A 115,343-nucleotide genomic window follows, 5' to 3' on the forward strand; every position below is an offset into this window, starting at 1 on the left:
CCATTTAGATGCGCGTTCCTGAGTGCTGGAGGTGTGTAAGTAAGAGGGAGCGAAGGATCTGATGCGGGTTAGCGTGCTGTTCCAAGTGTGCTCATTCGAAGGGGCAGATCCTTCGCGCCGCGCGGGGCGAACGCGCAGGGCCTTGCTCAGGACATCGGATAACTGGGGAGGGTGGGCTTTCGAACAGTCGATTCTTTGGGGGATCGGTTAACGGGGAGAGTGGGGTTTTGAACAGCTCGATTCTTGGGACATCGGGAAAGGGTGACGGGTGGGTGTTTTCAAAGGGCGGGTACAAGGTCTTTCTGATCCGATTTCTAGTATTATCTTTGATTCACCGTTAGCTTAATTATTCATCATGCTTCACTCCGCCTGGGTTTATATACTCACGAATAAAAACAATACGACGCTGTATGTTGGTGTAACGAATGACCTGCCTACTCGACTTTGGGAACACAGGACAATGCGGAATCCGAGGTCTTTTACGGCGCAGTATAATTTGTTTAAGCTGATTTATTATGAGGGGTTCGAGACTGTCTCGGAAGCGGTTATATATGAGAAGTTCTTAAAAGGGAAAAAGCGTCAGTGGAAAACGGATCTTATAGAAAAGGTGAATCCGGAGTGGAGGGATTTATTGGTTTCTTTTGAGTCCGATATCCTGGGAGGTGGGCGTGTGTTGGCAAGAGCGAGCGAGGGATCTGATGCAGGTTAGCGTGCTGTTCCAAGTGTGCTGTTCCAAGTGTGCTCTTTCGAAGGGGCAGATCCTTCGCGCCGCGCGAGGCAGACGCGCGGGGCCTTGCTCAGGACATCGGATAACTGGGGAGGGTGGGCTTTCGAACAGTCGATTCTTTGGGGCATCGGTTAGCGGCGAGGGTGTGTTTTGAACGGCCGATTTTTGGGGCATCGGTAAATGGATGCGTGCTTTTCAAGCTTTTTTTTCGAAACGATTTGTTGGGGTGTGCTGGCTCCTCTTTCGGATCCGATTTCCTGAGTGGTGGAGGTGTGCTGGCATGCGGGAGCGAAGGATCTATTGCAGGTTGACGTGCTGATCAAAGGGCGCTCTTTCGAAGGGGCAGATCCTTCGCGCCGCGCGGGCCGACCGCGCAGGGCCTTGCTCAGGACATCGGATAATTGGGGAGGGTGGGCTTTCGAACAGTCGATTCTTTGGGGCATCGGTTAACGGGGAGGGTGTGTTTTGAACGGCCGATTCTTGGGGCATCGGTAAATGGATGCGTGCTTTTCAAGCTTTTTTTTCGAAACGATTTGTTGGGGTGTGCTGGCTCCTCTTTCGGATCCGATTTCCTGAGTGGGAGACGTGTGATGGGATGCGGGAGCGAAGGATCTGTTGCAGGTTGACGTGCTGATCAAAGGGCGCTCTTTCGAAGGGGCAGATCCTTCGCGCCGCGTGAGGCAGACGCGCAGGGCCTTGCTCAGGACATCGGATAGCTGGGGAGGGTGTCCTGGGGAAGAGGGTTCAAAAAATAAAATTCAAAACGCTAAACGATCGACCTTTGATTGCGTTAATTAGGTACAAAAGTACCCTCAGAACTTTTTACTACTATCATTTTCTCATGGTACCCATTCCGCATAAAATTCTTACCAGAAAACACGAAATAACGTCGCGGTTCCTGGATCTTCTGGATGCACATATCGACGATATCCTGGCAGGAAAGATCAATTATGCCTATAAAATCAAGGACTTTGCGAAACGTCTCCTGGTTTCGCCGACTCACTTTAGCAACATCATCAAGCTTACTACCAAAAGATCACCAGGTGAATTCGTAGAAGAACGTCTTGTGGCGGAAGCCAAAAAGATGCTCAGCGAAACAACCATGTCGGTTGAAGAAATCAGTCACAAGCTTACTTTCCAGGATCCGGATGCATTCAGAAAATTCTTTAAACGTTCGGAAGGAAAAACTCCCCTTGAGTACCGCGGCAGGTTTAGAATAGTGGAGTTCATGGAAGCGGTGACTAGTAAATGGTAGTTGTAAATCGGCCGATTTCCAGGTGATAAATAATACGTTCGCAGATGGCGTGATCACCTTGTGATCCGTGGCTATCAACCATTAGTCGTGGACGTTTTGAAAATTTTTTTCACATTCTTCTTGAATCCTTCCTTCAAAAAAACCAACATCGCTGCTTGAAATTCAAGCATGAGACAGAAATTACTTAATGAAGGGGCAAGCGAACTCAGTTATGAGATCAGGGAAATTGTAAAAAAAGCTGATCAGCTAAAGAAACTTGGGCTCACTATCTCCTGGGAAAATATCGGTGATCCTATCCAAAAGAATCATAAACTTCCTCAGTGGATCAAAGATATCGTGTCTGACCTGGTTAGCAAAGATGACACCTACAGCTACTGCCCTTCAAAGGGAATGTTAGAAACGCGTGAGTTTTTAGCAAAGCAAACCAACGACCTGGGTGGTGTTCAAATTACTGCGGAAGACATCTGTTTCTTCAACGGACTGGGTGATGCTATTTCAAAAGCTTATCAATTTATCTCGAGAACATCACGGGTTATCGGGCCCTCACCTGCCTATTCAACACACTCAAGTGCTGAGGCTGCCCATGCCGCTCACGAGCCGTTAACGTACCGGCTGGACCCAAATAACAAATGGTATCCCGATCTGGATGATTTGTATAACAAAGTAAAGTATAATCCTAACATTGTGGGCATCCTGATTATCAACCCTGATAATCCAACAGGCATGGTGTACCCACTGGAAACACTGCGGCGCATTGTTGACATCGCGAAGGAATTTAACCTCTTCCTGATCGCCGATGAAATCTACATCAACATCACTTACAATGGCGCACGTGCGTATGCCCTCTCCGAGATCATTGACGATGTGCCGGGCATCTCGATGAAAGGTATTTCAAAGGAGTTACCCTGGCCAGGAGCACGATGCGGTTGGATGGAATATTATAACCGCGACAAGGACGAAGACTTTAACCGCTTTTGTAACGCACTCGACAATGCAAAAATGATCGAAGTATGTTCAACAAAGCTTCCGCAGCTTGCTATTCCAAAAATCTTAGGTGACAGTCGCTTCAAAGCCTATCGTGAAGAAACCAATAAAAACATTGGAAGAAGAAGTAAAATCATTGCGGACATTTTGCATACCGTGCCCGAGTTGACCTTCAATGAAACCTTTGGTGCTTTTTACAACACCATCATCTTCCGTGAAGGAACGTTGAAGCCACATCAGGAAATGAAAATTGATAATCCGAAAATCAAAATGCTGGTTGAAGCGTGGGTAAATCATCAGGATATTCCGATGGATAAACGCTTTGTGTACTACCTTCTTGGGGCAAAAGGAATTTGTGTCGTACCCATTTCTTCATTCTGCTCGGAACTTCAAGGCTTCCGTGTGACGTTGTTGGAAGAGGACGAAGAAGTGTTAACTAAAACATTTTCCGCTATCCGTGATGGCATTGTAGAATATCTCCACAGCTAACAACTGTTCTTCTACCTAACATTTGTTACATGCTGATAATGAAATATTTCTACTAAAAATCTTGAATTATAAACGATAATTCGTGACAATTGTACTCGCACAGAATAATATGCTGAATTCAACAAAATTATCGGAATACAGATCAATCTCCTCTTGGATGGTTGATATGCTTTCTGTGCTTCTCATTGTCGTGATAATTCTTAAACCCGCAGGGGCGATAGTGATATAATTTTATAACGAAAAAAATACACAAACCGCCCCGAAAACCTCGGGGCGGTTTTGTTTTATAGAGCTAAAACAAACTAACAATTGTTATATGTACTACACGAAAGACACAATCCTTTTCCAGAACGGCAAGTTCGTTAAAGCGGTTGATGCTCATTCCGATCTTTACAGTCAGACATTGCACTATGGGCTAGGTGTATTCGAAGGGATCCGCGCTTATCAAACGATGAATGGCGTAAAACTTTTCAAAGCACAAGAACATTTTGAGCGTTTAAAGAAAAGCTGTGCGTTGGTAGGCATACCTTTCCAATACGATACTGAGGATCTGATACAGATCGCGTATCTTCTTCTGGAAAAAAATCAATTGTCGGATGCGTATATCCGTCCGCTCGTTTATTGCGGACCCAACATGACTTTAACACAACCAACGGAAGTTCATCTGATGATGTGCGCCTGGGAGTGGGATAAATATCATGGCGATAAGATGCTGAAGGTTTGTCTTTCATCTTTCCAACGACCTAACCCAAATGCATTCAAAACAGAGGGTAAGATCACTGGCCACTACGTTAACTCGATCATGGCAACCAGTGAAGCACGCAGCAGAGGATATGATGAGGCCTTAATGACCGATATGTACGGATTTATTGCCCAGGCACCCAGTGCTAATTTCTTCCTTGAGAAGAACGGTGTACTATACACACCTCCACTTGGCCACATTGTGCAGGGTATCACGAGACAAACCGTGTTCAACATTTGTCAGGAACTGGATATCCAGGTGATCGAAAAGGCCATGAAACCTGAAGAACTAGAGGGCGCCGACAGTGCATTCCTGTGTGGAACGGCCGCTGAAATTGCAGGTATCGAATCCGTTGACGCAAAATATTTCAAGCTCGATTGGTTTGATAGTCTCGGTGCCAGCATCCAGGAAGCATACAAATGCCAGGTAAGAGAAAAATCATTTAGCTACGTAATTATTTAATCAGTCATAACACACACTCATGCCAGCAAGGGCTGGTTGTTTTTAAAAAAGGACGATGGAATTTAACAAGTACAGTAAGACGATCACACAAGACCCAACGTTGCCAGCAGCGCAGGCGATGTTGTATGCAATTGGTTTAACAGAAAAAGATTTAGAGAAAGCGCAAGTCGGTATTGTCAGCACAGGATTCGATGGCAATCCCTGCAACATGCACTTGAATACACTCGCACAATCCGTGAAAACGGGTGTGTGGGAAAATGATTTAGTCGGATTGATTTTTAATACGATTGGGGTAAGCGATGGTATCAGCAATGGTACAGAGGGAATGCGTTACTCGTTGGTAAGCCGTGAAGTTATTGCCGACTCTATCGAAACCGTCTGTGGCGCTCAATACTACGACGGCCTTATCGCTGTAGTAGGATGTGATAAAAATATGCCCGGTGCATTGATGGCGATGGGCCGATTAAATCGTCCTGCGATCATGGTGTACGGTGGTACAATCGCGGGAGGACACTGGAAAGGTCAGCAACTGAACATCATCTCTGCATTTGAAGCCTTGGGCCAAAAAATGGCAGGGACAATCACTCCCGAAGATTTCAAAGGTATCGTTCAAAATGCTTGTCCAGGTGCCGGCGCGTGTGGTGGAATGTATACAGCCAACACGATGTCTTCAGCAATAGAAGCTTTGGGGATGTCGTTACCCTACTCTTCCTCGAACCCGGCGTTGAGTCCCGAGAAAGCGGAAGAATGTAAAGCTGCAGGAAAGGCGATCAAGTTATTGCTTGAACGTGATCTGAAACCTCGCGATATCATGACTAAGAAAGCATTTGAAAATGCAATCTCAACGGTGATGGTACTGGGCGGATCGACCAATGCAGTGCTTCACCTGATTGCGATGGGTAAAGCGGTAGGCGTACAAATTACACAAGAAGATTTTCAACGCATCTCCGATAAAACTCCCCTGCTTGCCGATTTAAAACCGAGTGGAAAATATTTAATGGAAGATCTTCATAAGATCGGTGGTGTTCCGGCAGTACTTAAGTACATGCTTGAGAAAGGATTTCTTCATGGAGATTGCATGACTGTAACCGGTAAAACCATCGCCGAGAATCTGAAAGATGTTCAAGCGCTTGAGTTTGAAAAACAAAATGTGATCTATCCTGTTGAAAGACCACTGAAACAAACGGGGCATTTGCAGATCATGTATGGCAACCTGGCCAGCAAAGGCTCTGTAGCAAAGATTACGGGCAAAGAAGGAGAATTATTTAAAGGACCTGCCCGCATCTTTAATGGCGAGTTTGCATTGGTAGATGGTATCAGGGATGGAAAAGTAAAAGCCGGCGATGTCGTGGTCATTCGCCACGCAGGACCGAAAGGCGCGCCTGGTATGCCGGAGATGTTAAAACCGACTTCCGCTATCATGGGCGCAGGACTTGGGAAGAGTGTTGCCCTGATCACGGATGGAAGGTTTTCTGGCGGATCGCACGGTTTACTGATTGGCCATATCACTCCCGAAGCACATGAAGGCGGACTCATTGCCCTCGTGGAAGAAAATGATCTTATCGAAATAGACGTTCGAAAGCATACGATCAACCTGTTGGTTGACGAAGCGACAATAGCAAAACGAAGAGCAGCCTGGACACCTCCTAAGCTGAATGCGAAAAATGGAATCTTATTGAAGTATGCTAAACAAGTAAAAACTGCTGCCGATGGATGCGTTACTGACGAAGAATAAGACTGCAACAGACCCCGATAAGCGGGAGCAGTCAAAAGAAAAAATTTCCGGATCAGAAATTCTGCTCCGATGCCTTGTTGAAGAACAAGTAGATAAAATATTTGGATACCCGGGTGGTGCTATCATGCCTATCTATGACGCCCTATATCATTTTGCCGACAGACTTACCCATATTCTTGTGCGTCATGAGCAAGGAGCAATCCATGCAGCACAGGGATATGCGCGTGTTACAGGACATCCCGGCGTTGTGTTTGCAACCTCTGGCCCAGGCGCAACAAACCTGGTTACCGGCCTTGCTGATGCATTGATCGACTCTACTCCATTGGTTTGTATCACAGGGCAGGTCTTTGCGCATTTGTTAGGAACCGATGCGTTCCAGGAAACGGATGTTGTGAATACAACCATTCCCGTCACCAAGTGGAACATTCAGGTAACGGAAGCGAAAGACATTGCACCTGCAGTAGCGAAAGCGTTTTATATAGCCCGTACAGGCCGGCCTGGTCCGGTGCTGGTAGACATCACCAAGAACGCTCAAAACGAAATTATCGATGCCCCTGAATATCGCAAGTGCGAAAGCATCAGGACTTACAAACCCAAACCAGTGCTACAACCTGATCAGGTGGAGTCAGCTGCCAAACTGATCAATGCCGCGAAGAGGCCTTACATTTTAGCCGGCCAGGGTATTTTGCTTTCAGATGCCACTGCAGAGTTGCGTGCATTTTCTGAAAAAACTGGAATACCAATAGCGTGTACGCTGCTGGGGCTGGGGACCATTCCTACTGACCATCCTAATTATGTTGGGTTCCTGGGTATGCATGGCAATTATGGTCCGAACCTCAATACCAATGAATGCGATCTGCTGATTGCAGTCGGTATGCGTTTCGATGACCGCGTGACTGGAAATGTTAACAAGTATGCGAAACAGGCCAAGGTTGTTCATATAGAAATTGACAAGGCTGAGATCAATAAGATCATCAAGGCCGACGTAGCCGTACATGCCGATGCTAAAGAAGCATTGCAAGCTTTGATCAAAAAATGTAATCCAAACAAACATGAGGAATGGATTGCTTCATTTACAAAGCTCAATGATATCGAGTACGAAAAAGTTATCAGGCACGAGTTCAACCCTACCGGTATTATCACCATGGGGGAAGTTATTAACCATCTCTCCATCTTAACCAATGGAGAAGCTATCGTGGTTACCGATGTTGGTCAACATCAGATGACGACGTCCCGCTACTATAAATACAAAAATCCGCGTACTAACGTGACGTCTGGTGGTGCAGGCACCATGGGATTTGCCTTACCAGCAGCCATGGGAGCAAAACTCGGTGTTCCTGAAAAACAAGTTGTTGCTGTCATCGGAGATGGTGGTTATCAAATGACTGTTCAGGAATTGGGTACGATCATGCAGTACAAGATTCCGGTAAAGATCCTGGTGTTGAATAACAGCTTCCTGGGTATGGTTCGCCAATGGCAGCAATTGTTCCATGAAAAGCGATATTCTTTTACAGAAATGGCGAACCCCGATTTTATTAAACTGGCAGAGGCGTACAGCATACCTGCACGTAAAGTAGAAAAACGTGAAGACTTGCAAGATGCGATTCAAGAAATGCTGGATTCGAATGGCCCCTATTTTTTGGAAGCAGTAGTAGGAAAAGAAGATTGTGTATTTCCAATGGTTCCTGCAGGCGCAGGCGTTGCAGAAGTATTGTTGGAAGCACCTAAAAAATAAAGAAATGTTATGAAGCAGAATTTCACACTTCAGATTACCTCAGACAATAACTTTTCAATTCTGAACAGAATTGTAAATGTGCTGAACCGTCGGAGAGTCCGGATCAAAAAATTAATTGCGCATGAAAATGAAGATGACTTCATGAGAGGAGGCGCAATACTGTTGGTCTATACTACACCCGACATGATGGAAAAAATAAAACACCAGCTTGAAAAACTTATCGAAGTAGAACAAGCTAATTATTTTTCCGGAAGCGAACTGTATTTCGAACTCAGCAACCAAAACAATAAACAAGTAGCATAACCCGCCTGATGGCAATCCGTAAACTAAACTCGTAAACAAAAAAAACTAAATCATATTATGGCAAAGATCAATTTTGGAGGCACCGTTGAAGAAGTTGTAACACGCGAAGAATTTCCAATGGAAAAAGCACTTGACGTTCTGAAGAACGAAGTAATTGCAATCATCGGTTACGGCGTGCAAGGACCTGCGCAAGCGTTAAACCTTCGTGATAATGGCTTTAAAGTTATTGTAGGCCAACGCAAAGACTCCAAAACATGGAACAAAGCTGTTGAACACGGCTGGGTTCCAGGCGAAACATTATTTGAAATTGAAGAAGCCGCAAAGCGAGGAACAATCCTTCAGTTCCTTCTGTCTGACGCTGGTCAGATTGCATTGTGGCCTACTATCAAACCTTATCTGACGAAAGGAAAAACGTTATATTTTTCACACGGATTTGGTATCACGTTTAAAGAACAAACCGGTATCATCCCTCCTGCTGATGTAGACGTAATTCTTGCAGCTCCTAAAGGTTCAGGGACTTCCGTACGCAGATTATTCCTGCAAGGAAAAGGTATCAACTCCAGTTACGCTGTGTTCCAGGATGCTAGTGGAAATGCAAAACAAAAAGCAATTGCTCTGGGAATCGGTTTAGGATCAGGATATCTCTTTGAAACTGATTTCAAGAAAGAAGTTTACTCTGACTTAACAGGTGAACGTGGAACCTTGATGGGCGCTATCGCCGGAATTTTCGAAGCACAATATGAAGTGCTACGTGCCAACGGCCACTCTCCTTCTGAAGCGTTCAATGAAACAGTTGAAGAGCTTACCCAGAGTCTGATGCCATTGGTTGCAGAAAACGGAATGGATTGGATGTATGCTAACTGTTCAACTACTGCACAACGCGGAGCCTTGGACTGGAAGAAGAAATTCAAAGCTGCTACATTACCTGTATTCCAGGAATTGTATAAAAGCGTTGCTTCCGGACAAGAGGCTAAACGTACCATCGAAACTTGCAGCAAACCTGACTACCGTGAAAAGCTGGCAGAAGAATTAAAAGAAGTTCGTGAAAGTGAACTCTGGCAAGCCGGCGCCGCTGTTCGCAAACTCAGACCTGAAAAGGCTACCGTAGAAGCTAGTATGATCAATTAAAAAATTGTGCTTTTGCGTCTTTACGGTAAATCTTTAACCGTAGAGACGCAAGAGACGCAAAAAAATACACGATAAAAGTGTAGATAGAAGGAAGAGGAAGAAAAGTAATGCCTGCCACAACACAAGCTCCCAAATTAGATATCAACGCAGCAGCAGAAACGTTAAAATCTGTGGTGCTCAAAACACCGCTGCAATTTCACAGAAAGCTATCACAAAAGTTTCAAGCTGAGATTTATGTGAAGCGTGAAGATCTGCAAGTAGTCCGTTCATACAAAATCCGGGGAGCGTATAACCTGATTCAAAGCCTGACGGATGAACAAAGGCAACGGGGTGTAGTATGCGCCAGTGCAGGTAATCATGCACAAGGTGTTGCCTTCGCATGCCAGCATCTTAATATTCGTGGCGTAATCTATATGCCTGCTATTACACCAAAGCAAAAGATCAACCAGGTAAAAATGTTCGGTGGCAAGAACATTGAAATTGTATTGATCGGCGATACGTTCGATGAATGTCAGTCGCACGCGCTGGAATTCACACAATTGAACGACATGGTTTTTATTCCACCCTTTGATCATCTTAAAGTAATAGAAGGACAAGGAACTGTTGGAAAAGAAATATTGGATGAGTTATCCAACATCGATTATATTTTTACTCCCATCGGTGGTGGTGGCTTGTGCGCCGGTGTAGGACAATATTTTAAATTATTATCACCCCAAACTAAAATTGTTGGCGTTGAACCTTTGGGTGCACCTTCCATGAAGGAAGCATTAAAGGCCGGCAAGCCAGTCGTGCTGGACAAGATCCAACGTTTTGTGGATGGGGCCTCAGTGAAAAAAGTCGGCGATCTTACTTTCGAACTTTGTAAGGACGTGCTGGTAGATATGCTGCTGGTACCGGAGGGAAAGGTGAGTACTACGATCTTACAATTATACAACGAGGACGCTATTGTAGCGGAACCCGCGGGCGCTTTATCAATTGCCGCGCTGGATCAATATGCTGATCAGATCAAAGGCAAAAAGGTTGTGTGTATCTTAAGCGGAGGTAACAATGACATCGACCGTATGCAGGAGATCAAAGAACGCTCGCTGTTGTACGAAGGTCTTAAGCATTATTTCATTGTACGTTTTGCGCAACGTCCGGGTGCGTTAAAAGAATTTGTCAATCATATCCTTGGGCCGAATGATGATATCGTGCGCTTTGAATTCATTCAAAAGAACAACAAGGAAAGTGGGCCGGCGCTGATTGGGATTGAAGTAAAATCAAAAGAAGATTTTAATGCATTGATCACGCGCATGGATAGTCATTCGTTAAATTACACGCTCGTGAATCAAAACGAGAATCTGTTTGAGTATTTGATTTAGGGGAACATGCAATGCCTTGGTGTCACGCAACGGCGCGAGGCTCGCAAGGATTGGCTCGCATAGGTATCTGTCTTAATTAAATTCCATTCCGTTTCTATTAGAGAATCTTGTCACGGGTTACGTTTTTGTTCTTTTCCGAAAATCAGTTCAAAGAATATTTCATTTGTGAGACGTGACTCCCAAAATGCTTTATCTCACGCAACGGCGCGAGGCTCGCAAGGATTGGCCGCAAAGGTTCTGTTTAATTTATCAGGTCTAGAACTCAAAGTTCGGATTTTGCCAGCCCATGGGGATGTCAGCTTCATAGTGACGATCCGTGGTTCTTATTCTCATTTCCAAACGGCCTTCGATCAGAAATCCGAGGGATTGATATAGCGCTATCGCTTTTTCGTTGCTCTCTCTGGCAATTAATTCTACGCGGCCAACATCAGGATGATTGCGGGCAATTTCTTCCAGGAAGATTGTCAGTATTGTTCGCCCCATTTTTTTTCCTTGAAACTGCGGATGGACAACGAGTGTAAGGTCACTCAAGACATGATCAAATGTTTGCGGGCCTGGTTTATAGGCATGGATTTCAGCGATAAGTTCATTGGCATTTTCGGGATGTTCGCCAACGACAATTAACCCTGTGGCTAAGCTTCGTTCTAAGAAACCATCAACATATTCAGGTGTAATTTCATGCTCGAGCCGGGCGATTCCCCCTTCCGTTCGCGCGACGGCTTTGTAGAGCTTAATAAGGGCGGGAGCGTCATCAAGATTGGCTGTACGGTAGCGCATGTATGCAGGGTGTTAATCGTCCGACAAATTAGGTGTCGGTTTTGAAATAATTGCATTTTTCTTCAGTATTAAATTCCACAATAGGAATTCGTGTTTTGTTTAGGATCCCTGCGCTTTAACGTTGGCTGTTATGGAGAAATTAAAGGAAAGACAAGTACCTAATACAACCGGGCTGATCGTGAAATCCGGAACATTAGTGTAAACTAACTTCTTGCAAAAACTTGACTTGTCTTTCAGCGAAAGAAGATGGTGTGAGCTTTACCAATGAATTTCTGACGGTGGTTAACAGTGGATTTTCCCATTGCGCTACCTTACCCAATTGCCAAGAATCATTCACAATCGTCGTCGTTCGTTTTATGCGTTTTCGCTCGAAAGCAACAAAGGCATCTTCAACGGTGTTGCTACCCGCGACAGTGTTGGCAAGAATCGCTGCATCTTCAATTGCCATGCAGGCACCTTGGCCCATATTTGGTGTAGTGGCGTGAGCCGCATCTCCCATTAATACGATATTACCAAATGCAAATCGCTTCAATGGTTTTATGTCGATGATGTCATTCCAAATTAATTGATCGTTCCGGGTATGTTGTAAAATTTCAGGGATAGGTGTATGGAATTTCCCGAAGTGGTTCATCAGTTCAGGAACTCCGTAGACGCGTTTTAGTGAATCATTTTCGTTGGCGTTGATGCAGGCGAACCAATATAGTCGGTTTTTATTTACAGGTACGATTCCAAACCGATGGCCCCGACCCCATGTTTCAGATGTCACATCGAAGTCGATAGAGGCGGGCAAATTTTCAATTACGGCACGCCAACAAGTATATCCTGCGTAACGTGGAACACTTCCGGGAATCAGTTTTTTTCTGAACACGGAATGGACGCCATCACAAGCGATGACATAGTCGGATTCAGATGAAGATCCATCCTGAAAATTAATCTTAACGCCTGATGAAGTTTGCGTAAAATCGACGCAGTTTTTTCCGAGTTGTAATGTATCCTCTTTCAGATGCCGCAAAAGCACCTCATGAAGGTCTGCCCGATGAATGGTGAAATTATTGACAAGCTTGTACTTCCGGCTGATCCTCTCTGAATCTGTTGTGGTTAAAACATTTCCATGCTGATCTTTAATGCTTATCTTTTTGATAATGGAGCCTGCTTTGAGAACATCGTCACTGAGACCGATGTCCATGAATGCTTTTATCGCATTCACTCCCAAGCCCAACCCTGCACCTAGGGGTCGTATGAATGGTGCACTCTCGTATACGGTAACATGAAATCCTTTACGTTGCATGGCGATGGCTACGGTGAGCCCGCCAATTCCTCCTCCTACAACGGCAAAGCGTTTTGATCTACCCATTGAAGTTTAAAAAGGTAAGGCTTGCTTTTCTTAACGCGTTTTTGAAGTCTCTCTTCATAAATAAGCCGGTTGAGATTCAACTGCGCTTGATAAAACTGTTTCAAATAATTATTAGTCGAAGTCATCACATTCAATTGATCATTTTTCATAACGTATACATTTTATTAATACGACAATTAAAGGACTAGATACCCCTATATCATTTCAGAATTTATCAAAAGCTTGTGACTGTTATCAAAAAATAAGTCACTTCAAAAGTCAGCTCAAGGTAATTGTTGATGGTCCCGGTTTATGGCCTGCTAAAAAAGTATCAACCTTTAAAGTTGGTTTATATACGAATAAAGTCCTAGATGGGTTTGTTTCTCTATCGACAAATTTCCGTTTGAGTCGTTTTGTGGTCTGCAAACCCGCCTGATTAATTCCTTCCAAAAGCTTAAAAGTTAAGTCTAAGGGGAGAAGCCGTTGCTTAGTGTCGTCATTCGGCTACATACTTCTCAAAAGGACGGAATTTCCTTGGAGGATCGAAGAAAGCCTTATGGTCGCAAATCAGATGATGCGCAAATCCGAATTAACGACGAGAAAAGAGAAGAACGCTCTAGATAATTTCCAACGTTTGCATTTAAAAAATGCTCCGACAACGGAGCATTTTTTTTTGTATTGAACCTTACAAATTGGGCTGAGGTGTTGTTCTCAAATAAGGCTTAATTTTTTTATGTCCTTTTGGAAACTTGGCGGGTACGTCTTCATCTTTTACGGCAGCTGTGATAATTACATCTTCTCCTTGCTTCCAATTGGCAGGTGTAGCAACGCTGTATTTAGCAGTGAGTTGTAAACTATCAATCACGCGAAGAATCTCATCAAAGTTTCGTCCGGTGGAAGCCGGATACGTGATCATCAGCTTGATTTTTTTATCGGGACCGATAATAAAAACAGAACGCACTGTGAACTTGTCGGTCACGTTGGGATGAATCATTCCATAGAGGTTCGATATTTTAAAATCCGGGTCTGCGATTAGCGGATAGTTCACAACGGTGTTCTGTGTTTCGTTGATATCGCCAATCCATTTTGTATGCGAATCCAATGGATCGGCACTAATTGCCATTACCTTTACGTCACGTTTGTCAAATTCAGCGCGCAGTTTAGCTACAGCACCAAGTTCAGTCGTGCAAACAGGGGTAAAGTCGGCAGGGTGAGAAAATAAAACACCCCAGCTATTGCCTAACCATTCATGAAATTTGATCGTACCTTCTGTTGTTTGTGCGGTAAAATCAGGGGCAACATCGCCTAATCTAAGTGACATATTATATAGGTTTTTAGTGAAACAATTAATTGAAATATAAAAGTATACAACTCTCTCCGGTTTGTAAATCCCAGAATAAATCTAGGTCAGGATAATGTATGTATGGCTAACGGAGTTTAGTTGTTTTAAGTTTGGCTCGGCGGGCTTTAAACATTTTGGGACGCGGAGGCCGTCCGTATTAAAGGAAAAACGATAAGTCAAAATGAGGACCATACGAAAACGAAATTGAAATTGGCGACCCGGACGGAGAAGCGTTATTATAACGCGGCGTCTAAAGAGCTAAAAGAATTTGTCGCGCGCGACCTGGAGCATTTTTAGATTCATGGGATTTCGGGGAACCTTTCAAAGCTTGGGGTTCCTGTAGTTCGTCATGGCGACAAGGTCAAGAATGTTGACCCGGTTATAAACGATCGTAACACTTATTCATTGCAAAAGGAATGGAAACTACTTTCGGGCTCAAATGGATACAAACAGGTAATAGGATTAGGCCCGAAGAGGGAAGACATTCATTAGATTTTAGTTGGGAGGAGGGTGAAAGCCTTCCTTTTTAAATTTAGATACTGCATCAAGCATCAAGTGTAAAAAGAAATATCAATAGACTGGTACGATGGGATTTCAAATTTTCCTTTTTCCTGAATAAATGCCTTCGCAGCAAGGAGGACGCGTTTTATCTCTGCTTTCTTCCTTTGTCTCTCGTGAAGCTCCGAAATATCTTGACCGTTATGAAACCACCTTAAGGAAACGTGCCAAAAATTTGAATTTGTAGGTGTATGTAGTATCTTACAAATCGGGTTTACGTTTGATCCATCTGAATACTGCACCTCATAATCATCGCACTCGCTAATTGGCAGGAAAAAAAAGCCGCGATTTTTATTGATGATAAAATCTTTTTCGAATTGTGGAACCCGTGCGGGACTGCTTGCTTCCTCCCATTCTGAATTAAAATAATTTTTAAATTCCCCCTGAGTCAATTCAATGTATATGTCATCAAGTTCAAATGTTCCCAATAAGTTATTTGAAAAATCTCTGATATGATCAGTCTGACGGACAATGCAATCTTCTCGCACTCTCCCATCTTGTGGATCCTTATTGTCCTTTGTATCGGTGAAGTGAATTAGGTAATAATTATGAAGAGGTTGAAAATTAACAATTTTCCTAAAATTCTGCTGTGGCAAAATATGGTTCGGATATTGCATTGGGAAGAGGAGTTGACACAGGGATTTTATCTTTGTTAACCAGTAATTCTTGAATTTTTTCAAAAGTGTTTTCGATGCCTCCACCATACGCAATAACAACTTTTCCATCCTTGTAGATATTTACAATTGCCTCAACATTATCTTCTGTCTCGTTATCAAAAAAAAGTTCGAGATAGATATTATTTTCTTTGACGATTCCCTTGAAAAAAATACTACAATCGTCAGTTAAATTAAAGGATACAAAATCAGGCTTAAGTTGAAGAAATTGATGAATTGCACTTTTAAACTTATCCCAAACGAAGTCTTTTGTAAAAGAGGCAAAATGAGGCCTCTTTAAGTTCCAATCTTTTGAGAATTGAGATATGTACTGAACGTACTTTCTGTCTTTTTTTTGTTGCGCAGCGGCTCTAATGGAGGAGAGTGACAACGTTGCACCTTGTGAAGCTTGGTTGCCAATCAGTGATAAATATGGAGTCGATTCGCCAATGACCACAATGGAAGGAATTATATAACTTTTTCCGGTTTCCACTGTCCAGTTTGGTAACGACGCGTGAATACCAATGTTTGTAATTGGTGTATTAATTTTTGTTTCGAGGCTTTCCGCGGGTGCCATCAGTATTCTGGATTTAACGTCTTTAGAAATTCTTCACTTAAAAGTGAAAAGAAAGTAGACTTCTGTTTAAAGTGAGCCTTGTCAATACTATCGGTAACATCTCTAACATTGGTTGAAGGAGACTTATAGAATTTTATAACATCAATGTCTACCATAGAGAACTTGCGCTGAACATTGTTTTCAAAACGCTGAAAGTTATTTAGTAAGTTAAGGATAATTTTAAATGCCTCTTCATCATACTCCGACCTTAGTTGTGTGGTGGAGAAATTTTTATTTGAAATATTGAGGCTCAAAGACATCTTTAGCTTCTGAAATATTTCCATGTCATCGAATTGACTGATATAACGGACCCCAATTCTTTGAATGTTTTCTATGATCCCCCTTTCAAACATTATTTTAAGTGCATCACTAATAATGGAATGCATTTTTTCCCACCCGGGATAACCCTTAAATGAATTAAATACTAACGTGTTAGAATTAACAGTGACCTTAACAGATTCGTTTTTGTCAAGAAAAAAACCACCTTGGAAAACACCCGCCTGGAATTGTCCAAAATTTAACTCATTCCCGTCCGGCAATCTAACAACTTGTTTCGATGGCGGAGTTCCCCCTTTAAATTCAAATATGTCTTGAAGGTGATTTTCAAATCGACCTATTACAAGTTCTGGTGGGCACAATGGATTAAAAACAATTTGAACGACACTATCCTTTATATTATCAGGTGTGATTTTTCGTGGAATTTTCATTAAACGTTAATAGGGTGCCTTTAGAAACGCAAAATATACATTATTGGTTTGACTCATTCATGGGTACCAAAAAGCAAGACATCGACAAATGTAAAAAATCTTATCAAAATGTGCGGTAATTTTGGGGTTGTGTTAAAGTTGTGTCAAAGTTATTTGTACACTATATTGATATACACAATTCAAGTATCTGATTATCAACGAGCCGAGAATGGGATTTGAACCCACGACCTGCTGTTTACGAAACAGCTGCTCTACCCCTGAGCTATCTCGGCTTTAACAGTCACGAATCTAATTTATTTATTTAAAAAACGACAGAAGATTGATTGATATGAAATGACGATCGGAGGGACTGATCAATTTAAAACTCTAAAACTGAAAAACAGAAATTAAGATTGATTCCGGAAAATCGTTAATCTTTACATTGCTAAAAAAACTCTTTAACCTTTAAACTCCATTATGAACCTTTACCATCTATTGATTATTGGACTCGGTGGATTTGTAGGCAGCGTCTTTCGCTATGTTACCGTTAGATTGGTTGATGACAAGCTGAATGCTTTGTTTCCGTACGGGACATTGACAGTAAACATTATCGGTTCCTTTTTACTGGGAATTATTTATATGCTTGCCATTCGAAAGACAGGGCTGACGGAAAACGGAAGGTTATTTCTGGGGGTCGGATTCTGCGGTGGCTTTACAACATTTTCAGCCTTTACCCTCGAAAATTTTAACCTGATTCAACAAAAACTCATTGGAACTTCGGTTCTCTATATTTCTTTGAGTGTGGTAGCGGGAATTCTGGCGCTGGCAGCGGGGGTTTGGGTAAGTCGATTTTTATAAAGCTTTTGTTAAATCTATAAAGGTTGCTACTTTTGTCGCCCACTCATTGTTTACACACTCACACGATATACTTTGCCCAGGTGGTGAAATTGGTAGACACGCTACTTTGAGGTGGTAGTTCCTTAACCGGTGTGCTGGTTCGAGTCCAGTCCTGGGCACATGTTCAAGATCTGTAGAGACAGGCTTTTTGGGGTCTCTACAGATTAAGTTTTTTTAACCCTGAATCTTTTCCGCCGAAGTGGTGAAATTGGTAGACACGCACGTTTCAGGGGCGTGTGGCGCAAGCTATGCGGGTTCGAGTCCCGCCTTCGGCACGTTATGGAAAAACAAAGGGACGCAACACTGGCGTCCCTTTATTTTTTCATCTCTTTTTATATCTATGTTTTTTTCTTTAGCCGTTGTACTTCAGACTGAAGTGACAAGACCGTGTGCGCCAGATGATCCACCGAAGCATTGGTATTTTGAAGATCCGGAAATTGCGTTGAGAAAAAAGCTTTAGCCACCCATAGCTCCAAAACATCATTCATGTCAATGGCGTAGGGTTCGTACTGTCTATTGTCCGAAACCAACAACAACTTCCCTTCCGACTGGATAAAATTAAAAACCCTTTTAAAAACGATGCCATCTTGTTTGGTCACTAAAATATAAAGTTTTCCGTTTTTAATAGACCCTATATTTTCGAGGTATTCGCCAAAGATGATGCTGCCCGGTTGAATAGGGAGCATTGAGTCACCTTGTATTTCAAACGCCCGGTATGTTTTATTTTTTGGCAGGATGGGCATGCTGATCTTCGGAAGATCCTTTACAAATTCAGGATCCTGGTAGCCCGAGAGGTAGCCCGCCGAAGCTTTGTGAGAAACCAGTTCAACGTTCTCCTTATTATTGCTGTCGACGGTAATTGCCAATACTTCCCTCTTGCCGCTACTCATACTTTTCCTTTCCTTCTCTGATATCCGGCTTAAATCCTGTTTCACAAGATCATCCAGATTGACATTGAAAATTTTCATGATATCGAGCAATGAAGCTAACGGTGGGGTAGCACGCTCTTCTTCATAGGCACCAATGGCGGCTTGTTTTAATCCTAACTTTTCCGCTAACTGTTTTTGCGTCATCCCTTGTTGAACGCGAAGGAATTTCAGGTTTTTATTTACGATCGCCATTTGTCTGATTTACGGTTTTGAAGTTTCAATGTTGGAGTTTGAAGTTATCTCTTATGAAGTCGCAAATTTAAAAAGTATCAGTCTAAAAAATATCGTGCCCGAACTTACTGTCGGTAGCGCGAACAAACTTAACCCAATCCATCCCCTTACCTGAAAAGGGTAAGAGGCGGAAACGGGTGTCGCTATGGCATCAGCTCGACAAAACTAAAAAAATTAGTTTATATACAAAACATTTGACTAATATTTTTAGTTATTTAGCGTCATGGAGCGGAACATCATACACATGGACCTGGATGCATTTTTTGTTGCAGTAGAATGCCAACGCAATCCTTTCCTTAAGGGGAAACCTCTTATCGTGGGTGGTAGCAGCAGACGAGGTGTGGTTGCGGCATGCAGTTATGAGACAAGAAAGTTCGGCGTCCATTCGGCAATGCCAATGTACCTGGCCCTTCAACTATGCCCGGATGCCATTGTGATCTCTGGCGACGTAGAAGCCTACAGTGTGGCGTCACATCTCGTGACCGATATTATTGCGGACTCCGCGCCGATGTTTGAGAAAGCATCCATCGATGAATTCTATATAGATGCGAGTGGGATGGATCGGTACTTCGGGGCTTTCAAATGGGCTGTAGAGTTACGGAAGAAGATTGTAAAAGAAACCCGGTTGCCGATCTCCCTCGGCATGTCCGTTAACAAACTCGTTTCGAAAGTAGCAACGGGCGAATTCAAACCCAATGCGCAGCAACACATCCCTGCCGGCACAGAAAAAGATTTCCTTGCTCCTTTATCGGTTGACAAAATTCCGATGGTAGGAAAACAAACTTCTACTTTTCTGTATGATATGGGTGTACGTACAGTGGCCACGTTGCGAGAAATGCCTTTGAAATTTTTAATCAGTGCATTTGGAAAAAATGGCATAAGCCTCTGGAATAAAGCGCACGGTATTGACGATTCGCCGGTAGTGCCTTATATGGAGCAAAAGTCTATTTCTACTGAATGCACGTTCGAAGAGGATACCATTGATGTGAAGCGTTTAAAATCGGTCCTCATTGCCATGGTGGAAAAGGTCGCTTTTCAACTGAGGGAACAACAGAAGCTCGCTTCCTGCCTCACGGTAAAAATTCGCTACTCCAATTTCGACACAGAAACCAAGCAAATGCAAATTCCTTATACATCGTCCGACCATGTCTTGCTTCGTTTGGTCACCGAGTTATTCCACAAGCTCTACAATAGAAGAATGTTGATCCGGCTTGTAGGCGTTCGTCTTAGCGGTCTGGTACACGGTAACCATCAAATCAGTCTGTTTGATGACACGGCAGAAACCATCAACCTGTATGAAGCCATCGATCACATCAAACACAAACATGGCGTAGAGAAATTAATTCGTGCGACTACCCTTGGCGTTGGACGTAAGGTTCGGATGGAGATGAATATGTTTAAAGGTAATCTGAGGTAGCGATACGGACTTTTGTCGCTGCCTTCAAAGTGATGAAGGTAAGGAAGGAACAATGATAGAAAGGCTTGCAATGAATTCAGATGAAATTAATGCATAAATAAAAAATACACCGATATGAAACCATCAACAGTAAAGATCAAAGAACCTGTTCAGGAATTATTTTTTCTTTTATCACCACCTCCGCATATTATTAGTGATGTGTCGGTGTTAAAAGACGACGTTCAATTTTTAGTCGGCCATGAATTTGATGATCGATATTCCAAAGCGCATATTTCTTTATTTAAATATAAGGACAAGCACATTGAAGACATTATTCAATTTGTTTCTTCCAAAGCGGCATACTTTAAACCGTTCAATGTATTCGTCAAGAACCTGAATGTATTTCATCACGGGGCGAATCGTACGATTTACCTGGATATTGTGAACAAGTACCCTATCCGTGATATTTTTGAAAAGGTGGTAAAAGAAGATATCAATTTTACACCCCATATCTCCATTGCCAAAAATATTGATATCGAAGATTTTCTGAAGTGCTGGGCCTACTTAAAGGATTTGTCTTACAGTCAGCATTTTTTGTGCGACCGCATAACCGTATTGGCGCGGGGAGACAAACGATGGGTACACTATAAAGATATCATGTTTGGCGGATCCTTGTAGAGACGCAGTATGTATTACCGCAGAGACGCCATAAATATAACCGCAGAGACGCAATGCATTGCGTCTATACCGCCACGAACATTCACATTTCTATAAAAAAACAATAACGTTATCACAACTATGAATTCGCTTCAAATCCTTCAAACCCGTTTTGGTTATTCCTCTTTTCGCCTCGAGCAGGAGGCTATCATTAATGCTGTTCTTGAGAAGAAAGATACCTTTGTACTCATGCCTACGGGCGGTGGCAAATCGCTGTGCTACCAGATTCCTGCTTTAGCTTTTGATGGTGTTACCATTGTTATCTCTCCTCTCATTGCACTGATGAAAGATCAGGTCGATGCATTACGCGTGAATGGTATTCCAGCAGCGTTTTTAAATTCAACACAAAGTACTTCGGAGCAGGATGAAATCTTAGAGAAGGTAAAGTCACAGAGGCTCAAGCTACTTTACCTGGCGCCGGAGAGCACGTTCTTCCGGAAGATATCTTCTTTTCCTGTTAGTCTTATTGCCATTGATGAAGCACACTGCATTTCGCATTGGGGTCATGATTTCAGACCCGAATACCTCATGCTTGCACAACTCAAACTATCCATGCCGCATGTACCGGTTATTGCCCTCACGGCAACAGCAGACCGGCTGACGCGAAAAGACATTGTCGACAAGTTAGCACTAAAAAATCCCGTCACATTTATTTCAAGCTTCAACAGGCCGAACATCCGGTACACGGTTGACTCTAAAAAAAATAGTTTTGAAAAGCTTATTGATTTTCTGGAAAAACGAAAAGAGGATTCGGGTATTATTTATTGTTTATCGAGAGTATCCACGGAGAAGGTTGCGAACGATCTGAATACCCGAGGCTTTAATGCACTTGCCTATCATGCAGGTATGGAAAGAACACAACGCACTCAACATCAGGAAATGTTTTTGCGCGACGAAGTGAAAATCATCGTAGCTACTATCGCATTCGGCATGGGCATCGATAAGTCTAATGTCAGGTACGTTGTCCACATGGATTTACCGAAAAATATTGAGAGTTATTACCAGGAAACCGGTCGCGCCGGAAGAGACGGCCTGGACAGTGAAGCCCTATTATTTTATTCCTATGGGGATGTAAGCAAGATGAAAAAGTTTGTTCAGATCGAAAATAATCCTGAACAAACAGGGATCTATCTTCAGAAACTTGATCAGATGGCAACGTTCGGTGATCTTGGATCTTGCCGCAGAAAATACTTATTAAACTATTTTGATGAGACAACATCTGACTACTGTGGAAATTGTGACGTTTGCCTCACCCGTGTACAACGGATTGATGGAACTGTTCATGCGCAAAAAGTTCTTTCTGCGATTTCTCGTCTGCAAGAAAGTTTTGGTGCAGGATATGTTGTCGACTTTTTAAGAGGATCGACGACCTCCAAAATTTGGGAAGAACATAAACAACTAAAAACCTTCGGCATTGGTGCCGATGTAAGCAAAGAAGATTGGAATGCCGTCATCAAGGATCTTTTATCGCAAGGATATCTTACAAAATCTGATGGGCTTAGACCTGTTCTGAAGCTCACACCCAAGAGTGACATGGTGTTAACGAAGGGTGAACAGGTAATGATTATAAAAAGCAAAGAACAGATTGAGGTTCAAGAGCAGAAAATTGAATACGAGCCAGCATTACTTCGGCAACTCAAGGATGTCAGGCGTGAGCTTGCGTTAGCAGAAAACGTTCCGGCCTACGTGGTGCTCTCCGATGCATCGTTGATGGAAATTGCGACCTACCTTCCCCACAATAAAGAGGCGTTTAGAAATATTACCGGATTTGGTGAAATTAAAATAGAAAAGTATGGTCGTGAATTTTGGGAAGTTGTTGCTGACTATTGCACGAAACATCAATTAAAGTCGCGCATGCATTTAAAGATGCCCAAACAATTTCGAAACGAACGACCCGAACGAGATAATGAAACGAAACAACAAAGCTTACAACTATTTAAACGAGGGTTATCGATAGATGAGATAGCGACATTAAGAGAACTCAGCCGCGGGACCATTGAAAATCATCTTGCCTTTTATGTTCAGCATGGAAAATTAAGGGTGCATGAAATTATAGATGAGGCCAAAATAATTGCAATCCAGGAGGCGATTGAAAAGCATGGACGATCAATGCTCTCGCGTGTGAAAGAGTCGCTTGGCGAACGCTTCAGTTTTGGTGAGATAAGAATTGTCGTCGCGCATCTTGAGTTTATGAACGCTGTACCCGAACCAGGCTAGTACAGATAACGTGAATCCTTATGTATATCAACTGTCATACCGGCTTCAGTTTTAAATATGGAACAATTCCTATAGAGGGTCTATTTAATGAGGCCAAACGTTGTGGTGTACATAAACTTGTGTTGACGGAAATAAACAACACAGCCTCATACCTGGAGATGCTTCGGATCTGCAATAAAAACCGGTTGTACAAAGACGGGCTCACCAAGTTTGGGAAGGAGCCCTACCACCTCGACATCGCGGTAGGTATCGAATTCAGAAATGGGGATGAGCTTCTGTACATTACTATTGCCAAAAATAATGAGGGGTTTGAGGCGATGAACAGGTTTTTGTCGCATAAGAACCGGGAAGGAGTTTCGCTGCAAACCCGCGCGCCTAAGTTCGATGACAATGTCTTTATTATTTACCCTTTCGGAAAATTCGAACCCGAAACGCTTAGAGATAATGAGTATGTCGGTGTAGGCAAACATGAAGTGAATTCATTTGCTATCTATCCCGGGCGGGAAGAATTCATGCACAAGTTCGTGGTATTGCATCCAGTGACATTTCTTCCTCCTGAGAAAAAAAATGGCAAACTGGTTTATAAAGATCATAATGTACACCGGCTACTTCGTTGTGTCGCACATAATACGCTACTCAGCAAACTTGCAGAACATCAACAAGCCCGAAAGGAGGAGTTTATGTTACCTGAAGCGGACCTCAAACAATACTTTGAACGTTATCCTGCATTAATTAAAAATACAGAAAGCCTGATTCGCCAATGCGCCATAGCATGCAATCAGCATGAGGATAAAAATAAAAAATTCTTTAAAGCGGATAAACACGAAGATATCCAATACCTGCGCGAAGAAACCTTGAAGGGATTTGCGTTGCGCTACGGCCATGATGAAAAGATATGGGATGAAAGGATTGAAAAGGAGCTGACCATTATTGAGAATAAAAATTTTACGGCTTATTACCTCATTACATACGATCTGATCAATTATGCAAAAACCCAGGGTTTTGATTTTGTTGGTAGAGGAAGCGGTGCGAACAGTACCGTCGCGTATTGCCTGGGCATAACCAACGTAGACCCTATTGAGCTCGATTTGTACTTCGAACGTTTTCTCAATGAAGAACGCACCACCCCTCCCGACTTCGACATTGACTTTTCGTGGGATAATCGCGATGCAGTGTACGACTATATTTTTAAAAAATATGGCGAAGATCATGTTTGTCTTTTAGGAACACATGTGACCTATCAAAGCAAGTCCGTGCTTCGGGAGTTAGGAAAAGTGTTTGGGTTGCCTAAGGATGAAATTGATGAACTCGTTGAAAGCCGGAAGGAACGGGTAAATCGTGATCACATCTGGAAGTTGATTCATACTTACGCAGCCTACATAATTGAAAAAGAGTTACCGGCTTTCATGTCCATTCACGCCGGTGGCGTATTGATAACAGAAAAATCCATTTATCAATACACAGCCACCGACTACCCGCCCAAAAATTTACCAGTCTCCCATTTTGAAATGCACAATGCCGAAGATTTTGGGATTTACAAATTTGACATTCTTAGCCAACGGGGATTGGGTCATATCAAAGACACTGTTAAGCAGGTCAAAAGAAATAAAGGGATTGATGTGAATATTTATCGTTTTAAAGATTTTAAAAACGATGAGAAAATAAAAGAGCTCTTGCGCAATAGCAAAGCGATGGGTTGTTTTTACGTTGAATCTCCTGCCATGCGGATGCTTCTTGAGAAACTTCGTTGTGATAATTACCTCACCCTGGTTGCTGCCAGCTCGATTATTCGCCCTGGTGTAGCAAGTTCTGGTATGATGAAAGCATATATCGAACGATTTCACCTCGTTCGGAAAGGCGGAAGTTATGAAGCGATACATCCTTTGATGGATGAACTTATGAAAGAAACCTACGGGGTCATGGTTTATCAGGAAGATGTGATCCGCGTGGCACATTATTTCGCTGGTCTAACATTAACGGAAGCTGATGTTTTGCGAAGAGCCATGTCGGGAAAGTATCGTTCGAGGGAAGAGTTTCAGAAAGTGCGCGATCGTTTTTTTGAATGCTGCCAGCAACGGGGATACGCCCAGGCTGTAACGGATAGGGTATGGTACGAAATTGAAAGTTTTTCCGGCTATTCGTTTGCCAAGGGTCATTCGGCAAGTTATGCTGTGGAAAGCTATCAAAGCCTGTTTCTAAAGGCCCATTTTCCCCTGGAGTTTATGGTGGGTGTAATCAACAACTTCGGTGGCTTCTATAAAACCGAATTCTATTTTCATGAAGCGCGCATGAACGGCGCAACGATTGAAGCGCCTTGTGTTAATCTCAGCGAGTATCTAACGACCATTTATGGTAATCAAATTTATATTGGATTCATTCATATCAAAAGTTTAGAATCAAAAATAGCACAGCAAATTGGGATTGAGCGAGAAAACAATGGGCCGTTCAAAAGTCTGGATAATTTCTTACGCCGTATTACGTTAGGGCTTGAGCAGATACGCATTCTTATTCGAATCGGTGCTTTTCGTTTTACCGGAAAAAGCAAACAACAATTGTTGTGGGGAGCAATGTTATTTTTCAGCAATGCCAAATCGCGAAATAAAACAACGGTGGATTTATTCGATACAGAGCCCAAAGAATATCCCTTACCGGTCTTGCAGCGCGATGCCTTAGAAGATGCTTACGATGAAATTGAGTTGATCGGATTTCCCCTATGCAATCCATTTGATCTTGTTAGTTATCCCCAAGATGACACCGTTCGGGCACGAGACCTGCGGAACAAAATCCATCAATCTGTACACATCATTGGATACTGTGTTACGACAAAAGACACCCGCACCCTTAAAGGTGAATCCATGCATTTCGGCACTTTTTACGACTGTCAAGGAGAAGTGTTTGATACAGTTCATTTCCCCAACATTGCTGCCGCCTATCCCTTCCGTGGCAAAGGATTCTATAAGATAAAAGGAAAGGTGGTAGAAGACTTTGGTGTTTTTATGATTGAGGTATCGTTCATGAACAAAGTACCGATGCTTCACAAGCGTCCGGAAAATGCGATGCTTACTATGCCGGTGTAATGACCAATTATTATGGCAGCAGCGGCACACGCGTTAACGTTCCATTAAAGTATGCCGCATCGGTCGTATGCATGTTAGTAATCACGTGTAATTTATTGTCTCCCTGATTTGGCTGAACTGCAATAGAACTTTCCGTGAGATCAAGCTGGACCCCATTCAAGACCGCAGATACTAATTGATTTTCGGTTTCTTTTCCGGGATAGTAAAAATTACAATCCGTAGTTTTCTTTGTTACTGTTATCAATAACGATTCACCGTTTTCGAATGAGAATGATATCGTGTACAAGCTTTCCTCCGTTTTACGCAGAGCGCCTTCATTGACAACGTAAGTTATTTTAGATTCAGCATTTTGTTTTTCGATCGTACCTTGTGCAAAGGCGGTGGTATTCTCGTCTGAAAAGTCAACTCCCCAAAGCGTCGACTTGGTTATTTTCTCTTCTGTACTGCACTGAAAAAATAAAACAGACAGCGTGAGTAAAAGAAAAGTTTTCGTTTTCATAGCCGTTCCTTTTTTTGTAAAGAGACGAACTTTTTTATGACTAAATTATTACGAATCGTCATCTCTTCATTACAATCGATGATCGTTTGTTGAAGGAGACGGTTGTCGATGTTAGAAAAATGAAGGTATTGTGTGGGTAAAAATTTCCACATCAATCAGTCGACCTCTTCTTTAACTCATCGAAAACATATTCTTTTGAATGCTTAGGAGACTTTAGTGGAATTAGATATCCGCACGCTTAAGCTTAAAATAACTGATGTAATTGAACACGAGGGTCCAGGCAATAACCGTTACAACGGTTCCAAAAGTTATATAATCCTTAATCTCCTGAAATGCATATCGCGGCAATGGGAATTCGATCAAATTCCAGATTGACTTCATTGGAAAATAAGGTATGAGCCATGGAACATAATTATCAATATTTGCTGTAATGATCGTCTCAACCATTTGCGAAAGCAGCAACAAAATAATTGTAAGGCCAGAGCGCTGAATCAAAATGCCCAACATGAGTGCGTATGACAGGAAAAAGAATATTTCTAAAAAATACGCAGGGAAAAATTCAAGATCAGTAAGCATTTGGCTGATCCGAATTTCCGGACTATAAATCATTCCCGTCACCAGACCGACTACAAAAATCATCGCGACACTCATTAAACTCAATAACACGTTCGTGAGAATTTTAGAAAGCAGGAATTGCGAACGACTCATTCCGTCAATTATATTTTGACGAAGTGTGCGATACGTATACTCGTTGGTGATAGAGATAACAACCATAATAGCTAAAACGATTTTTATCAGGCCGCTAAACCACACCAGGTTCATCCACACATCCGGAAAATGATACAGCGGTATCCTGTTAATGTTTAATTCCTGACCAAATTTTTCGAAGGTGTTGGCCAGTAATTTCAACAGTTCCATGCCACTGGCTGCACCAAAACCCAATGTCAAAAAATACAATCCACATACAATCCAAAACGTACGATAACTCGTGAGTTTTTTTAGATCTATTTTAAGTAAGTGTAACATCAGTTAATGGTTTGCCTCAGCCAATATTTCCAAAAACATCTTCTCCAGACTTTTTCTTTTCGTCACCAGGTGATCTGCAACTACGCCGTGCTCAAACAAAAAGCGGTTTAAATCTTTGCTATTAAAGCTATCGCGAAGAGATACCTGGTAATAACCGTTTTCCCGCGCGATAGACGACGTACCTCCGAAATTCAATAACAATTCATTAAGGCCTTCAACATCGGCGTGAACTTCAATGGTTTCAGTTCCTTTGCTAGCATCTGCTACCGGTCCTGTATGAATAAGATTACCACGCTTTAAAATTGCAAAATGAGAACAAACTTTTTGAACTTCATCTAATAAATGACTTGCCAAAATGATGGTCTTACCATTCGCAGCAATTTTCTTTATCAGCTCACGGATTTCGGCAATGCCCATCGGATCAAGTCCATTAGTGGGTTCATCGAGAATCAAAACGGTGGGATCATTTAACAACGCAGAAGCTATTGCCAGACGTTGCTTCATCCCTAGCGAATACGTCTTATACTTATCGTCCTTTCGTTCTGTCAATTCAACTAACTCCAATACATTCGGAATATTTTCGGGTGGACACTCTTTGATCATGGCATTCAATTCCAGATTTTTTTGTCCGCTGAGGTAGGGATAAAAAATGGGATGCTCGAGTACCGCGCCAATCTTCTTTCGAACTTGATTCGAAGGAAGTTCGCCAAACCAACTGAAAGCGCCAGCGGTCGGATTCACTACACTCATCAGCATACCGAGCGTAGTTGTTTTACCGCTTCCGTTGGGTCCCAGCATACCAAAAACCTGGCCGCGCTTAACTTCCAGATTGATGTTATTTACCGCTGTCAGCCGGCCGAATTTCTTGGTAAGATTTGTAATGGATAGAACTGTTTCCACTTAATTTTATTTACTGCAATGAGTCGCTGGATGAAAAGAACTATTACAAGATTAGTGCTTATGTTTTGCAGTAAATTTTTCTACGATCTTGTCTATTTCACCACTCCCTTCAATGGTCTTAAAGACCTGGGAAATTTTATTTAACGGGATACTACCAACAATATCCAGAACATACAAATAAGTAGAATCTTTCACTGTCACCACCATGCCTTTTGATTCTCCGTCCTTCATATAAACATCAAAATTTTTCCCTTCGATCCGGCTGGTCATCATTTCTTCAAAAGACTCCGATTTATAGCCGCTTATTAATTTTTTATAATCGTCGCCTGTGAAATTATTGTTCTCTATCATCAGAAACTTCATCTTTTCAACATCTCTAATGAGCAAATCAAATTCTTTATCTTCCTTTTGATTGATCATTCTCAATGTGTTGTTATAAAAGAAGAGAGAACGGGCGTCACTGTTGTTCTTATGAAGTTTTTCAGTCGTCTTGCTTTGGCCTTGTACCGCTATAGTAACAATTGCAAGCAGGAGTAGTAATGTGTAACGCATATCTTTGTAACGAAAAGTTTTACGATTGGAGATCTAAAAAGTAAAAAAAGAAGGTGCCTTATTGCACCTTCGCTCAATTAATGCTTTTTAGGATGCCCATCATGCATTTTCTCCAAATGCTCAAGACCTTTAACATCCATCTTTTTACCTATTCGTGCAATTTGTTTAAGATCGATTTCACCGAACAAGCTCATTACCATAAATTGTTCGTTTCCTCCTACTACCATCAAAAGTTCAGAAACTTTACCTGCCGTTTCTTTGATGAAAAATTTCATGTCTTTGTCATCTGTGCGTACAGCCATCAATTCTTCATATTCTTTGATAGGAATTAAAACAAATGCTTCCTTATATAGGGAACGAGCAGTACGGGCGTCTTCCTTCGCTAATATTTTTAACCCTTTTAGTTTACTAATGGCTTCCAGAATTTCTTTGTCTTCCGGGGTGTCTGCTTCCATATTTGTAAACAGCCCAAACATTTTACTAGATACGGTTACCGAGCTAAAAGACTCATCCGTTTGGTACTTACTAAAAAATTTTGAGATTGCATCTTGCGCATTTGCTGCATTCATCACCACAATCATCACCACTCCTACCGCAATTAATTTTTTCATATACACGTTTTTTTAAATTCTTAATGAGTTTTTTTACTTACCCTGCTCCCAGAGCATTACACATTTTTGATTAGTTTTTTCCTTGAATTTCTTCCTGAGCCTCGTTGAACATATTTATTTTGCGCGCCTGTTCTTCGGCAGTGCCAAAACTTTTTGAAATCATAAGCAGGGCTTTTTTAGTCTCTTCAAAGGCAAGCTTCGGATCATTATAAGTATCTACCACTGCCTGGGGAGTTGTGTCCCTTATTTCATTTCTAATAAACCAAGTTGCCGCGATTACAACGGCAAGGCCAGCCGCAATTCGCATGGTATTGTAAATCAATTTGGCGACTTTGCCCCTGGATGGATTGACCTTACGCAAAACCTGGCCCTCGAAAGCGACGTCGTTTAAAGATTTTTTTTTCGCTTCCTCAAAGTAGCGGAACAGTGCAGCAGTGTCTTTTAGCTGATCCGGAATATGATTTGCTCCAAAGAATTCGCGCAGCTGCTTTTCTTCTTCAAGCGTGGTTTCACAATTCCAATATTTTTTCAGCAATTCTTCCATGTTGTTAAAGTCCATAAGCATTGATCTTCATGAGTTTCTCGCGCACCGCATTCCTGGCCCTGAACAGGTTTACTTTTACCTGGTTCATATCCAATTCCATGATGTCACAGATTTCATTGTAGCTGTAGCCCTCTACGTCGCGAAGGTGGATAACCTGTCGTTGTTTTTCGGGAAGAGCCGCAATAAACTGATCAATTCGATTCATGCTTTCCTGAATTTCTGTAGATTCGTAGGGCGACAAACTTTCATGCAACACATGATATCCATCTTCAATAGGTTGTGTTTGCCGGCGGGTTACAGCGCGAATGCGGTCGAGCGAAAGGTTTTTAGTGATGCGCATACACCAAGCCTCCCAATTCTGCACCTCGTTCATCTGATCCCGTCCGTTCCAAACCCGAATAAATACCTCCTGCACTACATCCTTGGCTTCCTCTTCATTGCCCAGAAATTTTAGCGCAAATCGAAAAAGCTTGTTTTTTGCAGGTAGAACCCGGTTTTGAAACGCTTCGATGTTCATTCAGTCAAATTCAAATACAAGACGGCAAGGCAGGCACGATGTTACAGTCAAGTTAGAAAGTTTTTTCATGAGCGCCACTCCCGGCGGGTGTGCATCGCAAAAGCGGCATTAAAATGGTCCGAAATACTTATTTCTTCTTCTTTGCCTTCGCTTCTCCGATCAATTGCAGATCAACGTTTGATTTAGAGATGTACCGGTAATTGCCTTTTCCTAGTTTAGCCAGTCTTTCCAGGGCCTTTGATGCACCCACACCTTTGCCAAAATTAAAGACAGTAAGAAAAATATCGTCCTTTGAAAATTTCTCGATCAACTGTCGGGTCTCGTCGTTCAACCCAAATTCCCCATCGGTGGCCAGGATGATCCGGTTATTGCCCCCGCGGATATAGTTTTCATCGGCGACTTTGTAGGCTAGTTTCACTCCTGCGTTTCCATCGGTTTTTCCCGACGACTTTAGTTCATTTATCGCGTTCTTGATTTTCTGTTCATCTTTAAATGATACCGATTCCAAGAGTGCTTTGGGTTTTCCAGAAAAGGCAATAATAGAAACGCGATCTTCCGGACGCATCATCGCCAATAAATCCAACACAGATTTTTTAAGCAGCGGAAGTTTTTCAGGTGCGTTCATTGAACCAGATACATCTAACAACAATATCATGTTGTTGGTAGCATAGCCTTCCATCGATCGGAGGTTTTCACCGGGCTCAGAAATATAAACCGTATCGCGTCTTTCAACGTAGACGGTATCGTGCACGACTTTTGTTTTTTCCACGACACGAACCGGTGGTTCTTGGGAAACATCCGTTTTCTTTTCCGCATGTTCAGCCTCCTTGGGCCTTTCAACTGTCGGGGTACTGGTAACGACGGCGCTCACTTCTTTGTGCTCGTTAGGGAGTGCCCCTGAACGCTGTGAGGCAGTTTCCTTCTCTGGCTTGGCATCCGGATATTGGACTTGAAATAATTCAGGTTGCTTGACCGTTTTTAACAAAAGTACTTCCTTCGACAATTCACAAAATTTATTGTAATCATCCACAATATCATTGTAATGATATATCACTGAATAGTAAGGATGCTGATATCGGGATGCGTTTGAAGGTTTTACTTTTTTGAGCGCCTCACTTAACGATTTGGACGTTGCAGGAAGATCTTCGTAAGGAGTGTAAGGACAAAGCCCATTGTTACGACCAATTTTTTGGATCCCTTTCATATTTTCATATTCCTTTGAAATAACTTCACGAAGAGACCCATCAATTTTCTCAGTAGAGATGGGGTTGAATTCTCCTCTCTTATAAGATGCTTTCGCGGTAAAGACTCCTTCGTGATCCAAATCGGTTAACTGACGCAATGCTTTTCCTGAAACATACCACGGGTTCGCCGGGGTGGAGATGGCATAGGCATCGTATACTTTTCGAACGTCCTCATAAAGGAGTTCTTTTCTTTCATCCCAGACCTCAAACAAAACCTTCTGGCGTTCGAGTATTTCATATACTTTCTTCAAATGGTCTTTTTCGTAGCGCTTTTCACTGGTTTCAATTTCAAGTGATGCACTGAGGTCGTCCATCTCTTTCAAAATATTAAGCACTACTTCCGTTTGTTCATTTAACGATTTTGATATTGAGGGTGGAAGTGCTTTGCTGTCGGAAAGTGTTTTTTGATACTGGGATAATGGAAGCTGAAAATCTTCATAGTTAAAAGACATGCCGCCTGTACGGTTGTAGGTCTCCAATGTTTTGTAGTATGATGCCGTTGAGTTAAAACTACTTAAGATTGACTGGAGTCGTCTCGTTTGACTCCACGTCTCGTTTATAAAATCCACATAATTTGATAAAGACTGATAAACGGTTTTTGGAATTGCTGTCTTTATAGGAGCTATCGATATGGCACTGCGGGGAATGTCTTTAAATTTTTTAACATCCACTTCCACGACTTTGGCCGCCGTTCGAATTTCAAAAGCGGGAACATATTTTATCAACTTCAGCCCATAGTAGCCGTTTTGCTGTGCAAACTGAATGAACGTATTGTAATCGGAAACCAGTGTTCCATTGTAATAGTTTATTAATTCGAGGTAAACATCATTCGTATGTTTGTCGGATTTTTTTGCCTCGAAATTATACTCATCAAGGCCTGCACGCTTCGCACTTAGCACAGAACTTAAAGAGCTTTGAAAACTTGTCCACATACTGGAGGCTGGGTATTGAAGGACAGGTTTAAATTTTTGCAAAGCACTTAATTGTGCATCGGTTTCCAGGATGCTTTGTTGTAATAATTCAACAGACCACCCCGTATGGATTTCTTCCTTAATATTGAATGACCATGAATCGATAAACACTTTTTCTTTCGCCACTTGAGCGCGCATCATGGCATCGGCCTTATGGTTCGCGTTCTGGGTGGAAGCAGCTGTTAGCTTTTTGTATCCAGTTTCCAACTCAGACTGCAATGCTGCTTGCTTTTTTCGATAGTCAATCACCAGTAGTTGAAGTTCATTAATTATCGTTATTGCTTTTGCAAAATTATCTTGCTTATAATCTTCGAGTTTATGGTAGGTGTCAAGTGCTTTACATTTCGCGTCAACCTGTTCAGCTTCATCCCTCAACTCGTTGAGTTTGGTATTCAGTGCCGTTGACAGAACAGGCGACAAACCCTTGCTTTGTTTTCTTGCTTCATTCAAAAAATAATCCTCCAGTTGAATGGGACAAGTATATCTTGGTGCACCCCAGGATTGTTTTTGATGGATAGTAGGATAATATGAAATGATACTTTTAACAACTGCCTCCACTTCTTCAGCGGATCTGTTTGCATATTCTACATAACTGTTAAGCGCCTTTTGCTGGACAGCAGAAATCTGGGCGGTAGATAAAATTGGAATCTGAAAAAGAAGGAAAGGTATTAGCAATCGCATATATGAAACCCATCACGCAGGGTTAACAAAAATAATAAAAATACACCGGTTCCATTACTACGATCGTCGGAGGGTAAACTTAATCGGGTGATGCAGCCCACGTTAAGTAAATAATTTTATCAGAACTAACCTGTTTTTTGTAAATTCAATCCCATATGAAAAATATCAACGTTGCCCGAGGCCTTTTCCTTATCCTGTTAAACACCGCCTCATTGTTTGCACAACAAAGATCCGCTATAACGGTCGACCTATCTGCTGAACGCGGCGAACTGCGGCCAATTTGGTCGTGGTTTGGATATGATGAGCCGAACTACACCTACATGAAAGATGGGGAAAAACTATTAACAGAGCTCTCCGAGTTAAGTCACGTACCAGTATTTGTCAGAACCCATAATTTGTTGACCTCCGGCGATGGCAAGGCGGAATTGAAGTGGGGATCAACAAACGCTTACACGCAAGATAAAAAAGGGAGACCAATTTACAATTGGACGATTGTGGACTCAATTGTTGATACTTACATACAACGAAAGATGAAACCGTTAATGGAAATTGGATTTATGCCTGAAGCGTTGTCTACGCATCCAAAACCTTATAAGCACACGTGGTCTGACGGAGGAAATCTATGGACCGGCTGGACATATCCTCCAAAAGATTACAAGAAATGGGAAGAGTTGATCTTTCAATGGGTAAAGCATTCCATTGACCGTTATGGACTCGAGGAAGTAAAAACCTGGTATTGGGAAACCTGGAATGAACCGAACATCAAGTATTGGTCAGGTACCTTTGAAGAGTTTTGCAAACTATATGATTATGCAGCGCAAGGTGTAAAACGTGCTTGCGCCGATTGCAAGTTCGGCGGACCACACACTACCAACCCAAATTCACCGGCAGCAGAAAAATACCTTCGCGATTTTTTATCGCATTGTGCTAGCGGAAAAAATTATGCAACTGGCACCATTGGTTCACCTATTGATTTTATTGCATTTCATGCCAAAGGAAATCCCTCGGTTGTAGACGGGCATATTCGCATGGATATGTCCCCACAATTAAAGGCAATCTCCGTGGGATTTCAGACAATTACTTCATTTGATGCATTCAAGAATTTACCTGTCATCATCGGTGAATGTGATCCGGAAGGGTGTGCTGCATGTTCGATGGAAAAGAATCCGCAAAACGGATATCGAAATGGAACAATGTACTCCAGTTATACAGCGTCTTCGTATGCGAGAATCTTCGACCTCGCTGCTCAACATAAAGTTAATTTAATTGGTGCGGTGACGTGGGCATTCGAATTTGAAAACCAACGGTGGTTTGACGGATTCCGTGATCTGACCACGAATGGAGTTGACAAACCGGTGCTGAACGTTTTCCGCATGTTTGGTTTAATGCCGCAGACTCGCTTAGAAGTTGGCAATGACGGTCATTTCACGGCTGATCAAATTATTGCCCAGGGCGTACGTGGTAACAAAACAGACATTCACGGGATCGCCAGCAAAAGTGATCGCGAGGTAGCTGTTATGCTTTGGAATTATCATGACGACGATCTTCAAACCAGTCCTGCGACCATCGACCTGATATTAAAAAATATTCCGGCGAAGAAAGTGCGCATTCATCACTATCGAATTGATGAACATCACAGCAATGCTTACGAAGCCTGGAAAAAAATAGGCTCTCCACAACAAGTGACCGCGCAACAGTACAACGCGTTGGAAAAGGCCGGGCAGCTTCAGCTTTTTACATCACCAGTCTGGAAAGAAATTTCCGCAGGCACAACAACTTTAACCGTTGAACTACCGCGACAAAGTGTTTCGCTCGTGAAACTAGAATGGTGAAGCGCTATAAAAATATTTCTTCTGCTTCCTTCCAGCTATTCAGTCGCCTGTATTTGTCGATGTGTAGATTGTGCGGAGCGGTAAAAATAAACTTCTCGCCGTTGAACGTCTCCAGGTTGTAAGCAAGATCGTCGATCATATAATCTCCATGCACCACCGCTTTACTTCCGCAGAAAACAATTTGCTTCCAATGAAGAAAGGGAAAATACTCCGCTAGCCATTTAAACTTTTCAATGAGCGACTGTGGAAACTGCATGGCAGCAGAAACAATAAACAGCTCGTATTTTTTGTTCAATTTTTCGAGCGCTTCCTGACTTCCCTCATGCGGGATCATGGTTTGAAAAAAAGTTTCGCGGAATGGAAATTGTTGAATAACTTCATGATGATGTGCCGGAAATCCCAAGCCTTCGTCTTTATGATTCAGGCTATCACGCGTTACACGGACACCAAATTCCTTTTCATAGAATTGGATAAACTGACCCGTGGCATCTGCTATCACGTCGTCCATATCGATAATTAGCCGTTTCATTGCTGAAGTGTGAGTGGGTTGAAGTTTGTAATAAGGACATAGACTGAGATTGCCATGCCCGGAATCCCGGATAAATCAATTTTCATTGTTGGTTTTAGTTATATTCACTTACACAAAGATGAAATTTTTCTAGGAATGGATGAGCAGGATGAAATTGTAGTGTTTAGAAAATTTGAGACGTCCATTGAGGCGAATATTATTAAAGCAAAGCTCGATGCGTATGGTATTCCATGTTTCCTAACGGAGGAAAACATGGCAAACCTTTATCCCGGGGCCAGCAGCCTGATGAACTTTAATGTCAGACTTCATCTGTTTGCCCGCGATCAGGCGAGAGCCAAGCACATCTTGGAAGAAAATCACCTGGTTATTGACGATGATTCTGTTCTCCGATGTCCTCGGTGCAAGTCAAGAAAAATAGAACGTGATTTTCCTAAGAAGTTATCATTAACCTTTGGATCGGCCTTGAATACTTTGTTTTTTGGTATTTTCTTTCCGCATAAAAAGATTTTCCGCTGCCTGGATTGTGAATTCGAGTTTAATGAGTAAGCGAATTTGTTACTTTCCGCTGGCAAATTATCTTGCAGCTTGATCATATAAATATGTCTGGAAAAATAATTATCGGTGTTATGGGCCCGGGCGAAAATGCTTCACCCGACGAGAACATAATGGCCTATGACCTTGGAAGGGAAATCGCCAAACAAGGATGGATAACCTTAACGGGAGGAAGAAGCTTCGGCATCATGGACGCGTCATTGAAGGGCGCCGTTGAAGCAGGTGGCCTTACCATTGGAATCCTGCCTGGTGATAACGACAAAAATTCGTCCGAACACGCCCAGATAAAGATCGTCACCAGCATGGGAAGCGGGCGGAATTATATTAGCGTGCTGTCGAGCCATTTGATAGTAGTTTTAGGAATGGCGTCGGGCACGGCGTCCGAAGTAGCGCTTGCATTAAAGTCCCGAAAAAAAATTATCCTTCTTAACCAGGACGAGATTACCATACGGTTCTTCAAGAACTTAGGAACGTATAATGTATTATTGGCAAAAACGGTTGCCGAGACCATTCAACATATTAAAGAATATGTAGGAATGAATCAGGGCGTTGGGTCAACGGATGGCCAGGATTGACTGGCACGTTCAATCTTGAAAGGTAGCATACGGGTTAGAGATTGAGGTGAGTGGTTGTAGCCAATGGCGGTATAGCGCTTCATGTTCCTTTAACCGCAGTGGACGTGGAGGGATACACGCAGAGGTACCTGAAGCGCTGGATTCTCAGCGGTATTATCTCTGTGTTATCCGCGGTTATTTGCATTGATGGTGGCGGTCCTATTCTTCATTGCCACTAATCGACCAACATCAATTCCTCCGCGTGTATTCTAATTGTTTTTATTTCATCATCCGATAGTTTGAAGGATAGTGACTTAACGTTTTCCTGCACTTGTTTATCATCCCTCGCCCCTACCAATACACAATCCATAGCGGGTTGCCTGGTGGTCCAGTTAATAACAAGTTGTGCTAATGAAACACCGTATCCATCGGCGACAGGTTTTATTTTTTGAAGGAATGCATTGGTGCGATCGATATTTTCAGGCTTGTAAAATCTGTTTCCTTCACGCGTATCGCCTGCATTAAACTTGTGATCTCGTTTGATCTTTCCCGTGAGCAACCCACGTTGTAAGGGACTATACGGGATGATGCTCATTTTATTCGCGATTGCCTGAGGTACTACATCCTTTTCAATAGCGCGATGTATCATGCTATAAGGCACCTGATTCGAAGCCAGCTTAACAGTTTTCAGCGCTTCCTCAACCTGTGCTACGGAATAATTGCAGACACCGGCAGCACGAACCTTTCCTTGCTCAATGAGTTTTGCTACCGCCTCCATAGTTTCGCCGATTGGTGTGGTGGCGTCTGGCCAGTGAATTTGCAAAAGATCAATGTAATCGGTTTTAAGTCGCCGCAGACTATCCTCGCACTCCTGCAATACGCTATCTCTGCCGGCATACTTATAAATTTTTGTAGGCTTTCCACTATTATCAATGGAATCAAAAAAATATTCTCCCTTGTTTGAACGCCAGTTCATTCCATACTTGGTGAGTATCTGATAACGATCGCGGGGAATGCCTTGCAACGCCTGGCCTACAAGCTCTTCGCTTTTTCCAAATCCGTAAATCGGAGCCGTATCAATAGTTGTTATTCCAGCATCTAATGAAGTCTTAATCGCTTTTATAGCCGCCTGACCTTCAGCGCCACCCCACATCCAACCTCCAATTGCCCATGCACCAAAGGCAATAGGCGTAACTTTTACAGATGATGTTCCAAGTGCTTTTAATTCCATAGTTCGATTTTCAGAATTGCGATATACGAAGTATGAAGTTAAGCTGCAATATCCGGATGCTGAGTGGTGATCGGCCAAAGGTAATCGGTGAGAAGTCTGCCGATCAGGCAACTGAAGTAAGTGATCCTAAAGTTTAAATGATGACTCAAATAAGTCGCAGCGAAATGAATGGAGATTATCCAACTTCAAATCACATACCCATCATTACAAAAGCACCCCAATAGTATGGCTCCTTATATTTCGCCATGAGCTGAAGTTGGGCCTGCTTGAATGCCTTCTGCTTATTACCCAATTTAAGCCAGTTCGCGTAGAAGTTCGACATTAATTGTTGCGTAGCCGCATCGTCTACTTTCCATAGACTCATAATGAGTGCGTCGGCGCCTGCGACTAAGAAAGCGCGCTGTAACCCATAAACGCCCTCGCCTGCTTTGACATCACCAAGACCTGTTTCACACGCACTTAATATGATCAAATCCGTTCCTTCCAAGTTTAAATTCATGGCTTCGTAGGCGGTGAGAATACCGTTGTCGTTGCTTTCCAGGTTTGGCATTCGTGTGCCACTCACCGTGGCGCCTGCGCCGGCTAACATGAGACCAGATCGAAGCAACGGATTGTCATTAGCATTCTCCATCGAAACACCAAAAGCTAAACCCTGGCTTTCTGTGTCTTTTAAAAAATATCCGTGCGTAGCTATGTGCATTAACGTAGGACTTTTTACTGATTTGAGGTTAGCTTCCGTCGCTGTTTTTTGCATGAACTGCTTTACCTGGTAGCCCGACGTTTTAAGTACTTTCGATATACCGTCGAGTTCGACTTTTGTCCCTGGCAGTACGGCAACATTTCCAGGCCCATAATCAGGGAAACCAAGGAGTGTTGCATTCTTTTTAATCACCTTAGGCTTCTTAGCTTTTAGGCCAATGAGATCTTTTGAATTTCCAATGATAACGATGTCATAACGGTTAATCACATAGTCAGCATCCGGCTTTTTAAGTGTGTTTAAATTCAGCTGATTATAGGTGCCATCAGGAGAAATGTAAACTAGCTTTTTCCCTTTCAATTCAGATTCAATCGGCGTCCAGTATTGGTCATAAGAGTATTCGTCAACAATTCGTTGTTGAATGGCATTGCGATAGAATTTGGAATATCGCGTATCCAACTGCTGTCCGTTTTCCAATATGACTAATTTGGGAACATCAGATGATTTGGTTAGAATCAAGGCAGCATACTTTGAATCTTGGGTGAAATTCTGATCGAATTTTTTCACGTGAATGATCTCTACAACGGCCTCGGTATCGTTAAGCAAACTCTTAATTTGTTTGAAACTTAATTTCTGGGTAGAATACCCTGAAGAGAAGTCAGCAGACTTCGCTGACAAATTTTTCTCCATGGCATTTGCCGCATTCTCCAATGAATCAAGATTGATTTTCTGAATCTTCAATTCTTCCTTGGAGTAGGCATACAGTCTGGCGAGCGTTTCTTTTTGATCAAGCCATGAAATATAATCTTTGATTAACTGTGCGTTCTTACTGGAAAGAATTGCCTGCTTGACTTTGTTCGTACTGTTAAGCAATAGGGCTTTCGTTGCAATCTGATAGTCATACAAATCTTCAATCACCCCAGGATTTTGCGCACTGGCTTCCAGTGCAAAATTGTAGAATCTTTGGAAGCGAGGAGAAAGTACATCCCAGTATTTAGTTTTTTCGGCTTCGCTCATGGGTGGAAAGTACTGATTGATAAAGTCCAGGGACTTGTTCATGACTTCCTGATACAACGGCAGTGCTTTGTCCCACGCAGCTTTCTTCCAATTCAAAATAGCAAGATCCTCCTGTGATTGAGCGTATTGTGGATGACTCTTACCCAGGGTTGTCTCGCGAATCTTCAATGCTTTTTCAAGCAAAGGCTCAGCTTCAGCATACCTGGTTTTGTAGCGATAAAAATTTCCCAGATCACTGGTTGCTTGAGCAAAAGCAGGATTATCCTCCCCAAAATTCGATTTATAAATTGCAGCCGATTTTTTTAAAAGCTCTTCAACTTTGTCTTCCTTTCCCATTACCATGTACAGCGCTGCCTGGTTATTTAACATGCTGGCATAATCAGGATTATTCTTACCCAATCTCTTTTCCATGCCCAGGTATATTGCTTCGGCCTCTGGGTATTTTCCCATTTGTCGATACAGCAATGCCTGGTTGGACATGAATTTCAGGTGATTTTTTGATTTGCTGCTTTGCAATTTTTCCGCGATAGCGATGGCTTGTTTAAATACCGCATCGGCTTCTTCATATCTTCCGATAGCCTGAAAGAGCATCGCTTGATTGTTCAAGAGAATGGCATAGGTCATGGAAGAGAGAAGCCCATTTTCTTTTACGATCGCGTTGGCAGCTTCAAAATCCTTTTCCGCTTCGTTGTACTGTGCAAGATTATATTTAAGCACACCGTAGTTATTGAGCGAGGCAGCCACGCTGGTATTGGTAGGTCCGAACCTTTCTTGTCTTAGTTTTAATGCCTGTGCCGTGAACTCTTCCGCTTGCGTGAAGCGTCCCATGGTAGCATACAATAATCCCTGGTTAGAAATGGTTTTCAAATATCCCATTTCAGACTGCAGGGAATCTTGTTCATAAAGCTTCTTAGCCAACGCAAACTTTTTTTCCGCCAATGTAAATTTGGAGTTTGCATAAAGTACTTCGCCAATATCAAGTTGAATTCTGGCTCTGTCTTTTGCCGACAACTCGGCATTTTTTATGAGGCCTGCACCCAGGCTAAGCACAGAAGTTACTTTGGCGGAGCCCTCCCCTTTTTCTTTTACATCAAATAATCCAGAATTGTCACTGAGCAGAATAGCGTAATCAAAATCTGTAGAATCAAATTCGGCACGGGCCTTTTCCATATCGCCCATCACCGAGTTTACAAGCTTTTCGCGATTCTCTTTTGTGTTAAGCGCTTTTGCTTTCTCAGCAGCATTTTTTCCAAGGTCTTTGAAAAGTTGCGCCTTTCCTGTAACAGACAAGAAAACAAACAGTAAGAAAAGGAGACGACCAATTAACACCTTCATGGCCTTTTAAAATTTTAGGGGTATCAAATTTACTCTAAAACCCGATGGAAGGTTTCAAAAACGAAAAAATTTCGCAACTATATTCAGGTACCTAAAAATGGTGACTGCCCTAAGTGGAATTTTTAAAAGCTATCGCTTTCCCTGTATGCCTTAATTAAAGCTAATTCGCCTTCTTTGCCAGGTTTAGCGTTCCCATGCTCCATACCCATAATTCCGCGGTAGCCCCTGTCATAGACATATTTGAAGATATTTTTATAATTGACTTCCCCGGTTGTTGGTTCTTTGCGACCTGGGTTGTCTCCAATCTGGAAGTAAGCGATTTCACTCCAGCACTTTTCAATATTGGGAATGATATTTCCTTCATTCCGCTGCATGTGATATATATCAAAAAGAATCTTGCAAGATGGACTGTTCACGGCACGACATATTTCATACGTCTGATCAGAGTAACGGAGAAAAAGATCTGGTGTATCACTCAGTGGTTCAAGTACCATCGTGAGTCCGTGTGGTTCGAATATTTCTGCGCCCATCCTCAACGCATCTACGACATTTCCGGTTTGTATTCCTATGGGCAAATTTCTCTCATAAAAACCAGGAACAACCGTCAGCCATTTCGCATTCACGCGTTTAGCAACTTCAACAGACTGCTTGCAAGTTTTTACAAAATTATCTTTGAACTCTTGTTTGCCTGTTGTCAAAGATACTTTCCAGTTATCACCGCCATCGACAACGAAAACTCCCATCGTCATGCCGAGCTTGGATAGCGTCGAGGCAATTTTATCCTGTTCCTCTTTGGAGCGCTTAAGCATACCGTTGTCTTCGATACCACGAAAACCCTGCTCGTGCATAAACTTAATTTGTTCGACAAAATCTTTTCCAGCATGACTGGCAAACATACCGTCATGCGGTGCATAATTTAGTTTGAACGTTTGTTGTGACGTTTGGGAACGACCTTGTATTGTATCTGCGGCAACCGCGTTTCCGATTACTGTTGTGGAAGCTGTTGCGGCTAGTCCGCGTTGAAGGAAGTTTCTTCTGTTCATGGGCAAGGAGTGTTGGGGTGTTAAAGTTCGAAGTGTTGAAGTTTGGTGAGATTAAAGTTTTGCGCTATGTCTGAGAACAGTCATAGTTAGCTAGGCGGCGCCGCAATGTTAGAAAAGTTCTCGGGCTGCGACGTGCGGTCCGAGAACTTTTAATTATCAAGAAAAATATTTTGTCAGGCCAGGTGTCGCGATAGGATATAGTCCGTTCGCATCTGGTAGCGTTGGTGGGTTTGCATCCCATGCAAACTTAGTTGGCATAATGCTGATACCCGAGTTCAAAACTTTGTCCCATTCCATTACTTCTCCAGAGTACGTGGCCATTCTTCCCATGATAGCAGTCATGGTTGCTTTGGCTCCGTTGTCTGCATCTGCAAATTTGTATTCTCCTTTAGCGATGGCGGCAAACAGTTCATCGTGTTCTGATTGATACGGATTGTTTTCCAATTTCTTATCGTACTGATATAGTGTTTTTCCTTTATGTACGATTTGTGCGGCGCCACATTTCACAGTGCCTTTAGTCCCTACCAATGTTTCATCCACAATTGAATAAGTACCCTTAATATGTCGGCACTGGCTGTTCATAATGCTTCCATCTGCATATTGAAATTCCACAAAGTGATGATCATAAATTTCACCGAAATCTTTTCCGGTACGCGCTTGCCTGCCGCCCATGCCCTGTGCTTTTACAGGATATCCACCCTTGAACCAATTCATCACATCAATGTTGTGAATATGCTGTTCGTTGATATGGTCGCCACACAACCAGTTGAAGTAATACCAGTTTCTCATTTGGTATTCCATTTCGGTTTGGTTTTTCTCACGCATTTTAACCCAAACGCCATCACTATTCCAGTATACTTGTCCGGACGTTAGATCGCCAATCATTCCATCCTGAACACGCTTGTATAATTCACGATATGAGTTTTGATAATGACGCTGAAGGCCGACGACGACGTTTAATTTTTTCTGTTTAGCGATCTCAGCAGTTTCCAATACTTTTTTTACACCGGCTGGATCAGTTGCTACAGGCTTTTCCATGAAAACATGTTTGCCTTGCTTTACAGCCTCCGCGAAATGAATAGGACGGAATCCCGGAGGTGTTGTAAGTATCACAACGTCTGCCAAAGGGATTGCCTTGAGGTATCCGTCGAATCCAACAAACTTGGTGGCTTCCGTTACCGTTACTTTAGATTTAACATTCCCCTCTTCATTATTTTCATCCGTTAACGCGTTAAAGCATTCGTCCAGGCGGTCACGAAAAGCATCCGCCATGGCCACAAGCTTAACGTTCTGTTTGGTTAACAAAGCTTGCATAGCAGCACCAGTACCACGACCACCGCAGCCAATCACAGCAACTTTTATGGTATCGTCGACTGAATTAAAATAGCCAGCGTGCGACATTAAAGGGGCCGCTAAAAGACCTCCCGCCATCATCGATGACTGCTTGACGAACTCGCGACGCGAAGTCTTACTTGTTTCGTTTGTTGATTTCATAAGGCATTTATTTATTTCTGTTTGTAATAGGGTCGGCACCAGGAAGGAAGATCTACGTTGATTCTCCTTAAGTTACTTTAAATATAGGGCAAAAAACTTTTCAATGTCTTCTTTGGAAGGTTGTTGTGCCGGTCTTACGAGTCGAAATCCCACGGTCATGCCATCGGTTAGCCACCAGCGACTTTTTGGAATTTGCGGATCACGTTTGTTCCAATCCGTCAACGACGGTATCCGGTTAGCGCAGCGGCATTCTTTTGCGTCTGAAAGATACGATCCTCCGCGAACCACCCGTGGATAACGTGAGCCTGCAGGGACAAGAGGGTCTTTAGCATTGTTTGAAAGTTTTTCATATGCCTGTGGGTCATATTGATCGAGCGTCCACTCACTTAAATTACCCAGCATGTCGTACAGTCCCCAGGCATTTGGTTTGAGTTGGTTGACCTTCTGAAATTTATTGTTGCTATTGTCTTTAAAAAATGCATACTCCTTTAAACGCTGTGGATTGTCCTCAAAAGAAAAAGCTTTCGTAGAACCGGCACGGCATGCATACTCCCACTCAGCTTCTGTAGGCAACCTGTAAAAGATACCCGTCTTGGCATACAACCATTTGCAATACATGATGGCTGCAGCCTGACTCATGCTGTTTGTAGGTTGTTTGCCATCGCGTCCCATTCCCCAAGTCAGATCTATGTATTGTGCTGTCGGGCGTGACACTGCATCGACTGCGATTGCTTTTGTTTGTGGCACATCCATGCTTTTAAAAAAAGCATCCCATTCAGCAAAAGTCACCTCATGCTCACTCATCCAAAAACTGGATACGGTCACTTTTTTTTGAGGGCCTTCGTCTTCTTCACGGCCAGCTTCCGATACCGGGCTGCCTATGGTAAAGGTACCGGCGGGAATGGCCACCATTTTAAATTTAATTGCAGCGCCCGGTAAATCCTGTTCGTACGTTTTCAAGTTTTGCGCTGGCAGTTGAACACAGGAGATTGAAACTATAAGGAAGAAAACAAGCTTTAAATACGAATGCATTATCTTGGTTTAAGGTTAAAGGTATTCAAATGCGATTTTTGTGGCAACAGGTTCTGTCCGGGAAAATTAAGTCCTATTTTTTGCGAAGAAGCGCCATATAAAAGCCATCAAATCCTTCCGATGGCCAACTGTGCTTTTGTTCCAGCAGTTCAAATTTTTCGCCATTATTTGCCATAAATTTTTCTATCTGCTGTTCATTTTCAGAGGGAAGCACGCTGCAAGTTGAGTAAACGATGAGTCCATCTTTCTTTACCATATTACAGTAGTCCTGAAGAATGTGTTGCTGCAGCTCCTTAACATTTTCAATGAAGGCAGGCGAGAGCTTCCATTTGGCGTCAGGATTTCTTTTCAAAACACCGAGCCCCGAACAAGGTACATCCAGCAACAAACGATCGGCAGAGTTTTCTAATCGCTTGATTGTTTTGGACGATTCAATGACTTTGATTTCCAAGTTATTGACCCCTGCCCTTTTAGCGCGTTTTTGTAATTCCTCTAGTTTAATTGGTTCAACATCCATGGCAATGATGCGGCCTTTATTTTTCATCAACGCTGCCAGATGAAGCGTTTTCCCGCCCGCACCCGCACACGCATCGATTACACGCATGCCCGGACTGACACGCAAAAAAGGTGCAATGAACTGCGAAGCCGCATCTTGGACTTCAAACAATCCTTCTTTGAATGTTGGATGCCTAAAAATATTCTGTCGTTCAGCAAGTACTAAAGCATCCGGAGAATCGCGTAAAAAATCCGTTTCAATATCAGACTCGTGAAGCGTGCGTTGTAAATCTTTAACCGAAACTTTTAATGTATTAACGCGAAGTACCACATGTGCTTCTTCATTCAATGCATGCAATTCTTTTTCCCAACGTCCTCCCAGTTCCTTTTCGCCCAGGGCATCCAGCCAATCGGGAATGGATTCACGAAACCTGCGGACGGATTTCATTTTTATATTACGCTCCAGAATTCTTTTTTCCGATAAATCCTTAAACTCGGTCCAATCGGGTAAAGGAATTTGATTAAGCACGCACCACCCGCCGAGTAATTTCCAATATTCATTTTCCTTTGCTTCCGTAATATTTTGAAGGAAGCGATACCATCTCACAATGTCGTACGTGGTCTCAGCGATAAATCTTCTGTCGCGTGCACCCCATTTAGGGTTTTGCTTCAAGATTTTTTCAATGACTTTATCGGCATATCTATTTTGTTCAAATATCATTTCCAAAGCACTAATAACCGCACGGGCGAGATTTACGAAGAGTTTCATGGCCGGCAAGATAGCCTTTTAGGGTAATAGAGAAAAGTTAATAAGAAATCACAGTGACTACGTCTCAAAATTGACTCCATTACATTTGAAAGTGTTCTGTTAACTTTATCCTTAACAATAAACCAAATCCACTATGAGTCGCGGCGTGATTGTCATCTATCGTCCAAAAAAAGGAATGGACCAACAGGTGATTCAACTGGTACGTGAACATATTTCCATTCTTCGGCAACAAAATTTAGCAACAAAAAAAAGCCCGATTGTAATGAGAGCGAAGGATGGAAGCATCATTGAAATTTTTGAATGGATATCCGCAGAAGCGATTGCAAATGCCCATGAAAATAAAGCCGTCCAGGAACTTTGGGGAAAATTTAGTTCTGTCTGCGATTATGAAATTCCTGTGAATGTAGAAGAGTTTCATTCCGTATTTTCAGAGTTTGAGGTTATTGAATGATGACACGCTTCAATTAGCGATAACACAACTTTATTGATAATTTGAACCGAGGTTTGAGAGACCGTCTTTTAATGAATAACTTTTACTTATCTCCGACATCTTGCATGTTCAACAAACTTTCAGAACTTTCGGCAAATTTTTATTGCGCCGGTGTTGAAAAAACTGAATTGGATCCTGCTTAAGCTCTATGCGTTCTGGGTATTTCTTGTCTTTACGGTGTTCATGATCTTGTTACTCCCCGGCATCATTATTCCCTTCATGCTAGGTGAGAAATTTGGTTGGCTAGGCGGAAAATTTTTATGGCTATGGTCATGGATTTTTAGTATGCTGACTTTTATCCGTTATGATTTTTACGGACAGAAAAATTTCAGAAAGGGACAATCTTACATTTACGTCAGCAATCATACTTCATTTTTAGATATTCCCGGTCTTTGGATGATCATTCCAGGTGAGAAAAAACCACTGGCAAAAAAAGAACTACTAAAAATTCCCGTGTTTGGGTGGATTGCTAAGTCAGCTGCCGTAATTGTAGATCGCTCCAGCGCAGAAAGCAGAAAAAAAAGCATGGATAAACTTAAAAGGATATTATCGCGAGGAACGTCAATTTTGCTTTTTGCGGAAGGAACTCAAAACCGGTCAAAAGAACTTTTACAGCCGTTTAAAGATGGCGCCTTTAGAATTGCCATTGATACACAGCAACCAATTTTGCCTATGGTTGTCGTTGGTGCGGGACCGTTGATGCCACCGGGAACCATTCGCATGAAACCCGGCCGTGTAAAAGTCATTGTCGGACCTGAAATTCCAACCAAGGGGTTAACAACAAACGACCAAGCCGCGCTAAAACAAAAAACTTTTGAGGCGATGAAACAATTGATCGTGGAGAACAAATAACACGAATATGACGGAGTGCCTTCGCGACACCCGCGCCATATCTGTAAAAAAGTCTTCGTGTCTCCAGTGTTCCTCCCAACTTTTCTTCTAAATATTCAGTCCTATTGTCATAACAACGGATCTACCGTCTGATGACCATATCCCTGGCCCTGGGTAAAACTGCGGACGTTTGGTAAAGTATTGTTTGTTGGTAACATTGTTCATATTAAGACGAACAGTAATATTCTTTGATAGCCGCCAGGAAGAGTTAATATCTACAAGGCCATACGCCGGGACTAAACCCGCCGAGCCATTCTTCGATGGAGTCTCTGTATTTAGTGCATCGGCAAAGCTTTCAGCAGTGTAACTATACAGAAGTGAAATGCTTGCGGTTCCCAGTTTAATGTTGAAACCATTACGTGAAATTATTTCAGGCGCACTTTCCACCTTGTTGTTGTCTACACTAACATTACTATCGCCTACACGGACAAACGCGTTTTTGTAACGTCCGTCCATCCACGATGTGGATGTGAAAATGGATACGTTCACATTTCTGATGGGTAAATAATACTCGGCGAAGATTTCCAAACCGCGCGTGAGCGAATTACCAATGTTAGTTTTAAAAAGGTAGAATTCTCCGTTTTCATCTGTCTGCGAGAGTATACCTAGCCTGTTGTTGTATTGTAATTGAAAAGCGCTGACATCCCATCGAAAAGAACCCTTAGCACCTCTATATCCGATTTCCAGATTGTAACCGTCCGCATCTGCCAAGTTGTTATCAACACGCTCAAACGTTGAGGCCGGAACAATATCCTTTAAAATTACGGGACGATAGGCTTGTGCCCAACCCGCATAGAAATCCTGATAAGGTGTTAAGTCATATTGTACATTAAGACCCGCCAGTATAAATTGATGTTCGATGGAATTGGGTAGCTTATCCGTTGGATAATAGGTGGTTGATCCTGCAAGATCCGACTTACCCGTTTCGGCCCTTAATCCAGGTGTTACTGATAAGCGGTCTGTGATTTTAAAATTATTCTCCAGGAAGAAGGCCAGGTTATTTGTTTTAAAACGTAAATCACGCCCCCACCCTTCTTCAGTTAATGTCAAATCGTAATCAGACCCGGTGGTTCCTTTTCCTAGTTGCCTTCTCCGGAGATTGTTCTTCATTCCCTGAACGCCAATCAAAAGTGTGCTGGCAGCGTTGAGAAACTTATAGTCATGCAACAACCGAAGTTCGGATGTATAGCTGTTATAATTGTCGATGTCGACCTGCCGTGGTGCGTATGTTAATGTAGCCGGGTCGATCACATCAACAACGCCTGATGGTTTATCAAACATAACACTATTGCGTGTTCCCAGCACAGCCGAAGTCAACCACGTAATCTTTGTATTAGCACTCAACCGCCATTCCAGCGTAACGGAGGGGATGTAGATATCAGGACTATAATAGTTTCTGGAGCGTGTCGACTGCCGTGGATCTGCATTAAACATGCTGTCATTAAGTGCTCCTGGCAACTGATACACATACGTTGAATGAGAGAATTCGGCAGTGATGGTCAGTGATTCGGAGGGGCGATACGTGATCATTGCTGACTGTGCATCGGCGTCCGACCTGCTGTTGTCGCGATATCCTTCCGAAACACGTTTGCTGACATAGGCATAGTAATCAACTTTACCGATACGTCCACCCACTGCGTTGTAAGTACTCAACAACCCAAAGGATCCTGCAGAGTTTACACTTTCAAAACCAATCTGGCGGGTGGTATCCGCTTTTTTGGTAATGTAGTTCAGCATCCCTCCAAACTGAGCCCCGTATTGGAGAGAACCTGTACCCCGGACCAATTGAATCCGGGATACGGCCTCCATGGGCATACTAAAATGACTCGCTGGATATCCATACATGTCTGAATTTGTCAGCGCATCATTCCTGCGAATATTAAACTCCCAGCCCCGGTGCGGATCGAGTCCACGGGTAGCAATATTAATTTGGTTCCCGGTACCATCCATATCATACACAAAAACGCCAGGAACCTTGGCGAAAACCTGCCGTGCTGTCTTCTCGGCGATATTCGCGTCCAGATTCCGTATCGTTAAGACTTCGTTCTTTTTTCCTGACCAAATATGGGTGCCTTCAATGGCAGGAAGGCGTTCAACATTAATCTCTTTATCACCTTCTATAACAACCTCGTCGAGCCTTTTGGTGGCAAGAGAATCCGGCTGTTGTTGTGCCAGTAGGGCACCCGTGCTACCGAACAGCATTAAGGTCAGGAGGTATCTCATGATGATTAATCAGCGCCGTCGTTTTGTGCTTTTACCAATGTATATTCCGCTACCTTCTTTCCTTGTTCTATACCGACTTCTGCATCAAACCTGTAATGAATACCACCGTAAATTCTGGACTCGGCAGCTTCATTCGCCCACGCCTCGCATTGTGCTGCTTCGTTTGGATAAAGATAGGATAAGATGGTAGCAGCAGCGGCCGAGAATGTACTATGACCCGATGTGTAACTTGGAAAATTAGGCGTACCCAAAATCGTTTTGAATCCTGGGATCGCTTGAATAGGACGCGGATAGTGGTAAAAATATTTCGCATCCCAACAGCTGATCCCTGCATCAGAGATGGCCATATTCATGTAAGCAAATGTTCTGGCAGAGCGGATTGGATTCTCCTTGTATTTTATGAGAAAGTCTTTTGCAAATTTATTCCAATGGCCGGGAGGGGTGTAAGATCCCAGACCATCAGACCACCAGTTGGCAATTCTTCTTTTTTCTTCCGTCATGTTATTCTGGATGTCTTGCAGTTCCTTAACGGCCTCTAAGAATTTTGGAGAGCCAATCGCGGGCGGAGGTTCCGGTCTAACATCCGCGACATTCGGTACACTCCACATTTTTACATTACAATATAAAGGTGCAAGGCCGACAGGTCGTGGAGGCTCTTCCCGGTTTTCCCATTTCCAGCCAAAACGATCAAAAGCAGATTTTGCGATAGAATCAGACACATTTTTAGGGCACTGTGCTTTACTCATGCCATCTTTAGATGCTTTTCCTAGTGCTAATTTTGCCACTTCAACACCAATGTATTCTCCGGCAGTGATGTCACTTTGAACATTCGTACCTGACCATTGTAAACTGGACAAATGTTCCTGCGCTCTTTCTTCCAGGTATGCTTTTTCCAGGGGAAACATGGCTGATAAAATATTTCTTGATGCAACTGCGATCACTGCGCCATCAGCGGGGTAAGAAGGTAGCATGGTTTCGCCATAAGCTGCTTCAATGGAGTTATCATTTTGAGAAGGGGCAAGCCTGTTGTAAAGATATTTGTAGTGCCATGCGCTTATTAAACCATCGAACTGAGCCACGCTTAAGTAAGCGAGCATTCTGCTGGTGTAAGCTGGATGTGCAAAGGGGAACGGCGTTGGACCCTCCGGCGTTGCTGGATTTGGAAGCGTGTAGGTTTTACCATCAGCATTCGGGCCAGGTATCAGGTTGTACTTCGCGGCCAGCTCCAGCGCAATTTCATTCCATCTGATGATCGGATTGTTTGTCCAGTATTCAACTGCTTTCTTTTGATCACCATCAAGATTTGCCATCGTGGTTTTGAGTGAGGCTAATTCTGCCTGATAAGCTGGAGAGCTTTCATCTTCGGGTGCAGGCACAACAATCTGGCTAGGCGAAGCCAGCATCACGGGTGTCCAGCTCCCACCGTCTTCATCTAATTTTGAATAGTCGTAGGCAGAATAATTGGCAAACCGTGGAAGGTCACTCTCGCAGGATGCAACTAACAGCAAGCACCAGCATGCACACAAAAGGGATATAATTAAATTCTTTTTCATATTAAGGATCGTATTCAGGTTTACACCAATTAAATCTTGAACTGATAGGTGAGTCCTCCACCGAAATTTGTGACTTTACCGATATTCCTACCGTTAAGCACTTCAGAATAATAAGCAAGTACACCAAGGCCTTTCACCTTTTTGATATAATACTGTGCAGAAAAACCAAGTTGGCCGAAGTTGACTTTGTTGGTAGGTTGTGGAGCGTTGTATTTTCGTATGTCGTCGCCGCTTGTAGAATTTTGCGCATAGTAACTTGTCTCTAATTTGAGCGAGCTATCAAACAACCATATGCCTATTGCCGCATTATATTCCCAGGCACTTGGTACATCCATCCAATTGGTATAGTAGCTGCCATTAGCATAATAGTAATCGCGTTCGATTTTTGTTTCACCTCTGAACAAGTGTCCTCCTGCAACCCGGGCATAAAGTCCCATGTCCAATTTGTATTGTACGATTCCCCGAACACTCCATTCATCGGTTCCATTACCCAGGCTGTATGGACGGTAGTCAGACAGGTAATTGGTGATCGGTGTAGCAAATCCCCCTGCAGCCAGCACTGCTAATTTTCCTTTACCCATTTGTTTGTTGATTATTTCCAACTTCAACGCCAGGCTTAGGTCCTGAAAGCCTTTGGCGCCGTACAGAAACCCTCCATTAGGTTCACTGGATTCAGTTTTAACATAAGGTACGCCAACGTAAAAATTAAGCTTTTTATGAAGCCCGATAGCAATCATCGGAGCAATGGTTGTGCGGGTAACTTTTGCAATTGTTGCATTCTTGCGGAGGTATGTACCTTCCCAGTATTGATCAAATGATCCACGATCATAGGTTAATGCAATGCATGACTCGCGCTGTTCCATCATGATTGCGTCCAGGGGAGTTTGCGCGTGCGCAGCCCCGATACAACAGAGGAAAGCGAGTAAACAACAGATTTTTGTAAAGTCTTTCATGAAATTTTGGTTTAAGATTCGGTATTAGGTTTAAAGTTTATCGCATAAAAAATCATATGCTGATTGCGTCAGTAAAATTTACTCATACAGTATTGATTACGTAAAGTTTGTTTAAGAAAGCCCAATAAGATCCAAGATCTTACCGTAAATATCCCGAGCACATACAGTCCTGGACCGTAACGGCAGGCCTACACAAAAGTAAGAAATTGAGATTAGGCTTGGGGAGGCGGTGTAACAACAGAAAGCGTTCTATTGTAGAAATACACCGTGTAAGATTGGATGGCTATTGAATAATTCCACCCTTCTGATCCGTTAGATATTTTTATATAGGTAGGTAGAAAATCTTTAATAAAGCTGATGAATTGTTTTCCTGTATGTTTGACGGGCTTATCTGTAAAAGATTTGACATAGTCTGCCAACGCTTGCTTAATGCGACTACTTTCATGGTCTTTGATACAAACGATAAATAATGTATCCCTCTGAAATTTCTGTTTTACAAGGCGGTAAAATTCGCCGTTGTGCTCAATCTCGCCATCTACGCGCTGAAACATTTCTGAGTCTGATTGGTAGGGGATTGAAATAGGCACTTTTATCGTGAATGTTTCCTCTTCGGCATACTGATGATTATCCAGCCGCTGCACCAAATTTCGAGTAGACTTATATCTCAGACCTTGCAATAATCCATAGAAGCCTAATGCATTGAACAGCATCAGAAATACCAAGAATATTGAGAAAATCCGTTTCAAAGCATAGGGGAGTACCAAGCATAGTTATAAAAAAAAAATCTAAGAATCAATTGCGGAGGGAAAATGCAGAACAATCGCAACATCAAAATGTTTCAAAGGGGCACGTAGACGATTTTTTTTGTCTGAAAAAAATCTTCTTTGAAGAAGTCAGAAAGCTCGAAAACTTGATACGGTTTTTTCAACTCAGCCAGTTCTTCATCTAAATCACCCCCTTTCAAATACAGGATGCCATTGTAGAGTTCATGATTGGATTTTTTCTTCACTTTGCGGTGAACCCATCCGTAAAATTCTTTAAGGCGTGTTACCGCGCGGCTGACAATGAAGTCGTATTCGTCTTTCAATTGCTCCGCCCGGATTTGTTCCGCATTCACATTTTTCAAGCCGAGGGCCGTGGCAACATTTTTCACGACTGTTATTTTTTTGCCGATTGAATCGACGAGATGAAATTGTGTTTCAGGGAAAAGAATGGCTAACGGAATACCAGGGAAGCCTCCTCCGGTACCCACGTCCAGTACTTTTGCGCCCGGTTTAAATGCTATTACCTTGGCGATGCCCAGCGAGTGTAATATGTGGTTGATATAAAGATTGTCGATATCCTTTCGTGAAATGACATTGATCTTTTCATTCCACTCCTTATAAAGACCGTAGAGCTTGTCAAATTGACTTTTTTGAGTTTCTGAAAGTGTAGGAAAGTATTGAAGTAGTAGGTCGACGTTACTCAATGGAATCTGCTGAAATTTATCTCCGATTAAATATGATCTCGTTTATTCTTCACCATTTCAAACATCAGCTCGCGTGCGCGGTGAAGCTGCGCTTTGACAGTACCCAAAGGTGCATCTAACTCAACGGCAATTTCTTCGTACGACAACTCATGAAAATAACGGAGGCGCACCAGCTTTTGATACTTGGGGGGGAGTTTATCAACGAATACCTGGATAAGCTCAGCCTTTTGCATCCGTATTGTTTCTTCTTGTGGATCTAAATTCTCATCCTCCACATCAATGGAAACAGATTGACCATCATCATCCGTAAAGGTATTTTCGATGCTAAGTGTATTAAGTTTTTTCTTCCTGATAAAGTCAATGGTATTGTTTGTGGCTATTCGGAATAGCCAGGTGCTGAAAGTAAAGTCTTTCTTAAACCGGTGGAGGCTTCTGAAAGATTTTGCGAATGATTCAATGGTAAGATCTTCCGCATCATCAACGTTCCGAACCATTTTCAGAATCATGTGGTAGACAGGGCGCTTATATCGTTGTAAGAGTTTAGCATAGGCTTTATCATCTCCGCCCACCGCCATGTCAATTAATTTAAAATCCTCCAGCGCTTTGGATGAAAACCTGTTTTCTAATTCTTCCATCGTACTTTTTTTGTAGCTAAGGCTTTTATGCCCGTGACAAGATAGTAAAAGGCATAAATAAAATCTAAAAGAGGAATGGCCCAGAGTTCCACCTTCTGATGAAGTTTCTTTACACCTACGCTGGCGGTTAGGGTAACCAATATGAGTCTCAATATCAGCAAGCCAATCACAACATAATAAACTTCCGAAAATATAGCTAAAGGGATACCTATGAACCAGGTCAAAAGCCAGGAGATGGCAAAAAGTCCCAACAATAACCGGTGACCAAAACGATAATATTTTCCGACCGACAAGTGCCTTATCTTTTGGTCGTAAAAGGCACGAAAAGTTGTCTTTGGAATGGATGTAACAATCGCATTGGGTTCAATGCAGACAGCAGTATTTATTTTCCGCGCATGTTGATTCACGAAGAGATCGTCGTCACCCCCAGTCACCTTAGTAAAATTATTGAAGCCCTTAACGTCTAAGAATTTAGATCTTCGATAAGAAAGGTTCCTGCCAACACCCATATAGGGGCTTCCCAATAATGCAAAGGATATGTATTGAATCCCTGAAACCAGCGTTTCATACCTGATAAATGCATTTAAAAACCCTGGTTTTGATTCGTAAGGCGAAAATCCTAAAATGAATTGGGTAGTATCGCTAAAATGTTTGCTAAAAGAACCGATCCAATCTTTGCTGACCGGACGACAATCTGCATCGGTTAAAAGCAGCCATTCATATTTTGCTGCTTTAATCCCTAAAGTGAGTGCATATTTTTTATTATTGAAGAGCGTGGGCGTTCTGTTAACGTGAACCATACGGAGCCGGTGATCCTTAGCGGTTTCCTGCAGCAGAAAGTCGAACGTTCCATCATTAGACCGATCGTCTACAATAATAATTTCGAATTCAGGGTGGTTTTGTGATAATAAAAGCGGAATAAGCTCCCGAAGGTTTTGTTCTTCATCATGGGCACAAATGATAATCGATACCGGCAATGCCTGGGTGGGCTTGTCAACCGATGTTTTCGAAAGTGCAACCAGGTAGAGGACTAAGTATATAAACTGTACGCCTACAATGGAGAAAAAAATAATAAGCAAAACTTCCAAGGACTGAGATTTTCCGACAAATATAAAGTTAGCAACGGAGGAAGAAAGAACTTTTAGACCAAACTCATGGAAAGGTGGGCGGCATACATGTACGGATCAGGTATCGTTTGATTGCCTATTCATTGTAAAAATGACGGAAGAAATCCGAGAAGTGGGCTTAAACAGGAAAAAAAGGGCATTGCGCTGTTTGCGTGAACATAATTCATGTGTTCGAAAACATGTAAGAAAATTAAACAAATTTATTTTCGTTATGAGGCTAAAATTTTATTGATTTGAAACATGGACTTAGGAAAAAATATTCGCATTAAAGATATCGCCAAACTGGCTGGAGTATCTGTAGGAACCGTCGATAGAGTAATTCACAATCGCGGTCGCGTGTCGCAAGAGGCGCTGAAAAAAGTTACTTCAGTAATGGAGCAGATTGATTACAAACCCAACCTAATCGCGCGGACGCTTGGTTCAAATAAAAACTATCGCATTGCTGCCATCATTCCTAATCCCGAGCAAGATCCTTACTGGTCACAGTCCAACAAAGGAATTCTCCAGGCACAGGCGGAATGGACTCAGTACGGCATTAATATAGATTTACACGTATTTGATCTTTTCAACAAAGAATCTTTTATAACTACCGTTCAGGAAGCAATTGCCACTAAACCCGATGGTATCGTAGTGGCTCCTATCTTTTATCATGAAGCGCTGCCTGTTTTTGATTTGCTTAAAACGGAGCAGATCCCATACGTGCTTTTCAATACCAATATACCTGAAGCAACTCCGTTAAGCTTTATCGGACAGAATTTGTATCAAAGCGGCAAGGTGGCTGCTCAGCTTTTGCATTTTGGACAAGAAAACCCTGGAACATTCGCTGTGCTTCACATGGATGAAGATATTCAAGACTCGCTCCACTTAGTGGAGAAGGAAAAAGGTTTCCGTGAATATTTTAGTTCAAATGGAAAAGCCAAGTTTGAGATCATGGCACTAAACCTCAATCCTTCGGATAGCGCTTTTGAAACCCAACTGAATGAACTGGTCAATAATCCAAATCTAAAAGGCATCTTTGTTACAACCTCCAAAGGTTCAGCCGTTGCGGCAAGTTTTTTGGAAAAACATTCAAAGAAACATATCCGGCTTATTGGCTATGACTTACTAGATGAGAATTTGAAATACCTCAAAACCGGAACAATTGATTTTCTGATTCATCAAAACCCAAAACGTCAGGCTTTCCTTGGAATAAGCCACTTGGTAAATCATCTGATGTTTAAAAAATCAATGCCTCAGCAGGAACTGTTCCCCCTTGAAGTTATTACCGAAGAAAACCTTGGTTCCTATTTGAACTCAGGTCTGCACTAATATTCGTGGTGTGGAATTTCCGATTTAGATTACGGCTAGTCTAAATCGGCATTCTTTACCATCAGAAGCATAAAGGAATTGTGATCGCAGAAAGGTATTTTTGCGCTCATTTATGAAATTCCAACTTCAATCCACAGACCCCAGGTCGGGCGCACGGGCAGGAACCCTTACTACAAGTCATGGCGAAATTCATACGCCTATATTTATGCCCGTTGGCACTGCGGGATCAGTCAAAGCCGTTCATCAGCGCGAGCTGGAAAATGATATCCATGCAGAGATTATTTTAGGCAACACCTATCATCTTTATTTACGTCCAGGCATTGAGTTGCTTCAAAAGGCTGGTGGTTTGCATAAATTCAACGGCTGGAATAAGCCCATGCTAACCGACAGCGGCGGCTACCAGGTTTATTCTTTGGGGGCTAACCGCAAGATTACGGAGGCGTGTGTCGTATTCAAATCACACATCGATGGATCCAAACACACATTTTCTCCTGAAGGTGTAATGGATATTCAGCGTGCTATTGGAGCCGACCTCATCATGGCGTTCGATGAATGTACCCCCTTCCCGTGCGAATATCAATATGCAAAAGATTCAATGGGTCTCACCCATCGCTGGCTGAAGCGTTGTGTTGACCGGTTCGATTCCACAGAGCCGTTGTATGGCTATGAACAAAGTCTTTTTCCAATTGTGCAAGGCAGTACTTATCCTGATTTGCGAAAGGAGTCTGCTGAATATATTGCCAATCAAAATCAACAAGGCAATGCAATAGGCGGTTTATCTGTAGGCGAACCCCATGAAGATATGTATGCAATGACAAGTCTTGTATGCGGTATATTACCTTCCGACAAACCCCGATACCTCATGGGCGTTGGCACGCCCGAAAATATTCTGGAATGTATCGCCTTAGGCATTGATATGTTTGATTGTGTGATGCCAACGCGAAATGCACGCAATGGTATGTTGTTTACAACCGAAGGTATCATCAACATTCGTAACGAAAAATGGAAAGACGATTTGTCTCCTATAGATAAGGCGCTTGGTGGTTATGCCAGTACGTTTCATTCTAAAGCCTACTTGCGGCACCTTATCATCAACAAGGAAATTTTAGGAGCGCAAATTGCTTCGATACACAATTTGACGTTTTATTTATGGTTGGTAAAAGAGGCAAGAAAACAAATAATTGAGGGTACCTTTGCTTCCTGGAAAGACAATATGGTCAAAAAAGTGAGTCAGAGATTGTAAACACCCACCAATCCGAAACGGTATATGAAGCTGCTTGATAAATATATCCTCAAGACTTTTCTCGTCACATTTTTCTTTGTGGTGCTGATTCTGCTTTCGGTTATCACAGTAATTGATCTTACAGACAAGATGGATAAGTTCGCTAAGGCTCACCTGGGCGCTGGCGAAATTATTGGATATTATCTCGATTACATTCCCTGGATAGGAAGCTTGCTAACTCCTATCACGATTTTCATTGCTGCTGTTTATGTGTGCTCACGGATGGCGGGTCATACAGAAGTTATTGCAATGCTTAGCTCAGGCATGAGTTTCAGGCGAATGCTAGTCCCTTATTTTATCGGGGCTACCTTAATTGCAGCCATCAGTTTCGTTTTAAATGGATGGGTTATTCCCAACTCCAATAAATCAAGGCTTGCCTTTGAAATGGAATATCTTAAGAGTAAGTATTACTTTGAAAAACAAAACATTCACATCCAGGTAGCTTCCGACACATATTTATATATGAAGAGCTACAATAATAACAATGAAACCGGATATCATTTTACACTGGAAAAATTTGATCACAACAGGTTGATCGAAAAGCTGACCGCGAGTAAAATTGTATGGGACTCCACCAAGTTAAAATGGAAGCTACACGATTGGAGTTTGAAAAAAGTGGATGGAATTTTTGAGACACCCAAACGACCAGAAACAGTTCCAGCCTTGGAGGTATCCAAAGTTGCAGTTCCACAGGAATTCGTTGAAAGAGGAGACGAAATGGATACTGCGCTTGTCATCCATCCTAAAGAATTTGAGAGTGATTATCGCAAATACGATGGACTTACATTAAACGAATTAGATCATCAAATTCGTACGTTACGTGCACGGGGCTCCACAGGCATTGAAGTTTATGAAGTTGAAAAATATACCCGATACACATCCCCTTTTACAATATATATCCTGGTCTTTATGGGTGTAATTGTTTCGGCACGAAAAAGCCGGGGAGGTACAGGACCTCAAATCGCTCTCGGATTTTTGTTGTCGTTCATTTTTATTTTATTCTTTACGCTCTTCAGAACATTTGCTGAGAATGGTTCTATGCCACCGCAAATTTCTGTCTGGATACCGAATATCGTTTTTGGAATTATCTCGATTGGAATGTACAAATATGTGCCGCGCTGATGGTAACGCGCACCGATTACTTCAAACTTCATTTCATCGTTTTTCTCTGGGGCTTTTCGGGTATCCTGGGAAAGCTCGTCAGCATTCCTGCGTATGAAATGGTTCTTTACCGAACCTTGCTTTCCGCAATCGGAATAGCCATGGTGATGTTTTTTGTCAATGAAACCTTTCGTGTTTCCTCGAAACAATTTGTTACGCTGACCCTCATTGGTTTTATTGTGGCCATCCATTGGCTGGCATTTTTTGAGTCAGCAAGAATTTCAAATGTTTCCGTAAGCCTCGTCGGATTTGCCACCAACTCTTTATGGACAGCATTGCTGGATCCTTTGTTCAATCGCACATCGATCAAGAAGTTTGAATTGATCTTAGGATTAGTTGTTATTTTCGGATTGTACATCATTTTCTCCTTCAATTTTCAATATCCGCTGGGGCTTTTAGTCGGCGTACTCGCCGGATTTACTTCCGCCTTGTTTTCCATTTTTAATGCACGCATGGTAAGAAACGTTCCGGCCTTTACCATAAGCTTGTACGAGATGATGGGAGCCTTCATTTTTCTGACGCTCTTGTTGCCCATCTACAAAATGAGCTGGGCATCAAATCAAACCCTTCAACTCCTTCCCGGTATCATGGATTGGGTATACATGATTATTTTGTCTGGAGCTTGTTCTGTCTATGCATATACTACTGCAGTCGAACTCATGAAGAAAGTCAGTGTTTTTCTGATTCAGCTCACGTTAAATCTCGAACCTGTTTATGGCATCATCATGGCAGTCATTATTTTTGGCGCTGAAGAAAAAATGGGTCTTAACTTCTACGTGGGGACGCTCATTATTTTAAGTGCTGTTGCCTCATATCCTTTCCTGAAAAGAAAGTACGACCGGCAATTCACGGTTTAAGCGTATCGCTCACGAAACGTTGCCTGCCCACACCGTGGCATCTGGAAAATGCCTGGCAATATTTTCGTCGCTATTGAAGATGCCATAAACGGCAGACCCGGACCCACTCATAGAAGCGTACATTGCACCAAGCCCATACAGTTTATCCTTGACTGATTTTATAAGCGGATGTTTTTTAAAAACAGTCTCTTCGAAATCATTTTTCAAAATCGATTTCCATTCCCCGACTGGATATTCACATACAATTGTTTCAATGGCATGAGAAGACTCCTTTGGTGTAATCCCTCCAAAAGCATCTGCCGTAGAAACATGAATATGGGGTTTTACGATTACCAAAAATCTGTTTTGAAGAGATAATGATATCTCTTTTAAAATCTCTCCCCGTCCGGTGCCTATCATGGGTTTGTCTTGAATAAAATATGCGCAGTCGCTCCCCAGTTGAGCGGCATAATCCATTAACGTTTTCTGAGAAAGGTTTAAAGAAAATTTATCGTTCAATAACCTAAGCATATAAGCAGCGTCCGAAGACCCGCCGCCAAGTCCAGCGCCGGAGGGAATTATTTTATGTAAATGAATTTTTACCGGACCCATATCAAAATCCTTTTCCAACAATCGGTACGCTTTTACACAAAGGTTATCTTCAGGCACGCCGGGTATTACGGTGCCGGTACTGGTGAATGAAAATTCGTCTGACGAAATAACTTCGAGTACGTCAAGCCAGGGAACGGTATAAAAACATGTTTCCAGGTTATGATAGCCATCTGGTCTTTTGGAAAGAACAGACAATCCGAGATTAATTTTGCAAGGAGGAAAAACAACCATCGTGGAGGTTTAATGTTTCAGCGTTGGGGAAAGAATCGAAAGCTAACCTCGACCACACCGTCAAATCTGAAAAATTATTTTGAAAGCCGGTCAATCATTTCCTGCGTGATACCCGACGTGGAGAAACCACCATCGTGCATTAAGTTTTGCATCGTTACCATCCTGGTGTAGTCTGAAAATAATATTGCGATGTAGTTAGCGCAATCTTCAGCGGAGGCATTTCCGAGCGGTGACATCATTTGTGCATACTCAAAGAACACATCAAAACCAGAAATGCCTGCCCCAGCCGTTGTTCTAGTAGGTGATTGAGAAATGGTATTAACACGCACCTTTTTAAGTTTTGCAAATCTCGCGCCGTAGCTCCGAGCAATAGATTCCAGCATCGCCTTCGCTTGTGCCATATCGGTATAATCAGGATATGACCGTTGTGAGGCAATGTAGCTCAAGGCCACGATAGAACCCCACTCATTCATTGCATCTAGTTTTTCTGCTGTCTGCATTATTTTATGAAAAGAAAGAGCTGAAATATCTAAGGTCTTTAAATACCATTCGTAATTCATGTCACCGTATTCTTTGCCCTTTCGGATGTTGGGGCTCATGCCTATGGAGTGCAGGATAAAGTCCAATTTGCCACCTAATATTTCAGAAGACTTCGTAAAGAGTGTGTTTAGGTCTTGTTCAGATGTGGCGTCAGCCGGAATCACTTGCGCATTACAAGTACTGGCCAACTCATTAATTTTTCCTAGACGCATGGCAATAGGTGCATTGGTCAACGTAAATACACCGCCCTCATCTTTAACTTTCAGCGCCGTTTTCCAGGCAATGGAGTTTTCATCCAAGGCTCCGAAAATGATACCACGCTTTCCTTTCAATAAATTATTACCCATGTTTTTTTAATAAGTAAGTAAGGCCACAATAATACGAATCTTGCGGAATTAGCACAGCATCGCCGAGGGAGGGTTTTACGGGATCAGGCATCTATTAACCGGTAAAGTAGCGCCAAACCACCTTATTGTTATCGCCTGAATGATGCTCAAATCAGTTATTCTCAAGGGTTTACCATGCATGTTATTCGTTCAAAAAACAAAAAAGCATGCTGGGAAGGATGGGTTAAAATCATTAAATTTCATATACATAAATATATCAGCTATGGAAACCACGTCATCGTTCTTTTCTACGTGGGACCAGTACATGTACGTCGGGGCAGCTACCTGCGTACTATTGGGTGTATTGATCCTTCTCTTTCATGAGTTCAAGGTCTTTCAATTGAAAGATAACAAACAAAAATACGACTATGTGAACCTACACGAGATCCGTTATTTTTGGTATGCTGTTATCGCATTTATCGCAGCGGCGGCGTTATACGCAAATACCGTCGCTACTGACAAAATTCAGGATGAAGGAATCAGATGGTTTTATGTTCGCATCTTTATTACACTGAGTTTTGCCGTGATTGCATACATCACTTTTTATAGCCTGGTAAGAATTTATTATCCACGACAACTGGAGAAACGATTGAGTCGGCTACGAAATAAACCGAGGGTGTCGCCTGCCGGTAACGTCATGCGAAAACTCAGGGAGTCGGAAGAGGAGCATCATCTGGAAGAATTTATGAAGAAAGAAGGTAAGATTCACTCCATTGACTATGACATATGGTTGGATGAAAAAACCGGTTTTAAAAAAATTGAAAAATATCCTGCCTATCAGCACGTGGAAGAGTGTTCAGAATGTGGTTACTTCACGATGAAATTAGAAGCGGAGGAAATTGAACAAGCACCCACCCTTGACGAAAACGGTTTTTTGTTAAAACATTATAAATGCACGTATTGTGGTCACCGCGAGCAGACGGAAGTTGTAGTAGCAAAACTTTCAGCCAACGTAGCATAAAATAAATTATCTCAAACTTAAGTTATTTAAAGCCCGCCCAGTATATTGGCGGGCTTTATGGCTTTACTACCTTCACAACCAATCGGTGTTTTTGATAGCGGTATCGGAGGGCTTACGGTAGCCCACGCGATTCGTAAATTGCTTCCGCATGAAAGCATGATCTATTTTGGAGATACTGCACATTTACCGTACGGTGACAAATCAGAAGCTGCCATCCAGGCATATTCCATTAAGATCGCCGACATTTTAGTAAAAAAAGGTTGCAAAGTAATTGTGATTGCCTGTAACTCGGCATCATCAGCAGCTTATGAATTGTTAACGGAATATGTTCGGAAAGATATTCACATCATTAATGTGATCGATCCGATGGTAGCGTTGGTCTTGGAAAAATTTCCAGGTAAACATGTTGGTCTGATCGGTACTAAAAGGACAGTTCAATCCGATGTTTATTCACGTAAAATACATGAGGGAAAAAAGAACATTCACCTTCATTCACTAGCCACTCCGCTGTTGGTGCCCATGATTGAAGAAGGTTTTTTTAAAAATCAAATCAGTCATGAAATCATCGCGCGTTATTTGTCTGATGAATCGCTGAAAAATATCGAAGCATTAATTCTTGCATGCACGCATTACCCGCTCATCAAGAATGAAATTGAATCTTTATACAAAGGGAAGGTCGCCATCCTTGATTCATCGGAAGTTGTTGCCAAAGCACTAAAGCAACACCTCGAAGATCAACGGTTGTTGAATGACGAAGCTTCCGTAGCACATCACCAGTTTATGGTATCGGATTACACAGAATCTTTCGAGGCATCAGCACGCATGTTCTTCCATCAAAGCGTTCAGCTTGAACGTCATGCGCTGTGGAATTAATAATGTACCATGTACCGTTTTTTACGAAAGAATAGAAATCGGCCCAAATAATTTTCTCAATTTGGCAGATGAATAGTCGGACACTTACCTAAACAATTGACAACATTAGTATTCATATTACCTTTTCTTTTGTTCTATACGGTTTTGGCCATCTATGCTGAGCGAAAAATTTCAGCCTTCATACAGGATCGGTTAGGACCTATGGAAGTGGGGTATTATGGGTTAGCGCAAACAGTTGCCGACTTAGTTAAGCTCATACAAAAGGAAGACATCACCCCAGCAAAATCTCAGGCCGCGCTTTTTAAAATCGCACCAATTATAATTTTCACTTCCGTTTTTGCCGGGTTCGCAGTGCTTCCGCTTTCTGCTTCGTGGTCAGGCGCAAATTTTTCGTCTGCGCTGTTTTTTCTCATGGCAATTATCTCACTGGATGTAATCGGAATTGTAATCGCGGGATGGAGTTCTAATAACAAATACAGTATGCTGGGTACGATGCGCTCTGCCGCTCAGATTATTTCATATGAAGTACCACTAGGACTAAGCATTCTTTGCGTTTGTATCATTTGCCAGTCACTCGACCTACAGGAAATATCCTTCCAACAAAGTATCTTTTACGATAAACCTCAATATTTTCTTGGGATAGAATCATGGGGACTCAACGTAGGATCCATTGGTGGATTTCTTTCATGGAATATTTTTAAAATGCCTGTGCTGGCAGCTGCATGGATTATTTTTTTTATTGCTTCACTGGCTGAATGTAATCGTGCACCCTTTGATTTGCCGGAAGCGGAATCAGAAATTGTTGCTGGATTTCAAACTGAATATTCAGGGTTTCGTTGGGCTGTGATTATGCTCGCGGAATATGGAATGATGCTTTTAGTAAGTATATTAGGGGCGGTATTATTTTTTGGAAGCTGGAATACCCCTTTTCCTAACGTTGGCTTTGTAAAGTTAGCGACCTGGACAAGTGGAACACCTGGAACAATAGCCTCAACCCTTTGGGGAATTTTTTGGTTGGTGAGTAAGTCTTGGTTTTTGGTTTCATTGCAAATGTGGGTTCGGTGGACTTATCCTCGCCTAAGAGTAGATCAATTAATGAACTTGTCCTGGAAATATTTAACACCTATAGCCTTAGGGCTTGTAATTCTATGCGGATTTTGGAAAATATTTTTTGTTTAAACGCAAGACGTTACTTCAAGTATCTGTTTGTCCTTTTAGTATTGATCTCTTTTCAATCTCAAGCACAGCGCAAGATTGATAGTCTTCAAACTGTATTACAAAATAATCTGCCGGATTCAACTCGTGCGAATGTTTTAGTCGCGCTCTCTCAGGAATATGCGTATGTCGATGTAGCAAAAAGCCGGGCTCTCAGCGAGGAGGCCATATCTCTTGCGGAAAATACGGATCTACCCCGACTCAAAAGTATAGCTTATCGGAACATGGGCGATGTCTATCGTGTTAGCGGTGATTACAGCTCCGCACTACGTCTTGATAACATGTCGTTGGAATCCAGCATGCTTTCCCAGGATACAGCTTTGATTGCTCGCTCCTATAATAATGTAGCGCACGATTATCTTGACCTGGGTGAGTATGACGAAAGTTATTACTATTTCACGCAAGGTTATAAGTTCGCGAAAGCCGTACGGGATTCCTTTATGATGGCAATCACCATCCATAATGTCGGAAGAGTGTTTAAAGAACTTGAACAATACAATCGTGCACTGGATCATTTTCAGATTTCACAGAAAATGAGCAGTCAGATCAAAGATCTCGAGGGAGAACCTTATTCACTTAACGAAATCGGCGATGTATTGCTACGCCAGGGCAATTATGATTCGGCTTTGATTACACTCTTTGCATCTTTAAAACAAAGCCGACAATTCGAACTCATTGGCCTGTTACCAAAGACGATGAGCAGCATCGCTAAAACGTACATGCAAAAAGGTGACTTCGATACATCTTTAAAATACTACGACACAACGTATACGCTGTACTCAAAGAATAAAGACAATTTTGGACTTGCAGAAGTTGAACTCGGACGCGGTGTGGTTTATCAGCGGCAACAGCGGTACGATGACGCGCTTCAATCCATCACCAAAAGTCTAAACCATGCACAGAAACTTAACGCCCGCATTCTCGAGATTCAATGCTTTAACCAACTTTCATCATTATGGGAGATGAAAGGCGACTATAAAAAATCCTTGGAATACTTTAAGCGATACAAAGAATTAGAGGATACGCTGTTCAGTCAGGACATGCAGGCCAAATTACTGCGTGACCAGATAAGGTTTGAAACAGAATCGAAGGACTCTCAAATCAAAGCCCTCGCAGAACAGCAGACCACTACCGAGGGTGCCCTTAAACGTCAGGAATTTGTACGCAATGTGCTTATCGTGATTATGGCCCTAAGCGTCTTGATGCTGATCAGTGTTTACAGAAGTGGTCAGCGCCGACGCCAAATCAATACCTTATTGTTGCGTCATCAGCAAGAAACAGAAAAGCGCAGCGAAGAGCTTGAACGACTTAATCAGGTAAAAGACAAATTCTTTTCTATTATCTCGCATGACCTTCGTTCACCCATCAATGCGCTGTCAGGATTATTAGACCTCCTCGACAAAGGTGCAGTGTCTTCAGAAGAATTGCCAAAACATATTCGTGAACTTAAAAACCGTTTCAACCATACGCGTGCCCTCCTCAACAACTTGTTAGATTGGACCTTGCTTCAAATGGATAAGCTGAACCTACAAAAGGGAAAGATAGATTTGAAAAAACTCGTGGATGAAAACATTCAATTATTAGGCGAGACACCAGGAAAGGAAATTAAACTCATCAATGATGTTGCTCCTAATACGATTGGCTTTGCAGACTCAAATACTATTAATCTGGTGATCCGAAACCTGATTACGAACGCCATTAAATTTACCAACGATAAGGGCGAGGTGCGCATTGCTGCGAAGCCTCAAGGTAATGAATGGTTGGTGTCTGTAAAAGACAACGGCATTGGGATGACCACAGAGGTGTTAAGAATCCTTTTTGATAAAACTTCACCGTACACCACCAGAGGAACAGCTAACGAAAAAGGTACAGGGCTGGGTCTTATTCTTTGCAAAGAATTTGTTGAAAAGAACGGCGGAAAGATCTGGGTGGAGAGTGCTGAAGATTACGGCAGCACATTTTACTTCACACTTCCGAAGGCCGAAGTCTCTGCCTCCTAAACAGGGCATTTTTTGTACCCTGCCTGTAATAATTTGTTGAAATTGTTTATAACAACTTTTTCCCTCCTATTTTTGCAGCAGGATGGAACACAGGCACAGCAACGTATCCTACTTTAAAAATATCTCGCAGTCTATCCGCTCGTTGTGGGGCGGACTGCGCGTTACGCTGCGCCATCTGATCAAGTCAAGGAATACACAATCGGTAAAGTCCATCCATGCGTCTGATTATTTTGCTGACCGCGAAGGCATTGCAACTATTCAATACCCGTATGAAATGCAGCCCGTACCTGACAACGGTCGTTACCGCCTTCACAATGAAATAGACGACTGCATTGTATGCGATAAATGCGCAAAGATTTGTCCGGTTGATTGTATTGATATTGTTCCCATCAAAGCAACCGAAGAGATTGGCAAAACATCCGATGGAACTCCGAAAAGGATTTACGCGGCAACCTTTGATATTGACATGGGCAAATGTTGCTTCTGCGGATTATGCACGACGGTTTGTCCGACAGAATGTTTAACCATGACGAAGGTGTACGACTTCAGCGTTACCAATATCATGGAGCACAATTTTGCATTTTCCGAAATGACCGATGAAGAAATTGCTGAGAAAAAGAAAAAGTTAGAAGAACATCAAAAAAGCAAAGCCGTAAACCCGCCGGTTCGCGTGGAGACCGATGAGAAGAAAGCAGCGCCAGTTTCGGCACCGGTTGCCAAGCCGATATTCAAGCCCAAAATAAAGCCCCCCGGACCACCTACACCACCCGCTACAACATGACGCTTACATCCTTCATGTTTTATTTTTTTGAAATTGTTGCTGCATTGTCGGCGGTGGCCCTGGCACTATCTAGAAATGTATTTTATGGAGCGCTACTCCTGATCGTATGCCTATTGGCATTAGCAGGGATATATGTTCTGGCGTTTGCTGAGTTTATTGCAGTAACCCAAATATTAATTTATGCTGGCGGAATTCTAGTGGTCATCATTTTTGGTATAATGCTAACGACAAAAATTTCCGAAAAACCTTTAGCTGTCGAGCACACCTATTTGTTATCCGGCATCCTTGCCGCTGGCGGATGTTTTGGCTTATTGATATATGTGCTTTCAAAAGAATATTTTTTAACAACAGGTGTGCAGCAGCTCCCCTCTTCACCTGTTAATGGCATTCAAACCATTGGCGTCTCCATGTTTAGCAAATACGTCCTGCCTTTTGAAGTGGCGGGAATTCTTTTGCTCATCTCACTTGTTGGCGCATCGGTGGTTGCTTCAACGATTAAATCAAAAAAAGAGTGATGTTTCCTGTTGAACATTTTTTGTTTCTTGCGGCGTTGCTCTTTTCCGTTGGCTTGCTGATCATTATTACCAAGCGAAACACCATCATGGTGCTCCTGGGGATTGAACTGCTGCTGAATGCTTCTAATTTAAATTTAGTTGCCTTCAACCAGCTTTGGCCGGCATCGGTCGATGGGCAAATGTTTGTGTTGTTTGTTATTATTGTCGCCGTATGCGAAGCTGCTGTGGGACTCGCCATCGTGCTTCAGGTCTATCAATATTATCAAACATCAGTAACGGATTCCATAAGTGAACTAAAAGAATAGAATTGCAAAGTAACATTACATATTCCACGTTCTTCGAAATTTGTCTGTTGCTTTCAGTGGCCTTACCGTTGGCTTCATTTATCGTTTCCTTCGCTATTTCTGAAAAATATTCATGGGCAGTATCCATTACTGCGCCACTTTTACTTCTTGTCAGTGCATTGTCATCATCTGTGGTGTTTTTTTCTCTTCATGATGATCAACCTTTTAGTATTGCATGGAACTGGTTTGTCATTTCAGGCCATCCCCTAACGGCTGGCCTGCTGCTGAACAACCTGTCGGCCACCATGCTTTTAGTGGTTACGTTCATTTCTTTTCTAATTCATTTTTATTCCATAGGCTACATGGCTGGCGATTCCAGCATTCGAAAATATTTTGCCATGCTGGGCCTGTTCACTTTCTCCATGCTCATGATTGTGCTGGCTGATAATTTATTATTGTTGTTCGTGGGCTGGGAACTGGTAGGGTTTTCGTCGTACATGTTGATCGGTCATTGGAAGGAAAAGCCCGCTGCAGCCCGTGCAGCAAAAAAGGCTTTCATTTTAAATCGAATTGGTGACGCTGGATTTCTTGTCGGACTCATGTTGTTGTGGACTCATCAAGGCTCGTTCGCACTTAATCAAATAGGCCTTACAGATGCTATGGCCGCCTGGCAAACTGCGGCTTCATTATGTATTTTTTGTGGGGTTGTGGGAAAGTCTGCCCAGTTTCCCTTGCTGACTTGGTTACCTGATGCTATGGAAGGTCCAACACCAGTGTCGGCGTTAATCCATGCTGCAACGATGGTGGCTGCAGGCGTTTACCTTGTGATCAGGACGTTCGCCCTGTTTACACCCATCGCGCTTGATGTCGTTGCTGTTGTCGGAATTATAACGGCTCTCATAGGCGCATTCGCAGCGCTGGGCCAGTATGACATAAAGAAAATTCTTGCGTACTCTACCATATCACAACTCGGGCTGATGGTCACTGCGCTGGGGGCCGGGGCTTCTGACGCCGCATTTCTCCATTTGTTCACGCATGCATTTTTCAAAGCCTGTCTTTTTCTAGCAGCCGGTGCCGTCATTCATGCGTTGCACCATGCGCAGCTCCAGGCCCATGCTCACTTCGATGTTCAAGACGTCAGGAACCTGGGCGGTCTTAGAAAAAAATTACCTGTAGTTTTTATTGTCTTTATATTATCAGGAAGCTCACTTGCCGGCCTCCCCTTCTTCTCTGGTTTTTTATCTAAAGATGCCATCCTAACCGCTTTGATATCATGGGCCGGCGCGGATTTTTCCTGGCAATGGCTTGTAGTCGGCGGAGCTTTTACGGTTACGTTTTTAACGGTCCTGTATACGTTCAAAATGATCTGGTACATATTTTTCGGGTCCGAAAAAAAAACTTCAGAACTTTCTATTTCGGCACCACCTGCCGTAATGCAAGTGCCGCTTTTTACCTTGGCACTGGCTTCTCTGTGGATCATGGTGTCCTGGAATCCCTTTGTTCATACGCGGTGGATGAACCCCGCAATGGAACATAGTTGGAGCGTCACCTTATTTTCAATAGTATGGGTAATTATGGCACTGGCCACAGCATACTTTAGCCGGGAAAAATCTTTTTACGCCGATGTTCTTTTCAATGCGTTTTACGTCGACCGTTTAACTGATTGGATGACAAAAAAAATTGGCCTTAAAGTGCCCGCCATCACAATAACATTAGACAAAAAATGGATTGATGGTTTTATTCATGCCACTGCCTATGTGCAAGTATTAATTGCCCATGTAACAGGTTGGATCGATCGGGCTTTCGTTGATGGAACGGTTAATGGAATGGCCAGTTTTGTAAGAGGCGTGGGTAGCGTAACCCGGACATTCCAAAATGGAAAGATTCAGCTTTATATTTTTTGGTCCATATTTACAATTATTATTTTTCTAATTTGGACGCTGCTTTAAAAGATAGAAAGCGGAATGGCTAACATATACTATTGATGCATCATTACCTGATTTCATTTTTAATATTTAGTCCTCTGGTCGCCGCCTTCGTCGGGCTTTTAATACCAGCCAAATCAGAAAGTTCTTTTCGATACCTGACCCTGATCGCAAATGCATTTCAGATAACTGTGCTTTTTTTTATGCTCGGGTCGTATGAAAACGCTAGCGCGCTTCAGTTTGTTGAGCAACAATCATGGATCACGATAGGCCTTGGGACGTGGGGTACTTTGAAAGCAACGTATTTTGTAGGAGTTGATGGCCTCAGTTTTCCGCTGATCATCCTGTCGGTTTTTATCATGTGCATTGCCACAATTTCGTCTTGGACGGTTAAACAAAATGTGAAAGGTTATTTCATTCTGTTGTTAATTCTAAATGCTTCCATTATCGGTAGCTTCACAGCGCTCGACTTCTTACTGTTCTATCTCTTCTTTGAATTCATGTTGCTGCCGATGTTTTTTCTCATCGCTATTTGGGGCGGTCCCAGAAGAGAATATGCTTCCATAAAATTTTTCTTGTATACCTTGTTGGGGTCGATCTTTATTCTGATCGTCATGATTGGACTTTATGTATCCGTCCACGATCCTTCATCATCTGGAACACTGGTGCATACCTTCAACTTACTGCACATGTCCGAGCCGGTCAACTTCATATCCAACTCTATTCTTGATCCAAATAACCCTTGGCAGATTGGGCCTTATAACGGAAGGCTATGGGCATTCCTGCTTTTGTTTATTGGATTTGCCATTAAACTTCCGATGGTTCCTTTGCATACATGGCTTCCCGATGCCCACGTTGAAGCGTCGACACCCATCTCTGTAATACTCGCCGCCCTGCTATTGAAGATCGGCGGGTATGGTCTCGCAAGAATTGCCTATCCTATTTTTCCAGAAGCCGCTTTGTATTTCGGATGGTTTGTCGGATTGATGGGGGTGATTTCGATTATCTATGGCGCGCTGAACGCGATGGCAAGCAAAGATCTGAAGAGGTTGATTGCTTACTCCTCCGTATCTCACATGGGGTTTGTTTTGTTAGGAATTGCATCGCTTACGGCGGAAGGTGTTACAGGCTCAGTGTACCAAATGTTCAGTCACGGTATAATTTCTGCCATGCTCTTCTTGCTTGCCGGTGTATTGTACGATCGTACACATGACCGAATGATCAATACCTACTCAGGCTTATCTTCTAAAATGAAATCCTATACAACCATGGTACTGATCGCATTCTTTGCTTCGCTTGGGCTGCCAGGTTTTTCTGGCTTCATTGCAGAGATCATGGTTTTTCTTGGTGCATTCAGATCCAACAGTGCCACAGGTGTTTTGCCTGAGAGCTTTGCCATCATCTCCACGCTGGGCTTGATACTGGGAGCAGCCTATTACTTGTGGACACTGCAACGCATGTTTTTTGGACCGTTTAATATCAAAGGACATATTTCAGAGGATCAGATTTTTGATTTGACAAAGCGTGAGTACATCATGCTTGTTCCGCTGGCAGCCGCTACGTTGTGCTTTGGCATTTTTCCCCAGCCCATGCTTTCAGTTATCGACCCCTTTGCCAGACACCTCACAGAATTTGTTTTGACTACGGGCAAGAACCTAACATTAAACCTTTAACCCGTGACAGGTTTATACGACCAGTTAGAATCGGTTCGCGCGAGTTTCGGGTTTTTTATTCCTGAAATGATATTGTGTTCTGCGATCATTATACTCCTTATCGCAGGACTTATAAAACAAGATGCGTCCAAGCTGTTAACTGTTTTAAGCTTCCTTACATTTTCTACATCGCTACTCACGCTGGTTCTCTATTGGCCATTGGAAGATATACCGGTCAATATCTTCAATGGAATGCTTCGTGCCGATAATTTTTCTGCCTATTTAAAAATACTGATCGACGTTGGGGGATTGCTAACCGTGTTGATGACATGGCGGTATCAAAAGCAGCAACATCTATCCGAATACTATGCCCTTATCGTAACTGTCGTGCTAGGCGCGCACTTACTTGTCATGAGTATGAACTTCGTGACGGTTTTCATTGCACTCGAATTGATTTCCATCAGCTCATACATTTTGACAGGCTTTTCTTTTTCAAAATCAGGTGCAGAAGGAAGTCAGAAATATTTTCTTTTCGGATCCGTCGCCTCCGCCGTGATGTTGTATGGATTTACCTTCTTGTATGGAATGACTGGCTCATTTGAATTCGCGTCTCCGGTTTTTGTAAATGCATTAATCAACAACCAGTCCACCTTGTTGCTTGTCGCCGGCAGCATGGCACTCGCAGGGTTCTTGTACAAGATGGCTGCTGCTCCCCTGCATCCCTGGGCGCCCGATGTTTATGAAGCAGCCCCCATGCCAGTGGTGGCCTTTTTTTCGGTCGTTCCGAAACTTGCAGGATTGGGTATTTTAACAAAATTCACGTTGGCTTTGAATTTATTCGGCCAATCGGTTCATGACTGGCAATTTGTTATTTGCCTGGTGAGCATGATCTCCCTCACTGTCGGAAACTTTTCAGCGCTTTTACAAAAACGACCAAAAAGACTGATGGCGTACTCTTCCATTGCCCAATCCGGATTTTTGTTGGTTGGTGTGGCTGCTTTCCTTCCCGGTGGAATTAACTTTATGCTGTTTTACGCCACTGTCTACCTGCTCGTGAACTTTTTGGTTTTCGTCTACCTGCAATATTTTGAAGCTGCAGGTTTTGAAACATTGGAATCTTTTGCAGGCGTCGGACGACAGCTGGTGTGGCCGTGTGTTTTTCTTTTAATGGGTTTTATCGCTTTAACCGGCCTTCCTCCGACAGCTGGATTCACTGCCAAACTTTTCATTTTTTCCTCAACCTGGGAGGCTTATCAGCTCAACGGCAAATCAATTTTGCTTTGGCTGCTGGTTTTTGGCTTACTTAACACAGTTATTTCACTTTTTTATTATTTAAAAATTCCCTTCTATGCCTTCGTAAAAAAGGCCGAATCCAATCCAATTACAAATAATCAAACGTTTGAAAATTTTTTTGGCCTCACATTGGTTCTAGTGATACTCGTCTTGTTCTTCAACCCTGATTTGTTGATGAGATGGATTAATAAAATTAACTTTGCGCTTTAGACTTGCCCGTTATCTGCTATCCGTTAGCCGATGCTTTTAAAAAGGCATAGTAAACGGATATCGTAGGCATTAACGGGAAACGGGATAACAACTAACGGATAACGGACCACGGAAAAATGACAGACCAGATTCTTCATGAGTGCGGAATAGCAATGATCCGACTCCGAAAACCTCTCTCGTATTACATTGAAAAGTACGGTTCCATGTATGCCGTCAATAAGATGTACATCCTGATGGAGAAGCAGCACAACCGCGGTCAGGATGGCGCAGGGATTGCCAATATCAAAATCGACATAGATTCAGGCCATCGATACATTAGCCGTTACCGTTCCATCAAAGCACAACCCGTAGCCCACCTTTTCAAAAAAATCGGCAAAAAATATAAGAAAGCTCAAAAAGAAGGAAAGCAGAAGTTTAGGAATGAAAAGTGGCTGAAAGAAAACGTTGCTTTCAGCGGTGAGCTTTGGCTAGGACATCTTCGTTATGGAACACATGGGATGAACAGTATTGAAAACGTTCATCCCTTTTTGCGTCAAAACAATTGGCGCAGCCGTAATCTTGTGATGGCTGGCAATTTCAACATGACCAATGTTGATGAACTTTTTGATCTCCTGGTTGGGCTCGGTCAGCATCCCAAAGAAAAAGTAGACACTGTTACCGTAATGGAAAAAATCGGGCACTTCCTCGACGAAGAAGTTCAAGGGTTGTTCGATAAATACAAAGACAAATTCTCTAATCGCGAAGTATCCGAGATCATTGAAAACGAATTGAATCTGACGCGCATGCTTCGCAGGGCTTGTAAGGACTTCGATGGTGGTTATACCATGGCAGGATTGATTGGTTCAGGCTCTGCCTTCGTAGTCCGTGATCCCAATGGAATCCGTCCCGCTTACTTTTATGCCAACGATGAAGTGGTTGTAGTAGCATCGGAAAAGCCCGCCATCAAAACAGCATTTAATATTGATTACAATCAGATAGAAGAAATCAAACCCGGCCATGCATTGATCATCGACAAGAGCGGTGACTATAGTCAGCAAATGATCATTCAGCCCGGCGAGAAAAAATCGTGCAGCTTTGAAAGAATTTATTTCTCCCGTGGCAACGATCCCGATATTTATAAAGAACGTAAACAACTGGGGAAACTGCTGGTACCCCAAGTGTTGCGCGCCATTAATTTTGATATCAGAAATACCGTATTCTCTTACATTCCAAATACCGCTGAAACAGCCTTCTATGGTTTGATGGCAGGTATCGAAGATTATCTTATTAAAAAACAAAAGGATATCATTATCGACCAGAAACCATCTGTGGATTCACTCGATGACATTCTTTCTTTCAGACCACGAATCGAAAAGCTGGTATTAAAAGATGTAAAACTACGCACGTTTATTACGGATGATGAGCATCGCGATGAAATGGTAGCGCACGTTTATGATACCACCTACGAAGTAATCAGAAAGGGTATCGATACGTTGGTTGTTATTGATGATTCTATCGTTCGCGGTACTACACTCGAAAAAAGTATTCTTAAAATGCTCGATCGTCTGGAGCCGAAAAAGATTGTTGTGGTTTCCTCAGCTCCACAAATTCGTTTCCCTGATTGTTACGGCATTGACATGAGCCGCATGGGCGACTTCGTTGCATTCAGGGCGATGGCTGCCTTACTGAAAGACAGAGGCAAGGATTACATTCTCGGTGAAGTTTATGAAAAATGTATTCGCGCGCGTGGCCATCAAACTCAGCTTAACTATGTAAAAGAACTCTACGCGCAATTCACATACGAAGAGATTTCGGCAAAAATTTCGCAGATCGTTAAACCCGCCGATATGAAAGCCGATGTAGAGGTAGTTTTCCAAACCGTAGAAAATTTGCATAAGGCGATTCCGCATCACTCCGGTGATTGGTATTTCACAGGAAATTATCCAACGCCCGGCGGAATGAAAGTTGTTAACCGCTCTTATGTTAACTACATGGAGGGAAAGCTGGTGCGGGCTTACTAAATGAAGCGAGCGCAACAAAACACCATTTGACGCTTCGCCCAAGTAAAAAATAATCGATTGTAAATTCCTGCTGCTATCGTTTGATAGACCTTCCGTTAGCAACATATATTTCTTTTCACTCATTACGCGGTAGTTTTTCATCCCGTTTCATCCCCCGTGTTTATTTTTTACCTATTTTAATAGGTAGATAATTAACCCTATATCTATGAAGAGAAATTTACTTCTAACAGTCGTCTGCCTGGTATTTCTTTATGTACCAGTGTTCGGACAAGAAAGAGTAATTTCAGGAAAGGTGACCTCTGCTGAAGATGGCTCTCCCGCACCTGGAGTTAATGTGCTTATCAAAGGGACAACCATTGGTACAGCCACCGATGCAGAGGGCATGTATACCTTGAATGTTCCTGCCGGCAACAACACACTTGTATTTTCATTTATCGGTTTTAAAACGATCGAACGGGAGATTGGCGCGTTAACCGTCGTCGACGCTGTTTTAGAACCTGATGCTGTTCAGCTGACAGAGCTGGTGGTTGTTGGATACGGAACACAGATTAAACAGGATCTTACCGGAAATGTAGCCAAAGTAAAAGGTGACGACATAAAAGGTATCCCCGTAACAACCTTTGAACAAGCCTTACAAGGACGTGCTGCCGGGGTATTTGTTGAAGCGGGTACGGGAAAGTTAGGCCAGGGAATGAAAATTCGTATTCGTGGTGCTTCCTCTGTTTCAGCAGATAATCAACCGTTGTATGTTGTCGACGGTATACCCGTTACGTCACAAAATCAGTCCAGCTTTACGGCTAACACCAATCCACTGACAGACCTTAATCCAAATGATATCGAGTCAGTTGATATCCTTAAAGACGCGGCTGCCTCAGCGATCTATGGATCAAGGGCTGCAAATGGTGTTGTACAGATTACCACCAGGCGCGGTAAAACGGGAAAAACTAAATTTAATGTTAGCTATGTTTCCGGTGTAAGTACCCCTACCAACAGACGGGAATTCTTAAATACAGAGGAGTACGTGGAGCTGTTTATGGAATCCAGGGCAAACACTGATGCTACTACGCTTACTTCTTTAGAGAACAGATTTGATCGGTACGGAGCAGGCAACCGGGACAGTTGGCAAAATCCTGCGTCTCCCAACTATGTTGATACAGATTGGCAAGATCAGGTGTTCAGAAAAGGAGGATTTAATCAAATTGATATTAGCGCTAGCGGCGGCAATGAAAAAACTCAATTTTTCATTTCAGGCTCCATGAGCGATCAGGAGGGCATTATTGTTAATAACGATCTAACACGGTTAGGAGGTAGAATTAATCTCGATCATAAAGCCACCGACAAGTTTTCAGTAGGCGTTAATTTCAGTTTGAATCGAACGATTAACTATCGGGTAGCCGACGATAATGCATTCTCCACACCCATGCAGATTATTGCACTGTCGCCTATGACCCCCGTTATAGATCCGCGCACCAATTTAACGAGTGGCGCATTAGATGTTAACAGTGGTAATCCAAACACGAATTTTCCAATTTATTATAATCCTTTGCTGGATCTTGAATACGCCCAACGCACCACGACTATCTTTAGAAACCTTGGTACGTTTTACGCCGCTTATAATTTCACAAAATCGCTTTCGTTCAGAACGGAAACCGGCTATGACCTCTTAAACCAACACGAAGATGCATACTATGGTCGTGAAACAGCGAGAAATTCAAGTGCACCAAGAGGATTAGGAAATGATACCTGGACCCAAGTTTTCAACTATACAACCAACAACTATTTTACGTTCACAAAGGCGTTAGATCAACATAATATTGAAGTTGTTGCTGGTATGAGTTTTCAGGAATCGCATACCGATTACAGCGACCTTACCGCTCAGCAATTCCCCAGCAACGCCTTTAAAGAAATTACTTCTGCAGCCAAAATTACGGCTGGTGTCACGGAAGAAACAGCCTTTAGTTTCTTGTCTTATTTTGCCCGCGCAAACTACAAATTCAAAAATCGATACCTCCTTGGTGTGAGTGGTCGAATCGATGGATCATCGCGTTTCGGTAAGGATAACCGCTACGGATTTTTCCCAGCGATATCAGCAGGATGGGTTTTGAGCGAAGAAGGGTTTCTGTCGGGTAACAGCGTCATAGAATTTTTAAAGCTAAGAGCAAGTTATGGTGTAACAGGAAATGCGGAAATCGGAAATTTTGACTCACGCGGATTATACAAAGGCGTAGGCTATGCGGGCGTCCCGGGGCAAAGTCCAGAAAGACTTGAAAACCCTGACTTGGGATGGGAGCAAACAAAACAAACGGATATCGGAATCGATTTTGGATTGTTTAATAATCGCATCAGCGGTGAGTTGGATTATTATGTAAAAAATACTACTGATCTGTTATTGAATGTAAATCTGCCGGGTCACTCGGGATTCCGCACACAAACCAGAAACGTTGGTGAGTTGGAAAATAAAGGATTTGAAATTGTGCTGAATACAGCAAATCTCGTGGGCGAATTAAAATGGAACACCAGCTTCAATTTTTCAAAAAACAAAAACAAAATAACCAATCTGCAAGATCAAGTTATTCAAGGCGATTTTCTTTCACGTGCAGTTGAAGGCGAACCTATCGGGATTTTTTATGGTCCGAAATACGCCGGTGTAGATCCTGACAACGGTGATGCTTTGTATTGGGCAAAAGACACCGATGGTACGCTTATTAAAACCAACGACTACAACGCCGCAGAGCTAATGAAAGTCGGCGATCCAAATCCCGACTTTATGTTAGGCTTAACCAATAGTTTCTCCTATAAGGGAATAGACCTGAGCGTCTTGTTTACCGGAGTTTTTGGATATCAGGTGTATAACGGAGGTGGTAAATTCATGACCGCCAACGGCGACTTCTTTGATAACCAAACCCGTGATCAGTTGGCTCGCTGGCAAAACCCCGGGGATATTACAGATGTTCCTCAGGCACGTCTGTTTGGTGCAAATGGCACTGGAGAATCATCACGCTATGTTTATGACGCAGGGTATCTCCGGTTAAAAACAATTACGTTGGGATATATGCTTCCGCAATCTTTTATCAGCAAAGCTAAATTACAATCCGTGCGGATCTACGCCAGTGCACAAAACCTTCTAACATTTACGGATTATGAAGGATGGGATCCTGAAGTTAATTCAGACACCTATGCGAGCACTTCAACAAGTCAAACCACCGGAAACATCAACCAGGGTATTGACTTTTATTCCGCTCCTCAGCCAAAGACAATTACATTCGGTATCAACATTGGATTTTAATTGAACCTATATGAATAAGAAAATATTAGCACTTTCATTTATATTGATTGCTTCACTCGTGTCAATACGCTGTGGAGATCAACTGGATCTTGAGCCAAACAATAGCATTGACGCGAACAACGCTCTGAAAACCTCCGCCGATGTTGAAGCTTTGATGGTAGGCGCCTATGATGCTTTAAGCGACATTGATGTTTATGGTGGAAATATTCAAATGGACGCCGAGTTAATGGGTGACAACGGTGAACTTTTTTGGGACGGAACCTTCGTATCTCCAGGGGAAATCTGGACAAAAAGTATGTTAATCAATAACGACCAAGCTGAAGCTACTTGGCTGGATAGTTATGAAACAATAAACATATGCAATAACGTACTGGCTAACCTCGACCTGGTAACAGAAGATCGCAGAGATCGCATCGAAGGTGAAGCAAGATTCATCAGGGGAACAGTTTACTTTGAATTGGTTAGAAGTTATGCGAGAACCTGGACCGATGGAACTCCTGCATCTAACCCCGGAGTTCCCATTGTGACGGAGCCTACGACAACTGAAAATGCCATGGCAAAAGTGTCAAGAAGCAGTGTAGCAGAAGTGTACGATCTGGTTATCGACGATTTGACCTCAGCAGAAACCCTGCTTCCGGAAGAGAACGGTTTCTTCGCGACAACATACGCGGCCAGTGCGATACTTTCCAGGGTTTATCTGATGCAAAATAATTATGCTGATGCCGCTGAAGCAGCCAACAGGGTCATTGAGTCAGGCATCTATGGCCTTACCAACAGATATGCAGACGCGTTTAACAAAGGATCGCAGGAAGGTGGAAACGCCACCATAGAAGATGTGTTTGCTATTCAAATCAATTCGCAGGATGGTGTTAACGATATGAATACGTATTTCGCCTCATCCGATTACGGAGGCCGTGGTGATATATACATCGAGCTTGCACACTTTGAGCTATACGAACCAAACGACGATCGCCTGAATTTATTCTATGATGACGAGCGTACCGGCAAATGGAATAATCAGTTTGGAAATGTAAATATCGTTCGTCTTGCTGAAATGTATCTTACCCGTGCAGAAGCAAATTTCCGGGAAGGGACAAACCTGGGCGACACACCACTCAACGACATCAACCTCATCCGCGAAAGAGTGAATCTCGACCCGCTGGTAGTGCTTACGTTAGATGATATCTTGCTGGAACGCCACCTGGAACTTGCCTTCGAAGGACATCTCATTCATGATATTAAAAGGACACAGTCTAACGTTGGAGATCTTCCTTTCGATGCCCCTGAATTGATATTTCCAATTCCATTGCGCGAGCTTAACATCAACCCTGATTTAGGTCAAAACGACGCATATTTATAAACCGAAAAATCTTTCTGAATTTATCGTAGAGACGCAATGCATTGCGTCTCTACGTTTTTTAGGGCAAATAGAAATCAAAGACAATCCGGTTCATACATTTAAAATGTCCTTTCGGACATTTATCATATCCCCTGGCTGTGCATGGTCTGCACGAGATACGGTTATTTTCTAAAACTGTAAACTTGGTACGGTAGGGATACCCGCCAAACAATAAAATGGTATTTCCCCACAACCCGATAATTTCCTTTTTAAAGGCAGAGGCTACGGCGATAAATTCATTGTCAAAAGTGAAAACTCCACGCGACTGCCGGACTACGCTGGCCATTTGATTGAAATTAAATTTACCACAAGCATTGTAAACAATTGTGCGTTTATTTAACTCCAACAAGCCTTCCTCGTAACTGATGGAAACTGATTTACCAAAAAAACTACTGACCACTTCACCAATTTCAAAATCCTGCTTGGATCCAAGCAAAACGATAGGTTTGTTTATCTTATCACAAAGCTCAATCATCCTGTCAACGGTGAGCTTACGGGTATTGTAGGAAGCGCCAATACAGAACACAAAGTATCCCTGTTGAAAATCCGCTGGCAACCATTCCCTGGCAACCTTATCCTTTTCTGGAATGAAGTAATCCAAACCCAATTCATCTGGTTTTATTTTAAGGCCCTCCAGACTGTCGAACATCCGGTTTACCAGGTGCTGATTTGGTAACTGATCAATTTTAAGATTGATCATCAACCATCGCTTCCATCGAATAGATTTCAAATGATAGGCCTTGGAATTTAATAACAACGCCAATGCCTTGGATGCCCAATCTTCCCTTAGGTTAATAACAAGGTCAAACTTTTCACTTTTCAGTCGACGAAAGTTCTTCCAAACCGAGGGCTGCGAAAAATGAATCTGATCCACATACGGGTTCTCATCCAGCGTAAAGGCCGATGACAAATGAGCAAGCACATGAACCTCCACATCATCCAGCTGGACTTTTATTGTCCTAATGATAGGTGTAGCAAAAACTGCCTCAGCAAGTGTCGATCCGCAAATGATTAAAGCCTTCAAAGTGTTGAGGTGTTGAGGTTCTAAGTGTTAAAGTTTTGAATATACCCGCCCCGTCGCGCAGGTTTTTAATATGGGGTGTGGCCGGATTAGGTAAGCACCGGGTGTGATTATTTCATATTTAATAGCATTGGACGTACAATGTTCGCATGCAGTTGGAATTTATTTAATGATAACGAAATTATATTTTCCTTACATTATTTAATCCGCCCAGCCATCAAACCTTAATCCTGAAAATACAAAGACTATTTACTAATTTGTACAATAAAAGTTATACGTATGAACTATTGGTTAGTTAAAAGTGAACCCAGCACTTTTTCTTGGGACGATCTGGTAAGGGATAAAAAAACCGTTTGGGATGGCGTCCGAAATTTTCAAGCCCGCAACAACTTAAAAGCCATGAAAAAAGGTGATCTCGCTTTCTTCTATCATAGTAACGAAGACAAAGCCATCGTTGGAATCAGCAAAATCATCAAGGAAGGGTATCCCGAGCCAAAAGATAACAACTGGGTAGCCGTCGACCTCGCCCCCGATAGAAAACTAAAAAATCCTGTTACCCTTGCACAAATTAAAGCTGATAAACGTTTAGCTAATATGGTATTAGTAAAAGCTTCGAGACTGTCAGTCCAACCTGTAAAAGCCGAAGAATTCGACCTCATACTGGCTTTAAGCGAAACAAAATGAAATTATCACTGTCTATGAATGGCTACACTGTGTTCAACACTTTCCTGTTTGGGCTGGCTTTGCTTTGCAGCGTATCCGCTCCTGCACAAATATCCCAAACGCAACGCTATGAACGTGAGCAAAAAAATTCAGACGACTATTACAATATTATTTCCCTAAAAGAAGAAGGACTTGCTTTATTCCGCGAACGCGATAAATATAAAAGCAATAATCAACTTTGGGAACTCACCGTACTTGACACGGCCCTGCAAGAAAAATTTACGTTGGACCTGGAAGTAAACGACAGGTATAAAATGATCGGCTACGAAGTTTCCCCCGGCCATTTATTCCTGCTTTACCGAACCGGCGAGACAACAAAGAATGATTTTGAATTGCACGAAGTAAATTTAAAAAGCAAAGAGACGGCTCGCTATCAAATTAAACCGGAACTTGATTTTAAACTCACACATTTTAATAAAGCAGGGACCAATTTCGTTTTTGGTGGATATGTAAACAACGAACCTGCCATTGTGCTGTACGAATTACCTGCAAAACAACTTCGCGTGATCCCTGGATTTTTTCAAAAGGACACCGAGTTGGTGGATCTTCGTACCAACCAAAACAACACCTTTAACACGGTCCTAATCGATCGTGGTTCTAAGGACAATCGCAAGCTTGTTCTCAGAACTTTCGATGAAACCGGAAAGCAATTGCTGGAAGATGTCATCCCCATTGAAGAAGAGAAATCATTACAGACTGGCATATCAAGTGCATTGGAACGTGAAGACCTTGCCATCATGGGAACTTGGGGCGAACGTAATTCAAAGCAAGCGAAAGGATTCTACTTTTTAAACGTGGATCCATTTCAGGATCAGAAAATCAAGTATGTCGACTTCGGCCAGCTCACCAATTACCTGGATTATCTTCCTCCCAAAAGAGCGGAACGCCTCAAACAAAATTCTCGTGATGATGCTGCAGCAGGCAGAGTACCCAGTTATATGAATTATGTGATGCCCTTTAAAGTGACAGAATACCCGGAAGGATTTCTGTTGCTGGCAGAAGTGTATAGCCCGGTTTCAAGCATGAATCCATACTATTCGAGCCCGTACTATTATAATCCTTATTATAGCCCCTACGGATTTTATCCCTATGGATATTACTATTCCGGATTAAGCAGGATGTATCGTCCCTACATGTATAATAATAACACCCGAAACACAAATGAAATCAGGACCACTGAAACGGTTTTATTATCCTTTAGCAGCGATGGAAAGATTAATTGGGATCATAGTATTGAATTGGATGAAATGAAATTGCCAGGCATTGAGCAGGTTTCTGATTATCATCTCTCCAGTGATAGCCTTTATTTTATTTATAAGAAGGAATCGGAACTAAAAGTAAAAGTAATAGGTATTCAAGATAACCAGGCAAGAGAGAATACGATTAAAGTAAAAACAAGCGACCCGGTAGATGAGATCAGGTCTGAAAAAGAACTGGAGGGTGGCGTTCGTTACTGGCTACAAAATTCTTTTTACGTTTGGGGCTATCAGACAATTCGAAACACAACCAAACAGGACCGCGTAAGGGATGTTTTTTACATTAACAAAGTGGTGGTTAAGTAATGGAGTTGCATTATTCCTTCTCTTAACGTTTTTTCAATCCGGCAATGCGCAGCAGGTATTGCAGACAAATCGTTATGAACTTCCCGTTGAGAAAAACGACTATTATGAGGTAATGCCTTCGCAGGAGGATGGCATCTACCTTCACCGACGATTGCACGCTTCGGATGATGACAAAATTGAATTGATAAAATTGGATACCGCCTTCCTGGTAAACTGGAAAGGTTACTTATCCATTGACAAACGAATGTCGCTCATTGCCAAAAGGGCGATCGGCGGAAATTTCTTCTTGTTACTCCGACATCCCGACCTGAAACGCAATAACATGCAGCTTTTCGCTGTGTCGCAGGCCAACGGTAACTACATCAACTACCAGGTCAAAAACTTCATTCCTTTTGTTCCCACAGAATTTCAGGTGACAGAAAAGGCGGCGTTGATTGGCGGGTATTTCAATCAGGTTCCAGTAGTACTTTATTTTTCATTTACTACACAACGTTCGAAGATTCTCCCAGGTCTGCTGAATGAGAGTGGTGAACTTACGCAGGTAAAAACTTTTCCGGACGGAACATTTGATGTCTTAATCAGCGCACGAAATCACCTGAAGCAACAAACCGTATGGATAAAAAGCTACGACGCAAATGGCGAACTTCAAAGTAATTACGCCCTTAATCCCGAAGAAAATAAACACTTGATCTTTGCACGCGCGATGAAGACAGAAGAAGACGTGCAATTGATCGCCGGCGTATATGGCGGCCGTAATTCGGAATATTCACGCGGACTTTTTTTGGCCAGCGTGTCGCCTGATGGCGTACAACAATTACGCTATTACAACTATGGCGACCTGGAGAATTTTTTTAAATACATGAAAGCTAAACGGGAGCAGCGAGTAAAAGACAGGATTGAACGCCGCAAAGTGAAAGGCAAAAAAATCAAGTTTAGTTACCGTTTTCTCGTTCACGAGATTGTGCCCTACAATAACCAATTTATCCTGTTAGGCGAAGCATTTTATCCGCGTTATAAATCCGTTGAAACCAGCTATGGATTTTTCTCAGGGAACCCTGCATATAACAGTATCCGTAACGGACGCGTATTTGATGGCTATAGCTATACCCATGCCGTTGTAATGGGGTTTGATGAAAACGGAAAACTTTTATGGGATAACAGCTTCGAAATAAACGATGTTAAAACTTTTACACTTGAACAATTCGTAAAACTTGAAATCCAGGAAGACCGCATTGCGTTGCTCTACCTTTTCGAGAACGAACTCCGCAGCAAGATCATTCAGAATAACGAAGTGCTGGAAGGAAAAACCTTCGAGCCCATCAAGACGATAAGAGAAAATGAGATCATAAAAAAAGAAGAAACCGAAATCAGCAAATTAGATTATTGGTACCAGGATTTCTTCTACGCCTACGGCATCCAGGAAATAACAAATCCAAAGACCGGAAAAAGGCGTGTGTTTTTTATTAATAAAATTAGTTGCCAGTAAGGACACCCGGGAATTGGTCTTAAGGAAAGGAATCAAATGTTTGAAAGACCTCCTCTCTCAATTTACCAATGTCTAAAAGAATTGGCTGTTCGAAAGAACCCGACCCCCGGTTACCGAAGTCCTGAGCAAGGGTTCGCGCCATGGCCCGTGCGGGCGCAGAAGGATCTGCCCCTGCCGAAAGAGCACCCCTGGAACACCGTACTAACTAACCTGCGACAGATCCATCATTGCGGTTACCAACACACATCCATCACTCAGGAAATCGGATGGCAAAGGAGCGGCTCGAATTTCATCCCCACAAAGTCCCGCTAGGGACGATATACCGGTAGAAAAACATTTTACGCGCAACGTAATCCCGTTAGGGATGGCATATAATTGCCTACTAAAATCCGTACAATTCTATGGTCCAGCTAACGCGGACGAAACGACTCTCATCTAAATCCTCTTGATTACCTCACCCCTTACAAATCCTCCTCAGCGGAACTCATTATTAACCGTACGGCTGCCATCATGCCGGCTATTGCAAACATAGTTCCCACCGTTCGCTTCGAGGTGGCACTGTTTTTTGAATTGCCGATCCCATATTCCATCGCAATTGCAGCAAACACCGGCGAGACAAAAGTGGAATCATAGTTCTGAACTACAAACTTTTTAGTCTTCCCCTCGAAGTAATAAAAACTTTTCACAACCTCTTTCTCTCCAGCAAAATAACCCCAACTGGTTTTGCCAGTCTGCTGCCATTTCAACTGCTTTCCATCAGGCAACACAACATTGTTTCGATTGATATCATTTAGAAACACCGTTGCCAATAATTTACCAGAACTATCCTGCACCTCTTGAAATCGGCCATGCTTGCTATTCTTAACAACAAACTTGTATGAAACGTCATTGATATTAACAACGCTTCCGGATGTCTTGCGATCAATCTTTTTATATTCAGAAAAAGTAATCGAATCAGTTTTGCTGGTGAGCTTGACAAGTTTGTCTTTCTTGGAAAAACTGTAGGTTTGGGTTTGCCCGAGGCTGACAAGAGAAGTACAACATAAAATGAATAAGGGTAACAGGTTTTTCATGACAGCATTTTAGGGCATAACTTTAACTAGACTACTCTGACTTATTTGTAAGCTCAGCTATTTTTTTCTCCAGCAATTCGATTTTTTTATTTTGCTCAATTAAATAGAGTGTGAGTTCCTCTACCTTTTGAAGGAGTTTCATATCCATTTTACCAAGTTCCAATCCATTCTTTTCCATTTCTTTGGCGGGTTCAATGTCGGGAAGATGTTTGTTATCTTTAATGAATTTTTCTACTTCAGATAATTCCTTTAGTTGATAATTCGCATCAAACACGAAATCTGCTCCAGTAGTATTTACTACTATTTCGTTCGAACGAACTGATCCACTTATATCTAACTTATAAATAGGATTCACTTGCGTTAGTTTTCCGATTAAAACATTCCCACCGTCTGGGATGAAAATAAGTTTGGTATTTGCGCCCTCACCTTCGCCTATTTTAATTTTCGTTTCCCACGTACTTGTTCCAGTTCCAATCTGAAAGTAAAAATTTCCTTCTTGCGCATTTCTGAGAATTCTAAAACCAGTTGTGCCGTTAGCTCTGCTGATTGTAAACGCATGATCACTGTTGGAAGCAATGTGTAATTGTGAAGACGGTATTGGTTCCGATACCCGTGTTGCCATTATTATCGATAGTCATTTTAATATCACTTTCTGAATCCGATAGTCCAAGAGCAAATCCTAATTTTCGCAAGGTACCTGTGCCGTTTTTTGATGAGCCCAAAATATGATAGCTAGGGCTAATTAAATGATAAAAGTAGGAATCATTTCCTGCGTCATTGTTTCGGCCAAGAAATGTATAACCCCCGCATTGTAATTTTACTACCTGCATAGTTCCACCCCTCAAATCGATCTTGTGACTAGGAGTGGGTGTACCTATTCCTAAGCTACCGTCAATTGTATAATTTCCATTAATGTTGTATTGCCCGTAAGTATTAATTAATAATGTGACGAGTAGAAGAATTGTCAAAGTGGTTTTCATACAATGGGTTTTTAACGTACGTCTTATTTTCTTGGAGCAATCCCCGCCTTTAAAGTATCGCTGTTGAAAAAGTATTTCGATCAATTTATCGGAAGTTGGGTTTTGTTCCCGATCAAGCATTGTTTTTTGCAAGGCTATTTACGGCTTTAATTCAGGTTCCGCACCGTTCACTCGCCTTGGCTTCTTCTTCAAAGGCAACTCCAAACCCATCCGAACATTAAATCTGTTTATATAGGGGCTTTTCTTTTCAGGATTATATAGGTTGTAAATCATTTGAACGTTTCCTTTTAACGTCTTGGAGAGTTGAAAATCTTTTTTTATTCCCGCGAAATAACTCGCTACCAAACCTCTACCAACTATATCGGACCCCCTGAGGGGTGTAGCGCGCAAAGGGCTTCTCATTACTTCCATTTCCCCTTTTAACCAAAAGTTTTCTTTCGCCTTGAAATGAATGAAACTACGCAAACCATAAATGTGATTTTTGGCATCCCAACTCGCTTTATCAAAATCATAAGCAAGCCGCTCGTTCCAGCCCAGGCCGGCAACAAATCTTCCAGAGATTTTATAGGCTAAAGTAGGATTCAGGTCAAGCCAGACCGATCCCTGTTTTTGAAATTGTAGCGCAAGGCCTGGAACAACACGTTCAATGAATGGCTTATCCTTCAATGGATTTTGACGCTTGGCAAACAAATCGACCACGCCTTCGGTATCGGGCATCTTTGCTTTTAGTTTTGACAATTGCTGCATCGCCGCTTTTAATTCTTCCTCATGGCCAGCAAAATGATTGATAGCTTCTTGTTTCGCTTTGTTCAATGCTTCTTCTTTGGCCACTTCCGGATCGTAATAACGCTTGGCCTGATCCGCCAAATCAATTTGCTTTTTTACTTCTTCTACTTCGTCCAATTCGGAAAGTTTATCTTCCCATTGGTCAGTGTTTTTTATTTCATCGAGTTTACCAGGATCAAAATCTTTGATTTCTTTTTGATAATCTTTTACCTGGTCAGTTATCTCGGTTATTTTCTCCGAATAATTTCCCATACCTGCTGGTTTGCTGACGGAAGGAATGGACGGTTGTTCTATGCCAGGCATGGATGCACCCAATAAATCTGCTTGCGGCATTTCTACGCCACCAGTTTTAATATTTGACATAGATCCATTCGGTAAATTTAGATTTTCGACATCACCTCCAGGTAATGAAACAGAAGGTAATGAAGGCAAGCCTTGATCAGACGATAAGTCGCTCACGCCGTTTTGTTGAAAGCCAGAAAGTTTAGTATAAACTCTTGCACGACCTTTTGCCAAAAGGCTATCTGCTGTAATTGCCTTTTTGCCCACTTCATTTGGCAACTGGGTTTTGCGATCTAGCTTTGTTTTTTTTAATGATAAACTATCCAATTGTGATGAGGTACGCATTACCATTTTGTTTACTAAAACCTTTTGATTTGACGTTCTAGTAAGACTGTCGAGCCTCAACGAGAAAGGACGCTCTTGTACATATAATTTTCGTATTAAACGGATATATTGATGGTCACATAATTCTATGTTGTCACTTATTTTTTCAATTTGCGGAGTAGGTCGACGTTTAAAAAGCTCAGGAAATTTGAATTCGATCGTGTCATACGAAGATTTTAACAATTGTGCAGAATCTTGCGGACAAATTTGCGCATTGCTCGTCGAATTTGAAATACAACAATAAATCAAAGCAATAAACAAAATCTTGTTGAATTGGCAGTCCATGTTGTATGATCCGATTCGCAAACTGCGAATAACTTTTATACGTTTGTAATTATACGAGCAAAGACGGCAGTCATTTTACGTTTCGCATCCTCTGCAAAAACTTAAAGACGAGTGCTTGGTCGCCATCGTCCTTGATCCAGTAGTTGACATAGTTTGTTAAGTCTATAATTAGATTATTCAAAACTATGACGTCTAAAGTGTCTGAAGCAATTACGACTTGGCCAAAAGCAGCGCCGATTCCGATCTTCGTCTGAATATGTTTTTTTACTTTTGCGCGATTCATAACTCCGGCGAGCAACTCAACATCGGATGTAGGTACGGCAATTTTTTTAACTCCATTGGCTTTTAGTTCTTGCATCTTTGTCGTTAATCCCGCGGTTGTAAATCCACGATCAGGAAAATATTCGTAGACGTGCATCGAGTGAATATTCATTTGAGCTAATGACGAACACGTTATTAAAAGAACATTGCAAAGAATGAAAATACTTTTCATAAGGTAATGTTTAACGATTTTGCAGGTGATAGGAAAATAGCGAAGGCCTAAATCCAATGGACCTCAAATGCATTTGCGCATGTAAAATATAGGGATGAATACCAATGTTTAAAACTCCCGACATATTCAATGCTCGCGAGGTCATAGATACACAACTGTTGAACACAAGGTTATAACTATTTCCACTTTCAGCCATCTTCTCAGAGAATTTTGTTATTCTATCTACATTAACCCCCGTTATCTTGATCGGGCCCCATTTCATTTTGCTCAAGGCTATTGCGCTTCCACCCTCATATGAATTCGTGCCAGTAACCCAATCACCAAATCCATCAACTCCGTCAACCGGTCCCCAATCGATGAGTATTTTACCTTTTTCGTCTACTATTTGGGAATGGCCTATCAAGTCCTTGCGGGGAATCGGATTTCCCTCTGCATCCAAAGATTTATAATAACCAGGATCATTTTCCGTGCGTAGTTCCACATTCCCAGGCTTGAATCCTGCTAATATATCCGAGACATTCGCAACGGCCCCCATAGTGTAACTGAAATTATCCATTGCCGAATTTCCTTTTTTACCCAGAAAACCCCATTGGTTGTCTAAAATGCTATAAGAGGCAAAGCCGAAGGATATGTTAGGAACGACCTCGCCCCCAGTATAAAATCCGGTTCCTATTGCATTTACTGATGATGAAAATAAGATACCGGTTGTGTTCGAGAATGCCATACCCGAAGCTGCTATCTCAGCCCCTAGACCGCCCGATACCCCACCAACAACAGCACCGGCTCCCATATATTTCCACGTCTTGCCGGATTGATAATCCCAGTTACCAGGATTCATTTCACCGTTATTTGCTATTGTTCCTCCAGAATATGCGCCTATAACCGCGCCAATGATAACCGGTACAAAAGCAAATTCTCCATCAGGATCGACCATCAGCACCGGATTATTTCCCATACCGATATACGGTGAAGTAAATTGCGCCTTGGGATCATTAACCAACCACCTTCCTAGCACGGCATCGTACTGCCTTGCATGGAAATCGTGAAGCCCGGTTTGATTGTTTACCTCTTTGCCTTGAAAGAGAAAATTGTTATCTTCCTCGCCGTCGCGTACCCATTCCGTTGAGCTTAGCCCAAATGCATAGTAGTCATTGATTTGTATTACAGGGCTTTCCGTGTAGGTAATCTTGAAGTCGTCGAAATAAGCAGGGAGAGAACCTTGGTCGTCGTAGCTTAGATAGATGAAAACAAATCCACGTTCCTTAACGGATATTTCCGGAAGTGTTATTAGTTGGCGCACATTTGCTCCGCCCAAAGGTTGTGATTTTGCTTCGAGAGGTTTATAACTCTCATCAAATAAAATATAATTAATAAATGCTGAAGGCTTCGAGGTCGAGGGGGAGTTTGTAGACAACGCGAAGCCAGGCAGTTGATTAACAGAATTATTGTAAGCCAAGGCAACTCCGTCTGTAACTGCGGTATTCCCACCGCTTATTACATCGGCAACAGCAGATGTCATTGCAGCATACAATTGTCCTGAATATGTGCCCGTTTGATAATAAGATTGGACCGTTGCATTTATTCTATCGCCAGGAAATACTTTAAAGTCTCGGGCTGGGCCAACGCGGTAGTTATTATCCATTAGCAAAGCTTTCGTTCCACCCGGCGTGGAGTTTGCGGAGGGATGTGGTGTGTATCGGCTCGCATCCAGATTAAAAAAAGAAGTTGTCTCATTTGGATGATTTTCCGTCTCCATTGTTGCCGTGTAAGTAAGCGTTGAAGGCGTTGTGCCTAACACTACACGTGCGCTTCCAACTTGATCGGTTAAGAAGTACTGATACTCAAAATCTGTTTTATACAGCGCTACTCGGTTGATATAAAATGTGCTTCCAATAACAGGTGTTTGCCAAAGGGCACCAAGCTTAATCTGCGTGACACCGCTCGGCACGATAAAGGTTGCCGTCACCCACGTCTCGTTGGCAGCACCTTGAGGTAACTCAACACCCGGCCATATGATGTCGTTGGTTGTTGATGCCACATATAGCTTAGCAGAATTTCCAACAGATTGATATCCTAACACTTTAAATGAATAACTTTCGCCGGGCTTCACCGGATATGTTGCGTTTCCAATCGGTAATACACCAGGCGTGCTCGTTGATTGATTACATACAGCTTTCACATAAGTTTGGGTATTTAAAGGTTCGCTTGTAATAGTAACGGTACCGCTAGCAGTGTAACCTTCCGTTCCATTTGCTTCACGAGCTGGTGTAGGTACCAAGTTGTTGTAGTCCGGTGATACAACTCTTCCTTCTTCATGAAGAAGAAATTGAAACTGATCATTTACTAAAACTAAATCGTTGACATAGTCGGTCTTCAGTGAAGTTTGACTAGCAGCGTTATAGTATACCTGACTCAGTTTTTTGCCGGATGCATCGTACGTATACTGAATATATGAATTATCTCCAAAAGTTATCCGATCCGGCAAATTCTGAAAATTGTACGTTATTGTATTAATGTTCTTATTTCTATCCTTCGTCAGATTTCCATTTACGTCGTATTCATAATCATCACCGGAGATGTTTCCATCGTTAAAGCCCTTATCCTTGTCGCCAGCAGGTGCGCTATCTGTTACATAAAATAGTTTATTACCCGATGAGCTTCCGTAGTTATACTGAAGCTGGTCTATTACGACGGATGTAGGCCCAGTTTTTGTTTTTCTCGCCAACTGCTGAATATTTCCATTGTAATCGTATTGAATTCCATCTTCATTGAAGGACGAATTTTGGGGCTGATCCCAGTTGCTCGTTCCATCCCCAAATATATTTTGTTTATACGTTGAACTTGAAATGAACCCTAAGTTATTGTAGCTGTAGGTATAGCCCTTTTCCATTACTTTCAATGTAGCATCCGGTAGGTCTGTTCTCCATTTTATTCCACTAATAAAACCATCGTAGCGTGGTGTATTCATTGCTCCAAAAACATTATTTCTTGCAAACTCGATTCCAAAGTAATCCGTCGGATCTCCCACATCAGTACCTGACGTACTATTCATTTTCAAGAGATCACCGCGAATATTATACGAATAGTCTATCGATTGAAGGTAAGTGCTTCCGTTATCAGCACTATGAATTTTTTTGTCTATGAGTTGCCCTACTGGATTGTAGTCTAGCGCGGTTAAAACAACTTCTGGCTGACTATTAATCCGGTGATATGTCTTTAGCAACCGGTCAGAATTATCATAAACAAACCGGCGTCGAACTGTGGATACACCAATGTTCAAACCGCTGTATGTCGTAAGATTTTCCAGTGCTTTTCCAGTGAAATCAACCAGGGTGGAACTGCGTTGGCGGCCCCCCAGATGATCTGAAAATATTGTCTGAATAACCTCTCCGTTTCGATTGAAGTATGAAACGGTATGAAGCCATTGAGTATTCGTCCCTAATATTTTCGTGCTTCCGGCAATTACTTGGTCTTTTACAAAATCTGTTTTTGAAAAAGCTTCGTTACTTGTCCCTACCCATGTCTCCGAGGAAAAGCCAAAGTTCGCATCTTGACAAATACCACATTGTTTATAATCATCGTAAAAAGTAATTGCCAGCGGTTCATCATTCACTTTCGGAAATGCATCGGCGCTCGTGCCCGATGAGCCATCATCAATTCGGGCAAGAAAGGAAGTGCTGGTCACACCAGCGGTAAAGGTGAATCCTGGTTTAATAACAATCGAATTAATGGCCCTGTAATCATTAATACCCTCGTAAGACTTAATTACAATATCAAGTGCCGCTTTTACGCCGCTGGTCGTTTGAGGCGATATATTTTGATATCCCTGATTGCTATTCAAAGCATCAATATTAGCCTGCATAGTCGCACGAGAAATTGCGCTACCGGGACGATAGATTCCAGAAATAACAGGGCGGTTAAAATCATCATATTTTGTATAGCTCCACTCATTGCCGAGCCTTTGTTTTGGATCTTGTGTTAACACTACTCGATCCCGTTTGTCGTAAATAGAGTATGACCAATCATTTGCTGTCTTTCCAGGGCCCTTCGCCTCAATAACGCGCCCTTCATTGTCATATACCATTTGATATGCCCATGTGTCTATTTCCGCCTGCGTGGGATTTCTAAAGGTTCCTGTTTTAATAATACGAATCAATTCAGGAGGAAGAACGAATCGTAAGTTATTTCGATTGTCATAGACATAATACGTCTCAGCCCAGCTGCCTCCGCCCATATTGGTTCTTGTAAGAATTTTGAGGCCTTGGCGTGTGGTTATTTCCTGAGACTGTATCCCTTGAGGATCTGTTGACGTGATGACTAGTAGCAAATTGGCTTCCCATACCGTGGTGGATCCTGGCAGATTCGAACTTATAGTCCAAAGACGTATGTCCAAACCGTTGGTTCCGTAGCTCACATCTACGTCATTTTCATTTGGCTGGAACCCAGTGCCTACCGATCCTTGTTTTGTTGCCCGTCCAAGTGGTGAAGCTTCAAACTCCACCGACGAGTATGCCTTGGAATCCGCTTGTACGCCGGCTATACCTGAATTATATACGGTGTAGTGTGTACTATTTACATAGTTTCCATTGCCCAATAAGTTTCCAATCAGCATTCCATTTGTTTGACTTTGTTGAACAGGCAAATAAGAATTTTTTTGCCGTTGCAGCGGATCATATTCGTACGCCTGAATCAAATCTGTACTGGAGGGTGATGCCTGTCTGTTTATTGTCTGCAACGGTTTACCAAGTCCGTCTGAATATCCGTAGGTCATTGCTTTATTTGGGATTGTCAGTGCAGCAACCTGTGCGTTTGTCGTTTGCCCCGGGATCTTAACCGCTTCAGTGAGAACATAATTGTTATTATTCGTAGAGCTAGTGACAGCAACGTTCACATCGTCAGCATGAGATCTGCCTGAGGCATCAGTAACGGTTAGCCTGAACACAAAGGTCTGGGGCAGGCCGGTAGTGGGTAGACCACTTATACTTAGATTGCTTGTATTCGCACCTGTCATGGTGACCTCTGTTGACGGTAATATTTTGGTCCACGAAAAAGTAATTGACTGCTCGTCCTGATCTGATCCCGAACCATATATCGTGCAGGTAGTTCCAATAACAGTTTTATCGGGGCCTGCATCGGCAACGGGCAAAAAATTTACCTGGATGGAACCCGATTGCAAAGTGCCGCAATTGTTGTTACCTGACGCATAATATGTCCCACCTTTAGTAGCATTAATGGTCGTATTCCCAATAATTGCGCTTACAGTGTTACCATATCTCCATTGATAGCTCGCACCAGTTGAAGATGCTGTCAGGGCAACACTAGCGCCCGGCGTCACTGCCATGGGATCAGAAGATGTAGAGATGGCAAGGGTGCTTCCAGAATTTGTGAAACTAACAGGAACTCTTGTGGTCATTTCAGTTCCGCTACACACTGCTGCTACATAATACGTTACCGAACTCGAGAAAACATTGGTGTAAGTTGATTGCCACCCGTTACTAATACTTGCATTTGTAGTGGGGCTAATTTGCGTACCTCCACTTGGAGCCGTATACCATCTGTGCGAAGTAACGGATATATTTATGGATGTTACGGTTAAGGTGTATTGCTGATTAGGACATCCCGACTGACTTGAGGGGGACGGGGTGGTGCATTGACTGTATGCATCAAAAGACAAGAACAAAATTACAACGTAAGTGAATACTAGATTTCGACATGCGTCGAGAAAATATTTTTTGCAGAATTTTTTCATTGTCACTATTTTTTAAAATTGTAGAGAATAGTTTGAACAATATCTCGGTTTTGATCAAGTCTGTTTTTCACCCTCCCAACATTGTCATACTCCGTATACATAGTTTGATTATTTGAACTTGTATTAGACGTTGGTCCAAATAATGAGTGATGTGTTGATGTGGTTATTCTTGCATTGGTGGGATAGATTCTTACTTCATCGATTTGAACTTCCGTTGTGCCGCTACGTTTAAGCGTTATACTCGAAACACCTGTCACAATATATTCGAATAGCGACCATGAGGCTATATTGCCTAAATTGATTATTCCCGGAATACCATCGATGGTTATCGAACCATTCGTTGATTTTGCCCAAAAAGATACCGTATAGCTTTCAGAATTTGATAGGCCTGATTTGGTTATACCAGTGGTTCCTAATACCAGATACCTTTCCCCAGTTTTTGAGTTGCCTACGGTTGGCGTTACTGCTTCCCAACTTGTCCAGTTCCCTGACGCTGAATTTTCAGTCTGTTCAAAACTTGAGTGGGCCACTTTAGAAAGAACAGAATTTGAAATTGCCGCAACCACGTTACGTTTTGTTTGATCCAGCAATAAGCAATTAAGCTGGTTGCCTACGCCTTGCGTTTCCAATTCTATTCCGCAAGAATTATCTCTGGTCAGGGTTTTTCCTTTAAATATCCAATCAGAAGAAGGCGTTTGGGTAGTCACGTCCCACCATGTAAAGTTTGAAGTGTTCGTTGACTTCCAAGCATATTGATCAACAGGGGAAGGTACATTGGTGTAGATACAATTAGGGCCACTGCATGGCCAGTCTTTCCATCGAGTTATCACACTTTCTGTATAAATATTCCCATTAATTTTTCTCTTTGTCTGAACAACCGGTGATAAGATATTTTTTGAGGCGCAAGAGGGGTACACCTCGTGCGCATAAATGATTTCCGATTCCATAACTTCCTTATCGTCACCATTTGCGCTCTCCGTATGTATACGTTGATAATTTAATTGCTTAGTTGTAGAATTAAATCCATTTTGAGTTACGACTTCTATTCCGTCTTGAATAGCATTCACTTTATATTGACGAGGAAGATAAGCCTTGCCAACTGCAATTGAAGAGCTGTTGTTTATGACCGTATTTTCTAAGTTCCAAGTGATAGAAGTTTCAGAGACTAGTGTTGAGGTAGAGTTAAAGACTTTAGTTTTATATCTTTGACCCAATAGCAATTTATAGTTCCAAGGTGCATTACCAAGTCCCCCATCATATGGAATTGTATTCGCAAGCTCTGTCTGCGATCGTCCATTAAAAAAATAATTTTCAGTATATCCAAAAGGTTTAGTCAATTCATTCGAAACACCAGGAATAACTGTTACCTTATTGTAAAAACTTGTATTCTCATCACCTAATACGTTAGTATCATCATAGATGACAGTTGTGAAAAAGGTTTTATATGAATCGTTAATCGTGATCAGCTTTACCGGAAAGTCGACAAGCGTGTTGGAAAATTGCGAAGTAACCAACGTCATTTGTAGCGAGGTGGCATTTAAAAAATCATTTTTAAATGAAGGGGAGCAACCCACAATTGTGGTTGGACTCACCATATATCGATAGTTCTGATGCGACGTAGAATACCTTACCTTAAAACAATTATTATTTGCCATTGGAAGACCAGTGTATGGCACGCCGCTCTTCAAAGAATAGATTGCAGGGTTTCCTGCAATGTATCTTCCTGAAACAGGAGTAACATCATAATCAAATGACAAAGCGCTCGTTGTCTCCGTATAACCACCTGGTTGTTTAAAAAACAAAGACTTGTCGACTGTAAAATAGTTAATCCCAACATTGATAGTTGGAACTAAGCCATTTGTGTTGACAACTTGCGTTTCGTTGCTCCAACTATTAGTGTTAGCGTTGAAAGTGTAGTAGCCATTCACCGAGGTAAAGGGCGACTCATACATCTTCCAATTATTTTGAACATAAACATCCTCTCCAACCGCCGCTTGCCTCGTTTGACTTGTTTTCTCACCTAAATCGATCCAGGTATTTCCGTTGTATCGCAACACACGGCCTTTAAAAGAATTGTCCGCGGAGTTCAGCGCAATTATCCCCATTGTGGCATCACTGACATAAACAAACGAATGATCAGTATAAGATAATCCTTTGTCAACCCTAGTGATATTGTTATAGTTTTCATCCCAGTTATAAATGAATTCATTGCTGCCATTCGCCATTACAACAGCAAAATTGTTTGAACCATGCCAATAAGACGAACCGCTTCCATTATTGAAGGTGTTACCAAAAGTTCTCGTTTGCCAACTGGATAGTTCATCAAGGTAATACATAGTGACGGCATCCGGATTAGGAACCGTATTATGAGAAATTAAGTAGTTGTTATTTACTGTTGTAAAATGTGTACCAGTTGTTTCCGTGATAACGTCGGACCTCCACGAGTTACCATCCCAAACATATCGGAACAATTTTCCGTTATTGTTGCTTACAACAATAAAATTATTTCCCGCAAATATTTGTTCACGTTTTGGATCGTGCGTTCCCAAGTCGATTGTATAGGTGTTTGAAATCCAGGTACCAGGTAACACATCGCTTTTGTGAAATATGTACAAAGTGTGATTGTTTGTATTATATACTGGTCGAAGGATGGCAAAAAAATCTCTTCCCGTGGCGGTCAGGTAATCATGATCCCATTCTTTTAAATAATCTTGGTCATCGTTAGGCATAAGCTCCACATTGCCTATTGAGCCAAGTGAACTCTCTACCCATCTTCCTTCCCAAGAATAAACGTATGCTTGAACCTCTTTACCAGTCTTAACATGGTCAACACCGTTATATTGTCTCCAAGTTATTACATGATAATCTGGGCCCATGAATACCTGCGGTTCAGCGTATCCACTAGGCGCCGTAGCAACCATTTGTGTTTGTACCCTGCTCGTAATTCCATAAGTAAATTCGACGCTACCTCCCGCATGACTTGTCACTTTGTTAAGACTGCCACGCATATCTCCGGTTGTTAGATAGTCAAAGGTCACCGGTATTTGCTCGCCAGTAGGGGACACGTGGGTTATCGATTTTAATAACCTCTTTGTCAGATTTCCTGTGCCTAATAAATTAGTAACATACTTACACTGAACTTCGTAGTAAGAGATCCCATCGATCTTGACAAGAAGTTTATCAAGATATTTTTTTTCATACCGCTCTTGATAGGCGTCTGGCTCAGGAAGTTCTGTATGTGGATCAGCATACTCGGCCGCCAATTTATTTTTATAAACCAATTCTACTTCTCTTCCCCAACTATCGCTCACTTTTGACAGATAGGACGCTTCTGTATGATGGGTTGATCCCGCGCCAACCACGTTTTCATCATTTAAATAACTATATGTTAGTTTTTCTCCCCAAATGTTCTTAATCTCTGACAAGTTCCACACAAGTCCTTGACGCTGATTACTAGCGACATTGCTATTTCCAATCCAATTACTCCATTTTACAATCCACTGAACTGTATTTCTACCACTGTTTTGGTCACCGTAAATGTATTTGGTACCATCTTCCTTTGTTATTTCCCACTTTTCAGAGGAAGGAGTAAATTTAACTACCCAATTTGTATAGGTTTTTGTTTTATACGTTTTGACGCCAGAGTTGTTTGCGATACAAAAAAGTCGGGTGGAAACACCACCTTCAATCAGGTAAAACTCATCGTCATCTCTTGACCCTGTTGACTTATTATCCACCACAATCATCGGATAAGCCAGCGTCCATCCTAGCCCTAGCACTCCCGTGGGGGCGTCTAAATTCCATACATCATCTAAGTTCTCAATACTTGCTGACGAATACATAATAGAAACGTCGACACCCAATGCTCCATTGCCAGATAATGACACTAGGTTTAGTGGTAAATTTAAATCTCCAGTGTATAGATTCACCGAATTTGCAATTGCCCCGAGATTATCACCTTTAAGGCTAAAAGGATTAATCTTTGGCGCCGAGGTGGGTTCATCATCCTGCGCATAACAAAAAATAAAACCCATTAAAATTGTAACGACAAGAAAACACTTTTTCATAGACCTATTTTTTCGAATTTTCGATACGATTAACTTTCTTTTCCAACTCAATTACATACAACGTCAACTCCTCCACCTTCTTCAACAACAACATATTCATCTCACCCAGATTAACTCCATTGACCTCTACCTCTTTAGCGGAGGGAATTTCCGGAAGGTGTTTATTTTCTTTTACATAAGTCTCTACTTCTGAAAGCGGTCTGAGATTGTAGGTAGGGTCGAATACATAGTCAGCCCACGCGGCTGTCGTAACCACTACTTCCCTTGCTCCTATTTTTCCTTCAACGGCCAATTTGTAACCCCCAGGATTAGTGGTGCCGATACCAACATTCCCACCCGATTCAGCCATATAAATATTTTTATTGCTAAGAGGAAAGTGCATTCTTGGAGTGCCATCATGTTCACCTCCTAAACCTCCTGCTTGAAGCTTAAGGGCATTGTTGACATCATCGCTATATAGATAAAACAATGTAGAACCAGCCTTACTAAATAGAACGCCAACTTCATGGCTATCTCCAGGTTTTTCAAGATTGAGAAAAGTATTTGCGGTTCCTGCGACGTGCAGCTTGTGACTTGGATTGGTTGTTCCAAGTCCAATATTCCCACTGGCTAAAGAGTTGATCGATGCAGCAAAAGGAGATAATGTACTACATACAATCCACCATTGCGTGCCTGTCGATTTGTGCGTATCAAACTCCTGTTGACTAACAACGACGCTGCTGTACTCACTGAAATCTGCACCATCAAAAGTTTGATTGAAATAATTTCCTTTTATGGCGGCTTGCGCGTGCCAACCGGAGTTGATTTGAGTGTTGGCATTGTACTCAAGCGTGTTTACTCCATCCCATGGTATAACATAGATAGAGAAACTCTGTCCTGGGTTACGCGCTGCCACGATAGCGTAACCTGTTGCTCGCGCGTTTCTCATTTGAATTTCTGAAAGCGTTTGCCCAAAGATGGGTGAGGCAAGAACCAGGAATAAACAGAGTATCGAAAATCGTCTTTTTTGTTTTTTTTTCATATTGATTAAGACAAACTATTAATAAAAAAATCCATTCAACAGTCCAAGTTTTATGTTTCTCAAACCATCAAGATAAATATCTTGTCTGCGTATACCTTGTATGTAGTTCTTCACGTTTTTTCGACTAACTCAGTTAATCACTTCGATCACTATGGCTTTTCAACTTTACCAATTATTTTATCTTTGACTCAAGCGCTTGCAATTGCTTTTTAAACACTTCCATTGAAGCGGCTTGATCTTTAATGGTTTTATCTTGCTGCAGCAGGTACAACGTCAGCTCCTCTACCTTCTTCAACAACAGCATGTTCATCTCGCCAAGGTTTACACCATTCGCTTCCACCTCTTTTGCCGCAGGTACCTCAGGTAAGTGTCTGTTTTGATTGATGTAGTTTTCCACGTCTGCTAATGGACGTAGGTTGTAATTTTTTTCAAAGACGTAGTCTGGCCAATTGCCTTGGAGCTTCACTACAATTTCTTCAGCGATTGCTTTGCCGGCTACTGCGAGTTTATATCCTCTAGGATCTGTAGTTCCTATGCCTACATTCCCTCCAGATTCAACCATATAAATATTCTTATTACTAAGAGGAAATTGCATTCTTGGAGTTGCATCAACTTCTCCGCTCAGTCCACTCGCTTGAATTTTCAGGGCATTGCTAGTATCATCACTGTACAGATAGAACAATGTTGTACCCGCCTTGGTAAAAAGAACACCAGCTTCATTACTATCACCAGATTTTTCGAGGTTTAAGAACGTACTCGCGGCACCTACTATGTGTAATCTTTGGTTTGGATTAGTCGTTCCGATGCCAACATTACCATTATTCTTTAAAATGAATTTATCAGACCATCCACCACCGTTTGTCATGATGGCAAAATCCATATCGGTTTGAATAGCGCTTTTGAAAGGAAAAGCAGAAAGGAAAGTCCGTGCACCATTAGCACTGGTATTGTAAACCTGCACATTCAGTTCAGGAACTGATCCGCTGACTTGAAGTGGGCTTGTCGGATTATTGGTGCCAATACCTACATTTCCATTTAAGTGATATATGTTACCAACATCTGTGCCTGCGCTATTCTGGGGCTGCCATTGAGCGAAAACGCTAACAGATGTGCCGAAATAAAAGAGAACAATTTTAAACCATGTTAATCGTTTCATAACTGACTTTATTATATTTTACTTTTTCTGCTCTATACTTTGCAGGCTTTTCTTGAGCAGTTGAATCTCCTTTGCCTGTTCCTTATTAATTTCATTTTGTTGTAACAGGTACAACGTCAGCTCCTCTACCTTCTTCAACAACAGCATGTTCATCTCGCCAAGGTTCACACCATTCGCTTCTATTTCTTTTGCAGCAGGTACTTCAGGTAAGTGTTTATTTTGATTGATGTAGTTTTCTACTTCTGCTAACGGACGGAGGTTGTAATTTTTTTCAAAGACATAGTCAGGCCAGTTCTGTTGGAGCTTTACTACAATTTCTTCGGCGATGGCTTTACCGGCTATTGCCAGTCGATACCCCCTTGGATCTGTTGTTCCAATGCTAACATTGCCATTACCATCGATATACATTCTTCTTGTGTCACGAGTAAAAAAACTAAGATTGTCAATTAGACCTTCGTTAGAAGAAATGTCGCCAACGTATATTTCATTTGCGGCCATATCCAATACAGCTTGGCCTTTCAAAGCAACGGCTCCATTGACATCGAGCTTATAGTTTGGTGTCAATGTCCCAACGCCAACATTGCCGCCGTTTTTTAACGTGAGTGATTCAACAAGACCTCCATCTAAAAAGGTCAGCCGATCGTTCGAATTATCTTTTAAGTATTGAATTGTAAATCCATTTGAAACTGAAGTATTTCCGGCGTAAAAAATTAGCGAGCTTTTCCCCGCGGTATTGGTATTAAGTTTACCTATCGCGAGCGTCGGATTATTGTTACTTTGAATCTGTAATAATTTGTCTGGTGTTGCGGTACCAATTCCTAAGGTGCCCATAGAATAATTGTTCCCATTTATATCCCATTGCGCATAAGATTGATCCACCAAAAACAGTGTCAGGAACAAGAATAAGAGTTTAAAATTTTTAATCATCGCATTAATATTTAGTTCTTATTGGGGCTCATTGACTTTTTTAAAATTTCAATTTCCTGAGCTTGTTGCTCGATAGTTTTGTTTTGTTGTAACAAGTACAACGTCAACTCCTCCACCTTCTTCAACAATAGCATATTCATTTCCCCAAGGTTTACACCCTTCGCTTCCATTTCTTTTGCTGCAGGTACTTCAGGTAAGTGCTTATTTTGATTGATGTAATTTTCTACTTCTGATAGTGGGCGAAGGAAATATTTTTCGTCGAAGACGTAGTCGGGTACAGGAACGTTGAGGTCCACTTTTACTTCCTCTGCATGTACTGTTCCTTTCACTGCAAGTTTGGCATCGGGGTTCACAGTACCGATTCCGAGATTACCATCGTATCTCAAATACATTTTTGCAGTATTCCAATTGGAAGAGCCGGCTTGGCTCGTGTAAAACGAAATGTTATGGTTCTCAGTCGCTGTAGCACCAGCAGTCTTCCAATTGCCTGCATAAACATGCAGGTCATTTCCAAAGGTGCTAATCATTCCATCGTAAGCACCTTTAATTCCTAACTCCAGACTTGCATAATTATTAGTTCCTCCAATTCTAAAAGCCGGAGTTCCTGCTGCTGCATCTCCTGCGCCCAGGTTTATATTTAACAGCGTCTGCGGAAGTATTGTACCAATGCCAACCCTGCCATTGTTTAAAAAAGAAACACTTGGATTATAATTAGTGATGGATTCATTTTCGGTACCAGCGTTATACATTTGAAAAAACATATTTCCCCAATAGTCCACCACAACGGAGGCCCCACCCATTTGACTCGTTCCTCCCAGCTTCTTAAACTTAGTTGGTGTGACACCTGTGTTTAAAATTGCATTAAAACCAAGTTCACTTCCATAAATCGCTTGCTGGCCATTGTTTTTTAATATTATAGGGCGTGCTGAATTTACTTGTAAAGTACCTTGAGGTGTTGCTACGCCTATCCCAACATCTCCATTGGTTGAAGGTCCGATTCCTGAAGTAGTGCCAGGAAGATATAGCGCCTGGGAGAATGAATTATAATAACTAATTATCACAAACGCCACGAGACTGATCCATCTCATATTACTTTCATTTATTTTTTATGGATTCAATTTCCCTTTGCTGAATTTCATTTTGTCTACGTTGTGCTTCATTTTCCTTCTTCAACTCGATGACATACAACGTCAGTTCCTCCACCTTCTTCAACAACAGCATATTCATCTCGCCAAGATTTACACCGGTCGCTTCCATTTCTTTTGCCGAAGGGACTTCGGGTAGGTGTTTGTTTTGATTGATGTAATTTTCTACTTGTGCTAACGGTCGGAGGTTGTAATTTTTTTCAAAGACGTAGTCGGGTACCATAGCGCCTGTCATATCGACACGGATTTCTTGTGTATGAATGTGTCCTTTCACTGCAAGTTTCGCGTCGGGCTCGATGGTACCTATCCCAACGTTTCCATCGCCCCGTCCATAGAGAATTGTCGCTTCCTCTTTATTCACAAAATGAAATGCATATCGTCCGCTTCCCCCACCTTGCGAGTAAAGACCATATCCTGTAGCCGAATGGTTATAAAACTGCGCATTATTATCGTTTGGAATTTCGCCGGATTGATACAATCTCCCTGAAGTGAAACTTACTCCACCAACAACATCGAGTTTAGCTTGAGGGTCGACAGTTCCTATTCCAACACTACCACTACTTTTTATCATCAGCGCCTCAACCAAAGTCCCGGTATTCGTCGTTCGAAATTGAAGCGATGTTGACCCCGAATTATCTGGACGCCGAGCTTGGAAATAACTTACATTACTACCAGCATAGGGACTTATGTAAACATGCCCAGGTATATACAAACTTTGTGTAGTTCCAGCATATGGATCATCCGACAAATAAATATCGCCTGCACCGTCAACATCAAATTTTCCTCTCGGCGACGGAGTAGCAATACCCACAAACCCATTTGTTGACGCTCCTATTCCACTTGTACCCGTAGGAACAAATAATGTCTGACTATGTACATTATAACTGGATAAAATCGCGATCCACAGTCCAACGTAAGAAATTGGTCTATTCAAAGCCATCGATTTAAGTGTATTTGATTTTGTTGCAATTCGATTTTTTTAAGCTGCAATTCATTTTCTTTCTTTTATCAATCACGCACAACGTCTCACCACATATTTACTAATATCAGGACAATAGCATACCAATACCGTTGTTTCAGACATCGGTTATTAAATTCATAGAAGTTCCACTCGCTCTTTTAGAGCAAGGAACAATACCTAAACATGATTTTTCGATTGTAATCTTCAGGTTCAACTAACCCACAACTATTACTCGCAAAACCAACAGTTCATTATATTTTTTAGGATTTGACTTATATACAATAGAGTAAAATTTCAAAGGGATTTTTATAATCGTGCTAACACTTCTATTCGCACCTCAACGTCTTGTGATACAATTGTAACAAAGTGTTTTGAGAAATAAAAAATATCGATAGAATTATTTTTTGTTCGTTAAACGGTCGTTTTAAAATGTTTAACGTGTGCACTGGAACATTCAACATAAGTGACAGATTTCTTATTTTTTTATGGAAATAGTACATCACAACACTAGGGCTACTGGCGATAGTAAATAGTAAATTAGGACAGCATAAACGTGGGAACGATATTGATTGAATTGTCTTTTTCAAAGAATCCTTACATCAACATGCCTTCAAACAAATAAATTAATTTTAAGAATTGTTTAATTGGGCTGTTTGTCACGCGAAACAATTTTAGAGAGCGGCGCTATTAGAGACGCGCCGTTACTTCATCACAGTACAATTACACGACTGCTGGCTCCGATAAATTAATTTTTAATATATTACACAAGCGTAATCCAATTCATGCCGCTACCCGTAAACCAAAAAGCTCCCGACTTTACACTTCCCTCCACCAATGGAAGGAATTTCTCCCTTTACAAAGACATGCTTGCAAAACCATGCATCCTTTATTTCTATCCAAAGGATTTTTCTGTCGGCTGTACCAATGAAGCGTGTAGCTTCCGTGATACGTTTGAAGTATTTAATGAACTTGATATTAAGATCATAGGCATCAGCAGAGATTCTTTGGAAAGTCACCAAAAATTCAAAAAGACTTTGAACCTTCCTTTTGATTTGTTAGCCGACGAAGGAGGCAAAGTCTGCGCACTCTATAAAACACAACTTCCGCTTGTTCCGTCTTTTACAAAACGCACAACGTATTTGCTGGATAAAAATCAAATAATTCTTGCAGTGTATGAGAATATTTTTTCCAGCAAGCGACATATTAAAATGATGGTGGAGCAAGTGAGTAAGCCGTTGTCTGTGAGTCGTTGAATGTTATTCATAGTGTTAGTCCGCGAGAAGCGTGCTGTATAATATCTTTAGACTTCGTAGGAACTATATGTCATGCCTACGGCACTCCGCTAAATCTCTAAATGAGTGCTACCGATATTTGGATACCTAACGGCACCAGTCGTGTGCAATAGATTGATTCACGTTGTAATAAACTGATATACATTATAAAGCGAACAGTGCTGACTTTTAAAGCACATCAAGTCCCGGTAGGGACGTTATATTGGTAGAAAAATTTTTTCCATAGCCGCGTAATCCTGTTAGGGATGTTATATAATTGTCGCCATTAAAGTATTACAATTCGATGGCCCGGTTAACGGAGCCTGCATTCATCGACACCCTGGAATCGAATCTTTGGAAAGGAATCTGATGTATGAAAGACCACACTCCCAATTTACCGATTGTCCTGTGCAAGGGCTTGAGCCAGGCAAGTGCGGCACGAAGGATCTACCGTTTGAAAGTGCGCGCGTGGGCAGTACGTTAACCTGCAACAGATCCTTCGTTCGCGCCTGCCAGCACGCATTCACCACTCAGGAAATCGGATCCAAATAGGAGCCTGCACTAATCGGCACCTGCCATTAACCACATGGCCCTCAAATTTCGTCCCATACCACCACCCCCAAACTTTAATCCTTAAACTTGAAACTTGCATCCTTTCCCCTTACATTTGCGCTGCGCTATGCAGAAAAAGCTCATCCTTGACTCCGATCTACTCGACATCACCATTAGCCGTCTTTGCCAGCAATTAATTGAAAATCACAATGATTTCAGTGAAACGGTACTACTGGGAATGCAGCCGCGAGGAATTTTTCTGGCTGAAATTATTCATGAACGTCTCCAAAAGGAAACTAAAAAAAGTATCCCTCTGGGCTACCTTGATACTACCTTTTACCGCGATGATTTCAGGAGGCGTCAGACACCAATAAAAGCAAACGAAACGAGAATCCCTTTTATAATTGAAGGAAAGAAAGTGGTGCTGGTGGATGATGTGCTGTTTACCGGACGTACGATCCGGGCAGCTATGGATGCAATGATCGCATTCGGAAGACCCGCGACCGTAGAATTGCTTGTACTCATCGACAGAAAATATAACCGCGAAATACCAGTCGCTGCAGACTATGTCGGGAAAGCTGTAAATACTTTACCCACACAAAGGGTCCTGGTAGAATTAGAAGCTCAAGGTCATAAACAAAATAAAATCTGGTTGATCAATAAGGATTAAGGTCTATGTCTAAACTCAGTCAAAAACACCTGCTCGGTATCAAAGACATCACCCGTGAAGACATTGAACTTATTTTCGAAACTGCTGATAATTTTAAAGATGTTATAAACCGGCCCATCAAAAAGGTGCCGTCACTTCGCGATGTTACCATCGCCAATGTTTTCTTTGAGAATTCTACTCGTACACGCCTTTCCTTTGAGCTTGCTCAAAAAAGATTGTCAGCCGATACCATTAATTTTGCCGCATCCACCAGTTCAGTAAAAAAAGGAGAAACGTTGCTGGATACGGTGAACAATATCCTGGCTATGAAAGTCGACATGATCGTGATGCGTCATGCCAGTGTGGGAGCGCCTCACTTTCTGGCAAAACATATCAAGGCCAACATCGTCAACGCCGGCGACGGAACGCATGAGCATCCAACGCAAGCCCTACTGGATGCATTTTCAATTCGCGAAAAATTAGGAACGGTGACCGGCAAAAAAATTGCGATCATCGGCGACATTTTGCACTCGCGCGTAGCGCTGTCCAACATATTCGCCTTGCAAAAGTTGGGTGCTAAGGTGATGGTGTGTGGTCCGCCTACGCTGTTACCAAAGTTCATCGGACAACTGGGTATAGAAGTTGAATTCGATGTAAGAAAAGCCTTACAGTGGTGCGACGTTGCCAATGTTCTTCGTATCCAGTTGGAACGCCAGCATATTAAATATTTCCCTTCCCTGCGCGAATATTCGTTGTACTATGGTATCAACAAAAAAATGCTCGATAGTCTGAAGAAACAAATTGTTATTATGCACCCGGGTCCAATTAACCGCGGTGTAGAATTGAGCAGTGATGCCGCCGATTCTCAGCATTCCATTATCCTTGATCAGGTGGAAAATGGCGTGGCCGTAAGGATGGCTGTACTATACTTACTGGCCGGAGCGAAGGGATAAAAATTGCAGATATAATCTTCAGCTTCAAAGACGGGTATCTACCTGTACACCTTCTCACTCGCAACGAACTTTTTGCCTCGACAAGAGCATTGAAATAATAACCGCAACTTGAAGGTACGCGGTGATCGGACGGTCGGTAATCGGTTTGCTCGATTGAAGTTTATGCATTTATGTTTCACGCAAGGCTCGCCAAGGCGCCAAGGTTGCGGACGAAGTAGTATGATGTTGAAGGCTAGGAGGAGGTAACAAGAATTTGACTATTTTGTCTCTGCTACTCCCTGTTATTCCTCCCATTTTTTGCAGTAAAATCATGATTGATTAAGCAGCGCGCTTAGTGCTCGTGTATTCCTGCGGATGTTGGAGTCGGTATTCCGCATCAATTACCACTGTATTGAGCCGGATTTTGTAGTTTTACATCTCGAACGCAAAAACATGATTTATAACTCGATAATTGACACCATAGGAAATACGCCTTTGGTAAAGCTTAACAATGTTACCAAAGGGATTCAAGGCACCATCGTAGCCAAAGTTGAATATTTTAATCCAGGCAATTCGACAAAAGACCGGATGGCCATTAAAATGGTCGAAGACGCTGAGAAAGCTGGCTTGTTAAAGCCAGGCGGAACAATCATTGAAGGTACTTCCGGAAATACTGGAATGGGATTAGCACTGGCCGCTATTGCTAAGGGATATCGCTGCATTTTTACCATGGCAGATAAGCAATCACAAGAGAAAATTAACATCCTGAAGGCGGTAGGAGCAGAAGTAATCGTGTGCCCGACGAATGTCGCGCCCGATGACCCTCGTTCGTATTACTCCATTGCAAAAAAACTCAACAAAGAGATTCCGAATTCATTCTATCCCAACCAATACGATAATCTCTCCAATACTGCAGCGCATTACGAAACGACAGGTCCTGAGATCTGGAAACAAACGGACGGAAAAATTACGCACTACGTTGCAACAGTGGGTACCGGTGGTTCTATGTGCGGAACAGCAAAATACCTGAAGGAACAAAATCCGTCTATCGTTACCGTTGGCATCGATACGTATGGCTCTGTGTTTAAGAAATATAAAGAGACGGGAATATTCGATGAAAAAGAAATCTATCCTTACTTAACCGAAGGCTTCGGTGAAGATATTCTTCCGAAGAATGTAAACTTCGATGTGATCGACCACTTTATTAAAGTCACGGATAAGGATGGCGCCATCGGCGCAAGAAGACTTTCCCGCGAAGAAGGCATGTTTGTAGGATGGTCTAGCGGCTCCGCTATTCATGGCGCACTGGAATATGCCCGCGAACATTTAAAGAAAGATGACGTGATGGTAATTCTTTTACCGGACCATGGTACACGATACCTCGCGAAAGTATATAATGACCAATGGATGAAGGATCACGGTTTTCTGGAGACCCGTGCCTTCGGATCCGCACGCGATATCATTGCCAGCAGGAATGGTAAGGATAGTCTGTATACCGTGAACAAATCAACAAAGGTCAGTGAAGCTATCCGGCTCATGAGTCGCGAGGGCATTGACCAAATACCTGTGCTTGAAAACGATACGTTTGTTGGCAGCGTGAATGCTTCCAGCCTGCTGGATAAAATCATTCAGGACCCACAACTGCAGAGCAAAAATGTACACGAGGTAATGGACAAGCCCATGCTGTTCATTGCTCCAGACAGTACGTTAGATGTCTTGTCCTCGCTTCTAAATAAAGACAACAAAGCCGTTCTTGTTCGCGATGAAACCGACAAGGTGCATATTATCACGCAGCATGATGTATTGAAGGCTATGTCTAGTTAGAAGAGAAAGCGGTGAATCGGGTAAACGGGGATCGGTTTGCTCGATTTAAGTTTGTGTGTTATATATCACGCAAGGCTCGTGAAGTCGCAAAGGTTGCGGAGGAAGAGTATGATGTTGAAGGCTCGTCCCGTGAAGCGGTATACAGTGATCGGGTAAACGGTGATCGGTTCGCTCGATTGAAGATTGTGCGCGGTGCAATCGATAAGTTATAAGAGAGAAATCAGTCACTAGCAAATGGCTGCAGGATGAATTTCTCCTACGTCAAAAATACGAATTACAATAACTCTTTAGCTACACGCCACACCTGATTACCTGATTACCTGATTACCTGATTACCTGATTACCTGATTACCGTCTACCAAACAACTAGTCCTCCAAAATCTCCACCTCTACCCTTACATTCTCCTGGGCACGAGGACTGTGTTTATCATGAATCGGGCGCTTGCCGCCCCAGGCTTTTATTTCTATTCGCGAAGGATCGACTCCTTTGCTGAGCATGTATTTCCGGATAATATCGGCACGCTCTTGTGACAACTGCTTGGCTGAACCAAATCCATCCTTAGTATCATTCAACGAGAAAAAGTTTTGGCTGTCTTTAGCCATTGAAATTACTTTGCCAGTGGCGCCACCGTTGGTATGTCCGTGCAATCTTATTTTATACTTGGGATTTTCGTTTAGCATGTCGAGCAGACTATTGACCTCGTATCTTGACTCTGGCCGCATGATGGCGGCATCTTTGAAAAAGTAAACGTTGTACATAACGGCGATATCACCCTTCTGCAAACGCACAAGCTCGAATGGAACAACGGTTGAACCATTTTCATCTTTGGTAATACCTTCAGCTTCAGGATTATTGTAATCGACGTCACGCTGAACTTTACGGTAACCGAAAACCTCGCAAACAAATGAAACCTGTTTTAACTTACTGTTGGGCAACTTGACAGGAACATTTGCTTTATACGTACCGATCTTTCTTGTCTTCTCTGTATCGATGGCATTTACATCACCGTCGATGGCAGCATTGTCTGTAGCGCGATAAACTTTGAATAAAAAGTTTTTTCCGGAAGCGTCGTCCAGTGATTTCATTTTCTCCTCGGTGGCGTCTGAATTCGTCGTGTTGGGCAGAGCATTGGTAACGGTTTGAGAAGCAGAATCAACAGTAGTTTCATTCTTAACTTCTGCATCTACTTTATTAACTTCAACAAGTTCTTGGGAAGTTACAGGATGAATATCCTGACCGACCACATTACCTCCATCAGCTGCATTTTTTCCGAGTGTCCCAAAGTATACCCATGTATCACGAAATTCCGATTGTTCACGAAGCCGTTTCGCTTCATTGATGGCCAGGGTCTGATCATCTGTGCTGAGCACATATACATAATAAAGTTTACGATAAGGATTCAATTCGAACTTCACGTCCATTTTCAAATCCTTGTGCGCATGATCGGTGAACCGGATTGCATTTTTATACATCCGAAAGGCTCCTATCACCACATAATTCGGACGATCGTCGTCCGTGGGTCCCTGCTCTAGCCGGGCTGCGTTGGTAGGCTCTGCCAATACGCCTAATAAAAAAATGCCTACCAGTGCGAAAAGTTTGAGGTTCATAACACTGATTTTATTGTGAAGGCACAAATAAAGTATAGCAATATAGGAAAGAATTAAGACAAAATAATTAATCAATTACCAGTCAACGGTTTACATGTATGAAATTACGTGAAATGTGTAGTTTAGTGTTTCCCCGTTTTCATCCATGACGGTTAGAAAATGCTTTCCCTGGGGCGGATTTAGCGGCAAATTGTGATTTCCTTTGGTACTACCCACGAAATTACCATCGAGGTGCCAAAAAACTACCGCATCGGGATTTCGGTGCGCTAGTTCGAAGACCACCTTGCCTACAACTCCATTTAATTCGCGGGGAATAAAGATTTTCGAGTCTGCCTTCGGATAAATCAAATCCATGGCAACCAACGGTGTGGCACTCTGGCATCCGTTTCGAAAGGGAGGCAATGTTTTATATGAATAATTTTTCAGACGAAAATAATACTCCTGCATAGGTGGTAATACAAACCACGTGGCCTGAATGATATTATCCATCGTTTCACATTCACTGTGTACACGAAATTTTCCATTCGCCGTAACATTTACAAGTTTGTGATATGGGCATGCCGCTGTTTGCAACCCCTGACGTGTAACTGAAACAGTATCCACATCGTTGCACCACGTACCATTACGATAACCACTTCGCTTGCAGACTGTAATTTTTTCCATCTCCTGAAGGGGCGCCCGAAACCAGTCATCTTCTTTTAGCTGCGCAAAAATATCGAACATCACGGGGGCCGCAGCATCGGTTCCTGTGAGTCCTGGTCTACCTTCACCATCAGCATTGCCTGCCCAAACGCCGACAACGTAATGCGGTGTAACGCCAACGGCCCAGGCGTCCCGAAATCCAAAACTGGTACCTGTCTTCCATGCGATTTTCTTTGAACTGCTGAAATACCGCCAACCAGATTCTTCTCCCGGTCTATAAACTTCTTTCAAGGCATCAAAAGTTTGAAATATGGCGGCGGCGCTTAGCCATGACGTTTCTTCTAAAATCGCTTCGCCAGATCTCCCATCTTTGCCGGTATTATAATAAGGAACATGAAAATCGTTTTTATTGTAACGGTTTTTTCCAGGGTGCTCCCAATAATTATTCAAGGTTCTGGCCATAGAAGCATACATGCCGGCAATATCCCATAGCGTTCCTTCCGCACCACCCAGTATTAATGAAAGCCCATAATGGTCGGGACTTCTATTCAAGGTGCTCATGCCCATGTTCTTCAATAATGAATGAAACTTTTCGTAGCGATAAGTTTTTAACATGTGCACGGCGGGAATATTCAGAGAACGGATTAAGGCTTTGTTGGCTGCCACAGCACCATCGTATTCCTTTGAAAAGTTCTTTGGCGAAAACCCGTTGATAATGGTAGGCACATCTGGCAATAAAGTTTTTGGTAGAATCTTGCCTTCATCCAACATGGCAGCATAAAGAAACGGTTTCAGAATACTTCCTGTGCTGCGTCGGGCAGTGATGATATCAACGTCATCCCCATGATCAGTCGAATTATCTCCGGTGTTTCCTACGTACGCCAACACACGTCCTGTAGACACTTCAATTACAATAGCCGCCGCGTTATGGATTTTATTTGCTGCTAGTCGTTGATGATGATCGTGAATGATTTGCTCGGTTCTTTCCTGGAGGTTGTTATCAAGCGTTGAATGAATGAAATCTCCAGCGCGTCCTTCCTTCATGGCGCGCGTTAACAAATGCCGCGCATGTCGTGGCAACGCCTGCGGGTCTTCTGGGATCATTTCATCTTTTGATAGGGATGCTGTGAACGCATCTATTTTTCCAATCGCCACCAGTCTATCCAGCAGCTTATCACGCTTTTCTTTTAACAGATCTCTGTTCTTGCCGGGATGAATAAGCGACGGCGCATTGGGCAGAACGGCTAACAACGCCGCTTCTCCCCACGAAAGTTGGTGGAGGTCCCGACCAAAGTAACGCCAACATGCAGCTTCTAAGCCCACAACGTTGCCACCAAAAGGAGCGTGTGATGCATACAAGCCGATGATTTCCTTTTTTGAATATCCAAGCTCCAATCGCGTTGCCAACACCATCTCGATGAATTTTTGAAAAACAGTGCGCGGTTTGCCTTTCCTAGAGAGCCGAATGACTTGCATGGTAATCGTACTTCCGCCACTTACCACGCGGCCATCGAAAACATTCTGTTTTAAAGCGCGAGCAAGAGAGAGTGGATCAACGCCCGGATGATAATAAAACCGTTTGTCTTCAAATGCTATCAATGCTTCTTCGTATTTCACCGGTACTGAATCCGTCTCTGGGAATCGCCATTGGCCGTCCGGGGCAATGGTTGCGCTGAGAAGTTGGCCGTGACTGGCCTTAAGTACTGTTGAATAAGGGTCGTCAAACAATGGGTCCGGCAATGAGAACATATAGTATAACACACATGCTACCGTGAGTGCTGAAGCTATACCGATCTTTATTTTCCTAGACATCATTAAAGAATACCCGCCTACTTGCGTGTTAGAAAATGTGATTTAAATTTTGAGGTATCTGCATCCTGTAATCACTGACCGGTTAGGGCACCGGGGCTGATTTTGTTACCTGCACTACCTCACCTTTCTTTCGAGCATAAATGCTGTTGTCATACATAGCTTCGCAGCTTACACCGGGTAGATAATAAGTACCTGCATATCCAGCCGTAAGGATTGTCTTAAATGTCCTCGACGCACCAGGACCCAATCCAAAGTAAGTGTAGACCCGGTCATCGCGTATGTCTTGATAATCCCCGTAGTCAGCTTTGACGGTATTTTCGTCATCGGTTAAGCGAAGATTATTGATCTCCCAACCTGATGGAAAAATTTGTGTCAACGCTAAATTCTGGTATTGACCACGCACACCAGGGTTCTTGACTGTTACATTCGCAAAAAATTCAGTTCCTTGCGTTAAGGTTGCAGGATTAATAGCATTTCCTTTTGTATCCGTATAGGTAATCGTCAGTGCTAAATTGCTTTCACTGTCAGTTTCTTGTCCGCGTGCAGGCGTACCGGTAGAAATTACCCTTACAAACAAACTCCCTTTACTTGCATTGGTAATTTTAATCGGCGCCTTCTGTGCGCCTGCAATGACCAGTGGAATTTGTGAAAGCGGCAAGTCGGTGCTGGCGCTAATAGTTTTTCCGCCATAACTATATTCATACTTAACGCCTGCGCGCTTTTCAGTCGCGACAAACATACCCACGGCTTTTAATGAATAGGCGATGGTTTGTGTACTCATCCAATAGCTTGAATTACTAAGTGAATTCGATATTTCTTTCACCAGTTCAAAAGCTTTTGTTTTATCATTCAACAGGATTAAGGTTTCCAGTATAATCGCTCTGTCGCGCACGTCACTTCCGTAGCTATACGCCTGCTCCTGATACGGTTTCACAGTAGTCGTCAAATTACTGATGATCTTTTTCGCGGCTTCGGGCTGTCCGGCTTTTGCATACGCCGCCGCCAGCATCCATTTTGCCTGGAGCGAGAGATCCTGAAGTTCGCGTAATCTGTTCATCGCGCTCAACTCCGCTGCGTCGGCAGCCGCCAGTGTGTACAAGCGGTATGCCTGAATGAGATCCGTGTTATAATATTTGTTATCATTCCTTCTCCATTCCAATGCTTTGTTTCGTTGATATTTTTTCCAACGCTTCAGCATGTCTGCAGGGACGTAGTATCCCTTTTGTTCAGCTTCGATCAGGAAATGACCTGCATAGGTGGATCCCCAACTATCAGAATCATCATAGCCTGGCCAATAAGCAAATCCGCCATCACGGGTGATAAACATTTTCAAACGTTCAATCGCTTTCGTGATGTTGAATTTTGTTCTGGCTAATTCGGATTCATT

At 42.3% G+C, this 115,343-nt stretch carries 91 protein-coding genes and 3 tRNA genes (1 of these 94 cut by a window edge); 45 read left to right on the forward strand and 49 right to left on the reverse strand.

The genetic code is table 11. The annotated features are described in order from the left end of the window. The first annotated feature begins 355 nt into the window (after positions 1-355). The 9 genes from P2W71_RS19270 to ilvA all read left to right on the forward strand — a co-directional run bounded on the left by P2W71_RS19270 (position 356) and on the right by ilvA (position 10,921). On the forward strand, positions 356-709 hold the full coding sequence (locus P2W71_RS19270) for a GIY-YIG nuclease family protein (protein ID WP_276372952.1): 354 nt from the start codon (positions 356-358) through the stop codon (positions 707-709). A 799-nt stretch (positions 710-1,508) separates the two neighbouring features. After that, positions 1,509-1,982, forward strand: a complete 474-nt coding sequence (locus P2W71_RS19275) for an AraC family transcriptional regulator (RefSeq protein WP_276372953.1) — start codon at positions 1,509-1,511, stop codon at positions 1,980-1,982. Positions 1,983-2,150: 168 nt separating this feature from the next. Then, positions 2,151-3,455, forward strand: a complete 1,305-nt coding sequence (locus P2W71_RS19280; RefSeq protein WP_276372954.1) for a pyridoxal phosphate-dependent aminotransferase — start codon at positions 2,151-2,153, stop codon at positions 3,453-3,455. A 316-nt stretch (positions 3,456-3,771) separates the two neighbouring features. Continuing rightward, positions 3,772-4,659, forward strand: coding sequence for a branched-chain-amino-acid transaminase (gene ilvE, locus P2W71_RS19285; RefSeq protein ID WP_276372955.1), 888 nt, complete (start codon positions 3,772-3,774; stop codon positions 4,657-4,659). A 55-nt stretch (positions 4,660-4,714) separates the two neighbouring features. Then, entirely contained in the window at positions 4,715-6,394 is a 1,680-nt protein-coding gene (ilvD, locus tag P2W71_RS19290; protein WP_276372956.1) for a dihydroxy-acid dehydratase, read from the forward strand. Then, entirely contained in the window at positions 6,369-8,129 is a 1,761-nt protein-coding gene (gene ilvB / locus P2W71_RS19295; RefSeq protein ID WP_276372957.1) for a biosynthetic-type acetolactate synthase large subunit, read from the forward strand. Before ilvD ends, ilvB begins: the two co-directional genes overlap by 26 nt. Positions 8,130-8,138: 9 nt before the next feature. Further along, positions 8,139-8,432, forward strand: a complete 294-nt coding sequence (locus P2W71_RS19300) for an ACT domain-containing protein (protein WP_276372958.1) — start codon at positions 8,139-8,141, stop codon at positions 8,430-8,432. 57 nt (positions 8,433-8,489) lie between these two features. Next, the gene (ilvC, locus tag P2W71_RS19305) at positions 8,490-9,560 is read left to right on the forward strand and encodes a ketol-acid reductoisomerase (RefSeq protein WP_276372959.1); all 1,071 of its coding nucleotides are present in this window, start codon (positions 8,490-8,492) and stop codon (positions 9,558-9,560) included. Between the two features lie 107 nt (positions 9,561-9,667). Continuing rightward, positions 9,668-10,921, forward strand: coding sequence for a threonine ammonia-lyase IlvA (gene ilvA / locus P2W71_RS19310; RefSeq protein ID WP_276372960.1), 1,254 nt, complete (start codon positions 9,668-9,670; stop codon positions 10,919-10,921). Between the two features lie 255 nt (positions 10,922-11,176). On the opposite strand, the gene P2W71_RS19315 is transcribed toward ilvA, so the two are convergent. From P2W71_RS19315 to P2W71_RS19350, 8 genes are all read right to left on the reverse strand, one after another. Next, positions 11,177-11,698, reverse strand: a complete 522-nt coding sequence (locus tag P2W71_RS19315; RefSeq protein ID WP_276372961.1) for an N-acetyltransferase — start codon at positions 11,696-11,698, stop codon at positions 11,177-11,179. 193 nt (positions 11,699-11,891) lie between these two features. Continuing rightward, complete coding sequence (locus P2W71_RS19320) at positions 11,892-13,052, reverse strand: FAD-dependent monooxygenase (RefSeq protein WP_276372962.1); 1,161 nt, start codon at positions 13,050-13,052, stop codon at positions 11,892-11,894. Beyond that, a complete protein-coding gene (locus tag P2W71_RS19325) occupies positions 13,022-13,201 on the reverse strand; it encodes a hypothetical protein (protein WP_276372963.1) in 180 nt (59 codons plus the stop codon). Before P2W71_RS19325 ends, P2W71_RS19320 begins: the two co-directional genes overlap by 31 nt. 515 nt (positions 13,202-13,716) lie before the next feature. After that, positions 13,717-14,352: a peroxiredoxin gene (locus P2W71_RS19330; protein ID WP_276372964.1), complete on the reverse strand. Its 636-nt coding sequence runs from the start codon at positions 14,350-14,352 to the stop codon at positions 13,717-13,719. Positions 14,353-14,924: 572 nt separating this feature from the next. Next, positions 14,925-15,548: a hypothetical protein gene (locus P2W71_RS19335; RefSeq protein ID WP_276372965.1), complete on the reverse strand. Its 624-nt coding sequence runs from the start codon at positions 15,546-15,548 to the stop codon at positions 14,925-14,927. Next, a complete protein-coding gene (locus P2W71_RS19340; RefSeq protein ID WP_276372966.1) occupies positions 15,508-16,161 on the reverse strand; it encodes a hypothetical protein in 654 nt (217 codons plus the stop codon). Before P2W71_RS19340 ends, P2W71_RS19335 begins: the two co-directional genes overlap by 41 nt. Further along, entirely contained in the window at positions 16,161-16,907 is a 747-nt protein-coding gene (locus P2W71_RS19345; RefSeq protein WP_276372967.1) for a TIGR04255 family protein, read from the reverse strand. The genes P2W71_RS19340 and P2W71_RS19345 overlap by 1 nt, the downstream gene beginning before the upstream one ends. 200 nt (positions 16,908-17,107) lie before the next feature. Next, positions 17,108-17,179 (reverse strand) — tRNA-Thr (locus P2W71_RS19350). A gap of 184 nt (positions 17,180-17,363) precedes the next feature. Between P2W71_RS19350 and crcB the strand changes: the two genes are divergently transcribed. From crcB to P2W71_RS19365, 3 genes are all read left to right on the forward strand, one after another. Then, positions 17,364-17,744 (forward strand): fluoride efflux transporter CrcB, encoded by a 381-nt coding sequence (gene crcB, locus P2W71_RS19355; protein WP_276372968.1) that lies wholly within the window; start codon positions 17,364-17,366, stop codon positions 17,742-17,744. Positions 17,745-17,818: 74 nt separating this feature from the next. Beyond that, positions 17,819-17,902: transfer RNA gene (locus tag P2W71_RS19360), tRNA-Leu, on the forward strand. Between the two features lie 74 nt (positions 17,903-17,976). Continuing rightward, positions 17,977-18,058 (forward strand) — tRNA-Leu (locus P2W71_RS19365). Between the two features lie 63 nt (positions 18,059-18,121). On the opposite strand, the gene P2W71_RS19370 is transcribed toward P2W71_RS19365, so the two are convergent. Continuing rightward, on the reverse strand, positions 18,122-18,904 hold the full coding sequence (locus P2W71_RS19370; protein WP_276372969.1) for a LexA family transcriptional regulator: 783 nt from the start codon (positions 18,902-18,904) through the stop codon (positions 18,122-18,124). 262 nt (positions 18,905-19,166) lie between these two features. Here P2W71_RS19370 and dinB point away from each other — a divergent pair, with 262 nt between their 5' ends. The 4 genes from dinB (at position 19,167) to dnaE (ending at position 26,350) form a co-directional block, all read left to right on the forward strand. Then, positions 19,167-20,360 (forward strand): DNA polymerase IV, encoded by a 1,194-nt coding sequence (gene dinB / locus P2W71_RS19375; protein ID WP_276372970.1) that lies wholly within the window; start codon positions 19,167-19,169, stop codon positions 20,358-20,360. A gap of 114 nt (positions 20,361-20,474) precedes the next feature. Then, positions 20,475-21,017 (forward strand): 2'-5' RNA ligase family protein, encoded by a 543-nt coding sequence (locus tag P2W71_RS19380; protein WP_276372971.1) that lies wholly within the window; start codon positions 20,475-20,477, stop codon positions 21,015-21,017. A gap of 120 nt (positions 21,018-21,137) precedes the next feature. Then, positions 21,138-23,273: a DNA helicase RecQ gene (gene recQ / locus P2W71_RS19385; RefSeq protein ID WP_276372972.1), complete on the forward strand. Its 2,136-nt coding sequence runs from the start codon at positions 21,138-21,140 to the stop codon at positions 23,271-23,273. Between the two features lie 20 nt (positions 23,274-23,293). Beyond that, positions 23,294-26,350: a DNA polymerase III subunit alpha gene (gene dnaE / locus P2W71_RS19390; protein ID WP_276372973.1), complete on the forward strand. Its 3,057-nt coding sequence runs from the start codon at positions 23,294-23,296 to the stop codon at positions 26,348-26,350. Positions 26,351-26,360: 10 nt separating this feature from the next. Here the strand turns inward: dnaE and P2W71_RS19395 are convergent, their stop codons facing one another. From P2W71_RS19395 to P2W71_RS19430, 8 genes are all read right to left on the reverse strand, one after another. Further along, positions 26,361-26,849 carry a hypothetical protein gene (locus P2W71_RS19395; RefSeq protein WP_276372974.1) on the reverse strand — a complete coding sequence of 163 codons (489 nt, stop codon included), beginning with the start codon at positions 26,847-26,849 and terminating at the stop codon, positions 26,361-26,363. A 222-nt stretch (positions 26,850-27,071) separates the two neighbouring features. Further along, the gene (locus tag P2W71_RS19400) at positions 27,072-27,875 is read right to left on the reverse strand and encodes an ABC transporter permease subunit (RefSeq protein WP_276372975.1); all 804 of its coding nucleotides are present in this window, start codon (positions 27,873-27,875) and stop codon (positions 27,072-27,074) included. Positions 27,876-27,878: 3 nt separating this feature from the next. Then, positions 27,879-28,775, reverse strand: coding sequence for an ABC transporter ATP-binding protein (locus P2W71_RS19405; RefSeq protein ID WP_276372976.1), 897 nt, complete (start codon positions 28,773-28,775; stop codon positions 27,879-27,881). 51 nt (positions 28,776-28,826) lie between these two features. Next, the gene (locus P2W71_RS19410; RefSeq protein ID WP_276372977.1) at positions 28,827-29,327 is read right to left on the reverse strand and encodes a DUF4252 domain-containing protein; all 501 of its coding nucleotides are present in this window, start codon (positions 29,325-29,327) and stop codon (positions 28,827-28,829) included. A gap of 77 nt (positions 29,328-29,404) precedes the next feature. Continuing rightward, positions 29,405-29,938, reverse strand: a complete 534-nt coding sequence (locus tag P2W71_RS19415; RefSeq protein WP_276372978.1) for a DUF4252 domain-containing protein — start codon at positions 29,936-29,938, stop codon at positions 29,405-29,407. A gap of 70 nt (positions 29,939-30,008) precedes the next feature. Further along, on the reverse strand, positions 30,009-30,482 hold the full coding sequence (locus tag P2W71_RS19420; protein ID WP_276372979.1) for a hypothetical protein: 474 nt from the start codon (positions 30,480-30,482) through the stop codon (positions 30,009-30,011). A gap of 4 nt (positions 30,483-30,486) precedes the next feature. Next, a complete protein-coding gene (locus tag P2W71_RS19425; RefSeq protein ID WP_276372980.1) occupies positions 30,487-30,999 on the reverse strand; it encodes an RNA polymerase sigma factor in 513 nt (170 codons plus the stop codon). 127 nt (positions 31,000-31,126) lie between these two features. After that, a complete protein-coding gene (locus P2W71_RS19430) occupies positions 31,127-33,895 on the reverse strand; it encodes a VWA domain-containing protein (protein ID WP_276372981.1) in 2,769 nt (922 codons plus the stop codon). A 155-nt stretch (positions 33,896-34,050) separates the two neighbouring features. Here P2W71_RS19430 and P2W71_RS19435 point away from each other — a divergent pair, with 155 nt between their 5' ends. Beyond that, positions 34,051-35,727, forward strand: a complete 1,677-nt coding sequence (locus P2W71_RS19435) for a beta-xylosidase (protein WP_276372982.1) — start codon at positions 34,051-34,053, stop codon at positions 35,725-35,727. Between the two features lie 4 nt (positions 35,728-35,731). Here P2W71_RS19435 and P2W71_RS19440 read toward each other — a convergent pair whose 3' ends face one another. Further along, entirely contained in the window at positions 35,732-36,256 is a 525-nt protein-coding gene (locus P2W71_RS19440; protein ID WP_276372983.1) for a 5'(3')-deoxyribonucleotidase, read from the reverse strand. Positions 36,257-36,310: 54 nt separating this feature from the next. Between P2W71_RS19440 and P2W71_RS19445 the strand changes: the two genes are divergently transcribed. Together P2W71_RS19445 and P2W71_RS19450 are read left to right on the forward strand one after the other, a co-directional pair. After that, on the forward strand, positions 36,311-36,802 hold the full coding sequence (locus tag P2W71_RS19445) for a DUF2007 domain-containing protein (RefSeq protein ID WP_276372984.1): 492 nt from the start codon (positions 36,311-36,313) through the stop codon (positions 36,800-36,802). Positions 36,803-36,855: 53 nt separating this feature from the next. Next, positions 36,856-37,383, forward strand: a complete 528-nt coding sequence (locus P2W71_RS19450) for a TIGR00725 family protein (RefSeq protein ID WP_276372985.1) — start codon at positions 36,856-36,858, stop codon at positions 37,381-37,383. 214 nt (positions 37,384-37,597) lie between these two features. On the opposite strand, the gene P2W71_RS19455 is transcribed toward P2W71_RS19450, so the two are convergent. The 6 genes from P2W71_RS19455 to P2W71_RS19480 form a co-directional block, all read right to left on the reverse strand. Next, complete coding sequence (locus P2W71_RS19455) at positions 37,598-38,593, reverse strand: aldo/keto reductase (RefSeq protein ID WP_276372986.1); 996 nt, start codon at positions 38,591-38,593, stop codon at positions 37,598-37,600. 190 nt (positions 38,594-38,783) lie between these two features. Continuing rightward, positions 38,784-41,642 (reverse strand): CHAT domain-containing tetratricopeptide repeat protein, encoded by a 2,859-nt coding sequence (locus P2W71_RS19460; protein ID WP_276372987.1) that lies wholly within the window; start codon positions 41,640-41,642, stop codon positions 38,784-38,786. A 122-nt stretch (positions 41,643-41,764) separates the two neighbouring features. After that, positions 41,765-42,685 carry a TIM barrel protein gene (locus P2W71_RS19465; RefSeq protein WP_276372988.1) on the reverse strand — a complete coding sequence of 307 codons (921 nt, stop codon included), beginning with the start codon at positions 42,683-42,685 and terminating at the stop codon, positions 41,765-41,767. Positions 42,686-42,841: 156 nt separating this feature from the next. Continuing rightward, the gene (locus tag P2W71_RS19470; protein ID WP_276372989.1) at positions 42,842-44,179 is read right to left on the reverse strand and encodes a Gfo/Idh/MocA family oxidoreductase; all 1,338 of its coding nucleotides are present in this window, start codon (positions 44,177-44,179) and stop codon (positions 42,842-42,844) included. Between the two features lie 72 nt (positions 44,180-44,251). After that, positions 44,252-45,139, reverse strand: a complete 888-nt coding sequence (locus tag P2W71_RS19475; RefSeq protein ID WP_276372990.1) for an SUMF1/EgtB/PvdO family nonheme iron enzyme — start codon at positions 45,137-45,139, stop codon at positions 44,252-44,254. 145 nt (positions 45,140-45,284) lie between these two features. Further along, positions 45,285-46,475: an RsmB/NOP family class I SAM-dependent RNA methyltransferase gene (locus P2W71_RS19480; protein WP_276372991.1), complete on the reverse strand. Its 1,191-nt coding sequence runs from the start codon at positions 46,473-46,475 to the stop codon at positions 45,285-45,287. 133 nt (positions 46,476-46,608) lie between these two features. On the opposite strand from P2W71_RS19480, the gene P2W71_RS19485 reads away from it, so the two are divergent. Both P2W71_RS19485 and P2W71_RS19490 read left to right on the forward strand, forming a co-directional pair. Beyond that, positions 46,609-46,926 (forward strand): hypothetical protein, encoded by a 318-nt coding sequence (locus P2W71_RS19485; RefSeq protein ID WP_276372992.1) that lies wholly within the window; start codon positions 46,609-46,611, stop codon positions 46,924-46,926. A 153-nt stretch (positions 46,927-47,079) separates the two neighbouring features. Further along, a complete protein-coding gene (locus P2W71_RS19490) occupies positions 47,080-47,817 on the forward strand; it encodes a lysophospholipid acyltransferase family protein (protein ID WP_276372993.1) in 738 nt (245 codons plus the stop codon). Between the two features lie 87 nt (positions 47,818-47,904). Here P2W71_RS19490 and P2W71_RS19495 read toward each other — a convergent pair whose 3' ends face one another. From P2W71_RS19495 to P2W71_RS19525, 7 genes are all read right to left on the reverse strand, one after another. Beyond that, entirely contained in the window at positions 47,905-50,079 is a 2,175-nt protein-coding gene (locus P2W71_RS19495; protein WP_276372994.1) for a TonB-dependent receptor, read from the reverse strand. A 5-nt stretch (positions 50,080-50,084) separates the two neighbouring features. Beyond that, positions 50,085-51,632, reverse strand: coding sequence for a phosphatase PAP2 family protein (locus P2W71_RS19500; protein WP_276372995.1), 1,548 nt, complete (start codon positions 51,630-51,632; stop codon positions 50,085-50,087). Positions 51,633-51,661: 29 nt separating this feature from the next. Further along, positions 51,662-52,585, reverse strand: coding sequence for a transporter (locus P2W71_RS19505; RefSeq protein WP_276372996.1), 924 nt, complete (start codon positions 52,583-52,585; stop codon positions 51,662-51,664). 212 nt (positions 52,586-52,797) lie between these two features. Further along, a complete protein-coding gene (locus P2W71_RS19510) occupies positions 52,798-53,331 on the reverse strand; it encodes a hypothetical protein (protein WP_276372997.1) in 534 nt (177 codons plus the stop codon). 92 nt (positions 53,332-53,423) lie between these two features. Continuing rightward, positions 53,424-54,053 carry a 16S rRNA (guanine(527)-N(7))-methyltransferase RsmG gene (gene rsmG, locus P2W71_RS19515; RefSeq protein WP_276372998.1) on the reverse strand — a complete coding sequence of 210 codons (630 nt, stop codon included), beginning with the start codon at positions 54,051-54,053 and terminating at the stop codon, positions 53,424-53,426. 26 nt (positions 54,054-54,079) lie between these two features. Next, complete coding sequence (locus tag P2W71_RS19520; protein ID WP_276372999.1) at positions 54,080-54,688, reverse strand: sigma-70 family RNA polymerase sigma factor; 609 nt, start codon at positions 54,686-54,688, stop codon at positions 54,080-54,082. After that, entirely contained in the window at positions 54,676-55,776 is a 1,101-nt protein-coding gene (locus P2W71_RS19525) for a glycosyltransferase (protein ID WP_276373000.1), read from the reverse strand. Before P2W71_RS19525 ends, P2W71_RS19520 begins: the two co-directional genes overlap by 13 nt. A gap of 279 nt (positions 55,777-56,055) precedes the next feature. On the opposite strand from P2W71_RS19525, the gene P2W71_RS19530 reads away from it, so the two are divergent. The 4 genes from P2W71_RS19530 (at position 56,056) to P2W71_RS19545 (ending at position 60,423) form a co-directional block, all read left to right on the forward strand. Then, a complete protein-coding gene (locus P2W71_RS19530) occupies positions 56,056-57,123 on the forward strand; it encodes a substrate-binding domain-containing protein (protein ID WP_276373001.1) in 1,068 nt (355 codons plus the stop codon). 112 nt (positions 57,124-57,235) lie between these two features. After that, positions 57,236-58,366 carry a tRNA guanosine(34) transglycosylase Tgt gene (gene tgt, locus P2W71_RS19535; protein ID WP_276373002.1) on the forward strand — a complete coding sequence of 377 codons (1,131 nt, stop codon included), beginning with the start codon at positions 57,236-57,238 and terminating at the stop codon, positions 58,364-58,366. A 24-nt stretch (positions 58,367-58,390) separates the two neighbouring features. Further along, positions 58,391-59,527: an LptF/LptG family permease gene (locus P2W71_RS19540; RefSeq protein WP_276373003.1), complete on the forward strand. Its 1,137-nt coding sequence runs from the start codon at positions 58,391-58,393 to the stop codon at positions 59,525-59,527. Further along, positions 59,527-60,423 (forward strand): DMT family transporter, encoded by an 897-nt coding sequence (locus P2W71_RS19545; protein WP_276373004.1) that lies wholly within the window; start codon positions 59,527-59,529, stop codon positions 60,421-60,423. The genes P2W71_RS19540 and P2W71_RS19545 overlap by 1 nt, the downstream gene beginning before the upstream one ends. Before the next feature lie 9 nt (positions 60,424-60,432). On the opposite strand, the gene ispE is transcribed toward P2W71_RS19545, so the two are convergent. Both ispE and P2W71_RS19555 read right to left on the reverse strand, forming a co-directional pair. Beyond that, positions 60,433-61,245, reverse strand: a complete 813-nt coding sequence (ispE, locus tag P2W71_RS19550; RefSeq protein WP_276373005.1) for a 4-(cytidine 5'-diphospho)-2-C-methyl-D-erythritol kinase — start codon at positions 61,243-61,245, stop codon at positions 60,433-60,435. A gap of 74 nt (positions 61,246-61,319) precedes the next feature. Next, entirely contained in the window at positions 61,320-62,132 is an 813-nt protein-coding gene (locus tag P2W71_RS19555) for an SDR family oxidoreductase (protein WP_276373006.1), read from the reverse strand. Positions 62,133-62,394: 262 nt separating this feature from the next. On the opposite strand from P2W71_RS19555, the gene P2W71_RS19560 reads away from it, so the two are divergent. The 13 genes from P2W71_RS19560 (at position 62,395) to P2W71_RS19620 (ending at position 80,526) form a co-directional block, all read left to right on the forward strand. Continuing rightward, positions 62,395-63,132, forward strand: coding sequence for a hypothetical protein (locus P2W71_RS19560; protein WP_276373007.1), 738 nt, complete (start codon positions 62,395-62,397; stop codon positions 63,130-63,132). A 57-nt stretch (positions 63,133-63,189) separates the two neighbouring features. Next, the gene (gene murI, locus P2W71_RS19565; RefSeq protein WP_276373008.1) at positions 63,190-64,005 is read left to right on the forward strand and encodes a glutamate racemase; all 816 of its coding nucleotides are present in this window, start codon (positions 63,190-63,192) and stop codon (positions 64,003-64,005) included. A gap of 96 nt (positions 64,006-64,101) precedes the next feature. Continuing rightward, positions 64,102-65,184 (forward strand): complex I subunit 1 family protein, encoded by a 1,083-nt coding sequence (locus tag P2W71_RS19570; protein ID WP_276373009.1) that lies wholly within the window; start codon positions 64,102-64,104, stop codon positions 65,182-65,184. Next, on the forward strand, positions 65,154-67,220 hold the full coding sequence (locus P2W71_RS19575; RefSeq protein WP_276373010.1) for a tetratricopeptide repeat-containing sensor histidine kinase: 2,067 nt from the start codon (positions 65,154-65,156) through the stop codon (positions 67,218-67,220). The genes P2W71_RS19570 and P2W71_RS19575 overlap by 31 nt, the downstream gene beginning before the upstream one ends. An 82-nt stretch (positions 67,221-67,302) precedes the next feature. Continuing rightward, the gene (locus tag P2W71_RS19580; RefSeq protein WP_276373011.1) at positions 67,303-68,001 is read left to right on the forward strand and encodes a 4Fe-4S binding protein; all 699 of its coding nucleotides are present in this window, start codon (positions 67,303-67,305) and stop codon (positions 67,999-68,001) included. A 14-nt stretch (positions 68,002-68,015) separates the two neighbouring features. After that, the gene (locus tag P2W71_RS19585) at positions 68,016-68,516 is read left to right on the forward strand and encodes an NADH-quinone oxidoreductase subunit J (RefSeq protein WP_276373012.1); all 501 of its coding nucleotides are present in this window, start codon (positions 68,016-68,018) and stop codon (positions 68,514-68,516) included. Beyond that, positions 68,516-68,821 carry an NADH-quinone oxidoreductase subunit NuoK gene (gene nuoK, locus P2W71_RS19590; RefSeq protein WP_276373013.1) on the forward strand — a complete coding sequence of 102 codons (306 nt, stop codon included), beginning with the start codon at positions 68,516-68,518 and terminating at the stop codon, positions 68,819-68,821. The genes P2W71_RS19585 and nuoK overlap by 1 nt, the downstream gene beginning before the upstream one ends. A 2-nt stretch (positions 68,822-68,823) precedes the next feature. After that, a complete protein-coding gene (locus tag P2W71_RS19595; protein ID WP_276373014.1) occupies positions 68,824-70,749 on the forward strand; it encodes an NADH-quinone oxidoreductase subunit L in 1,926 nt (641 codons plus the stop codon). 35 nt (positions 70,750-70,784) lie between these two features. Further along, positions 70,785-72,398 carry an NADH-quinone oxidoreductase subunit M gene (locus P2W71_RS19600; protein ID WP_276373015.1) on the forward strand — a complete coding sequence of 538 codons (1,614 nt, stop codon included), beginning with the start codon at positions 70,785-70,787 and terminating at the stop codon, positions 72,396-72,398. 3 nt (positions 72,399-72,401) lie between these two features. After that, positions 72,402-73,880, forward strand: a complete 1,479-nt coding sequence (locus tag P2W71_RS19605) for an NADH-quinone oxidoreductase subunit N (RefSeq protein ID WP_276373016.1) — start codon at positions 72,402-72,404, stop codon at positions 73,878-73,880. A 116-nt stretch (positions 73,881-73,996) separates the two neighbouring features. Next, entirely contained in the window at positions 73,997-75,880 is a 1,884-nt protein-coding gene (locus tag P2W71_RS19610) for an amidophosphoribosyltransferase (RefSeq protein ID WP_276373017.1), read from the forward strand. 205 nt (positions 75,881-76,085) lie between these two features. Then, a complete protein-coding gene (locus P2W71_RS19615; RefSeq protein WP_276373018.1) occupies positions 76,086-79,166 on the forward strand; it encodes a TonB-dependent receptor in 3,081 nt (1,026 codons plus the stop codon). 10 nt (positions 79,167-79,176) lie between these two features. After that, the gene (locus tag P2W71_RS19620; RefSeq protein ID WP_276373019.1) at positions 79,177-80,526 is read left to right on the forward strand and encodes a RagB/SusD family nutrient uptake outer membrane protein; all 1,350 of its coding nucleotides are present in this window, start codon (positions 79,177-79,179) and stop codon (positions 80,524-80,526) included. A 58-nt stretch (positions 80,527-80,584) separates the two neighbouring features. Here the strand turns inward: P2W71_RS19620 and P2W71_RS19625 are convergent, their stop codons facing one another. Continuing rightward, on the reverse strand, positions 80,585-81,589 hold the full coding sequence (locus tag P2W71_RS19625) for a glycosyltransferase family 9 protein (RefSeq protein WP_276373020.1): 1,005 nt from the start codon (positions 81,587-81,589) through the stop codon (positions 80,585-80,587). A 276-nt stretch (positions 81,590-81,865) separates the two neighbouring features. Between P2W71_RS19625 and P2W71_RS19630 the strand changes: the two genes are divergently transcribed. From P2W71_RS19630 to P2W71_RS19640, 3 genes are read left to right on the forward strand one after another with little or no spacing between them, the layout of a single operon-like run. Then, positions 81,866-82,270, forward strand: a complete 405-nt coding sequence (locus tag P2W71_RS19630; RefSeq protein ID WP_276373021.1) for an EVE domain-containing protein — start codon at positions 81,866-81,868, stop codon at positions 82,268-82,270. Further along, entirely contained in the window at positions 82,267-83,871 is a 1,605-nt protein-coding gene (locus P2W71_RS19635; protein ID WP_276373022.1) for a hypothetical protein, read from the forward strand. The genes P2W71_RS19630 and P2W71_RS19635 overlap by 4 nt, the downstream gene beginning before the upstream one ends. Next, complete coding sequence (locus P2W71_RS19640) at positions 83,837-85,357, forward strand: hypothetical protein (protein WP_276373023.1); 1,521 nt, start codon at positions 83,837-83,839, stop codon at positions 85,355-85,357. The genes P2W71_RS19635 and P2W71_RS19640 overlap by 35 nt, the downstream gene beginning before the upstream one ends. 461 nt (positions 85,358-85,818) lie before the next feature. On the opposite strand, the gene P2W71_RS19645 is transcribed toward P2W71_RS19640, so the two are convergent. From P2W71_RS19645 to P2W71_RS19700, 12 genes are all read right to left on the reverse strand, one after another. Continuing rightward, positions 85,819-86,430, reverse strand: a complete 612-nt coding sequence (locus tag P2W71_RS19645) for a hypothetical protein (RefSeq protein ID WP_276373024.1) — start codon at positions 86,428-86,430, stop codon at positions 85,819-85,821. Positions 86,431-86,461: 31 nt separating this feature from the next. Next, complete coding sequence (locus P2W71_RS19650; RefSeq protein ID WP_276373025.1) at positions 86,462-87,052, reverse strand: hypothetical protein; 591 nt, start codon at positions 87,050-87,052, stop codon at positions 86,462-86,464. Then, positions 86,991-87,410 (reverse strand): hypothetical protein, encoded by a 420-nt coding sequence (locus tag P2W71_RS19655; protein WP_276373026.1) that lies wholly within the window; start codon positions 87,408-87,410, stop codon positions 86,991-86,993. Before P2W71_RS19655 ends, P2W71_RS19650 begins: the two co-directional genes overlap by 62 nt. Positions 87,411-87,548: 138 nt before the next feature. Then, entirely contained in the window at positions 87,549-88,823 is a 1,275-nt protein-coding gene (locus P2W71_RS19660; protein ID WP_276373027.1) for a hypothetical protein, read from the reverse strand. A 394-nt stretch (positions 88,824-89,217) separates the two neighbouring features. Beyond that, positions 89,218-89,640 (reverse strand): hypothetical protein, encoded by a 423-nt coding sequence (locus P2W71_RS19665; protein ID WP_276373028.1) that lies wholly within the window; start codon positions 89,638-89,640, stop codon positions 89,218-89,220. Positions 89,641-89,650: 10 nt separating this feature from the next. Next, a complete protein-coding gene (locus tag P2W71_RS19670) occupies positions 89,651-95,389 on the reverse strand; it encodes a DUF6443 domain-containing protein (protein ID WP_276373029.1) in 5,739 nt (1,912 codons plus the stop codon). A gap of 5 nt (positions 95,390-95,394) precedes the next feature. Continuing rightward, positions 95,395-99,456, reverse strand: a complete 4,062-nt coding sequence (locus tag P2W71_RS19675; RefSeq protein WP_276373030.1) for a hypothetical protein — start codon at positions 99,454-99,456, stop codon at positions 95,395-95,397. Between the two features lie 4 nt (positions 99,457-99,460). Then, complete coding sequence (locus P2W71_RS19680) at positions 99,461-100,477, reverse strand: hypothetical protein (RefSeq protein WP_276373031.1); 1,017 nt, start codon at positions 100,475-100,477, stop codon at positions 99,461-99,463. Between the two features lie 172 nt (positions 100,478-100,649). After that, complete coding sequence (locus P2W71_RS19685) at positions 100,650-101,633, reverse strand: hypothetical protein (RefSeq protein ID WP_276373032.1); 984 nt, start codon at positions 101,631-101,633, stop codon at positions 100,650-100,652. A gap of 18 nt (positions 101,634-101,651) precedes the next feature. After that, complete coding sequence (locus P2W71_RS19690) at positions 101,652-102,560, reverse strand: hypothetical protein (protein ID WP_276373033.1); 909 nt, start codon at positions 102,558-102,560, stop codon at positions 101,652-101,654. Positions 102,561-102,571: 11 nt separating this feature from the next. Further along, positions 102,572-103,648, reverse strand: coding sequence for a hypothetical protein (locus P2W71_RS19695; protein ID WP_276373034.1), 1,077 nt, complete (start codon positions 103,646-103,648; stop codon positions 102,572-102,574). 7 nt (positions 103,649-103,655) lie between these two features. After that, on the reverse strand, positions 103,656-104,639 hold the full coding sequence (locus tag P2W71_RS19700) for a tail fiber protein (protein WP_276373035.1): 984 nt from the start codon (positions 104,637-104,639) through the stop codon (positions 103,656-103,658). Positions 104,640-105,448: 809 nt separating this feature from the next. Between P2W71_RS19700 and P2W71_RS19705 the strand changes: the two genes are divergently transcribed. From P2W71_RS19705 to P2W71_RS19720, 4 genes are all read left to right on the forward strand, one after another. Beyond that, positions 105,449-105,919, forward strand: coding sequence for a peroxiredoxin (locus P2W71_RS19705; protein WP_276373036.1), 471 nt, complete (start codon positions 105,449-105,451; stop codon positions 105,917-105,919). Positions 105,920-106,616: 697 nt separating this feature from the next. Further along, complete coding sequence (gene pyrR / locus P2W71_RS19710; RefSeq protein WP_276373037.1) at positions 106,617-107,159, forward strand: bifunctional pyr operon transcriptional regulator/uracil phosphoribosyltransferase PyrR; 543 nt, start codon at positions 106,617-106,619, stop codon at positions 107,157-107,159. A 5-nt stretch (positions 107,160-107,164) separates the two neighbouring features. Next, positions 107,165-108,091, forward strand: coding sequence for an aspartate carbamoyltransferase catalytic subunit (locus P2W71_RS19715; protein ID WP_276373038.1), 927 nt, complete (start codon positions 107,165-107,167; stop codon positions 108,089-108,091). Between the two features lie 432 nt (positions 108,092-108,523). Continuing rightward, on the forward strand, positions 108,524-109,894 hold the full coding sequence (locus P2W71_RS19720; protein WP_276373039.1) for a pyridoxal-phosphate dependent enzyme: 1,371 nt from the start codon (positions 108,524-108,526) through the stop codon (positions 109,892-109,894). Positions 109,895-110,260: 366 nt separating this feature from the next. On the opposite strand, the gene P2W71_RS19725 is transcribed toward P2W71_RS19720, so the two are convergent. The 3 genes from P2W71_RS19725 to P2W71_RS19735 all read right to left on the reverse strand — a co-directional run. Next, positions 110,261-111,502, reverse strand: coding sequence for an OmpA family protein (locus P2W71_RS19725; RefSeq protein WP_276373040.1), 1,242 nt, complete (start codon positions 111,500-111,502; stop codon positions 110,261-110,263). Positions 111,503-111,592: 90 nt separating this feature from the next. Further along, on the reverse strand, positions 111,593-113,956 hold the full coding sequence (gene pbpC / locus P2W71_RS19730; RefSeq protein WP_276373041.1) for a penicillin-binding protein 1C: 2,364 nt from the start codon (positions 113,954-113,956) through the stop codon (positions 111,593-111,595). A gap of 82 nt (positions 113,957-114,038) precedes the next feature. Beyond that, positions 114,039-115,343, reverse strand: partial view of an MG2 domain-containing protein gene (locus P2W71_RS19735; RefSeq protein WP_276373042.1) — the end only. 4,275 nt of this gene lie beyond the right edge of the window; only the last 1,305 of its 5,580 coding nucleotides appear in the window; its start codon lies off the right edge, out of view — the gene reads right to left on this strand; the stop codon is at positions 114,039-114,041.

This window comes from Chryseolinea sp. H1M3-3 (assembly GCF_029360725.1).
In the GTDB taxonomy this organism is placed as follows: Bacteria; Bacteroidota; Bacteroidia; order Cytophagales; family Cyclobacteriaceae; genus Chryseolinea.

What these genes read in the sequence shown, in the direction of transcription:
- P2W71_RS19270 (WP_276372952.1), top strand. Translation starts at nt 356, where the DNA reads ATGCTTCACTCCGCCTGGGTTTATATACTCACGAATAAAAACAATACG.
- P2W71_RS19280 (WP_276372954.1), top strand. Translation starts at nt 2,151, where the DNA reads ATGAGACAGAAATTACTTAATGAAGGGGCAAGCGAACTCAGTTATGAG.
- ilvE (WP_276372955.1), top strand. Translation starts at nt 3,772, where the DNA reads ATGTACTACACGAAAGACACAATCCTTTTCCAGAACGGCAAGTTCGTT.
- ilvD (WP_276372956.1), top strand. Translation starts at nt 4,715, where the DNA reads ATGGAATTTAACAAGTACAGTAAGACGATCACACAAGACCCAACGTTG.
- ilvB (WP_276372957.1), top strand. Translation starts at nt 6,369, where the DNA reads ATGGATGCGTTACTGACGAAGAATAAGACTGCAACAGACCCCGATAAG.
- P2W71_RS19300 (WP_276372958.1), top strand. Translation starts at nt 8,139, where the DNA reads ATGAAGCAGAATTTCACACTTCAGATTACCTCAGACAATAACTTTTCA.
- ilvC (WP_276372959.1), top strand. Translation starts at nt 8,490, where the DNA reads ATGGCAAAGATCAATTTTGGAGGCACCGTTGAAGAAGTTGTAACACGC.
- ilvA (WP_276372960.1), top strand. Translation starts at nt 9,668, where the DNA reads ATGCCTGCCACAACACAAGCTCCCAAATTAGATATCAACGCAGCAGCA.
- P2W71_RS19315 (WP_276372961.1), bottom strand. Translation starts at nt 11,698, where the DNA reads ATGCGCTACCGTACAGCCAATCTTGATGACGCTCCCGCCCTTATTAAG.
- P2W71_RS19320 (WP_276372962.1), bottom strand. Translation starts at nt 13,052, where the DNA reads ATGGGTAGATCAAAACGCTTTGCCGTTGTAGGAGGAGGAATTGGCGGG.
- P2W71_RS19325 (WP_276372963.1), bottom strand. Translation starts at nt 13,201, where the DNA reads ATGAAAAATGATCAATTGAATGTGATGACTTCGACTAATAATTATTTG.
- P2W71_RS19330 (WP_276372964.1), bottom strand. Translation starts at nt 14,352, where the DNA reads ATGTCACTTAGATTAGGCGATGTTGCCCCTGATTTTACCGCACAAACA.
- P2W71_RS19335 (WP_276372965.1), bottom strand. Translation starts at nt 15,548, where the DNA reads ATGCAATATCCGAACCATATTTTGCCACAGCAGAATTTTAGGAAAATT.
- P2W71_RS19340 (WP_276372966.1), bottom strand. Translation starts at nt 16,161, where the DNA reads ATGGCACCCGCGGAAAGCCTCGAAACAAAAATTAATACACCAATTACA.
- P2W71_RS19345 (WP_276372967.1), bottom strand. Translation starts at nt 16,907, where the DNA reads ATGAAAATTCCACGAAAAATCACACCTGATAATATAAAGGATAGTGTC.
- crcB (WP_276372968.1), top strand. Translation starts at nt 17,364, where the DNA reads ATGAACCTTTACCATCTATTGATTATTGGACTCGGTGGATTTGTAGGC.
- P2W71_RS19370 (WP_276372969.1), bottom strand. Translation starts at nt 18,904, where the DNA reads ATGGCGATCGTAAATAAAAACCTGAAATTCCTTCGCGTTCAACAAGGG.
- dinB (WP_276372970.1), top strand. Translation starts at nt 19,167, where the DNA reads ATGGAGCGGAACATCATACACATGGACCTGGATGCATTTTTTGTTGCA.
- P2W71_RS19380 (WP_276372971.1), top strand. Translation starts at nt 20,475, where the DNA reads ATGAAACCATCAACAGTAAAGATCAAAGAACCTGTTCAGGAATTATTT.
- recQ (WP_276372972.1), top strand. Translation starts at nt 21,138, where the DNA reads ATGAATTCGCTTCAAATCCTTCAAACCCGTTTTGGTTATTCCTCTTTT.
- dnaE (WP_276372973.1), top strand. Translation starts at nt 23,294, where the DNA reads ATGTATATCAACTGTCATACCGGCTTCAGTTTTAAATATGGAACAATT.
- P2W71_RS19395 (WP_276372974.1), bottom strand. Translation starts at nt 26,849, where the DNA reads ATGAAAACGAAAACTTTTCTTTTACTCACGCTGTCTGTTTTATTTTTT.
- P2W71_RS19400 (WP_276372975.1), bottom strand. Translation starts at nt 27,875, where the DNA reads ATGTTACACTTACTTAAAATAGATCTAAAAAAACTCACGAGTTATCGT.
- P2W71_RS19410 (WP_276372977.1), bottom strand. Translation starts at nt 29,327, where the DNA reads ATGCGTTACACATTACTACTCCTGCTTGCAATTGTTACTATAGCGGTA.
- P2W71_RS19415 (WP_276372978.1), bottom strand. Translation starts at nt 29,938, where the DNA reads ATGAAAAAATTAATTGCGGTAGGAGTGGTGATGATTGTGGTGATGAAT.
- P2W71_RS19420 (WP_276372979.1), bottom strand. Translation starts at nt 30,482, where the DNA reads ATGGAAGAATTGCTGAAAAAATATTGGAATTGTGAAACCACGCTTGAA.
- P2W71_RS19425 (WP_276372980.1), bottom strand. Translation starts at nt 30,999, where the DNA reads ATGAACATCGAAGCGTTTCAAAACCGGGTTCTACCTGCAAAAAACAAG.
- P2W71_RS19430 (WP_276372981.1), bottom strand. Translation starts at nt 33,895, where the DNA reads ATGCGATTGCTAATACCTTTCCTTCTTTTTCAGATTCCAATTTTATCT.
- P2W71_RS19435 (WP_276372982.1), top strand. Translation starts at nt 34,051, where the DNA reads ATGAAAAATATCAACGTTGCCCGAGGCCTTTTCCTTATCCTGTTAAAC.
- P2W71_RS19440 (WP_276372983.1), bottom strand. Translation starts at nt 36,256, where the DNA reads ATGAAACGGCTAATTATCGATATGGACGACGTGATAGCAGATGCCACG.
- P2W71_RS19445 (WP_276372984.1), top strand. Translation starts at nt 36,311, where the DNA reads ATGCCCGGAATCCCGGATAAATCAATTTTCATTGTTGGTTTTAGTTAT.
- P2W71_RS19450 (WP_276372985.1), top strand. Translation starts at nt 36,856, where the DNA reads ATGTCTGGAAAAATAATTATCGGTGTTATGGGCCCGGGCGAAAATGCT.
- P2W71_RS19455 (WP_276372986.1), bottom strand. Translation starts at nt 38,593, where the DNA reads ATGGAATTAAAAGCACTTGGAACATCATCTGTAAAAGTTACGCCTATT.
- P2W71_RS19460 (WP_276372987.1), bottom strand. Translation starts at nt 41,642, where the DNA reads ATGAAGGTGTTAATTGGTCGTCTCCTTTTCTTACTGTTTGTTTTCTTG.
- P2W71_RS19465 (WP_276372988.1), bottom strand. Translation starts at nt 42,685, where the DNA reads ATGAACAGAAGAAACTTCCTTCAACGCGGACTAGCCGCAACAGCTTCC.
- P2W71_RS19470 (WP_276372989.1), bottom strand. Translation starts at nt 44,179, where the DNA reads ATGAAATCAACAAACGAAACAAGTAAGACTTCGCGTCGCGAGTTCGTC.
- P2W71_RS19480 (WP_276372991.1), bottom strand. Translation starts at nt 46,475, where the DNA reads ATGAAACTCTTCGTAAATCTCGCCCGTGCGGTTATTAGTGCTTTGGAA.
- P2W71_RS19485 (WP_276372992.1), top strand. Translation starts at nt 46,609, where the DNA reads ATGAGTCGCGGCGTGATTGTCATCTATCGTCCAAAAAAAGGAATGGAC.
- P2W71_RS19495 (WP_276372994.1), bottom strand. Translation starts at nt 50,079, where the DNA reads ATGAGATACCTCCTGACCTTAATGCTGTTCGGTAGCACGGGTGCCCTA.
- P2W71_RS19500 (WP_276372995.1), bottom strand. Translation starts at nt 51,632, where the DNA reads ATGAAAAAGAATTTAATTATATCCCTTTTGTGTGCATGCTGGTGCTTG.
- P2W71_RS19505 (WP_276372996.1), bottom strand. Translation starts at nt 52,585, where the DNA reads ATGAAAGACTTTACAAAAATCTGTTGTTTACTCGCTTTCCTCTGTTGT.
- P2W71_RS19520 (WP_276372999.1), bottom strand. Translation starts at nt 54,688, where the DNA reads ATGGAAGAATTAGAAAACAGGTTTTCATCCAAAGCGCTGGAGGATTTT.
- P2W71_RS19530 (WP_276373001.1), top strand. Translation starts at nt 56,056, where the DNA reads ATGGACTTAGGAAAAAATATTCGCATTAAAGATATCGCCAAACTGGCT.
- tgt (WP_276373002.1), top strand. Translation starts at nt 57,236, where the DNA reads ATGAAATTCCAACTTCAATCCACAGACCCCAGGTCGGGCGCACGGGCA.
- P2W71_RS19540 (WP_276373003.1), top strand. Translation starts at nt 58,391, where the DNA reads ATGAAGCTGCTTGATAAATATATCCTCAAGACTTTTCTCGTCACATTT.
- P2W71_RS19545 (WP_276373004.1), top strand. Translation starts at nt 59,527, where the DNA reads ATGGTAACGCGCACCGATTACTTCAAACTTCATTTCATCGTTTTTCTC.
- ispE (WP_276373005.1), bottom strand. Translation starts at nt 61,245, where the DNA reads ATGGTTGTTTTTCCTCCTTGCAAAATTAATCTCGGATTGTCTGTTCTT.
- P2W71_RS19555 (WP_276373006.1), bottom strand. Translation starts at nt 62,132, where the DNA reads ATGGGTAATAATTTATTGAAAGGAAAGCGTGGTATCATTTTCGGAGCC.
- P2W71_RS19560 (WP_276373007.1), top strand. Translation starts at nt 62,395, where the DNA reads ATGGAAACCACGTCATCGTTCTTTTCTACGTGGGACCAGTACATGTAC.
- murI (WP_276373008.1), top strand. Translation starts at nt 63,190, where the DNA reads ATGGCTTTACTACCTTCACAACCAATCGGTGTTTTTGATAGCGGTATC.
- P2W71_RS19575 (WP_276373010.1), top strand. Translation starts at nt 65,154, where the DNA reads ATGCGGATTTTGGAAAATATTTTTTGTTTAAACGCAAGACGTTACTTC.
- P2W71_RS19580 (WP_276373011.1), top strand. Translation starts at nt 67,303, where the DNA reads ATGGAACACAGGCACAGCAACGTATCCTACTTTAAAAATATCTCGCAG.
- P2W71_RS19585 (WP_276373012.1), top strand. Translation starts at nt 68,016, where the DNA reads ATGTTTTATTTTTTTGAAATTGTTGCTGCATTGTCGGCGGTGGCCCTG.
- nuoK (WP_276373013.1), top strand. Translation starts at nt 68,516, where the DNA reads ATGTTTCCTGTTGAACATTTTTTGTTTCTTGCGGCGTTGCTCTTTTCC.
- P2W71_RS19600 (WP_276373015.1), top strand. Translation starts at nt 70,785, where the DNA reads ATGCATCATTACCTGATTTCATTTTTAATATTTAGTCCTCTGGTCGCC.
- P2W71_RS19610 (WP_276373017.1), top strand. Translation starts at nt 73,997, where the DNA reads ATGACAGACCAGATTCTTCATGAGTGCGGAATAGCAATGATCCGACTC.
- P2W71_RS19615 (WP_276373018.1), top strand. Translation starts at nt 76,086, where the DNA reads ATGAAGAGAAATTTACTTCTAACAGTCGTCTGCCTGGTATTTCTTTAT.
- P2W71_RS19620 (WP_276373019.1), top strand. Translation starts at nt 79,177, where the DNA reads ATGAATAAGAAAATATTAGCACTTTCATTTATATTGATTGCTTCACTC.
- P2W71_RS19630 (WP_276373021.1), top strand. Translation starts at nt 81,866, where the DNA reads ATGAACTATTGGTTAGTTAAAAGTGAACCCAGCACTTTTTCTTGGGAC.
- P2W71_RS19635 (WP_276373022.1), top strand. Translation starts at nt 82,267, where the DNA reads ATGAAATTATCACTGTCTATGAATGGCTACACTGTGTTCAACACTTTC.
- P2W71_RS19640 (WP_276373023.1), top strand. Translation starts at nt 83,837, where the DNA reads ATGTTTTTTACATTAACAAAGTGGTGGTTAAGTAATGGAGTTGCATTA.
- P2W71_RS19645 (WP_276373024.1), bottom strand. Translation starts at nt 86,430, where the DNA reads ATGAAAAACCTGTTACCCTTATTCATTTTATGTTGTACTTCTCTTGTC.
- P2W71_RS19650 (WP_276373025.1), bottom strand. Translation starts at nt 87,052, where the DNA reads ATGGCAACACGGGTATCGGAACCAATACCGTCTTCACAATTACACATT.
- P2W71_RS19655 (WP_276373026.1), bottom strand. Translation starts at nt 87,410, where the DNA reads ATGAAAACCACTTTGACAATTCTTCTACTCGTCACATTATTAATTAAT.
- P2W71_RS19660 (WP_276373027.1), bottom strand. Translation starts at nt 88,823, where the DNA reads ATGCGTACCTCATCACAATTGGATAGTTTATCATTAAAAAAAACAAAG.
- P2W71_RS19665 (WP_276373028.1), bottom strand. Translation starts at nt 89,640, where the DNA reads ATGAAAAGTATTTTCATTCTTTGCAATGTTCTTTTAATAACGTGTTCG.
- P2W71_RS19670 (WP_276373029.1), bottom strand. Translation starts at nt 95,389, where the DNA reads ATGAAAAAATTCTGCAAAAAATATTTTCTCGACGCATGTCGAAATCTA.
- P2W71_RS19675 (WP_276373030.1), bottom strand. Translation starts at nt 99,456, where the DNA reads ATGAAAAAGTGTTTTCTTGTCGTTACAATTTTAATGGGTTTTATTTTT.
- P2W71_RS19680 (WP_276373031.1), bottom strand. Translation starts at nt 100,477, where the DNA reads ATGAAAAAAAAACAAAAAAGACGATTTTCGATACTCTGTTTATTCCTG.
- P2W71_RS19685 (WP_276373032.1), bottom strand. Translation starts at nt 101,633, where the DNA reads ATGAAACGATTAACATGGTTTAAAATTGTTCTCTTTTATTTCGGCACA.
- P2W71_RS19690 (WP_276373033.1), bottom strand. Translation starts at nt 102,560, where the DNA reads ATGATTAAAAATTTTAAACTCTTATTCTTGTTCCTGACACTGTTTTTG.
- P2W71_RS19695 (WP_276373034.1), bottom strand. Translation starts at nt 103,648, where the DNA reads ATGAGATGGATCAGTCTCGTGGCGTTTGTGATAATTAGTTATTATAAT.
- P2W71_RS19705 (WP_276373036.1), top strand. Translation starts at nt 105,449, where the DNA reads ATGCCGCTACCCGTAAACCAAAAAGCTCCCGACTTTACACTTCCCTCC.
- pyrR (WP_276373037.1), top strand. Translation starts at nt 106,617, where the DNA reads ATGCAGAAAAAGCTCATCCTTGACTCCGATCTACTCGACATCACCATT.
- P2W71_RS19715 (WP_276373038.1), top strand. Translation starts at nt 107,165, where the DNA reads ATGTCTAAACTCAGTCAAAAACACCTGCTCGGTATCAAAGACATCACC.
- P2W71_RS19720 (WP_276373039.1), top strand. Translation starts at nt 108,524, where the DNA reads ATGATTTATAACTCGATAATTGACACCATAGGAAATACGCCTTTGGTA.
- P2W71_RS19725 (WP_276373040.1), bottom strand. Translation starts at nt 111,502, where the DNA reads ATGAACCTCAAACTTTTCGCACTGGTAGGCATTTTTTTATTAGGCGTA.
- pbpC (WP_276373041.1), bottom strand. Translation starts at nt 113,956, where the DNA reads ATGTCTAGGAAAATAAAGATCGGTATAGCTTCAGCACTCACGGTAGCA.